This window comes from Agrobacterium sp. 22-3639C2, assembly GCF_053522105.1.
Genome location: NZ_JBNWDB010000002.1, coordinates 1 through 115,343, shown reverse-complemented (window position 1 = coordinate 115,343; position 115,343 = coordinate 1). Strand labels below are relative to the sequence as shown.

The 115,343-nt window shown below is 57.1% G+C and carries 93 protein-coding genes and 2 pseudogenes (1 of these 95 running past the window's edge); 39 read left to right on the top strand and 56 right to left on the bottom strand.

Going from position 1 to position 115,343, the window contains the following annotated elements; translation table 11 throughout:
- Together ACQZ6D_RS08295 and ACQZ6D_RS08290 are read right to left on the bottom strand one after the other, a co-directional pair.
- A protein-coding gene (locus ACQZ6D_RS08295) for a glutamate-1-semialdehyde 2,1-aminomutase (protein WP_112154444.1) crosses the window boundary here: on the bottom strand, positions 1–208 show its start. 1,196 nt of this gene lie to the left of the window's left edge; 208 of the gene's 1,404 nt are visible here — the first part of the coding sequence; the start codon lies at positions 206–208; its stop codon lies off the left edge, out of view.
- Positions 209–424: 216 nt separating this feature from the next.
- On the bottom strand, positions 425–1,153 hold the full coding sequence (locus ACQZ6D_RS08290; RefSeq protein WP_038493595.1) for a LuxR C-terminal-related transcriptional regulator: 729 nt from the start codon (positions 1,151–1,153) through the stop codon (positions 425–427).
- Between the two features lie 691 nt (positions 1,154–1,844).
- Here ACQZ6D_RS08290 and ACQZ6D_RS08285 point away from each other — a divergent pair.
- Positions 1,845–6,224 (top strand): CheR family methyltransferase, encoded by a 4,380-nt coding sequence (locus ACQZ6D_RS08285; RefSeq protein WP_448730288.1) that lies wholly within the window; start codon positions 1,845–1,847, stop codon positions 6,222–6,224.
- A 33-nt stretch (positions 6,225–6,257) separates the two neighbouring features.
- Here ACQZ6D_RS08285 and ACQZ6D_RS08280 read toward each other — a convergent pair whose 3' ends face one another.
- The 3 genes from ACQZ6D_RS08280 to ACQZ6D_RS08270 all read right to left on the bottom strand — a co-directional run bounded on the left by ACQZ6D_RS08280 (position 6,258) and on the right by ACQZ6D_RS08270 (position 10,180).
- The gene (locus ACQZ6D_RS08280; protein ID WP_112154446.1) at positions 6,258–7,217 is read right to left on the bottom strand and encodes a glycosyltransferase family A protein; all 960 of its coding nucleotides are present in this window, start codon (positions 7,215–7,217) and stop codon (positions 6,258–6,260) included.
- On the bottom strand, positions 7,214–8,725 hold the full coding sequence (locus ACQZ6D_RS08275) for an oligosaccharide flippase family protein (protein WP_112154447.1): 1,512 nt from the start codon (positions 8,723–8,725) through the stop codon (positions 7,214–7,216). The genes ACQZ6D_RS08280 and ACQZ6D_RS08275 overlap by 4 nt, the downstream gene beginning before the upstream one ends.
- 222 nt (positions 8,726–8,947) lie before the next feature.
- Entirely contained in the window at positions 8,948–10,180 is a 1,233-nt protein-coding gene (locus ACQZ6D_RS08270) for a polysaccharide pyruvyl transferase family protein (protein WP_112154448.1), read from the bottom strand.
- A gap of 270 nt (positions 10,181–10,450) precedes the next feature.
- On the opposite strand from ACQZ6D_RS08270, the gene ACQZ6D_RS08265 reads away from it, so the two are divergent.
- From ACQZ6D_RS08265 to ACQZ6D_RS08240, 6 genes are all read left to right on the top strand, one after another.
- A complete protein-coding gene (locus ACQZ6D_RS08265) occupies positions 10,451–11,650 on the top strand; it encodes a glycosyltransferase family 4 protein (protein WP_112154449.1) in 1,200 nt (399 codons plus the stop codon).
- A 64-nt stretch (positions 11,651–11,714) separates the two neighbouring features.
- Positions 11,715–12,974 (top strand): apiosidase-like domain-containing protein, encoded by a 1,260-nt coding sequence (locus ACQZ6D_RS08260; protein WP_448730289.1) that lies wholly within the window; start codon positions 11,715–11,717, stop codon positions 12,972–12,974.
- A 254-nt stretch (positions 12,975–13,228) separates the two neighbouring features.
- Complete coding sequence (locus ACQZ6D_RS08255) at positions 13,229–14,374, top strand: MraY family glycosyltransferase (protein ID WP_019566358.1); 1,146 nt, start codon at positions 13,229–13,231, stop codon at positions 14,372–14,374.
- Complete coding sequence (locus ACQZ6D_RS08250; RefSeq protein WP_448731713.1) at positions 14,367–15,077, top strand: YdcF family protein; 711 nt, start codon at positions 14,367–14,369, stop codon at positions 15,075–15,077. The genes ACQZ6D_RS08255 and ACQZ6D_RS08250 overlap by 8 nt, the downstream gene beginning before the upstream one ends.
- Positions 15,077–16,354, top strand: a complete 1,278-nt coding sequence (locus ACQZ6D_RS08245; RefSeq protein WP_448730291.1) for a hypothetical protein — start codon at positions 15,077–15,079, stop codon at positions 16,352–16,354. Before ACQZ6D_RS08250 ends, ACQZ6D_RS08245 begins: the two co-directional genes overlap by 1 nt.
- 3 nt (positions 16,355–16,357) lie before the next feature.
- The gene (locus ACQZ6D_RS08240; protein WP_019566355.1) at positions 16,358–16,966 is read left to right on the top strand and encodes an LbetaH domain-containing protein; all 609 of its coding nucleotides are present in this window, start codon (positions 16,358–16,360) and stop codon (positions 16,964–16,966) included.
- On the opposite strand, the gene ACQZ6D_RS08235 is transcribed toward ACQZ6D_RS08240, so the two are convergent.
- Genes ACQZ6D_RS08235 through ACQZ6D_RS08225 form a run of 3 tightly spaced genes read right to left on the bottom strand, consistent with a single transcriptional unit; the run spans position 16,930 to position 20,584 of the window.
- Positions 16,930–18,105, bottom strand: coding sequence for a glycosyltransferase (locus tag ACQZ6D_RS08235; protein ID WP_019566354.1), 1,176 nt, complete (start codon positions 18,103–18,105; stop codon positions 16,930–16,932). The two genes, ACQZ6D_RS08240 and ACQZ6D_RS08235, sit on opposite strands and share 37 nt — an antisense overlap.
- Positions 18,102–19,385, bottom strand: a complete 1,284-nt coding sequence (locus tag ACQZ6D_RS08230; RefSeq protein ID WP_019566353.1) for a glycosyltransferase family 4 protein — start codon at positions 19,383–19,385, stop codon at positions 18,102–18,104. Before ACQZ6D_RS08230 ends, ACQZ6D_RS08235 begins: the two co-directional genes overlap by 4 nt.
- A complete protein-coding gene (locus tag ACQZ6D_RS08225; protein WP_448730319.1) occupies positions 19,382–20,584 on the bottom strand; it encodes a glycosyltransferase family 4 protein in 1,203 nt (400 codons plus the stop codon). The genes ACQZ6D_RS08230 and ACQZ6D_RS08225 overlap by 4 nt, the downstream gene beginning before the upstream one ends.
- A gap of 687 nt (positions 20,585–21,271) precedes the next feature.
- On the opposite strand from ACQZ6D_RS08225, the gene ACQZ6D_RS08220 reads away from it, so the two are divergent.
- A complete protein-coding gene (locus tag ACQZ6D_RS08220) occupies positions 21,272–21,748 on the top strand; it encodes an Hsp20 family protein (RefSeq protein WP_448730320.1) in 477 nt (158 codons plus the stop codon).
- A 73-nt stretch (positions 21,749–21,821) separates the two neighbouring features.
- Entirely contained in the window at positions 21,822–22,121 is a 300-nt protein-coding gene (locus ACQZ6D_RS08215; protein WP_019566350.1) for a DUF982 domain-containing protein, read from the top strand.
- A gap of 196 nt (positions 22,122–22,317) precedes the next feature.
- Here ACQZ6D_RS08215 and ACQZ6D_RS08210 read toward each other — a convergent pair whose 3' ends face one another.
- The 11 genes from ACQZ6D_RS08210 to ACQZ6D_RS08160 all read right to left on the bottom strand — a co-directional run bounded on the left by ACQZ6D_RS08210 (position 22,318) and on the right by ACQZ6D_RS08160 (position 35,087).
- Entirely contained in the window at positions 22,318–23,565 is a 1,248-nt protein-coding gene (locus ACQZ6D_RS08210; protein WP_019566349.1) for a glucarate dehydratase family protein, read from the bottom strand.
- Positions 23,565–24,362 carry a sugar phosphate isomerase/epimerase family protein gene (locus tag ACQZ6D_RS08205; RefSeq protein WP_019566348.1) on the bottom strand — a complete coding sequence of 266 codons (798 nt, stop codon included), beginning with the start codon at positions 24,360–24,362 and terminating at the stop codon, positions 23,565–23,567. The genes ACQZ6D_RS08210 and ACQZ6D_RS08205 overlap by 1 nt, the downstream gene beginning before the upstream one ends.
- Positions 24,359–25,393 (bottom strand): hydroxyacid dehydrogenase, encoded by a 1,035-nt coding sequence (locus ACQZ6D_RS08200; RefSeq protein ID WP_448730292.1) that lies wholly within the window; start codon positions 25,391–25,393, stop codon positions 24,359–24,361. The genes ACQZ6D_RS08205 and ACQZ6D_RS08200 overlap by 4 nt, the downstream gene beginning before the upstream one ends.
- Complete coding sequence (locus ACQZ6D_RS08195; protein WP_019566346.1) at positions 25,390–26,559, bottom strand: SGNH/GDSL hydrolase family protein; 1,170 nt, start codon at positions 26,557–26,559, stop codon at positions 25,390–25,392. Before ACQZ6D_RS08195 ends, ACQZ6D_RS08200 begins: the two co-directional genes overlap by 4 nt.
- A gap of 15 nt (positions 26,560–26,574) precedes the next feature.
- A complete protein-coding gene (locus ACQZ6D_RS08190; RefSeq protein WP_019566345.1) occupies positions 26,575–27,324 on the bottom strand; it encodes an SDR family NAD(P)-dependent oxidoreductase in 750 nt (249 codons plus the stop codon).
- Between the two features lie 18 nt (positions 27,325–27,342).
- Complete coding sequence (locus ACQZ6D_RS08185; RefSeq protein ID WP_448730293.1) at positions 27,343–29,673, bottom strand: alginate lyase; 2,331 nt, start codon at positions 29,671–29,673, stop codon at positions 27,343–27,345.
- A gap of 70 nt (positions 29,674–29,743) precedes the next feature.
- Entirely contained in the window at positions 29,744–31,273 is a 1,530-nt protein-coding gene (locus ACQZ6D_RS08180) for an extracellular solute-binding protein (RefSeq protein ID WP_019566343.1), read from the bottom strand.
- Positions 31,274–31,333: 60 nt separating this feature from the next.
- The gene (locus ACQZ6D_RS08175; protein ID WP_019566342.1) at positions 31,334–32,215 is read right to left on the bottom strand and encodes a carbohydrate ABC transporter permease; all 882 of its coding nucleotides are present in this window, start codon (positions 32,213–32,215) and stop codon (positions 31,334–31,336) included.
- Positions 32,216–32,226: 11 nt separating this feature from the next.
- The gene (locus ACQZ6D_RS08170) at positions 32,227–33,156 is read right to left on the bottom strand and encodes an ABC transporter permease (protein WP_013761267.1); all 930 of its coding nucleotides are present in this window, start codon (positions 33,154–33,156) and stop codon (positions 32,227–32,229) included.
- Positions 33,153–34,268 carry an ABC transporter ATP-binding protein gene (locus tag ACQZ6D_RS08165; RefSeq protein WP_013761266.1) on the bottom strand — a complete coding sequence of 372 codons (1,116 nt, stop codon included), beginning with the start codon at positions 34,266–34,268 and terminating at the stop codon, positions 33,153–33,155. The genes ACQZ6D_RS08170 and ACQZ6D_RS08165 overlap by 4 nt, the downstream gene beginning before the upstream one ends.
- A gap of 30 nt (positions 34,269–34,298) precedes the next feature.
- Complete coding sequence (locus ACQZ6D_RS08160) at positions 34,299–35,087, bottom strand: GntR family transcriptional regulator (protein ID WP_013761265.1); 789 nt, start codon at positions 35,085–35,087, stop codon at positions 34,299–34,301.
- 365 nt (positions 35,088–35,452) lie between these two features.
- Between ACQZ6D_RS08160 and ACQZ6D_RS08155 the strand changes: the two genes are divergently transcribed.
- Together ACQZ6D_RS08155 and ACQZ6D_RS08150 are read left to right on the top strand one after the other, a co-directional pair.
- Complete coding sequence (locus ACQZ6D_RS08155) at positions 35,453–36,775, top strand: NAD(P)/FAD-dependent oxidoreductase (protein WP_019566340.1); 1,323 nt, start codon at positions 35,453–35,455, stop codon at positions 36,773–36,775.
- 15 nt (positions 36,776–36,790) lie between these two features.
- Positions 36,791–37,492, top strand: a complete 702-nt coding sequence (locus tag ACQZ6D_RS08150; protein ID WP_019566339.1) for an SDR family NAD(P)-dependent oxidoreductase — start codon at positions 36,791–36,793, stop codon at positions 37,490–37,492.
- On the opposite strand, the gene ACQZ6D_RS08145 is transcribed toward ACQZ6D_RS08150, so the two are convergent.
- The gene (locus ACQZ6D_RS08145) at positions 37,486–38,256 is read right to left on the bottom strand and encodes an IclR family transcriptional regulator (RefSeq protein ID WP_019566338.1); all 771 of its coding nucleotides are present in this window, start codon (positions 38,254–38,256) and stop codon (positions 37,486–37,488) included. The genes ACQZ6D_RS08150 and ACQZ6D_RS08145 overlap by 7 nt on opposite strands.
- A gap of 175 nt (positions 38,257–38,431) precedes the next feature.
- Here ACQZ6D_RS08145 and ACQZ6D_RS08140 point away from each other — a divergent pair, with 175 nt between their 5' ends.
- Genes ACQZ6D_RS08140 through ACQZ6D_RS08110 form a run of 7 tightly spaced genes read left to right on the top strand, consistent with a single transcriptional unit; the run spans position 38,432 to position 45,723 of the window.
- Positions 38,432–39,265, top strand: a complete 834-nt coding sequence (locus tag ACQZ6D_RS08140) for a transporter substrate-binding domain-containing protein (RefSeq protein ID WP_013761261.1) — start codon at positions 38,432–38,434, stop codon at positions 39,263–39,265.
- Positions 39,266–39,283: 18 nt separating this feature from the next.
- Positions 39,284–40,000: an amino acid ABC transporter permease gene (locus ACQZ6D_RS08135; protein ID WP_003517557.1), complete on the top strand. Its 717-nt coding sequence runs from the start codon at positions 39,284–39,286 to the stop codon at positions 39,998–40,000.
- A 14-nt stretch (positions 40,001–40,014) separates the two neighbouring features.
- Positions 40,015–40,815, top strand: coding sequence for an amino acid ABC transporter permease (locus ACQZ6D_RS08130; protein WP_236768948.1), 801 nt, complete (start codon positions 40,015–40,017; stop codon positions 40,813–40,815).
- Complete coding sequence (locus tag ACQZ6D_RS08125) at positions 40,812–41,558, top strand: amino acid ABC transporter ATP-binding protein (protein WP_013761259.1); 747 nt, start codon at positions 40,812–40,814, stop codon at positions 41,556–41,558. Before ACQZ6D_RS08130 ends, ACQZ6D_RS08125 begins: the two co-directional genes overlap by 4 nt.
- A 45-nt stretch (positions 41,559–41,603) precedes the next feature.
- Positions 41,604–42,920: an NAD(P)/FAD-dependent oxidoreductase gene (locus tag ACQZ6D_RS08120; protein ID WP_003517554.1), complete on the top strand. Its 1,317-nt coding sequence runs from the start codon at positions 41,604–41,606 to the stop codon at positions 42,918–42,920.
- A 1-nt stretch (position 42,921) separates the two neighbouring features.
- Positions 42,922–44,382, top strand: a complete 1,461-nt coding sequence (locus ACQZ6D_RS08115) for an aspartate ammonia-lyase (RefSeq protein ID WP_112154452.1) — start codon at positions 42,922–42,924, stop codon at positions 44,380–44,382.
- Positions 44,383–44,385: 3 nt separating this feature from the next.
- Complete coding sequence (locus ACQZ6D_RS08110) at positions 44,386–45,723, top strand: NAD(P)/FAD-dependent oxidoreductase (protein WP_448730294.1); 1,338 nt, start codon at positions 44,386–44,388, stop codon at positions 45,721–45,723.
- Between the two features lie 161 nt (positions 45,724–45,884).
- Here ACQZ6D_RS08110 and ACQZ6D_RS08105 read toward each other — a convergent pair whose 3' ends face one another.
- From ACQZ6D_RS08105 to ACQZ6D_RS08090, 4 genes are all read right to left on the bottom strand, one after another.
- Complete coding sequence (locus ACQZ6D_RS08105; protein ID WP_112154492.1) at positions 45,885–47,708, bottom strand: ABC transporter ATP-binding protein; 1,824 nt, start codon at positions 47,706–47,708, stop codon at positions 45,885–45,887.
- 17 nt (positions 47,709–47,725) lie between these two features.
- Entirely contained in the window at positions 47,726–48,568 is an 843-nt protein-coding gene (locus ACQZ6D_RS08100; RefSeq protein ID WP_013761254.1) for an ABC transporter permease, read from the bottom strand.
- Positions 48,565–49,512 (bottom strand): ABC transporter permease, encoded by a 948-nt coding sequence (locus tag ACQZ6D_RS08095; RefSeq protein WP_013761253.1) that lies wholly within the window; start codon positions 49,510–49,512, stop codon positions 48,565–48,567. The genes ACQZ6D_RS08100 and ACQZ6D_RS08095 overlap by 4 nt, the downstream gene beginning before the upstream one ends.
- A gap of 126 nt (positions 49,513–49,638) precedes the next feature.
- The gene (locus ACQZ6D_RS08090; protein WP_111795256.1) at positions 49,639–51,168 is read right to left on the bottom strand and encodes an ABC transporter substrate-binding protein; all 1,530 of its coding nucleotides are present in this window, start codon (positions 51,166–51,168) and stop codon (positions 49,639–49,641) included.
- Between the two features lie 476 nt (positions 51,169–51,644).
- Between ACQZ6D_RS08090 and ACQZ6D_RS08085 the strand changes: the two genes are divergently transcribed.
- The 3 genes from ACQZ6D_RS08085 (at position 51,645) to ACQZ6D_RS08075 (ending at position 56,279) form a co-directional block, all read left to right on the top strand.
- Positions 51,645–53,696: a hydantoinase/oxoprolinase family protein gene (locus ACQZ6D_RS08085; protein ID WP_026330945.1), complete on the top strand. Its 2,052-nt coding sequence runs from the start codon at positions 51,645–51,647 to the stop codon at positions 53,694–53,696.
- Positions 53,693–55,345: a hydantoinase B/oxoprolinase family protein gene (locus ACQZ6D_RS08080; protein WP_233283667.1), complete on the top strand. Its 1,653-nt coding sequence runs from the start codon at positions 53,693–53,695 to the stop codon at positions 55,343–55,345. Before ACQZ6D_RS08085 ends, ACQZ6D_RS08080 begins: the two co-directional genes overlap by 4 nt.
- A 169-nt stretch (positions 55,346–55,514) precedes the next feature.
- A complete protein-coding gene (locus ACQZ6D_RS08075; protein ID WP_013761249.1) occupies positions 55,515–56,279 on the top strand; it encodes an IclR family transcriptional regulator in 765 nt (254 codons plus the stop codon).
- Here the strand turns inward: ACQZ6D_RS08075 and ACQZ6D_RS08070 are convergent.
- Positions 56,252–56,926, bottom strand: coding sequence for a TetR/AcrR family transcriptional regulator (locus ACQZ6D_RS08070; protein ID WP_003517531.1), 675 nt, complete (start codon positions 56,924–56,926; stop codon positions 56,252–56,254). The genes ACQZ6D_RS08075 and ACQZ6D_RS08070 overlap by 28 nt on opposite strands.
- A gap of 159 nt (positions 56,927–57,085) precedes the next feature.
- On the opposite strand from ACQZ6D_RS08070, the gene ACQZ6D_RS08065 reads away from it, so the two are divergent.
- Both ACQZ6D_RS08065 and ACQZ6D_RS08060 read left to right on the top strand, forming a co-directional pair.
- A complete protein-coding gene (locus ACQZ6D_RS08065; protein ID WP_448730295.1) occupies positions 57,086–59,179 on the top strand; it encodes a hydantoinase/oxoprolinase family protein in 2,094 nt (697 codons plus the stop codon).
- Positions 59,176–60,765 (top strand): hydantoinase B/oxoprolinase family protein, encoded by a 1,590-nt coding sequence (locus ACQZ6D_RS08060; RefSeq protein WP_065705470.1) that lies wholly within the window; start codon positions 59,176–59,178, stop codon positions 60,763–60,765. Before ACQZ6D_RS08065 ends, ACQZ6D_RS08060 begins: the two co-directional genes overlap by 4 nt.
- A gap of 154 nt (positions 60,766–60,919) precedes the next feature.
- On the opposite strand, the gene ACQZ6D_RS08055 is transcribed toward ACQZ6D_RS08060, so the two are convergent.
- Positions 60,920–61,438, bottom strand: a complete 519-nt coding sequence (locus ACQZ6D_RS08055; protein ID WP_111795254.1) for an Lrp/AsnC family transcriptional regulator — start codon at positions 61,436–61,438, stop codon at positions 60,920–60,922.
- Positions 61,439–61,598: 160 nt separating this feature from the next.
- On the opposite strand from ACQZ6D_RS08055, the gene ACQZ6D_RS08050 reads away from it, so the two are divergent.
- Positions 61,599–62,165, top strand: coding sequence for a PPC domain-containing DNA-binding protein (locus tag ACQZ6D_RS08050; RefSeq protein WP_025596087.1), 567 nt, complete (start codon positions 61,599–61,601; stop codon positions 62,163–62,165).
- Positions 62,152–62,559, top strand: coding sequence for a PPC domain-containing DNA-binding protein (locus tag ACQZ6D_RS08045; RefSeq protein ID WP_162633726.1), 408 nt, complete (start codon positions 62,152–62,154; stop codon positions 62,557–62,559). The genes ACQZ6D_RS08050 and ACQZ6D_RS08045 overlap by 14 nt, the downstream gene beginning before the upstream one ends.
- Before the next feature lie 38 nt (positions 62,560–62,597).
- Here the strand turns inward: ACQZ6D_RS08045 and ACQZ6D_RS08040 are convergent, their stop codons facing one another.
- The 11 genes from ACQZ6D_RS08040 to ACQZ6D_RS07990 all read right to left on the bottom strand — a co-directional run bounded on the left by ACQZ6D_RS08040 (position 62,598) and on the right by ACQZ6D_RS07990 (position 74,218).
- Positions 62,598–63,491 (bottom strand): PCC domain-containing protein, encoded by an 894-nt coding sequence (locus ACQZ6D_RS08040; protein WP_111795253.1) that lies wholly within the window; start codon positions 63,489–63,491, stop codon positions 62,598–62,600.
- Positions 63,488–64,267, bottom strand: coding sequence for an SDR family oxidoreductase (locus ACQZ6D_RS08035; RefSeq protein ID WP_111795252.1), 780 nt, complete (start codon positions 64,265–64,267; stop codon positions 63,488–63,490). Before ACQZ6D_RS08035 ends, ACQZ6D_RS08040 begins: the two co-directional genes overlap by 4 nt.
- A gap of 31 nt (positions 64,268–64,298) precedes the next feature.
- Positions 64,299–65,939 carry an acyl-CoA synthetase gene (locus tag ACQZ6D_RS08030; RefSeq protein WP_111795251.1) on the bottom strand — a complete coding sequence of 547 codons (1,641 nt, stop codon included), beginning with the start codon at positions 65,937–65,939 and terminating at the stop codon, positions 64,299–64,301.
- Positions 65,936–67,105 (bottom strand): acetyl-CoA acetyltransferase, encoded by a 1,170-nt coding sequence (locus ACQZ6D_RS08025; RefSeq protein ID WP_111789152.1) that lies wholly within the window; start codon positions 67,103–67,105, stop codon positions 65,936–65,938. The genes ACQZ6D_RS08030 and ACQZ6D_RS08025 overlap by 4 nt, the downstream gene beginning before the upstream one ends.
- Positions 67,102–67,965, bottom strand: a complete 864-nt coding sequence (locus ACQZ6D_RS08020; protein WP_448730296.1) for an IclR family transcriptional regulator — start codon at positions 67,963–67,965, stop codon at positions 67,102–67,104. The genes ACQZ6D_RS08025 and ACQZ6D_RS08020 overlap by 4 nt, the downstream gene beginning before the upstream one ends.
- Before the next feature lies 1 nt (position 67,966).
- Positions 67,967–68,770 carry an SDR family NAD(P)-dependent oxidoreductase gene (locus tag ACQZ6D_RS08015; RefSeq protein ID WP_026330943.1) on the bottom strand — a complete coding sequence of 268 codons (804 nt, stop codon included), beginning with the start codon at positions 68,768–68,770 and terminating at the stop codon, positions 67,967–67,969.
- Between the two features lie 76 nt (positions 68,771–68,846).
- The gene (locus tag ACQZ6D_RS08010; protein WP_003517515.1) at positions 68,847–69,857 is read right to left on the bottom strand and encodes a TRAP transporter substrate-binding protein; all 1,011 of its coding nucleotides are present in this window, start codon (positions 69,855–69,857) and stop codon (positions 68,847–68,849) included.
- A gap of 65 nt (positions 69,858–69,922) precedes the next feature.
- Positions 69,923–71,800, bottom strand: coding sequence for a TRAP transporter large permease subunit (locus ACQZ6D_RS08005; RefSeq protein WP_448730297.1), 1,878 nt, complete (start codon positions 71,798–71,800; stop codon positions 69,923–69,925).
- A 755-nt stretch (positions 71,801–72,555) separates the two neighbouring features.
- The gene (locus ACQZ6D_RS08000; RefSeq protein WP_065705487.1) at positions 72,556–73,365 is read right to left on the bottom strand and encodes a cyclase family protein; all 810 of its coding nucleotides are present in this window, start codon (positions 73,363–73,365) and stop codon (positions 72,556–72,558) included.
- 300 nt (positions 73,366–73,665) lie between these two features.
- The gene (locus ACQZ6D_RS07995; protein ID WP_153793244.1) at positions 73,666–73,824 is read right to left on the bottom strand and encodes a hypothetical protein; all 159 of its coding nucleotides are present in this window, start codon (positions 73,822–73,824) and stop codon (positions 73,666–73,668) included.
- Positions 73,802–74,218, bottom strand: coding sequence for an organic hydroperoxide resistance protein (locus tag ACQZ6D_RS07990; RefSeq protein ID WP_065705489.1), 417 nt, complete (start codon positions 74,216–74,218; stop codon positions 73,802–73,804). Before ACQZ6D_RS07990 ends, ACQZ6D_RS07995 begins: the two co-directional genes overlap by 23 nt.
- A 578-nt stretch (positions 74,219–74,796) precedes the next feature.
- Between ACQZ6D_RS07990 and ACQZ6D_RS07985 the strand changes: the two genes are divergently transcribed.
- Both ACQZ6D_RS07985 and ACQZ6D_RS07980 read left to right on the top strand, forming a co-directional pair.
- Positions 74,797–75,045: a type II toxin-antitoxin system VapB family antitoxin gene (locus tag ACQZ6D_RS07985; RefSeq protein WP_006313527.1), complete on the top strand. Its 249-nt coding sequence runs from the start codon at positions 74,797–74,799 to the stop codon at positions 75,043–75,045.
- Positions 75,042–75,455, top strand: coding sequence for a type II toxin-antitoxin system VapC family toxin (locus tag ACQZ6D_RS07980; protein WP_019566318.1), 414 nt, complete (start codon positions 75,042–75,044; stop codon positions 75,453–75,455). The genes ACQZ6D_RS07985 and ACQZ6D_RS07980 overlap by 4 nt, the downstream gene beginning before the upstream one ends.
- Before the next feature lie 14 nt (positions 75,456–75,469).
- On the opposite strand, the pseudogene ACQZ6D_RS07975 reads toward ACQZ6D_RS07980, so the two are convergent.
- The 8 genes and pseudogenes from ACQZ6D_RS07975 to ACQZ6D_RS07940 all read right to left on the bottom strand — a co-directional run.
- A pseudogene (locus ACQZ6D_RS07975) lies at positions 75,470–75,604 on the bottom strand (integrase); the annotation flags it as partial.
- 113 nt (positions 75,605–75,717) lie between these two features.
- Positions 75,718–77,034: an ATP-binding protein gene (locus ACQZ6D_RS07970; protein WP_448730298.1), complete on the bottom strand. Its 1,317-nt coding sequence runs from the start codon at positions 77,032–77,034 to the stop codon at positions 75,718–75,720.
- Positions 77,031–77,771, bottom strand: coding sequence for a response regulator (locus ACQZ6D_RS07965; RefSeq protein ID WP_003508322.1), 741 nt, complete (start codon positions 77,769–77,771; stop codon positions 77,031–77,033). The genes ACQZ6D_RS07970 and ACQZ6D_RS07965 overlap by 4 nt, the downstream gene beginning before the upstream one ends.
- 95 nt (positions 77,772–77,866) lie before the next feature.
- Positions 77,867–78,913 carry an alpha/beta fold hydrolase gene (locus ACQZ6D_RS07960; protein WP_448730299.1) on the bottom strand — a complete coding sequence of 349 codons (1,047 nt, stop codon included), beginning with the start codon at positions 78,911–78,913 and terminating at the stop codon, positions 77,867–77,869.
- A 201-nt stretch (positions 78,914–79,114) separates the two neighbouring features.
- Positions 79,115–79,873 carry an alpha/beta hydrolase gene (locus ACQZ6D_RS07955; protein WP_448730300.1) on the bottom strand — a complete coding sequence of 253 codons (759 nt, stop codon included), beginning with the start codon at positions 79,871–79,873 and terminating at the stop codon, positions 79,115–79,117.
- A gap of 46 nt (positions 79,874–79,919) precedes the next feature.
- A complete protein-coding gene (locus ACQZ6D_RS07950; protein ID WP_448730301.1) occupies positions 79,920–81,665 on the bottom strand; it encodes a cytochrome c biogenesis protein DipZ in 1,746 nt (581 codons plus the stop codon).
- A 183-nt stretch (positions 81,666–81,848) separates the two neighbouring features.
- Positions 81,849–82,358, bottom strand: coding sequence for a cytochrome P460 family protein (locus tag ACQZ6D_RS07945; RefSeq protein WP_448730302.1), 510 nt, complete (start codon positions 82,356–82,358; stop codon positions 81,849–81,851).
- A 129-nt stretch (positions 82,359–82,487) separates the two neighbouring features.
- Positions 82,488–82,925: a hypothetical protein gene (locus tag ACQZ6D_RS07940; RefSeq protein WP_112291158.1), complete on the bottom strand. Its 438-nt coding sequence runs from the start codon at positions 82,923–82,925 to the stop codon at positions 82,488–82,490.
- 347 nt (positions 82,926–83,272) lie between these two features.
- Between ACQZ6D_RS07940 and ACQZ6D_RS07935 the strand changes: the two genes are divergently transcribed.
- Complete coding sequence (locus ACQZ6D_RS07935; RefSeq protein WP_111801588.1) at positions 83,273–84,361, top strand: hypothetical protein; 1,089 nt, start codon at positions 83,273–83,275, stop codon at positions 84,359–84,361.
- Positions 84,362–84,461: 100 nt separating this feature from the next.
- Here ACQZ6D_RS07935 and ACQZ6D_RS07930 read toward each other — a convergent pair whose 3' ends face one another.
- Positions 84,462–85,670, bottom strand: coding sequence for an MFS transporter (locus ACQZ6D_RS07930; protein WP_065663153.1), 1,209 nt, complete (start codon positions 85,668–85,670; stop codon positions 84,462–84,464).
- A gap of 274 nt (positions 85,671–85,944) precedes the next feature.
- On the opposite strand from ACQZ6D_RS07930, the gene ACQZ6D_RS07925 reads away from it, so the two are divergent.
- The 3 genes from ACQZ6D_RS07925 (at position 85,945) to ACQZ6D_RS07915 (ending at position 89,065) form a co-directional block, all read left to right on the top strand.
- Complete coding sequence (locus tag ACQZ6D_RS07925) at positions 85,945–86,607, top strand: hypothetical protein (protein ID WP_448730303.1); 663 nt, start codon at positions 85,945–85,947, stop codon at positions 86,605–86,607.
- A 421-nt stretch (positions 86,608–87,028) separates the two neighbouring features.
- Positions 87,029–87,997, top strand: coding sequence for a hypothetical protein (locus ACQZ6D_RS07920; protein WP_448730304.1), 969 nt, complete (start codon positions 87,029–87,031; stop codon positions 87,995–87,997).
- Positions 87,998–88,006: 9 nt separating this feature from the next.
- The gene (locus ACQZ6D_RS07915; RefSeq protein WP_448730305.1) at positions 88,007–89,065 is read left to right on the top strand and encodes an OmpA family protein; all 1,059 of its coding nucleotides are present in this window, start codon (positions 88,007–88,009) and stop codon (positions 89,063–89,065) included.
- A gap of 328 nt (positions 89,066–89,393) precedes the next feature.
- Here the strand turns inward: ACQZ6D_RS07915 and ACQZ6D_RS07910 are convergent.
- The 3 genes and pseudogenes from ACQZ6D_RS07910 to traA form a co-directional block, all read right to left on the bottom strand.
- A pseudogene (locus ACQZ6D_RS07910) lies at positions 89,394–90,450 on the bottom strand (IS3 family transposase).
- 212 nt (positions 90,451–90,662) lie between these two features.
- Positions 90,663–92,768 (bottom strand): DUF262 domain-containing protein, encoded by a 2,106-nt coding sequence (locus tag ACQZ6D_RS07905; protein WP_448730306.1) that lies wholly within the window; start codon positions 92,766–92,768, stop codon positions 90,663–90,665.
- 229 nt (positions 92,769–92,997) lie between these two features.
- Positions 92,998–96,756: a Ti-type conjugative transfer relaxase TraA gene (gene traA / locus ACQZ6D_RS07900; RefSeq protein ID WP_448730307.1), complete on the bottom strand. Its 3,759-nt coding sequence runs from the start codon at positions 96,754–96,756 to the stop codon at positions 92,998–93,000.
- 380 nt (positions 96,757–97,136) lie between these two features.
- On the opposite strand from traA, the gene ACQZ6D_RS07895 reads away from it, so the two are divergent.
- The 4 genes from ACQZ6D_RS07895 (at position 97,137) to ACQZ6D_RS07880 (ending at position 101,927) form a co-directional block, all read left to right on the top strand.
- Complete coding sequence (locus ACQZ6D_RS07895) at positions 97,137–98,168, top strand: IS110 family RNA-guided transposase (protein ID WP_448730321.1); 1,032 nt, start codon at positions 97,137–97,139, stop codon at positions 98,166–98,168.
- 677 nt (positions 98,169–98,845) lie between these two features.
- Entirely contained in the window at positions 98,846–99,772 is a 927-nt protein-coding gene (locus ACQZ6D_RS07890) for a nucleotidyltransferase and HEPN domain-containing protein (protein ID WP_448730308.1), read from the top strand.
- A gap of 185 nt (positions 99,773–99,957) precedes the next feature.
- Positions 99,958–100,266, top strand: coding sequence for a mobilization protein (locus tag ACQZ6D_RS07885; RefSeq protein ID WP_448730309.1), 309 nt, complete (start codon positions 99,958–99,960; stop codon positions 100,264–100,266).
- Positions 100,263–101,927 (top strand): type IV secretory system conjugative DNA transfer family protein, encoded by a 1,665-nt coding sequence (locus ACQZ6D_RS07880; protein ID WP_448730310.1) that lies wholly within the window; start codon positions 100,263–100,265, stop codon positions 101,925–101,927. The genes ACQZ6D_RS07885 and ACQZ6D_RS07880 overlap by 4 nt, the downstream gene beginning before the upstream one ends.
- Positions 101,928–102,153: 226 nt before the next feature.
- Here the strand turns inward: ACQZ6D_RS07880 and ACQZ6D_RS07875 are convergent, their stop codons facing one another.
- Positions 102,154–103,227, bottom strand: coding sequence for a nucleotidyltransferase family protein (locus tag ACQZ6D_RS07875; protein ID WP_448730311.1), 1,074 nt, complete (start codon positions 103,225–103,227; stop codon positions 102,154–102,156).
- Between the two features lie 143 nt (positions 103,228–103,370).
- Positions 103,371–104,297, bottom strand: coding sequence for an alpha/beta fold hydrolase (locus ACQZ6D_RS07870; protein WP_448730312.1), 927 nt, complete (start codon positions 104,295–104,297; stop codon positions 103,371–103,373).
- 946 nt (positions 104,298–105,243) lie between these two features.
- Between ACQZ6D_RS07870 and ACQZ6D_RS07865 the strand changes: the two genes are divergently transcribed.
- Together ACQZ6D_RS07865 and ACQZ6D_RS07860 are read left to right on the top strand one after the other, a co-directional pair.
- On the top strand, positions 105,244–107,259 hold the full coding sequence (locus tag ACQZ6D_RS07865; protein WP_448730313.1) for a site-specific DNA-methyltransferase: 2,016 nt from the start codon (positions 105,244–105,246) through the stop codon (positions 107,257–107,259).
- Positions 107,259–109,592 (top strand): DEAD/DEAH box helicase family protein, encoded by a 2,334-nt coding sequence (locus tag ACQZ6D_RS07860; protein WP_448730314.1) that lies wholly within the window; start codon positions 107,259–107,261, stop codon positions 109,590–109,592. Before ACQZ6D_RS07865 ends, ACQZ6D_RS07860 begins: the two co-directional genes overlap by 1 nt.
- Positions 109,593–109,994: 402 nt before the next feature.
- Here ACQZ6D_RS07860 and ACQZ6D_RS07855 read toward each other — a convergent pair whose 3' ends face one another.
- The 3 genes from ACQZ6D_RS07855 to ACQZ6D_RS07845 form a co-directional block, all read right to left on the bottom strand.
- Positions 109,995–110,681 (bottom strand): hypothetical protein, encoded by a 687-nt coding sequence (locus ACQZ6D_RS07855; protein ID WP_448730315.1) that lies wholly within the window; start codon positions 110,679–110,681, stop codon positions 109,995–109,997.
- Positions 110,682–111,242: an AlbA family DNA-binding domain-containing protein gene (locus ACQZ6D_RS07850; RefSeq protein ID WP_448730316.1), complete on the bottom strand. Its 561-nt coding sequence runs from the start codon at positions 111,240–111,242 to the stop codon at positions 110,682–110,684.
- A 67-nt stretch (positions 111,243–111,309) separates the two neighbouring features.
- The gene (locus tag ACQZ6D_RS07845) at positions 111,310–112,137 is read right to left on the bottom strand and encodes a DUF7946 domain-containing protein (RefSeq protein ID WP_448730317.1); all 828 of its coding nucleotides are present in this window, start codon (positions 112,135–112,137) and stop codon (positions 111,310–111,312) included.
- A gap of 678 nt (positions 112,138–112,815) precedes the next feature.
- On the opposite strand from ACQZ6D_RS07845, the gene ACQZ6D_RS07840 reads away from it, so the two are divergent.
- Both ACQZ6D_RS07840 and ACQZ6D_RS07835 read left to right on the top strand, forming a co-directional pair.
- Complete coding sequence (locus ACQZ6D_RS07840; RefSeq protein ID WP_448730318.1) at positions 112,816–113,037, top strand: hypothetical protein; 222 nt, start codon at positions 112,816–112,818, stop codon at positions 113,035–113,037.
- 594 nt (positions 113,038–113,631) lie between these two features.
- Positions 113,632–114,009, top strand: coding sequence for a putative periplasmic lipoprotein (locus ACQZ6D_RS07835; RefSeq protein WP_174002943.1), 378 nt, complete (start codon positions 113,632–113,634; stop codon positions 114,007–114,009).
- Between the two features lie 113 nt (positions 114,010–114,122).
- On the opposite strand, the gene ACQZ6D_RS07830 is transcribed toward ACQZ6D_RS07835, so the two are convergent.
- Positions 114,123–114,527 (bottom strand): hypothetical protein, encoded by a 405-nt coding sequence (locus ACQZ6D_RS07830; RefSeq protein ID WP_003518904.1) that lies wholly within the window; start codon positions 114,525–114,527, stop codon positions 114,123–114,125.
- Between the two features lie 46 nt (positions 114,528–114,573).
- The gene (locus ACQZ6D_RS07825) at positions 114,574–114,792 is read right to left on the bottom strand and encodes a hypothetical protein (RefSeq protein WP_038493340.1); all 219 of its coding nucleotides are present in this window, start codon (positions 114,790–114,792) and stop codon (positions 114,574–114,576) included.
- Positions 114,793–115,343: the final 551 nt, after the last annotated feature.

Sequence of the window (115,343 nt, the reverse complement as noted above, 5' to 3'; positions counted from 1 at the left end):
CAGCCCTATTGCCCATGCCGTACTCGATGTATTCATTTCCATCGACATCCCAGACATGACAGCCATATCCCCGTTCAATAAAGCCGGGAGACAGGACAGGGTACTGGTCGTCACCCTTTGCATAGGTATGTGCACCGCCCGGTATGATGTTGCGGGAGCGCTGGCGCAGTCGATCCGAGTTTTCGAAATTTTCGACGAAAGTTTGCATGGCGCAATCCCGGGTCCATATGTCCAATGACCAGAGATTACCGTATCCGGCTCGGTGGCCGTTACCCCGTCTTTATGTTGGGAATGCTAGCCGAAAGGCTTAGAGGAGATGTACAGCCTTCCCGTCATAATCGCTCCGATACGTCCGCATCATGCGGGGCCCGACACCCGCAGGCAATTATGGTTCTGCAATAGGTCCACTGCACTACAGTTGATTTTAGTTTTTGAAGAGATCGGATATTTTGAAGATCACTTCCGTTCTGTTTTTGGCGCCTACTTTCTTCATGATATTGCGAATATGTACCTTTACGGTGCTTTCACGAAGATTGAGCTCATAGGCGATGATCTTGTTTGGTTTGCCTTGCGTCAGGGCGTTGATGACATCGACCTCACGTTGGGTGAACATGGCTGTTCGCTGACGTTCCTTGTCTTCAGCAACTACGAGCAACTGCCTGAGATCGCTCAGATTTTCAGCCGATACGAACGCGCCGCCCGCCAATGCAAGTGAGATGGCGCCCACGCACACCGCCAGTCCTATCGACGAGGAGATGTATCCCCGAACGCCCGCGTCGAACGCCCTCATGACCTGACGCAGATCGCGGTTTTCAGCGAGAATGACGACCGGCAGATAAGGGAAGTCGGCAATGAACTCCCGTAACTCATGGAGGGATACGTCATCGCAAAAATCGCTGCGACCGACGTTGACCAGGATGCCGCTATGCTGGCCGTTTGGAGCATGTCTCCAGTCGTCGAGTGATGAAAACAACTCGACTTCCATATCAAGGCCGTATGCGATCAGGCTCTGAGCCAGACACTCACGGTCGAGCGCGCGGTCATCGATGATCGCCAGCTTTCTGACTGAAGTTTCCATAGGTTTCGAGTGCGCAACCACATGGAAATTTGATGAGAATTGGCTATGTCCGTTGTTGGGAACTGATGTCAGCATGGTATGTCCTATCCGCGCTAAAGAGTGCTTTGCGGATCTGTCTGGCTTGGCAGAGACGCAACCGAAGATTTTCTTTCTAAGATTCGGCACCACGGAAGTTTGAAGTAATTCAACCCGGAACGCCGTCATCAATCAGAACTTCGGAAGCTACTCTGTTGCGGTCTGGATTTTTCGGAATTTAAAAATCGGCCAGAAATCAACAGACGTGGCACTACCCGAATTTCGACTCCGGCATCCTACAATGGAGTATCGCAACTGGAAAAGGTTCGGAAATTACTCACTTTTGATTGAGATTTCGAGCGAGCGTTCAATCTGGCATGATGTGGGTAGACAACCAGACACGCCATAACTGTTGAAATATAATTCTTTCAGGCCATCATCATGTTTTGCGCGACACCACTAACTATAATGGATGAATTATAATCGCGGCCGGATTGATTTATCATCCTCCATTCGTGCGTTTGTTCGCGATGTCAGCAACTTATACGTGTTAATCGCATTTTGAAATTGCACCTCACGACAATCGGACGCGCTGCGCCCCGCATGTGACGGGGCATGGTGACTATGTATCCCTGACTGATGATCTCAAGGCCTTGATGGCTGCTTTCAAGACTTGTTGACCCACAACGCCTGACGCTTCGCAAGGGTCGATCTCTATTTGGAATGCGCGTCAATTTTAACGAGAGCGAATATGGCGGAACGCGGCGAGGATAGTAAAAAGGTTCCTTCTACTTTCGAGGTAGACACCGGTTCGATGTCCGGATCACAGGAAGAACGTCCTGTTAGGATGTTCCCGATTGTCGGCGTCGGTGCTTCATCGGGTGGACTGAATGCGTTCAGAGCCCTGCTCAAAGCGTTGCCTGAAAAAACCGGCTGTGCGTTTCTTCTCGTTCAGCATCTTGACCGGTCGCATGAAAGCATGCTCGCAGAACTTCTGGCAAGCGAAACGACTATGGTCGTAACGGAGGCTGTCAACCTTGCCTTGATAGAGCCCGAGCACGTCTATGTCATTCCACCAAAATTCCTGATGTCGGTTGACGGAGGAAGGATATATCTGTCGCCCCGGCGGGAACTGCATGAGGCACCTCTGCCGTTTGATTTTCTCCTGGGTTCTATGGCCAAGGAATTCGGGCCTTGGGCGATAGCAGCTGTCCTGTCCGGCACGGGGTCAGATGGCTCATCCGGCGTCCAGCAGATCAGGGATTTCAAGGGACTTGTTCTGGTCCAGGAGCCTCAAGAGGCACAGTTTGGCGGCATGCCCGAAAGTGTTATTTCGCTGGGCATTGGCGCTACGGTTTTACCGGTCGAAGAGATGCCTGCGGCCATCGCCAAACATATTGCGCTGTTGTCGCGGCTTCGAGCCCATCACTCGATGGAGCGCCGAATGCCACAACTGGACCGGATCATCGAGATATTGAGGGTTTCCACAGCGAATGATTTTTCGGCTTATAAACATGGAACGATGCAGCGCCGGGTCGAAAAACGCATGGCGGTTCTCGGTATCGAGATTGAGAAGATAGACCGGTATCTTGAGATTCTCGAAATCAGCGAAGACGAGCGGCAAAATCTCGTCAGAGATCTGCTGATCAACGTCACCAGTTTCTTCCGCGACGGGAAGGTGTTCGACTTTCTACGAGATACCATTATTCCGGATATTCTCCACGCAAAAGCGGCTCACGGAGCAGTGCGGGTCTGGGTCGCTGGATGCAGCACGGGGGAAGAAGCATATTCTCTGGCTATTCTCTTCCTCGAGCTCATTCAGTCCATGGGCCTTCGTCTCCAGTTTCAGATGTTTGCCTCGGACGCTGATAGCGAGGCGGTGGCAATTGCCAGAGATGGACATTATTCACATGAAGCGACCAAGTCGCTGCCGACGGACTTGCTGGAAAAATATTTCGTAAGGGATGACAACGGATATACCGTGACGGCGCAACTGCGTGGGGCGGTGGTATTCACCGTGCAGAATGTCCTCAGCGACCCACCGTTCTCACGGATCGATCTAATTTCATGCCGCAACTTGTTGATTTACCTCGAAGCGGAAGCCCAAGCCAAGGTCTTGTCGCTTTTCAGGTTCGCCCTGCGGGAGAACGGCATTTTACTGGTCGGAAAATCCGAAACCGTTGGCGGAATGGATGACCGTTTCAAGCTGATTTCGGAATCCGAAAGGGTATATCGGCGTATCGGGCCGCCGGTTTTCGGTGATCTTAATTTCGGTGCGGTTGCGGGCGGAAATGTCAGAATTCCCTCTTCGCTAGGAAAGGTAACTTCAGCGTCGAGGCACAGTGCGCTTGCCGAGGCGGTTTCCCAGGTTCTGCTGGGTAGCTACGTGCCCGCCGCAATCCTCGTCAATCGGAAGTATGAGTATCTCTACTCCATCGGCCCGACAGCAAGGTTCCTGCGGATCGCTTCAGGCCCGGCATCGCATGACCTGTTCGCCATCACACCGACGGCGCTCCATAATAAGATCAGGTCTGCGATCCACCATGCGAGCCGGGATCAAAAGCCGTTCGTAGCCAAGAATGCGAAACTCGACAGCAACGGCGCACACATCGAGTTCAACATTCATGTCGAGCCGCTCTTCAGTCAGGGTGAAGAGCTATTTCTCATATGTTTTGTGGAGGATGCTGCGCAGGCCAACGGTGTTGTCCGATCGCAGAAATCATCGACGACAGATGCGTCGCCCATTACCGAGCTTGAATTCGAACTGGAGGAGACACGGGCGGAATTGCAGGGCGCCATACGCAATCTGGAAATTGCCAGCGAAGAACAGAAGCAGATCACCGCCGAAGCGCTGTCTCTGAATGAGGAGTATCAGTCGACGAATGAGGAACTCTTTACTTCGAAAGAGGAACTGCAATCCCTCAATGAAGAGCTGACAGCCCTCAACAATCAATTGCAAGAAGCACTGGAGCGTCAGCGGGCAGTTTCCAACGATCTGCAAAATGTCCTGTACAGCACGGATGTCCCGACGCTCTTTCTGGATTCCAGCCTTCGTATACGGTTCTTCACACCGGCCACCCGTTCGGTATTCAACATCATATCCTCCGATGTCGGCCGTCCCCTCTCGGACCTCAGCGGCTTTGACGGCGACATTACGCTTCAAGTCGACGCAACGGCGACGCTGCTCCGAGGCAACACAATCGACCGAGAGATAGGAGGACCCGATGGTCGCTGGTATGTCCGCCGCGTCAAACCCTATCGCGGCGCGAGCGAGGCAATTGACGGAGTGGTCATCACCTTCATCGATATAAGTGCCCAGAAACAGGTTGCCGAAAGCAGGGAAGCTGCCAAGAAATTCGCCGAGCGGGCGACCGAGGCCAAGTCGCAATTCCTGTCTGCGGCAAGCCACGATCTGCGTCAGCCGCTGCAAACCTTGAAGCTGTTGCACGGGCTTTTGGAAAGGAACGTGGCTGAAGGGCAAGCACGCACTTTCGTCCAGAGGATGGGGGAGACGCTATCCTCGATGCTGGGTATACTCAACTCTGTTCTTGACATCAACCAGATCGAAGCGGGGATGGTGGAACCGCAGATCGTGAACTTTGCGATTGGCGATCTTCTGGGAAGGCTCTTCAAGGAATTTTATTATCCCGCTCGGGCGGCGGGGCTGCAACTCCGTGTCGTACCGTCCAGCCTTGCCGTTCGCACCGATCCCCGCCTGTTCGAGCAGATCGTTCGCAACCTTCTGTCCAATGCACTGAAATACACGCCGAGCGGCAAAATTCTGGTCGGCTGTCGCCGGGTCGATGCAAAGGTTCGGTTCGAAGTGTGGGACACCGGTATAGGCATTCCCGAAAACCATATCGAGGAAGTCTTCCAGGAATACCATCAACTCGACGCATCTGCTGGCGCGGAAGACCGGGGTTTGGGGCTGGGATTGTCAATCGTCAAGCGGCTGAGCGAACTTCTGGGACTGAAGATAGCGGTGCGGTCGCGATTGCATGAAGGTTCCGCATTCATGATCGAGATCGATCGGGCGCCGGCAGGGGAGCCGCTTGCGCCATTGCGTGCGCCAGTCGATGACAATTCGCGTCAAGCGATCGCCCTGTCGTCCGCGTCGATTTTGATCATCGAAGACGAAAACGGAATGCGCGATCTGCTCAAGATCGGTCTGGAGCAGACTGGATACGTGGTCGCTGCGACCTCAACTGCTGCCGAAGCGATCGCGATTGTTCGAGGGCTGAAGTTCATGCCCGACGTTGTTCTCGCAGACTATAATCTTCCTACAGGCGGGAATGGCATAGCTGCGATTGAAGATATTCGGCAAGCACTCCGCCAAAATGTTCCGGCACTCATTCTCACTGGGGATATTTCAAGCAAGGCCCTGAGGGATTTTGCTCAGCACGAAATTCCTTATCTGCACAAGCCGGCGAAACTCAAGGACGTCATGCAGATGGTGGAGACACTGGTCGTTCGCCAAAACGGCGAGAGAGCAGGTCACATAAGCGAACTTGAATATATGGAGCCGATGACGGGCAGGCTCATCGAAGTCATCGACGACCAGCAGGACATAAGAGACAATTTGCGCGCCCTGTTCGAAGGAGAAGGCTGGGCGGTCGCAACCTATGTTTCGGCAGAAGAGTATCTTGCAAACTACAAGCCCGACAGATCAGGTTGTCTGCTTGTCGATGCGTATCTCCCCGGCATGGTCGGCATGGAGTTGTTACGTTTGCTGAAAGAAAGACATCATCGGTTTCCGGTGATTGTGATCACGGGTCGCAGCGATGTCCGTATGGCAATCAATTCGATGCGATATGGAGCGGCCGATTTCATCGAGAAGCCTTTTTCTTACCAGGAAATATATCGGAGCGTGCAGTCGGCCCTCGAGCGATCGCGTGATGCGAACGAGCGCGAAGAGCGGCGTGAAACAGCTCGAGCCACGCTGGCGATGCTTACTCGCAAGCAACGTCAGATCCTTGACCGAATTGTTCAGGGGCAGGCCAACAAGGTCATTGCAGCCGATTTGAAGCTTAGTCAGCGCACTGTCGAGAATCATCGCGCATCAATCATGCGCCGAACGAAATCCACTTCGTTGCCGGCGCTCTTGCGGCTTGTACTGAATGCAGAAGAATAGGCCTTCATCATCGAAAATTCGGCCGGTCGATCACTATCGGCGGGCGATCGCTGCGCGAATTCGATGCAACGCATCAGGTCGGCGCACAAGATAACTTACCGGCGGCAGAAACGCTGAAGCGGGTCTCAGGCGGAAAGCCTGTGCGAGAAGGGCACCCGCGCCGGGCCGGCGCCGGACCAGATTGGAAAGCGCACACCAATAGGCGCGGTCGCTCAGGCTCGCGCGACCGCGCCGGAGCAGGGTTTGGGCATCGGCAAGCAAAGCCCCCTCATTGCCAAAGAAGCTTTCGAGCGCTGCTTCGATTTCGGTATTCCAGGCAAGGACGTTATCAAGGATGGCCGACTGGTTGGCACCGTGGATACGGGTAAAATTCTGCACGGCGTCAAGTTCGACGATATCGCCCAGAACTGCTAGCCGCATCCACATCTCGACATCGTCAGTATGGCGCAGTGCTGGCCGATAGTGACCGGCATGTTGTTGAATGTGTGTTCTGGTGACAGCGAGTGGGCCTGGCACCGGGCTGCGTCCCGTCGCGCAAATTTTGGCGATGAAGTCCATGCCCCGATGAAGCTGCATGCCATTGCCGTCGCTGCGAAGGCCTGATGCTATTTCGGCGTCGTCACGGAAGAAGGCGGTGCGGCCGAAGGCCATGTGCGCGCCGGGGTGATTGTCGAGCGCCTCCATCGCGCGCGCGAGTGCTCCAGGCGACAGGACATCGTCGGCGCAGATGATGGCGAAATAGTCCGCCCGGGCCCAATCAATGCCTTCGTTGAAAGACGCGTGACCGCCGAGATTCTTTGGCCGCAGGCACGTTTCGATACGGGGATTTGTTGTCGCGAGAGACCGGGCGACCGCGACACTGTCGTCTGTGGAGGCGTTGTCGATGATGAGGATACGCATGTCCGGGATGTTCTGGCCAAGGACGCTTTCTACACATCCCTCCAGAAAGCGACCGTAATTGTAGTTGGGAATGACGATATCGATGCTGCTCATGGTTCCACCGCTGCGGGAACGACGGTGTCGGGAATGGAAGCCGATACAGGAGGTTTTCCGATCTTGCGCGGACGCCCGGCAAAAGCATCGAGCGTCGAACGTATTTCGCTGACGAGTGGGTGACGCAGAAGATAGAGGCAAGCGGCCCAGCCTGTCACCGAAAGGAGGACGGCGCCGCCAGCCTGGGCGAGGGAGTAATCGAAGCGAAATCCCATCCAGGCGGATATGGCGAGCGGCCCCGCAATCGCGGCAAGGGTCACAGCGGAACTCGGCCCGATGGCAGCAAACAGTTCGGGTAGTTTAAAGTGCGCATGGCGTCTTACCAGATAGAAGGCGACGAGCATCTGGAAGGGCAGCGTGACGAACTGGCTCAGCGCTACCGCGGTGAGACCGAAGAAGCTGGCAGAGCAAAGCACAATTGCCGAGACGCTGCGGCAGACGAAATTGCCCAGGAAAGCCTCCCGGTTGGCGTTGAGAGCGATCAGCAGCGGCGTTGTCAAAACCATGGGAAACCAGAAGATCGACGCAAGCGCGAGGATCCGGGTGATCGGTACGGCGGCGAGCCACTGGTCTCCAAGTGCAAGGCGCACGATGGGATCGGCGAGAATGGCGACCATGATCAGCGACGGCCAATACAGCACAGTGATGTAACTGAGGGCGCGCAGGTAGGACCTGCGGACATCTCCACCCTCGCGAACCTCGGCGGCGAGCGCCGGGAAGGCGAAGGAAAAGATCGCCGAGAGGAAAATGCGATCGGGAATGGAGCAAACGGTATTGGCGCGATTGTAGATTGCGACCGCTGTCGGTGTCATGGCAAAACCGAGCACCAGTTGCGGCAGGGACTCGTATAATTTGTCGACGATGGTTGCAGCGCCTCTGTAGCGGCCGAATTCGGCCATACGGCGCCACGACTTGAGAGAAAGGCGTGCGGTACGCTGGGCCGGATCGGCATAGGCGGCAAGGGCGCTGGCAACGCTGTTGCCGACGAGCAGACCGAGGGCGAAGCTGACAAAGCCCCATCCATTGCTGGCAGCGAAGATCGTCACGCCAGCCATAACGACGAGGCCGGTGGTCCGGACGCGTGCGATGGTGCCGAAGGCCAGCCGGCGACGCAGCATGGAAAACGCTGGCATACCCAGGCTTTCGGCCATGACCGCGGCAATGGCGAGGATAAGATAGTTCTGGAGACTGGGCTGATGGTAGAAAATCGCCAGATAAGGTCCGCATAGATAGAGAACGATCCCTAGAATGCCGCTGACCAGAAGCAAGAGCGTAAGCGACGTGTTGATGTCATCGCGTTCAACAACATCGAGTTGAATAAGGAAATCGGAAGAAACGAATTCGCGAAAGGCGAAGATCACCGCTGTCACCCCGTAGCCGATAACGGCAAAACCAACTTCCGCAGGCGAGAGCAGTCTCGATACGATCGCGATCAGAGCGAAATTGATCGCAATTCCGAGGTGCTGTTCAAGCATGGCCATGAAAAAGGCGCGGCGGACTTTGTGCATCGAGGGCTCCGACAGCGTCGCCGATAATCGACGGTAGCGTCAAATCTAGAGTGTGGACTTGGACCTTGGAAATCTGACCGTTGGGATGGCAGCCGGATCCGTAGGTGTAGGCCGTTTGGAGAATGTTTGTTGAGGGGCATGCAACAGCGTGCGGTCTACTCCCGTCGAGTATTGAAGAGCCTCGGTATTACGCCGAAAGCATTAGGTTGCAGGACTGCGTGTCTAAGGCGTTACGCTCTGCGGCGTTGCGACGACATCAATTGAGAGAAATTCCCGGCCGAGCAGCGCTTCCTGCTCGGAAAGCTGGCGCTTGAAGCGATCATTGGCGTGGCCAATCCTCTCCCTCACCGCACCGGCTCCAGCGAGTATCTCCTTGACCAGCTCAATGACTTCCTCGACTTCGAACGTATCGATATGCCGGGCGAATTTCTCCTGGTCGAAATCGTTCATCAAATCACCGAACTTTCTGGCGTAACCGATTGATATAGTTGGAATTCCAAGTTTCAGAGAGCAGACAACTCCATGATATCTCGACACCACGGCAAGATCGATTGCTGCCATCTGCTGCATGATGTCGCGCAGCGTTGCGGCAGAGCTGATGTCGATCCGCGACAGCTTGTCCTCGGATAGCATATCCGTCAGCAGGAACATCAAATCCGCGCAGGCGACCCTGTCGGTAACGTCCCCCATCAAAAGGGTGATGCGATGGCCTTCGCCGATCAACCAGCTCACGAGACGTGAGAGCTTGTGGATGTAGGTCTTGTAAATCCTGGCGGCCTCGGGATCGTTGTGACGCCAGCCGCGATAGTCCATAACGCCGACGCCTATTCTCATTGAGCCGCCGGCGGGGCTCTGCCGGTGGTGCACAGGAACAGGAAGATCAAAGGCGATATCGGGGTAACGGTGGTCGCGCGACACGTCGACACCGATCATTTTCATGTAGTTGAGCGAGAAATCGTCCCGGTACGATCGATATGAGGCCATCTGTGCGGCCGAGCGCAGGAACCAGCGGCTGAGACGGCTTTTCATCGGGCCGGCGCCGATGCTGACAAAGGCGATCCGCGTGTTGCGAAGGCGTGCGACGAGGCACCAGCAAAACACGACAAAGGGCCAGCCGAACCACTTTTCCTGAAAATCATCGAGGATGCCGGTCCCCGGTATGATCATCAGGTCAGCCTTGTCGAAACTAAACAGGGAACTGACCAATAGCATGAGCCGTGAAGGCACCTTGCCGAGCAGCTTGTCCAGTTGCCTCATCCACGCATTCGTTATGGGAGGCCCACCAACGCCCATCGCGCGAATATTGAACTTCGCACTTACGACTGTCGGACTTGCACAGATACACAACAGATCGGCATCGGGCCTCATCCTGCGCAGATAAAGGAGCATGGCTTCCAGCGATCCGTCATTGCCCGAATTGCCAGAGCCAAATTGTCCAAGGAGAGTGATCCTCATTTATTTTCCAATCGCAGCCCGGCGCCGACACGCTCGATATGGTATTGATATCCGCTGGATCAGCACGACCCCACACCGACCTTCGGGTTGCGTCTTACGCCAAACGAATAGTCTGGCCGACGCAAACCTCTCAAAGGAAGATACAGCTAAGCCTAAGATGCAACTGACTGTCATCCCGTGGCTTTTTAGTATGTCGCCTTAGCAGCCACTCGAACCGTCCGCCGTCGATCCGTTGCGGCATGGTTGTGGATGCAGGAGCGAGAGTGTCCCATGAAGCTTGCCTATTTTGTCCTTCCTCATATTGGCGGCACCTATTCCGTCTTCAAACATCTTCGCAAAGGCCTCGCCGCCTATGGCATAGACGTGCGATGGCTCGGCGTGTGCAAGGAAACATACGGGCTACCTCTCGATCTGCAGGGTGAAAAGGCATTCGGGCAACTGCTGCGCATGCCCGTCAATCTCAGCGAACGTGAATGTGCATCGCGAATGGCGTCCGCCATCGAAGAAGGCGAGTTTGACGGGGTGATCGTCAATGTTCTTGGCGATCAGTTGCAGACGAATATCGCGCGCTATCTCCCCGAGGGTATCCTGCGTATTCTCGTCGTTCATAATATCTCACCCGGAACATACGCGGCCGCGCGCTCGGTCCGGGACTATGCCCATGTCACGATTGGCGTATCGGAGCGGTGCCGCGCCGATCTGGTCGCGCGCAACGGCTTTTCGAAGGATCGCACCTACGCAATCCCGAATGCGGTGGATAGCGATGCGTTCCGGAGCCAGGCGGTTCGGCGCGTCAACCGGGGGCCGGAACTCAAAGCTCTCTTCGTCGGCCGCATTGAAGATGCTTCGAAAGGCGTGATGTGGCTGCGGGAAATACTGGATGCCTCGCCTGAGGCAGTGCGCCTGACGATCGTCGGAGATGGGCCGGATATGGGCAAGCTCAGGCGAAGGCTAGACGGCCATGGCGATCGCGTCAGTTACGCAGGATCCGTGCAGCTTTCAGACATACCGGTCATCATGTCCAGTCATGATGTTCTCATCATGCCGTCCCGCTTCGAGGGGCTTGGCATGACGATGATAGAGGCAATGGCCGGCGGCTGCGTCCCGGTCGTGTCTCATATCCGGGGTGTGACGGACACGATTGTCGAGCCGGGCCGAAACGGCTTCCTGTTCCCGATCGGCAATTATACGGCAGCGGCTAATGCGATCGCGCGCTTGCATGCCGATCGCGACCTTCTCGAGCGGATGTCGATCGCGGGAAAGGAAATGGTCCTGAACCGCTTCAGCATCGAACGGATGGCCGCACGCTATAACGAAGTCATTACCATGACACTGAACGACCGTCCCGGCCTGTCAACAGTGCTCAGGATGGAGGACTGGTCTATTCCCGCCGGTTTGAGGCCGGGCCTTCGAACCTATCTGCCGTTGCCCTTGAAAAATTGGCTTCGCGTCGTTCGTGAACGGCTCTGAAGCGATGTTCGGCGATCAGCGGCGACTTGGACATCTGTGCGGCGTCTTCTTTTTTTGGCTATGCATGTTTTCGACCTGCAACGCACAGGATCCCGTTTTTCCGCTGCAGACGTCGCAGGACGGGCGTTATCTTGAAGACAGCAAGGGTCTGCCGTTCCTGATTGTCGGCGACAGTGCGTGGTCGCTCATTGGCGATACCTCTATTCCCGATGCGGAATTTTATCTGGAAACCCGAAAGCGGCAGGGCTTCAACACCGTGCTTGTCTCGTTGATCGAGCATCAGTTCTCCCGCAAGGCGCCGGCGAACTTCTACGACGAGAAACCTTTCGCAGGCGATGCCTTTGAGCAACCGAACCAGGCCTATTTCGACAGGGCAGAAGCCGTCATAAAGGCAGCCGCCAGTCGCAATTTGCTGGTGCTTCTCTGTCCGGCCTATAGCGGCGCACGCGGTGGCCCCGAGGGATGGTATCAGGAAATGGTCGCGGCCGGGCCAGAAAAGCTGCGGGCTTATGGACGCTATGTCGGGCAGCGTTTTGCGAAGTACCCCAACATCATCTGGGTGCAGGGCGGGGATTACGATCCGCCAGATCGCAATCTGGTCATGGCTGTTGCAATGGGAATTGCGGAAACCAATCCTTCGGCGTTGCAGACCGTGCATGGCAATCCCGATACCGTGACGAGCGATTTTTGGCGGGACGCTTCCTGGCTCGACATCGATTCAGTTTATACTTACAGCAATGTCGCGGCGGCGGTGCTGGATCGTTACCGATCTGGACCAAGACGCCCTTTTTTCCTCATCGAAGGCGCATATGAAGGCGAGAACGATGTGAAGGAGCGTCAGGTTCGTCTTATTGCCTATGGTGCGCTGCTTTCAGGAGCGAGCGGTCAGCTCTTCGGCAACAATCCGGTCTGGCATTTTTCCGCCGCCGGGCTTTATGAAGCGAAGGACAGCTGGCAGGGTTCGCTGAACAGCCGTGGTGCTCAAAGCATCACCCATCTGGCCTCGCTTTTCAGACAACTGGCATGGTGGAAGCTCGTACCCGATCAGGGCAGCTTGCTGAAAAGCGATGCGGGCGCATTCGCGGCGCGCGACAGGGAAGGATCTTTCGCCGTGCTCTATCTCGATACTCCTTCCGTTGCGATTGATCTCGACAGTTTGGCGGCAGGCGAGAAAACCCTTCGCTGGTACGATCCCTCGAATGGAATCTACATCGAACCGATCGAGCGTCTTGGCCGCAGCGGCCTTCGCAACGTGACGGTGCCGGCATTGGCGAATGCTTTCGGCTTTCAGGACTGGATTGCCGTTCTCTCCACACAGGAATGATCACTCATAAGATGCCGCTGGCTGCCGAGTCGTTCATTTGTGGTCGCTTGCCGTCAAGGTCCCAAACCTAGCTCTTTCGATGGTCGATCCGGTTCGGGGGTAGGCAGGGTAGGCGTTAATTTCGACACCCTCTCCCTTTGGTGGATTTCACACGCCTTTTGCCCGCATACCCCTCAGGGCCGGTGTTTTTTAGGATCGTCAGGAGGCGAGTTTCGTCGCAAATGCGCCGCCAAGGTTCAGCGTGGGGATCAAACATGTCGGGGATACTCTTCAATACCATCGCCACTTTCATTCTGTGCGTATCCCTCATCGTCGTTCTCAGGCGCCTGACCATTGTGTTTCAGCTGGTGGATCGCCCCGATTCAATCCGCAAACGCCACACGGGAGCCGTTCCGCTTTGCGGTGGCATCGCAATCTTTGCCGCTTTCACCGTTTCCGCCTTCGTTGGTGGGTGGAGCGAGGCTCTCGGCATGAACTTCTGGCTCGGACTGGCGGTCATCCTGCTAATGGGCGTCGTCGATGATCGCCGGCCGCTGCCCGCAGCAGGACGACTTCTCATGCAACTGGCAATGGCGATCGCTCTCGTAGGCGGCGCCGATATCGGCTCTCTCTCCATCGGCGTACTGTTCACGCAGCATTCGGATCTGTTCCTGCCGCTGTTTTTCGTCATCGGAGTTCTCTTCGTGACCGGGCTGGTGAATTCGTGGAACATGCTCGATGGTGTCGACGGGCTTGCTGGCGGCACTGCGGGTGTCGCGTTGATCTGGCTAATGGTCGTAGCGATCTTCGCAGGTATCGGCGACGTCATCCCGCCGCTTCAGGCACTCTGCGTATGCCTCTGCGCTTTTCTGGTCTTCAACATGCGCGGTCCATGGCGCGCACGGGCGAGCATATTCCTCGGCGATGCGGGCAGTACCGCACTGGGTGCGACGATTGCCTATGTTATCGTCCTGCTGGCGACCACAAGCGCTGCCGTATCCTTTCCGGCATTGCTCTGGATCGTGATCCTGCCGATCACAGATACGCTCAGCCTGATTGTTCGCCGTATCATGAACGGTCGCAGTCCAATGTCGGCCGATCGCTGGCATTTTCATCATCTGCTGCTGGACTATGGTTTCACGCCGGCGGCTGCAACGAACACGTTGGTCGTCATTTCCTTCATTTGCGGCGGCGTCGGTTTTGCGGGGATAAAAGCCGGTATCCCGCCGGAAATGATGGCGGCCGGACTTCTCGTGCCGATTGCCCTCCACACGGCTTTCGTTCTAACCGCGACGGGCTATCTCTCGAAAACCTGGCTTCACAGGGGAAATTTCGATCTCTACCGCGAGGTGGCGCGTCTCCCTGTCTCCGCCAACGCCGCACCGGAGCCAAGAGCCATGCAATCGGCGAGTGATGAGTAATCGCATCATGAAAGCGCCGTGGCCCGGAACGCGAATTCCCTCGACACCGGTTTCGAAAGGACGGCTTTCGCGTTTGCGCATTTCCCAGAACATCAGAAATGCACCGCCGTTGAAACGGAACGCGTTTTTACTGGGCTTGATGATGCTGAGTTCAATCGGGCTCTACGGACTTGCCCTCGTTTCAGCGGGGTCGCTCCTTGTCGTGGAGGACCCGCCTGCGCAAGCCGACGTCATCGTTATTCTGGGCGGTGACGGTCCACCTCGAGCTGCTCAGGCCGCAAAACTATGGCACGAGGGAAGGGCGCCGCTCGTTTTGGTGACTGGTTATGGGGATTGCGACTTCATCCGCGACATGCTGGTGCAATTGGGGGTGGATTCCGCAGCCGTCTCAACGGAATGTCTTTCGCTCAGCACCTGGGAAAACGCGACATTCTCACAGCCGATACTGACTGGAATGGGAGCAAAAAGCGCCATTCTGGTCACGAGCTGGTTTCATTCAAGGCGCGCAGTAAAGCGTTTCCGGTTTGTGATGCCTCAAATTCAGTGGATTTCCCTTCCTGCGCAACGAACCGTGTCGCTGTGGCGGCTTACCATCAACGGCGACGGGGTGCAGGTGTTCAAGGAATACGCCAAAGCGCTCCTCTACGACCTCAGAAGCAGTTTCGTGCAGGATTTTCCTCCGGTTCAGGCGAGGCTCGCCTGATGAACACGCTTCTGGTTTTTTGCCTCTTTGGTGGTGTTATCCTGCTCATCTGTTGGGGAATGATGCGTCGGGAGCGAATTTACGAGTTCCCGTTTCTGACGGGCGTCATCACGTTCAGTTTCATCTTGCCCCAGGTTCCCGGACTGGCGTCTGAACGATTCTTGCCGGAAGGCGCGTTTGCAAGAACAGCAATCTTTATGATGCTGTGCCTGTTCATGTGCTGGTGGGGGTGGAGCAGAACGGCAAAACCCTTTGCATTCTTTCGTATCGATTTCGATGAAACACGTCTGCTGATCGTCGCAGCCGTTCTCTCGGTCGCCGGCGCCTACTTCTATTTCAAGCTTAGCCGTTTGCCTGGAGAGTTGACCATTGCGGTGCAGATGACCGGAGTTCCGGTCATGTACATCTTCTTTTCGCGGTTGTTGAGCTATGGTCTGGCCATTGCGGTGCTTTGCCTTGCACGGCGATTTTCCTGGCTGGCGCTGGCCGTCCTTGCGTTCGATCTCGTCTTTTACCTGGATCGCATCGTGATAACTGGAAAGCGCGCCGAAGCGGTGGAACTCATCATGATGTTCGCGCTGGCATGGTGGTTTTACAAGGGATGGGCGATCCCGCGCATCTTCGTGATCGTGGCACTTTTCCTAGGCACACTGTCGATGAACAGCATGGGCGACTACCGCGCCATCACCAAGGCCAACGACGCTCCCGTGTGGGATGACATCAAGAAGATAGATTTCATCGGCAATCTCGAGAGAGTGTTCCGGGACGGCGGCGACGAGATGCGCAACGCGATCATGCGGATCGACAACACCGCAAACACCTTGCAATTCGACTACGGCAAGTTCCACTGGAACAGGCTGGTGTTCAACTTCGTACCCGCGCAACTCGTGGGCGTGGAAGTCAAGCAATCCTTCATGCTGCCGGTGCCGGTCCAATCGCGCGACTACAATCCTGTCCTCGGCACGACCGAGACCGGAATGGCGGATGCGTTCGGATCCTTCTGGTATCTGGGAGCGTTCAAATTTTTCCTGCTCGCCTATCTGGTGCGCCGGATCTGGGTGACCGCAAACACGGGCGAGTTCGCTGCGCAATTCACCTATCTGCTGTCGATCATACCGTCCATGCACGCCATCTCGCATCAAACCGACTGGGTTCTCATGGTCTGGGTGCATATGCTGATGTTTGCAGCGCCGACGCTGGCATTTGCCGTCATGCCCGCGCGCGTGCAGCAGCGTCGATACGCGATACCATCCTTGACGTCTCAAGCCGGAGGATAGGCCATGCGCTCACGATACGACGATCCTGCCTTCCAGCATGCAACGACGCCTCTGCCGCGCTTCGGAGGTCCGACCTTTGCACTGCATTTGCGATTGAAACGGCTGGTATGGATGATCGTCTGGCGGCTTCTTGCCTCCTGGACGCCTCCGCCGATGCGGCGCTGGCGCAATTTTCTCCTGCGTAGTTTCGGCGCGCGCCTGCATGCCACGGCGATGGTGCATTCCAAGGCGATCGTTTGGTGGCCGGGGCACCTCGTCATGGAGCGTCATTCATCTCTCGGACCTGGGGTGATCTGCTACAACGTCGACATGATCACCATCGGCCAATATGCCTCTGTCTCGCAACGTGCCCATCTGTGCACCGGGTCGCATGACGTTCAGGATAGTGCGTTTCCCCTCGTGACGCAGCCGGTGGTGATCGAGGAGGACGCGTGGGTGGCGGCGGAAGCCTTCGTCGGTCCCGGTGTCGTCGTCGGCAAGGGGGCTGTTCTCGGCGCGCGAGCCGTTACCGCGAAGTCATTGGAGCCCTGGACGATCTATGTCGGCAATCCGGCAAGACCAGTCGGCTCGCGTCGTCAGGAAGCGGCCGCGTCCAACGCGCTCAGCCGATAACCTTCAAGCGTGGCATGGGCGATTGCCGGCCAGGTGAATTTCTCCAGCACGAGTCGGCGGCCGTTTTCGCCCATCGTCCTCGCCTTGGCGGGATTGCTGAGCACGCTTGCCAAGCCTTTGGCAACTTCTGCCGCGTCAACCGAGACGATAACCCCGGCATCGGCAGCTCCGACTTCGGGAAAGTGACACTGGTCGGTGATAACAACAGGCGTGCCGCAGGCAAGCGCTTCGGTGATTGCCATGCTGAAACCCTCCTGTCGGCTTGGCAGGCAGAAACAGTCGGCATCGACCATGGCTTCGAGCTTCGCTTCGCCGTAGATCGCTCCGACCATAAAGACGCGGTGCCGGATGTTAAGTTTTTTCACCAGGTGCATGAAGTGGCCCTCTGCTCCACCGGGCGGGCCTGCGACGACGAGATCAACGTCGACGTAGGTGTCACAGATAGCCGAAAAGGCCGAGGCAAGGATGTCGATACCCTTTTTGATGTGCAGGCGTGACAGGAACAGAATGTATCGCCTGCCGTGCGCCAGGGCGATTTTCTGCCTGAAATGTCCTCGGGCGGGCAGGGGATCGAATTCCTCGGCAAAAACACCGTTCGGAATGATCAGATTTCGTGCCTGGAGATTCAGCGGCTCTACAGCTGCCATTTCATCGACATTTAACAGGTGAAGGAACGCAGCCTCGTTCAGCATCTTGCGGTAGCACAGCATCAGGGCGATCTTCTTTTTCCACGATCGCTGGCCGAGACTCCAATGGTCCAGCATGCCGGCCGGGCAAATGCAGTAGGGTACGCCAGCGGCGCGGGCGAGCTTGGAAGCATAGAGCAGAAATGGCTCCCACACGCCGTGAATATGCATGAAGGAGGCATCTTTCAGCACGGCTTTCAGCATGCGCCGGCCCCTGAAGCAGAACAATGTCTCCAGCCTCCCGGCTGGCGGCAGGAGATGCCAGTGGATATTCTCGAAATGCGGTATGGTGCGGCCAATTTCCTTGACCTGCGCTTCAATGGCGGCGTCGCCATAGCTGACGATATTCACATCTGCGCCGAGGCCGGCCTGTGCAGCGGCTAAGCGCATGGCAACGGCCTGCAAGCCGCCGTATTTGGGATCAATCGAAGCGATGACGTGGATGATCTTCATGTCTCTTTGTTCCCCAGGTATCGCGTGTCATCGGCCATGCAAAGACCCGCCGACCCCGACAGATTCGGCCCGGACAAGGCGGCAAGAAGCCGCTCGCCATATGACTCCACGGTATGTTCGGCTGCGCGCAGGAGTGCATTGGTGGACATGCTTCGCCTGAGCTCAGGATTGTCGGCAAGCGCACGCACCGCAGTTGCGATAGCTTCCGGATCGCAGACGGGAACGATGAAACCTTCGATACCATCGCGAACGACGCTGCCGGTATTTTCGGTCGTTATAACCGGCAGGCCCGCTGCCAGCGCTTCATAGACGGCGGTCGCGGAGCCTTCGCAGAGCGACGGCAGCAGGAAGACATCCGCCCACCGAAACTCCTCGACGATCTGCGAGCGCGGAACGATCCCTCTTAGCTCGACCCATTGCGAAATCTCCTGCTTGACGTCATCGGGCACACGAACGCGGCCCGCCATCCGGAAGCGGGCGGCGCCCTCCATCAATCTGGCGGCTTCCACAACATAGGGCGATCCCTTGCGCAGCCCGACTTCGCCTACGGTCAGGACCCTGATTGGCCCCGGCATGCGCGCCGGTCTGTCGATGGCAGCGCTGGCATTGACCCCATAGGGAACGACGACACACCGGTCTTCCGGCCCGCCACATGCGACCACGTGCTTGCGGACAAATTCCGACGGGCAGACGATGACATCTGCAAGGCGCCACTCCGCTTTCTCCCGATCGGCGAATAGACGCGCATGCGGATTATCCCGCACAGGACCGGCCCATTTGGGAAACCTCATCATCTCCTGGTCCAGAAGCGTTTCGACGACATCGCGTGGCGCGATCATTTGCTCGACTGCGGTCCAAAGGCCCTGCTGTTTTGCCGCCCGCATCTGTTCGAGTGCGTCGCCACTGAAGGCGTAGAGCCCATCTGCGCCATGGAAGCCGCGCCGGGCCACCATTTCGGAGAAAACCGACCCGGCCCAGATCGCGTGAGAGGTTTCCTCTACAACGTCTTTCGTTCGCATGTGGCGCAGCACGGAACGGAGGCCAAAGCTGGAAAACACCGTCGTCAGCGCTGTCGGCACGCCTTTGGGCAGCCGGCCGGCCAGCCGTTTGACAGGTGCGGGATAAAGGGTCGCCGGAAACGAATTGACGATCCGGGGCCAACCTTTCGTGGCGCATATATCAGTGTAAAAATGCGCAAGGCGGCCAGCGGATGCAAATATTCTCGGTACGGCATAATGCATGCGGGCGCCGAGCTGACTGACGACGACTTTGTCTTTCATGACGAGATACCTTGAGCGATAGGTGGCCTGGAAGGCTCTACAGTCTGCAGCCCGGCGATCAGCACTGCCCAGGCATCTGCCGCCTTTTCTCGGGAATAGTCGGCACACAACAGCCGCCGTGCCGCATCCCCCATTGCTGTCGTGGCATCTGGGTCGTCGCAGAGCTTTTCGATGGTGCCGGAGAGCTTTTCGGTCTCTCCGATTTCGACGGTGCTGCCGCATCCTTTGGCTCTGAGAACGCGCGGCACCTCTCCATCCGGGTCGCCGACGAAGATCGTTGGCCTCCCGGCCGCCAGGATTCCATAGAATTTGCTTGGAATGATGCAGTGTTCCAGTTCCGGCAGCAGCGAGACCAGATGCACATCCGCAACGCTCAGGCTTTCAGCAAGTTTCTCCACGGGCTGCAGCTGCTTGAAGATGACGTTATGAAGACCGAGATCCTGAACGACAGTCTTCACAGCCGCGTGCTGGTGTCCGCCGCCAATGAGAAGGAACCGTATATCCTGCCGGTGCTCCAGACGTTTCGCCGCTGCCAGCATAGTGCCGAACTCATGCGCCCGCCCGAAGTTTCCTGAATAGCCAACGACAAACACATCCTGCAGTCCCCACGCCTTCCGCAGGCTGTTATCCTTGGGCAAGACAGGATAGATTTCCTCCCCATCCGACCAGTGATGCAGGACGCTGACTCGGTCCTTTGCAAGGCCTTGAGTGAAGAGGAATTCCGCCATCTTGTCGGTAGGGCAGACAACCACGCCGGGGGATCGCAGAGACCAGTTGCGCGCCTGCGTCAGCCATGGCGCAAGCCACCGTGCACGTTTCCTGAAAAATCCAAGCTCGATTGCGGTCTCCGGAAAAAGATCCATGATCCAGTTCACCATGAGTGCGCCCTTGAGGCGGATCGCGATGCTGCTCATGACGGAGAGGAGCGGAGGATCGGTGCAGACAACGACCGTGTCCGTCGCCCGAACGTTGCGCAGAAGCCAGGCGAATGCAAGCACCTGAAAAAGAAGATAATCAATGCTACGGCGCATGAGGCTGTGCCGGCCGAAGCGGCCGCTTGCGAGCCGTCGGATATGTACACCCCGAACCGTTTCGGTTGCGGGCAACACGCTTCCGGGATGATTGTGTATTTCGCGACTTGCAACGACAGTCACATTCATTCCGCGCTGCGCCATTGAAAAGGCGAGCGATGATATCATACGGCTTGTTGCCGACTGGTCGGGGAAACCGTACCTATTCAGGAAGATCGTCCTCACGCTTTTTTCTCCCACGAAATGTCCGGTCTGAAGGAGCATTCTTGGCGAGGTGAAAACAGGCGGCAAGCTGGTCGTAAGGACTAGTGGGCTCATGATACGGAGTGGCTATTACTCCGAAGTTGGCGCCGTACTATCCTTTTGGTAGCTGAAACGCAGATGACGCCCTTATGGGTTATGAAATCCATGATGCCCCGGCCAATCAATGGCAGGGACGGCCGATGTGGATCGCGAGCTGACTGCGCGCCGTCCCGAGGCGCAGCCGCACGCGACGCTCTGTGGCCTCGAACCGAAGTCCTGTCTTAGATATGGATGTAACACCGAGTCCGACCGAGTTACCCGCCGATGTCCAGGAGAGCGGCGCCTCAATGGCGGTTCCAGGTTGTGCCAAGGCTCGGGCAGAAATCCTGCTTCCCGGGCCGAATATCGGCGTGGCTGGAGGCGTTTGATCGCGCGGTACCCGAGCCATATTTAATACGGGTGCGAAAGCAAATTTCGTTCGCTTCGCCTCTTGATTTTGAAAACACGAAAAACCAAATCGTCAGCCGCCAGTCGCTGATGACAGGACTGGCCGTGCTGGAAGCGCCGCTTTTGGCGCTTTGGTACCCATGTTGCTTCAAGGAGGATATGGTTATGGCAACATCTTACGACTATGCACCGATGTACCGATCGAGCATCGGATTCGACCGGGTCTTCAATCTTCTCGAAAACGCCCAGCGCACCCGCTCGATCAGTGACTGGCCGCCCTATGACATTATCAGGACGGCCGAAGACAGCTATCAGATTTCTATTGCGGTGGCTGGTTTTACACGGGACGAGATCGACATCACTTTCCAGTCCAATCTCCTGACCGTGACAGGCAAGAGGCAGGAGACACCCGCGGAGGGCTACCTGCACCGCGGCATTGCGGCCCGTCCGTTCGAGCATCGGTTCGAACTCGCCGATCATGTCAGAGTGAGCGGCGCCGAACTGAAAAACGGTCTCCTTTCGATCGATCTCGTCCGCGAAATCCCGGAGGCCCTGAAGCCCCGGAAAATCGACATCCAGACCGATGCGGTTCTGGTGCCGACAGTTGCCCCGGGCCAGATCGAAGCACAGAAGGCGGCTTGATTTACATTGTTGGATGAACAGGGGCGCCGTCGCGATGGCGCCCACGAATATCCGGGATGGGAAGGAGAAAGCAATGAAACCCGATATGTTCAGACAGCCTGTTTTCATTCTTGTCGGTCTCGGCTTTCCAGCGGAGGTTCGAAACGTGCTGGAGGCATACCGACATCTTTCCGAGTGGCCCGCAACAAACCGAGATAGCGCACATTCCATTGCGCTTAAGGCATGCGCTGCCGCGTTGCGCGGCGAAATTGAAGCGGAGACCGCCCGCGGTTTGTTCGTGGCCTTTGCCGAAAGACACGATCTACTTGCACCGGAAGATGGTGTCATCGCCGCGTCTCGTCTTTTGCGCGACAGAGATCCGCATGTGAATTGAGATAGACACGGTTATAAATGTGTAGCGGCTAGTTGTCCGTTATGCGGGGGCGGTATCGTGCACGGCCTCTAGAATGCCGAGCGAGCTGATTTGCCGCCCCTGCGAAAGCGATTACCGCGAAGACTGTCACGGTCTGGGTAAGGAGGACAGGTGTGCTGCCTCGAGGTTGACGAGGGTGTAACATGGCATCTTCTCGTCACCAGCGTGGCACACGTCTTTCATAGTCTGGGTCGAAGAGCTTCATATAGGCTGTATCATCGCGTTCTTTCATCGAGGTCTGTTCGTAAAGTGCCGCAAGTTCGGTGAGTTTTTGCCGATCGAGCGTCACGCCAAGTCCCGGCCCATTGGGGACATCGAGGCGACCGCCACGGAACGTGAACGGCGTGCCCTCGATCACGTCGACACCGGTCCATGGGTAATGCGTGTCGCAATCGAAGCTCAGGTTCGGCGTTGCGGCGGCAGCATGGACCATCGCCGCCAGAGTGATCCCGAGATGCGAGTTGGAATGCATGGAGACGCCAAGACCCAGTGTCTCGCAAATTTTTCCGAGATGGGTCGAGGCGCGCAGTCCACCCCAATAATGGTGATCTGACAGCACAATCTGCACCGCATTTTTGCGGAAGGCCGCGGCGATCTGGTCGAATTCAAGGACGATCATGTTCGTGGCGAGCGGGATCGACGTAGCGGCTGCGACTTGTGCCATCTGATCCATACCGATGACCGGATCCTCGAGATATTCAAGGATATTCTCAAGCTTGTGTGCGATGTAGATGGCCGTGTCCACAGTCCAGCCGCCATTGGGGTCGATCCGCAGCGGATGCTTGGGAAAAGCTTCCCGAAGCTTCAGCATGGTCTCGATCTCGAGATCCGGATGCAGCACGCCACCCTTGAGCTTCAGCGACTGGAAACCGTATGTGTCGACCATCCTGCGGGCTTCGCCAACCACCTGATCAGGAGTAAGTACCTCTCCCCATTCATCCTCGGCTTCACCTATATGGGCTGCGAATTTGAAGAACAGGTAGGCGCTGAACGGAACGCTGGTACGAATGGCGCCACCAAGCAGATCCGAGACCGGCCGCCCGAGAAGCTTGCCCTGAATGTCGAGGCAGGGGACTTCAAAGGCTGAGGCAACCACGTCCGTCAACTTGTGATCGGCCACCGCCGATTTTGCGTTGATGCCGCCACTGCCGGGCAATGCGGTGATGACGCGAGATTTCAGCTCGTGAAGATGAAACGGGTCGAGCCCGATCAGGGCAGGGGCCGCCCGTCGCAACCCATCCAGCGCCTTGATACTTCCGTAACTTTCACCAAGGCCGACCGTACCGTCGTCACATATGACCTCGATGACGGTGCGCAACGCATGCGGCTGATGCACGCCTTTACAGTTCAGTAGCGGTCTGTCGGGAATGGCGACCGGTGTGAGGTGAATTTCGGCTATGCGCATTAAAAAGCTCCTTGTCGCCACCAGCCGCGCGCAGCCTTTAGCGCATCGTCCAGCGGGGACAGTTCGGGATGCCAGTGGCGTTCCCATTCCAGACTGAGAGGGATATGTCGTTCATCCGACTGTAAAAGCGAAAGCAGTTCCGCCATGGGAAAATCGCCATGGCCGGGCAATACGTAGCGTCGTCGGCCATCGCTGTCCGTGGTGCTGTCCTTGACGTGCAGATGGACGACATTTTGTGCGATGTGTTGCCAAAGGATTTTGAGATCGCTGCCTTTGGCCCAGGTGTGGTGAGTGTCCCACAAGAGCTTCGATGCTGGCACGCACGCGATGAAGGCGAGAAGCTGCTCGAAGTCCGCCAGCGCGTCGTGTGTTTCGATCATGAGGTCGACATTCAGACCGCGTGATAGTCGCAGCGATTGCCAGTTGTCCAACAGGCCCGCTGCCTGCGTCATCTCATCCTGTCCCAACTGTTTGCCACCGTCGAAGATGCGCAGATAGGAAATGTTTGCGGCTTCCGCCCAGTCTATAAAGGGCTCGACGGCGGAAAGATCGGTGCTGCCGAACAGGCGAATGGATGTGTTTAGGGCGGCAACCTCGAGATCACTTTCGGCCAGAAAGGCTGCAAATCTGGAAGGAGTAGCAAATTCGGCAGTGAGTGCCGGGATGAGGTCGACCGTACCGGAGAGCGTGCGCAACTCCACATGCCCGATGCCATGCCTCTGTGCCAGATCGGCCGCTTCGTGCAGGCTAAGTTCGGAGCAGCCAAGCGTTGAAAAACAGTAATCGAAAGCGCTCATGCCATACGCTCCATATCCTGTTTATGGACCGGGTGAAGCGAGGCTTGCCCCGCGACGAAACGTTCGATCTCGGTAATGGCGAGATCGGAAAGCGCCCGCAATTCATTTCCCAGCGCCCCGGCAATGTGGGGGGTGAGCACGACATTGGGCAAATCGTAGAATGGGCTATCCGTCGGCAAGGGTTCCGGCTCCGGTGTATCGATCAGGATACGCAGCCGCCCGGAAAGTGCCTCGGCCAGCAATGCGTCGTGATCGACCACCCAGCCCCGTGCCGTGTTGATGAAGATTGCATGATCCGCCAGCAGCGCCAGTTCGCGGGCACCAATCATGTGGCGGGTTTCAGGCAGGATCGGCGCGTGCAGGGAGACCACATCGCACCAGGCGAGAAGCTCGTCGAGCTCCATTTTCGTAGCACCAAGTGCGGCCGCGTCTTCCACCGAAAGAAACGGGTCGTAGGCGGCGATCTCGAATTTTCCGCGCGTCAGCATCTCCATGACAAGCCGACCAATCCGTGACGCGCCGACGATGCCGACTTTGCGGGAATGATTGCCGAGATAGGGCAGGCTCATGCCACGTCTGCTGCCAAAACCGCCGGTGCCGCGCTCTACCCGATGCTCGTCTCTCAGACGAAACACATCCTTGCCGCACATGATGATTGCCGCATAGGTAAACTCGGCAACCGGCACGGCCATGGCCGATGCCGCCGTGGTGATAAGAATATCGGATGTTTCCCAGAATTCGGCGGGGGCAACAGCGCGCACCGAGGACGCGGCATAAGCGACCATCCTGAGCTTCGGCGCACGGGCGAGGCGCTCGCGTGTCAGGGATGGCGTGCCCCAGGCGGCGAGGAGAATGTCCGCCTCGGCCAACGCTTCTGCTCCCGCTTCCGTGTCGAAATCCGTGTAGGGGAAACCCGGTATGATGTCGGTTACGGCATTCATGCGTGCCCATTCGCGCGAACCAAAAAAACCTTCGGGAAGCTCGTTCCGCATGGCGATCAACAGCCGTGGTTTCTCTTGAGATGGTCTCATTGGCGTACCGGACTTGAAACAGGTCGAACCTCGATGCGGTTGACGTCGATTTCGATCGGTTGAGAACCGGGCCGCAGGATCACATCGAGAAAAACTTCCGGAGGGGCTTCACCTGGCCTGAGTTTCAGGGGAGGAGTTCTGAGCGCCCCTGTCCATTGGGTGGCGGGGAAAGGAAAAAATGTGCCGTCTTCGGCAGGGAAAGGCGCAAGTGCTACCGCCTCCTGTCCTTCGGCTGCAGCATCTTTCAGACGCAGCGATATTCCGAGTACGTCGCAATGCGCCGGCACATCAACATCGCATATGGCCTCCACCCATAAGCCTGTGCCCGGATGGACAAGCCGCCCGCCGAGACGGTGGCTTTGTTCACCTGTTTCCGTGACTGTCAGGGCTGAAAAATCAGATGCCAGATTGCCTGCTGGATTGTTCACCGGGTCAAAACGATCGTCTGTCGCCAGGATACGGGCCGGCGCTCGCGGCACGATCGCCTCCAGATAAGTGGCAAGCAGCTTTCCTACGGCAAAAGCGCCTGTCACCGCAAAATGGGTGCCGTCGTCGGAATAGCCGGGGTGAGGCTCGCCGAATTCACTTTCGGGATCGACCCATGCCGAGTTCCAGTCGAAGACATGGCAATTGGCATTATCTGCGGCAAATTCGATGCTCTGCCGGTTGATCCAGTGCGCTTTTGCCCGCTCTGCACCGCCTGCCGGCCATTTCCCGGTGCCACGGGCGAGGATCGGGAGCAGGATGACGGTTTTGCCTGCGTCGAGCAGAGCCGAAGCGATCCGCGCCCGTGTATCGGCAATCGTCTGGCGTGTTTCCACCATCATGTCGTTGGTGCCGGCATCGACGATGACCAGATCGAAATCCGATTGCAGCAGTCGCGGTAGCCGCCGTTCGATCTCGATTGCCTTCTGGCCGGAAACTCCGAAATTGAGGCCGGAAAAGAACCGGCTGACACCCGGTCGATTGCTCGGTTCCCAGCCTGTTGGTGCTGATGGATCATGGTGGACAGGGCAGCAAAGCCTGCCATGCGACAATACCTCGGCCCAACTCATCCAGCCGCGGGCCGATGTGGCCAGCGAGGACGCGTCGCCAATATGGTTCTGTTGGACGAGCGAAGTGCCGAGAACGGCAATCCGGCTCGCCCTTGGTAACGATACGGACATGGTTTTCACCGGATATCAGGAGAACAGGACGCCGCCATTGATGTCGTAGCAGGCGCCGGTGATATAAGCGGCATCGTCGGACGCAAGAAACGCCACCAGACCGGCAACGTCTTCGCTTGAGCCTTCGCGCTTCAGCGATGTGGCGCCCGCCACCCTTTCACGCACTTCGGGTTTGGTGAAGGTGTCGTGGAAGGTGGTGGAGATCATGCCGGGGCAGACGGCGTTGACGCGAATATTCGGGCCAACTTCCTTGGCAAGTCCTCGGGTAAAGGTCATCACGGCACCCTTGGAAGTGGCATAGGCGAGCGCGCCCGGCCCACCGCCGTCACGGCCCGCCTGCGACGAGAAGGTTACGATCGCGCCGCCCTTTGCCATTTTGGGCAGTGCGGCCTTGGCTGTCAGGAACAGCGACGTCAGGTTGACGTCGAGGACCTGATGCCAGAAGGCTTCGTCCATGTCAGCGATTGTCTTGCGGGCGATAAGCCCACCCGCAACATGGACGACGCCATGGATCTCGCCAAATTTGTCTGCGGCAGCAGAAATGGCAGCCTCTACTTCGCTTGCGTTTGTCAGGTCTGCCTTGATCGCCAGAGCCGAACGGCCAAGCTTTTCGATTTCGGCAACAGCCGTGGCCGCACCTTCAGCGGCTCCATTGTAGGTGAGGACGACATTGGCGCCTTCCTGCGCAAAACGAATGGCGCATGCCCGGCCGATATCCCGGCCGGCGCCGGCTACAACAACGGTCATGTTGGTAAAACGCTGCATTTGAAGAACCTCGTATGGTTAGAATTGCTTGGGAAGGGAGAGCTTGAAACGCTGGTCGTCGACGTCGCTGAAATAGATGTCGGTCGAAAAACCCTGATCGTCTATGAAGCTGAAGATGCGCTTCGGCTCCCTTAAACTGTAAGGCACCAGAAGGGTGACCAGCCGATGCCGAGTTGCTGCCGGAACCATGGCGCAGACGTGATGGTGGATATCAAGACCCTCGAACTCCTTGGGATCAATGTCGGGAAAACCTTCGACGGCCGCGATCTGCGGTGTGCCGGCTGACGAGAAGACAAACTGGCCGTAAAAGCCCGCCTTTTGGCCATTGTAGCGAAAGCTAGACTTGCCGGTCTGCGGTGCTCCTGTGGTATGGCAAAGCCATTGCAGTTCCTGGGGCTCGGAGCACTCCACCTCATCGACAATCACGAAATAGCTGTCGTTGACGAAGTGCATTTCGCGCTGCGCTTTCATAACCAGCGGGTTCGCGACCTGATAGGCAGACGTCGCATCTCCGAGGATCCGGATATGTCCGGGATTTTCCTCAACCGATACGATACGGCCGGCGGCACGACGCGCGAGTGCCTTGTCCTTTTCCGCATATTGTCCCTTACCGCCGATCAGGACGGCGTTCTTCGACCGTGTCTGACGGCGCCAGTTCAGATGCATCTGCGAGTTGAACGCCACGTAATAGCCGGACTGGATCGCCAGATCCTCGCCGTAGGCATAGAGGACAAAGGCATTCTGGTCGCCATGGCTGTGGCTTAGCGAACCGTAGGGACTGGATTTGAAGACGAATTGCAGATGCCGTTCCGGGTCTTCCATATGTTGCTGTATGGTCGCCCAACCGATATCATCGAAAACAGCGAGTGCCGGCAAGTCTGCAGGCGAGACTGCTTCCACCTGCTGATAGTCGTGACGATAGACGAGATCGTCGAAGTTCAGGTCCCACCAGCCGTAATTGTAGAAGGCCATTTCTGTGCCCGTCGCATCGGCCTTGATGTGATCGAAATACCATTGGTAATGGCCGTTGCCTGTAACGCCGGCAAATTGCCGAACATTGTAACCCAGTTTCAGGCCGGGAAGATCGCCAAGCGTGGAGTCGTCGCCAAAATTGGCGCGACGGGTTCCCGGCGCCTTGGTATAAAGCGGGAAGCGCCCCGTGTTCTGGAAAAATGGCCGCTGATAAAGATCGTAACCGATATAGGAGCGGACCAGATTGGCGGCCTCTATGAGATAAGCCATGCCGGTCATCCAGTAATGTGGCCCTTCCGCCCAGCCACCATCAGTTCCAGCCCAGGGAGAATAGAGGGTGGCGAGGAATTCAACGGTATAATCGAGCCATTCGCCCGCCTCGTCGCTTTCGCCCTGAAGTGCGATACAGGCCGGCGTCAATACTGCCGAAAGCGAACGTACGGCATGGCTGTCATAGGGAAACACGTGGATGCGGGCATGGGCAATAACATGGTCGGCGACCTCCCGCGTTCGTTCAAGAAGAACCGAGCGTACGGTCTCGCGCTCGTCTTCGCTCAGATAATCGTATAGCCAGTCATAGCCCCAGGCCAGTGCCACGACGACGCGGAACCCCGCCTCGTCATTATAGGCCCGGGAGGTCGCGCCTTTCGGATCCCAGCCAGCGACTGCCAGCAGCCACTTGCGGGACGCATCGAGTAGTTCGTCGCGTCCGAGAACCCGACCGGCAATGGCCAGGTGCCGGATCGCATAGATCACTTCCTGGCAGTCGATATACATCTGTCGCCAGAGTCCTGCGACGCGCATATTGTTGGGATAAGGCTGAGGTTCCGGTATGATCGGGCGCTCAAGCCAGGGTTTTGCCGATTTCTCGTAGAACTCGGACCAGTTGCAATGATTGGGGTCCTTTGCCACCGCCTCCGAGAAGCAGCGCAACTGTTCCGGATTGAGCCAGAGCCGTGGATGGCTGGCATGCGCGGCTGCATGACGCGCCTTCCTGCCGGGTAGCGGCGTTTTCGGCAGCGAAGCGCCGATCTCGAAGCTGCGTACGGTACTCCAGTTGGAATCCGGCGTCGCGGACGTCTGGCCCCACAACGCATAACACCAGTGATAGCGGCCTTCCGGAAGGGCTTCGTCCGGCGTAAAGAAATTCCACGCGAGATCTTCAAAGACGAGCGTCTTTTTGTCTGCAAAACCGGGATCGGACGAAATCCGCAATACGTAGCGCGCACCGTCGTTGATGTCGGGCAGCCATGAAAAGCGCGGAGGGTTCTCCGTCGGCGGCACTTCTTCGCTTGGCTCGTAGCCAATGGTCAATGAACCCGGCCGGGGTTCATCGAGAAGTGTCTGTCGGGAGATGGCCGGGGCAGAGGGACACATTGCGCTCTAACTCCTATGAAAACAGAAGGGAAAGGATGGCGGCGACAAAGCCGCCATCACGGTCGAAGGTTTATTGCGCGGCCTTGTACTGGCGGTCATAGGCCGATTGCATCATCTTGATGACCTCGTCGTAACCGAGGGCCGTGAGGCGCGTCTTGTAGGCATCCCAGCCGGCATCGACGTCCTGGGCACCCAGTATCCAGGTCTGCTGCATCTCGGTCATGTAGGTGAGGATGCTCGGCCAGTAGCGGTCGAATGTCGCCTTTTCCTCTGCGTTCAGGGAAACGCCCATGAACTCATCCTTGAGGCAGTTGCACTTGTCGTACATATCGATGCCTTCAAGCGCGATCTTGTTTGTCCACTGGCGCTCATATTCGTAGTCCATCCAGTATCCGCGCGGGATCGCCGCACCGACCGCCCACAACTGGGCATTCACCGGGTCCTTGTTGTCGAGGATTTCCTTCTTGAATTGCGGCTTGCCATCGACCATCTCGTAGGTCAGGCCCTCGACGCCGAAATTCGACAGGATGCGCCCCTGTTGAGAAAACCAGAAATCGAAATACTTGATTGTTTCGACCGGGTGTTCGTTGGTCGCCGAAATAGCCCAGCCGACGGGCTGGACACGCAGCCGACGGGAATCCTCAAACCGTTGGCCCGAGACCGTCTTTGGCGGCAGCATCGGCTTTAGCGCGAAACCGTTGATCTTTGGCGACAGGGCGTCGTTGTAGGTCGAGGTACTGGCGAACCAGTCATGCGTCATGCCGCCGAGATTGTTGCCCAGCAGATATTCACGCGAGCGAGCACCGCGGGTGAAAATCTCCTTGTCGATCAGGCCTTCCTTGTACCATTTGGCCACGTTGGAAATCCCGGTCTTGTAGTTTTCCTCCGCCCAGGGATGACGAAGTTGTCCGTCATAAACGGCAAAGTCGCCATAACGCTCGGATCCGGACACGCGCGCATCCCACAGATTGATAAGGCGGACTGCATCGATTTCCTCACGGGCAAAGTAGGGAACTTCGTCCTTGAGACCGTTGCCGTTCGGGTCCTTGTCACGGAAGGCTTTCAGAACTTCGTAGACCTCTTCCGGTGTTTCCGGCTGCTTCAGCCCAAGCTTGTCGAGCCAATCCTGGCGGATGAACCAACCGCGCGAGAACTTGCCATCAGGGACGTAAGGGATGAAATAGAGCTTGCCGTCCGGTCCGGAGATGGCGTTGCGGATTTCCTTGTGGCTGTCGAAGAATGCCTTGAGGTTGGGGGCGTTTTCCTCGATCAGGTCATCGAGTGGAATGAATGCGCCCTCCAACCCGTAGCGAATGAAGTCTTCCTTCAGCCCGCCCGTGGCGTCGCCGCCGACGATGTCGGGAAGGTTGCCCGAGGCGATCAGAAGGTTGAATGCATCGCGGCTGCTGGTGGTCGCCAGCGACGCCACGTTGCGGACATGAATGTTGGTGATCTCGGCGGCCTTTTGCTCCACCGGCCATTTTTCCGAGTAGACGTATTTGTCACGGAAGTGGAAGTGGATCGTAAGCTCCAGCGGATCCTTGGAAATTTTCCCTGAATCCTGCGCCGATGCCGGTAAGGCCAGGGTTGCGGCTGTCATCAACGCCAGTAGGGGCGTGCCTTTTCGTAGTGCTCTCACAGGTTCTCCTCCCTTGTGCTGCTACTCTTTGACTCCGCCCAGCAGAATTCCTTTGGTGAAATACTTCTGCGCGTAGGGGTAAATGATGAGGACGGGAATGATGGAAGCGATCATGATCGCGGATGTTACCGTCTCGAACGAATAGTGGGCGGTGAGCAGACTCGATGCGAATTCGTCATTCGAGTTAAGATCGACGATCACGCGCTTCAGATAGACCTGAAGCGGGATCTTCTCCTCGCCGCGCAGCAAGACCATCGCCCAGAAGTAACCGTTCCACCGCGAAACGACGCAGAACAGCGCAACGGTGACGATTGCTGGCTTGGAAAGCGGAATGAACACCTTCCACAGCAGCTGCAACTCGCTTGCGCCGTCCATTTTGGCGGCTTCTTCGAAGGACTTTGGCACCGCTTCGAAGAAGTTGCGCAGTAGAATGACGTTGAAGGCGTTTGCCGCAAATCCGAGGATGATGCCGAAGCGGCTGTCGAGAAGTCCAAGATCGCGCATGTTCAGAAAGAAGGGGATCATGCCGGCGTTGAACCACAGCGTAAAAGCGATGGCGATGTTGAAGAAAGTGCGGCCGCGCAGGCGTTTGCGCGAAAGGGCGTAGGCTCCGGGGATCATGATCAGCAGGCTCATCAGCGTGCCGCCGAAGGTGTAGATGAACGTGTTGCCATAGGCGACCCAGAACATCTTGTCCGACAATACCCTGTCGTAAGCGGCAAGGGTCACATCAACCGGCCATAGCGTGACACGGCCAGCCGTGACGGCGGCCCCAGAAGATAGCGAGACCGACAGCACATAGATGAAGGGATAAAGCGTCGACAGAACGAACAGACCCAGAAGAATGGCATTTGCCCAGCCAAAAATCCTGTCGCCGCGGGAATATAGATTGAAGTTTGCCATCTTTCAGCTCCTCACCAAAGCGATGTCGACGAGACTTTTCGGCTGATGCGATTTGCCGAATAGACGAGGACGAAAGCGATAACCGCATTGAACAGTCCGGCGGCCGTCGCGAGATCGTATTGGGTACCCTGCAAGCCGGTGCGGTAAATGAAGGTGGAAACGACATCTGCCGTTTCATAGGTGGATGGCCGATAGAGCAGAATGATATATTCGAACCCGACCTCGACCAGATTGCCGATGCGGATGATCAGCATGATCACGATTGTCGGCAGGATGCAGGGCAGGGTGATCCGCCACATCATCTGCCAGCGCGATGCCCCGTCCACCCGGGCGGATTCATAAAGCGTCGGGCTCACGCCAGCGATGGCGGCGAGATAGACGATGGATTCGAAGCCCGCTTCCTTCCAGACCGACGAGCCGATATAAATTGGACGAAACCATTCCGGCTGGGTCAGGAAGTATATCGGCTCGAATCCAAGGCCTTTCAGCAGAAGATTGACGATGCCTATCGACGGCGACAGGAAATTGATGACGATGCCGGCCACGATCACCACCGAAATGAAATGCGGCAGGTAAACGATCGTCTGGGCCCAGCTTCGGGCAACGCTGTTTTGAACCTCGTTGAACATCAAGGCCAGGATGATCGGTACTGGAAACGCGAAGATCAGGCCGAGAGCGCTGATTTTTAGGGTGTTCCAGAAGGCGCGGATGAACATGTCATTGTGAAAGAGCTCCGCGAAGTTTTCAAAACCGACCCACGGGCTCTTTGCAATGCCGCGAAAAATCGAGAAGTCCTGAAACGCGATGACCAGCCCGTACATAGGCTTATAGAGAAAGACGGCGAACCAGATAATCATCGGAGCGAGAAGTAGGTAGAGCTGCCAGTCGCGGCGAACATCTTCCTGGAGATCGTGAAGGCGTTCCTGAAAACCCTTTTTCATGGTCGCGCCCCGCTTGGGGTTTTCAGCGACCTTCCGGTTGCCGCATCGAAGACATGGATGCGTGTGGTATCGATGCCAAGTCGGGTGACGCCGTTGAGAGTATGATCGCCGTAAAGTGTTTCCGCCTTGGCGATAAATGGCTGGCCATCAGCCCTGCCGTGGAGCAGAGCCTCCGCGCCCAAGGGCTCCACAAGGTCGATGCTGCAATTGAGGTTTTCACGACTGTCTTCGGTCTCTACCGACATGATTTCGGGTCGCAGGCCGAGTTTGACCTGCTGTCCTTCCGTCGCATTTTTCGCAAATGCTTCCGGGACGCTGAAGCGTTGTCCGGCACTACCCGTGATTTTGACCTTTACGGTGCCATCCTGCTTTTCAATCGTCCCGTCCAGAAGGTTCATGGGCGGTGAGCCGATAAAACTTGCGACGAACGTGTTGGCCGGTTCGAGGAAAACCTCCATCGGCGAACCGACCTGCTCGATATGGCCGCCATTCATGATGACGATGCGGTCCGCAAGTGTCATTGCCTCGACCTGATCGTGCGTCACGTAGATGCTGGTGGCGTTCATCCGCTTGTGCAGCAGTTTAATCTCGGCCCGCATGTGGGTGCGCAGCTTGGCGTCGAGGTTCGAGAGAGGTTCGTCGAACAGGAAGATTTTCGGCCTGCGCACGATGGCACGACCCATGGCGACGCGTTGGCGCTGGCCACCGGAAAGATCTGCCGGCTTGCGGCCCAGATATTCGGTGAGCCCGAGGATCTGTGCAGCTTCTGCCACCGCCTTGTCGATAACCGCTCGCTTTTCTCCCCTGACTCGCAGGCCAAAAGCGATGTTATCGGCCACGCTCAGGTGCGGATAAAGCGCGTAGTTCTGAAACACCATCGCGACATCGCGGTCTTTGGGCGCGATCTTGTTGACCACTCGGCCGTCCATTGAAACGGTGCCGTCCGAAATGTCTTCCAGCCCGGCGAGCATGCGCAGCGTGGTGGACTTTCCGCATCCCGAAGGACCTACGAGGACAACGAATTCCTGCGGCTGTATGGAAAGATTGATACCGTGGACGACTTCAAGGGCACCATAGCGCTTGACGACGTCGTTGATTTGAACTGCGGACATGAAAGGCCCCTCCTCAAAAGCCTTGAATGTTCAGTCAGGCGTCTTCTGCCCCCGTGAAGCGCGCTTCCTCGTGACGCGCGTGTTGACCTGCTCGATGAAGGTCCAGATCTTCGGGTTCTTGGAGAGTTCTGCGATTTTTGTTTCGAGTGATCCGAGGTGGCGCTGTACGGCCTCTCTTGCCGCTTCGATATCGCCGGATTCGATTGAGTTCACGATTGCTTCGTGCTCTTCGATAACCTTCTCGGTGCGACGGACTGCAAAAACGCGCTTCAGGTGTCGCATTCGGTCCATTTCGCCTTTCGCCTGATTTACCACGCTCCAGGCTCCAGGAAGGCGAGCTGCCGAAAAGATCGTGCGGTGGAATTCCTCGTCGAGCAGGAAAAAGTTGGTGAATTCCTCATCCGCGGCAGCAGTGCGCTGCTGCGACAGACAGGTTTTCAGCCGTGCGATGTCTTCCAGCGAATGCCGCTTGGTGGCCTCGATCACAGCGCCTTCTTCCAGCTTGAACCGGATGAAACAGGCCTCCATGTACCGCTGAACGTCGATCGGCGAGATGTAGGTGCCACCTTGCGGCACGACAGTCACGAAACCTTCTTCGGAAAGGCGAATGATCGCCTCGCGGACGGGCGTTTTGCTGACATGCAGCAGTGTCGCGATCTCCTTTTCCGACAGCGCCCGCCCTGGGAGCAGCTTCACCTCGACAATCAGTTTGCGAAGTAAGGCATGGATCCTGTTGGTCATGTTTCCGTCAGCCGGCAGGTCTTGGGGGGTGACGAGTTCGGACAGCGGTAACGATGGGAATTCAAGGGTAACAGACATATCAAATGCCTAACTGATATATTAGAATTGAAAGTGACATATCTTTTGATTTTCCGCGAGTCAAGCCCTGGGCAGTCTCGTATTGGCGGTTGAATAATCGGGTCCGACCTCAATGCGTCCGGCAGTGGCCGGTGTTGTCTGGCTATCTGCCGATCCATGCTTGCCGCTCGTCGCACGGCAAGAAAATCACTATATGAAAAAAGAACGCTATGACGGTCGTAATATGAGATCGCGATTGACGATTTGCTGTAAAATCTGGCACGCATAGAAAATCAGCAGTGCTCATCTGTAATCCATGTCGAGACATCTTTTCCCGGAACTGCGCTGTTCCCGGATTACCTTCGTGTGCCTTGAGGAGAACGAATTTGGGAAAATTTTCACCTTTTGACCAAACCTTGTGGTTTGCAACCGCAGCGCCCGCACCGAAAACCGCGAGGCTCGAAGGCCGTGTCGATGTGGACGTCTGTGTCGTGGGCGCGGGATATACCGGATTGACGACGGCGCTGGAGCTTGCGCGCAGGGGCGTCAAGGTTGCTTTGGTCGAAGCGCAAGAGGCAGGTTTTGGCGGTTCGGGCCGCAATGCCGGCCACTGCACCCCGACCTTCAGCTATTACAGCCTGCCGTCGCTCGGAAAAATTCTGGGCGAGCCCTGGGCGGAGCGCCTTATTCACCGCCAGACGCGGGCCAATGATCGCGTCGTCGAGATGATCTCGACCTACGGAATCGACTGCGAATGGGTCCAGAATGGTTATGTTATGGGCGCATTGCGTCCCGGCGCCATGTCCACGCTGCAGATGAAGTCTGATGCATATGCCGGCGCTGGCGCGCGCTGCCGGGTCATTGGCAGGGACGAGGTCGAAGCGTTGACAGGAAGCCCTCGTTTTTATGGCGCCTGGTATCACGAGGAGGGCGGTCATTTGAACCCGCTTTCATACGCACGTGGCCTTGCGCGCGCCGTTATCGCAGAGGGCGGGCAGGTGTTTACCGCGTCCCCGGTCGAGGATGTCCAGCCAGAGGCCGGGAAATGGTCCGTGCGAACGCCCCGGGGCACTGTGCTGGCTGAAAAGGTGATCTTCGCGACCGGCGCCTACACCGTCGGTGGCTGGAAAAACCTCGATAAAAGCTTCCGCATCAAGAAAGTATTTCTCGCGGCCACCCAGCCGCTCGATCCGGAAACGCGCGCAAAAGTCCTGCCCCACAATACGACCATGCATGATGGGCGCGGCGATATCTATGTCTACAAATACAACCGTGAAGGTCGCATTGTTGCCTCCATGTTCCCCATGGGCCAGCGTGGCGCCGACCCTGACTATACCCGGCAGGTTCTCACAGACCGGCTGAAATTCCTTCATCCGCAGATCAGCGAGGAAATCCGTTGGGAATATTTCTGGTTCGGCGAACTGGACATGCAGATGCGCACTGTCCCGAGGCTCTATGATCTGGCGCCCGGCATCGTTGCCTGTACGGGACTTTCTGGCCGCGGGGTGCCAACCGGCTCCATGCTTGGCGGCGTCTTGTCAGAATGGGCGCTGGGCGTGCCGGACAAGGATCTCTCCCTGAAAATCGAACCGCTGCACAAGGCGCCGTTGCTGATGTCCTTCGCGCCCGGTCTGCGCCTTCGTTATTTTCGCATGCAGGAAAACCGTGCAACCCGCAAGGAAGGCGCCACCCTTCTGCCCCATGCCTGAGAAAGGAAAACCTATATGACCGACAGGAAAACCGTCCTCATTTCCGGAGGCAATCGCGGTATCGGTGCTGCCACTGGCAGGGCCTTTATGGAGGCCGGCTGGAAGGTCTCGCTTGGAATGCGCACGCCGCTACTGCCGGAATGGGCAGATCCAGCGTTAGTCCACGTGCAGGCCTATGACGCGCTCGCCCCGCAATCGCCTGTCGACTGGGCGGCTGCCGTTCTGGCACGGTTCGGCCGCATCGATGCTGTTGTTGCCAACGCCGGCGTCATGGTGCGCAAGACCGTGGTGGAAGCGACTGACGAGGAGTTCGCCTCATTGATGGACGTCAACGTCAATGGCCCGCGGCGCCTTGTGCAGGCCTGCTGGGACCCGCTAATCGCGTCCGGAGCAGGTCGCGTGGCGATTGTCGCCTCGCTATCGGGGAAAAGGGTCAAATCGGCCGTGTCTGGCGCCTACTCGGTCTCGAAATTCGCAGCCCTTGGCCTGTCGCATGCAATCCGTCATGCCGGTTTCGACAAGGGTGTGAGGGCGACCGCCATATGTCCGGGTTTCGTTGCGACTGATATGGGGCTGCCTCTGGCAGGCGCGACGCCGTCGGACACCCTGACCCAACCTGAAGATATTGCCAGCTCCATCCTGCATGTCGTCAGTTTGCCGAACCGCGCGAGTGTTTCGGAATTCTGGGTCAACTGCCTGCTCGATGACAGCTATTGATCGACGATCGCCGAGATTTCGTCCTTCAGCAGCATCGCATATTGCTCCAATGTGCCGGGCTCCAGCTTGGCACTTAAAAGTGTGAAGCCCAGGGAAGCGTTTGGCGTTGTACCATCCGAAAAAATCGGCACGGAAACGCCGGCAATCCCGGGGATAAGCTCGCCGACGTCGATTGCATAACCGCGTTCGCGTGTTTCAGCGATCAGTCGGCGCACTTTGTCGGCGGTGAGATCGCGGTAGGCGGCATAGCGCTCGATATTGGCGCGGATGATGAATTCCTGTTCGTCCTCTTCGAGGAAGGCGAGCATGGCAATTGAGCCTGGACCGACGCCAAGCGGGACCGAACCACCGATCGAGCCGGTCAGTGTCGGCACCACGCATTCTCCGTCGCGTCTGTCGAGGCAAACGGAATCGTGGTTCAGCCGGGCCATCAGGTGGATGGTATCGCCGGTTCGGCGCCGAATGCGGGTCAGCGCCATTTCGCAGCGGCTGATGATGCCAGGTCCACGTGCGGCGCGCGCACCGTAAATCGCCATACGCGCGCCCAGCCGGTAACAGCGCTTCCTGTCGTCACGGGCGAGGAGCTTGTGGCCGACCAGCGTGTTGAGGATGCGGTGGCAGGTAGCCGTGTTGAGTCCGGATCTGTTCGTCAGTTCCTTGAGCGTGACGCCCTGTACGCCGCCGTCTGCAACAAGATCGAGAAGAGCTACCGCTCGATCCAGAAGCTGCGCGCCACCAGAGGAGGATTGGGTGGATTTGGCCATATCGTCTCACATTATGAAAATAAAATCTCAATAACTTGTATAATGAGAAAACTGCGTATTCAATGACCAAAATTGAGCAGATTAAATAAGTGAATATTTTGTAGGCAGCTTGATTTTGAAGACGACCTGCGGGTTTCGAGAACGCCAGACCCGCTTGAACAAACAGGGGAACAAAATGAAGAAAAAAGCAGCAAACATTCTCGCAACTACCGCCCTGGCGGCCTTGGGCATGCTGGCGGCCAGTGCCGCGCTCGCCGGTACGCTTGATGACGTCAAGGCCCGCGACAAGCTGATCGTCGGCGTCAAGAACGATTATCCACCTTATGGGTATCTCAACGACAAGGGTGAGATCATCGGCTTCGAAGTCGAACTGGCGAAATACGTCGCCAAGGAACTTCTGGGGTCTTCAGACAAGATCGAATTTGTGCCGGTCGTTGCCGCCAATCGTATCGAGTTCCTGACCGCTGGTCGTATCGATGCGATTTTCGCGACGCTTGGCGTCACGCCGGAGCGCGACAAGGTCATCGATTTCACCACCGCTTACGTATCGTCGCCAGGCCCGGCGGTCATGATGGCTAAAGAAGCGACCACCAGCAAATGGGAGGAACTGAAGGGTAAGCCGGTCTGCGGCATTCAGGGATCCTATTATAACAAGAAGATGACCGAGGAATTCGGAATCCAGCTCGTTGCCTTCAAGACCCAACCGGAGGCCATGCGCGCTTTGCGCGACAATCGTTGCGTAGGTTTTGTCTTCGACCAGATGACCCTTGACCTTAAGGTTCAGGAAGCGGACTGGAAGGGCTACAAGGTCGCCGTCCCCACCTATGAGTATCTGCCGATGGCAGGTGGTATCCGCGAAGGCGACAAGGCGTTCCAGGAGGCTGTGGACAAGGCCATCACCAAGGCGGAAGCCGAAGGCAAGATGATCGCCTGGGAAACCGAGTTCAATATTCCCCACGCCGATTACATTGCCGAGCGCGCCAAGGCTGCCAAAGCAAAACTGAACTGATAGGGTCTGGAGCAGCTATTGTTCGGTCTTGATTATTCCTGGCTTACGGATCCAGCCTATCAGCAATGGCTGCTCACCGGGGTCCTCAACACACTCAAGCTTGCGGCACTGTCATCCAGTGCCGCGATCATCATCGGCCTTCTCGGTGCGCTTGCGCTGACTTTGCGGATTTTCTGGCTGGATGCCATCATCGAGCTGTTCGTGGAGGTGTTCCGCAACACGCCGCCACTGCTGCAGATGCTTTTTGCCTATTTCACGCTGTCGACACTGGGGTTGAAAGTCACCGATCCCTCCACCGGTTTGCAGATGCCGCTACTGAGTGCATTCGCCTGCGCCTCGATTTCGCTCAGCCTGTTTGGCGGAGCGCTGGCGATCGAGGCTTTCAGGTCCGGTATCGAAACCATGCCGCGGTCGATCATAGAAGCGGCCCGGTCGCTCGGATACAGCCGGTGGTCGCGTTTCTGGAAAGTTGAGGCGCCGATTGCTGTGCGCATCAGCCTGCCAGCGATTACCAACATTCTCACCAACCTGTTCAAAACAACCTCTCAGGCTTCGGTCATTACGGTGCCGGAACTGATGTATTACGCGGGCCAGATCTACAACGACACGTTTCGCACACTCGAGGTCATGATCCTCGTGCTCGTCATCTATGTGGGGCTCGTATCCATCCTGACATTTGCAATGTCCAGGCTCGAAGCCTGGATGGCTTTCCCCGGTTATGGAAAGGGACACTGACCATGGTCTCCACCATGACTTACGAAAACAAAAAACGCGCCGTCCTGCTTTTCATCGCGCTTGCGGTGGCAATCTGGATTGCGATCGATGCACTCGCCGGCGGCGCGCAACACTGGAACCGCGTCGCCGTGCGCCTGCCACTGCTCCTGACAGGCTCCGGCTCCGGCTGGCCGATAAGCGGCGGCTTCATCCTCAACATCCTGCTGTCGATTGCCTCCATGGCGGTGGCGACTACCCTTGGCACAGTGATGGGTCTTGCGACGCTCGCAAAATCGCCCTTCATTCGCCTGCCGGCATTTTTCGTCATGAATTTCCTGCGAAACTCGCCTTGGCTCGTGCTGCTTTTCGCGATGCTTTACATTCTGCCTTTCGAGATGAAGATCTTCGGCTTCGTCGTTCCCTTCCCGCCTTTCGTAAAGGCGGTCATCGGGCTGGCGTTACCGACGGCGGCGAACTTCTCCGAAGTCATTCGCGGGGCGGTGCAGTCGATCCATAGCGGTCAATGGGAGGCGTCCCGTTCGCTCGGTTACACCCAGCTGCAGATTTATCGTTACGTCATCCTTCCCCAGGCCTTGCGCCGGATGATACCTGGCTGGATGAACCTCTATGCCCTGCTGATGATTGCAACCGCGCTTGCCACGGTCACGGGTATTCAGGACGTCTTGACCATCCTCAACACCTCACTGGCGATGGAGAGCGAACGGGCGCTCGTCTATTTTTATCTGACCATCCTCTTCCTGTTTTTTGCCTATTGCTACCCGATCGCGATCTTCGCGCGGCGCCTGGAGCATGCGGTTAAAGGAGACAATCTATGAACCGCTCCAACGCCCTGATCGAGATCGATGGCATCCGGAAATCTTTCGGCACGTTCGAGGTCCTGAAAGGAATTTCCCTCAGCGTCGGCAAGGGGGAGGCTGTCTGCATCATCGGACCGTCCGGTTCCGGAAAGTCGACCATTTTGCGCTGCATCAACGGCCTGATTCCGGTCAATGAGGGTTTTATCCGGGTGGGAAATCACAAGGTGCACGAGATGCGCACCGAGAAGGCAATGCGGCCATTGCGCCACCAGGTGGCGATGGTGTTCCAGCAGTACAATCTCTTTCCGCATCGCACCGCCCTGGAAAACATCATGATGGCGCCGATCCAAGTGCTCGGCCATGACAAGGCAGAGGTCGCGGATCGCGCTCGGAAGCTTCTCGCCAAGGTGCGCCTGTCGGAAAAGGCCGACAGCTATCCTGGCCAGCTTTCCGGCGGCCAGCAGCAACGCGTGGCTATTGCCCGCGCGCTTGCCATGCAGCCGGAAGTCATTCTTTTCGATGAGGTGACTGCCGCCCTGGACCCGGAAACGGTCAAGGAGGTTCTCGTTACGATCCGCGAGCTTGTTGAGGAAGGGCTGACCTGTGTCCTCGTCACCCATGAAATGAAATTCGCGCGTGAGGTTTCACACCGCGTCTGCTTCACCGACCGGGGGTTGATTGTTGAAAGTGCCCCACCCGTCGAGCTGTTCGACCATCCAAAAGATCCGCGCACACGCGAGTTTCTTGGCCAGGTTCTGTGATTGCCCAAAACTCCTGAAAGGCGGGCCTTTGCGGCCCGGTATGCAATGCGTAAGTTTGACGATATCTACGCCGCCGATTTCAAGGAAGCTCCCTATTGGTGGGAGGAGGCCGAGCCGGAGACGAATCTCGATCCCGTTCCCGAGTATGCCGACGTCGTGGTTGTCGGCTCCGGCTATGCCGGTCTTGCTGCCGCAACCCACCTTGCGCGTGCCGGACGCTCCGTTGTCGTGCTGGACAGTGACCGGCTCGGTTCCGGTTGCTCGACGAGGTCCGGCGGAATGGTGTCCAGCGGCCAGAAGCTCGTCGTTGGAGGCGCGATCAAGGGAATTGACCCGGAGTTGATCAACCGGCTTATCGGCGAAAGTAACGAAAGCTTCGAATATCTGAAAATGTTAATCGACACGGAGAAGCTCGATGCCGGGCTGAAGCTGACTGGTCGCTTCTTTGGCGCCCACACCGCCACAGACTACGTGACGCTGAAGCGCCACGGCGCTCTGCTTGCCGAAAAGACTGGCGTGAAGGTCAGCTTCCTTGATCGAGATCAGCAGCGCGCGGCCATCGGTTCGGATTATTATCACGGGGGTATGCTGATAGATGACTATGGCGGCCTGCATCCGGGACTTTACCACAAGGCGCTGCGCGGGCGGGCCAAGGCTGCCGGTGTCATGCTGCGTTCCCACGCCCGTGCTGGCGTCGTTGAGGACGGGCCAAACCGCGATAAGATTGTACCAACGGCGCGTGGGACGATCCGCACGAAGGATGTGATCGTCGCGACCAATGGCTATACGGCGGATGATGCGACGCCGGAATTGGCGCGCCGGCTCGTGCCCGTAAAGAGCTATCAAATCGCTACCGAGCCGTTGCCGGCCGATCTGATGGCTGAGCTTATCCCGCAGGGCCGCATGATTTCGGACACCCGCCGGGATCTCATCTTCAGCCGACCATCGACGGACGGGACGCGGCTGCTGTTCGGTTCGCGCCCGGGTGTGTTCGAAATGTCGGAAAGGCGCGCCGCAAAGCACATCTATGCCAGGATGCTGGCTGTTTGGCCCCAGCTCGCTGGCGTCAAGATCACCCATTCCTGGGTCGGAAGTGTCGCCATGACGGTTGACAAGCTCGCTCATATCGGTGAGCGCGATGGGGCGAATTTTGCGGTGGGATGCAATGGCAACGGTGTCGCGCTGATGACCTATCTCGGTTATCAGACGGCGCGAAAGATCCTGGGCGAGCAAAACGCCAAATCGGCGTTCGACCGGCAAAAATTCACCGCCGTTCCTTTTTATTCCGGCAAGCCATGGTTTCTGCCTGCCTTTACCGGATGGTATCGTCTGCGCGATTTCCTCGACCGGCCGGGGCGTTGAGATGGATGAAGGGCAAGCGGAAATGCGCCTGGAAGAAGATGCGCTCGGAACACGGCTGATACCGGCCGCCCTGGCCTATGGCATCCAGACGGCGCGCGCGGTCGAGAATTTCTCGATTTCCGGCCGGACGATCGCCGATATCGAAGGCTTCATCCCGGCGATTATTGCCATAAAGCAGGCTGCCGCACGGGCCAATTGCAGGGCCGGCGACCTTGATCCGCAGATCGCCGGGGCAATCGAAATGGCTGCGAGCGAACACGCTGTAATGCCAGGCAGGCAGGATTTTCCTGTCGATATCTATCATGGCGGCGGCGGTACTGCGGCCAATATGAATGTCAACGAAGTCCTGGCCAACAGGGCAAGTGAAATTCTGACCGGCAGGAAGGGACAGGATCCCGTTCATGCCAATACCCATGTCAACATGGCGCAATCCACTAACGATGTCATTCCCTCGGCAATGAAAATGGCGGTTGGGGGTGAACTGGCTGGCCTCCGCGCAGGTCTGGGCTCTCTCGTCGATGCTCTTCGGGTCAAGGAGAATGCCTTTCGCGACGTGGTCAAGCTTGGTCGAACCTGCTTGCAGGATGCGCTCCCTGTCACTTTCGGTCAGCAGTTTTCAGGTTATTCAGCCGCCTTTGAGCGACAGATGGCGGGGATGTCTGGTCTGGAAGACGTTTGTCTGCGGCTGCCGCTTGGCGCCACTGCCGTCGGCACTGCCTTTGGCGCCTCGCAAGCCTATCGCCGCTTCGTCTTCGAAGAATTGCAGGCACTGACCGGCAAATCTTATCAGCCGGAGGAGAATTTTTTCGACGCGCTGCAAAATGCCGACGATTGGGTGAGGATTTCAGCCGCATTGAAAGCAATCGCCCTGACCCTGTCGAAATTTGCGGCCGATCTGCGCCTGATGTCATCAGGACCGCGGGCGGGGCTTGCCGAGGTCACCCTTCCGGCGGTGCAGCCGGGTTCGTCGATCATGCCGGGCAAAGTCAATCCGGTTATGCCTGAAATGATGATGCAGGTCTCCTTCCGTGTGATCGGTAATGATGCCACAGTCACCCGCGCCGCCGAGGGTGAACTTGACCTCAATGTGTGGGAATCGATCATTCTCGAAGCCATCAGCGAAAGCATTCGTTTGATGCGACGCGCGATCCCGCTTTTTGTCTCCCATTGTATCTCGGGGATAACCGTCAATACGGAGCGCGGCCTCAGCGATGCATCCGGATCGCTCGCCCTGTCGACAGCACTGGTGGCGATCTACGGCTATCCGGCGGCATCTGCCGTCGCCAAGCATGCGGCCACCAACGGCCTGTCCGTCCAGGAGGCTTCCGAGGCTTGCGGACTGATGACGCGAGCGGAGGCCGACCTGCTTTTTTCCGATGTTGCAGCATTCGCAGACCCGGACCGGACCGAGCAACGGATCGCCAGCTTCCGCAACCGCACATCCACCCTCAACAGGCGCTAAAAAATGTCCAGAATAATCCCTGATGCCGTCTTGTCGTCGAAGACCCTGCCTGCGCACGTGGATGTCGTGGTTATCGGTGGCGGCATCATTGGCGTATCGACAGCGTTGTCGCTGGTCGAGCGTGGCATCAGCGTTGCCGTCTGTGAAAAGGGGCTGATCGCTGGTGAGCAATCGTCCCGGAACTGGGGCTGGGTGCGCCAGATGGGGCGTGATCCGGCCGAGTTGCCGCTTTCCATGGAAAGCTTGAGGCTCTGGAGAGGCATGAACGAGCGGGTCGGCGCCGAAACCGGGTTGCGCCAGTGCGGAATTGCCTATCTGTGCGAGACGGACGCTGACGTCGCCTTTTACGAGGAGTGGCTCCAACATGCCGCCTCAGTGGGTCTCGACTCGCGCATTGTGCGCGGTGAGGCAATGCACGCGCTGGTGCCGGGCATGGGCAGGCAGTTCAAGGCCGTGATGCACACTCCGAGCGATTGCAAGGCCGAGCCGTTCATGGCGGTTCCCGCCATGGCACGCGGTGCTGCCGCAAAGGGTGCCCATATCCTCACGGGCTGTGCGGTCCGGTCAATCGAACGCTCCGCCGGGAAGGTAAGCAGTGTGGTGACGGAACATGGCGAAATCCGCTGCTCTTCCGTCGTGCTGGCGGGGGGCGCCTGGTCCAGGCTTTTTGCAGGCAATATGGGAATTGATATTCCGATCCTCAAAATCCTGGGCAGCGTCGCGCGTCTGTCGGGTGTTGATGGCATGACGGATATGCCGGTGGGCGGTAACGATTTCGCCTTCCGTCGCCGTCATGATGGCGGCTTTACGGTAGCGCAGCGCAACGCGGATATCGCGCCCGTCACTCCGGATAGCTTCCGTCTGTTCGCCGACTACCTGCCGTCGCTCGTTAAAAACTGGCGGGCATTACGCTTTCGGACAGGCGGGCAGTTCCTGCGGGAAATGGCGATGCCCCGCCAATGGAAAAGTGACGCTGTGACGCCGTTCGAGCAGATCCGCGTTCTCGATCCCGTTCCGTCATCGAAGCTCATTTCCCAAGGTATCGACAAGTTGTCTAAGTCCTTCCCGGCATTTGCAAATGCCCGCATCACGGCTACCTGGGGCGGCCTCATGGATGTCACGCCGGATGCCGTTCCGGTGATCTCTGCTGCCAGTGCCATTCCCGGCCTTTATCTGGCCGTCGGATTTTCCGGCCATGGGTTCGGTATCGGCCCCGGTGCCGGAGCGCTGACGGCTGATCTGGTGACAGGCTCCAAGCCATGCGTCGATCCGGCGCCGTTCCGCCTGGAGCGTTTCGGGCGACTGCACCGCTCGCTGGAGAATTTGCGGTATGATTTTTAAAGATCAAGAGATAGCGTCCGGTGCGCGGCCCGCTTCTGCGAGACGTGCTACAGGCGAGCTGATACTTGCCGCGCCGGTCATCTCGCAGACATCTTACGGCTCGGAAAACGGCCAGGTTTCCCGTCAGGTCGTCCAGGCTGATACGGACGCCCAGGGCCAGATCAGGCCCACTCCTCATTCCACACCTGAACCATGTGGCCGGGTGTAACTTCGCGATATTCGCGGTGTGGCGGCGTGAAAGTTTTCGGCCGGATTGGGCTGCGCAACTCTGTATCAGCGAATTTGCGCCGCATATGCCTGCGTGAGGGATCTGGCAGCGGCACGGCCGATAGCAAGCGCCGGGTATAGGGATGTTGCGGATTGGAGAAAACAGCTTCGCGCGGTCCGGTCTCAACGATTTCGCCGAGATACATTACAGCTATGCGATGGCTCATGCGCTCGACAACTGCCATATCGTGGGAAATGAACAGCAGGCCGAGTTTCAGTCGTTCCTGAAGGTCCAGTAACAAGTTTACCACCTGAGCCTTGACTGAAACGTCGAGTGCCGAAACCGCCTCATCGGCAATGATGAGTTCGGGTTGGAGCGCCAGCGCTCTTGCGATGCAAATGCGCTGGCGTTGCCCGCCGGAAAACTCATGCGGATAACGGCTCGCCATCGCCCCAGCCAGACCAACTTCGCCAAGCAGATCACGCGCAAGCTTTCGGGCATTGCGGGGCGTTTCCAACCCATGGATCAAGAGAGGCTCCGCGATGGCGTTTTCAACTGTCAGGCGGGGATTGAGGCTGGCGAACGGGTCCTGAAAAATCATCTGAACTTGACGGGACAGGTCCGATCTGGTGAAGGAGCCAACATCCGCGCCGTGGATATGGATTGAGCCGGAATGCGGCCGGTTAAGCCCGGCCAGCAAGCGGCCAGTGGTCGATTTTCCGCAGCCCGATTCACCTACCAGCGCAAGTGTTTCACCTCGCGACAGCGAAAAGCTGACATTCTCGACCGCATGCACGCGCGAGTGCACCATCCGGGTGAAGGCGGATCGCATCTCGAACCGCGCCGACAGGTTCCTGACCTCGAGAAGCTTGCCACTCGCCGCGTCGATGGTATCGGGCCGCTTATTCTGTGGCAGTGCCTGTCCTGTTTCCATGTCGATAATCGGGAAAGGACTGGGGCCATCTTCGCCGGCAGAACCGAGTTGCGGCACCGCGGAAAGCAGGGCGCGCGTATAGGGCTTTTGCGGGCTGGCAAAGACTTCTGGTGTCGTGCCGGTCTCAATCTGGTCGCCACGATACATCACCAGTGTACGGTCGGCGATTTCAGCGACGACACCCATGTCATGGGTGATGAAAAGCACAGCGGTGCCTTCCTCTTCCTGCAGGGTTTTGATGAGGTCGAGGATCTGCGCCTGAATGGTGACGTCAAGCGCCGTGGTCGGTTCGTCGGCAATCAGAAGGGCGGGGCGACAGGCAAGTGCTATCGCAATCATCACGCGCTGGCGCATGCCTCCGGAAAACTGGTGCGGGTAATCGTCGATACGTTTGGCAGAGGAGGGAATCCGCACTTTCTCCATCAGTTTCAAAGTTTCCGTCCGTGCCACGCTTTTCGAAATACCGTTATGGGCAATCAGGGCTTCCGCGATCTGTTCCCCGACGGTCAGTACCGGATTGAGGCTCGTCATCGGTTCCTGGAAGATCATCGCCACCCGGTTGCCACGGATCTCTCGCATGCGAGCAGGGGAAGCGCCGATCAGTTCTTCGTCGTCGAGCTTGATCGAGCCTTCGATGCGGCTCGTCTTTTCCGGCAGAAGCTGCATCACGGACAGTGCCGTAACACTCTTGCCGGAACCGCTTTCTCCAACGATCGCAAGTGTTTCCCCGGCATGGATGTCTAGGTTCAGCTCGCGAACCACCGGGTTCAACGTGCCGTCGCGCAGGAATGAGACCTTGAGATTGCGGATGGAGAGGACAGGATGAGGCGTGGTTTCGGTCATTGTCACTTTTTCCTGTTTCATACGCCGCTCTTGCCGCCGCCCGCAAGGACGGCTCCTGCCGCCGAACGCGGATCGAGCCAGTCGCGCAGCAGATCGCAGACCCCGTTGAGCACGAGGATCATCACAACCAGCGCCAGACAGGGCCAGACAAGCAGCATGGGCTGATGAGCGATAGCCGCCCGGCCGGTTCCGATCATCAGCCCGAGTGAGGGCGAGGGAGGGACGACGCCGAGACCAAGGAAGGACAGGCCCGATTCAAGCACAACCGCCGCCGCCGTGACGAAGCTGGCCTGAACCAGAAGAGGTCCCATGATGTTGGGCAAAATGGTTTTCAACATGATGCGGATGTTACTGGCACCCATGGCCTGTACCGCCTCGACGTAATCCTGCGAGCGAACGGTAAGCACGCTGGCATAGGCGATGCGGGTGAAGCCGGGAACGAACACTGCGGCAAGCACGGGGATCAGTGTCATCGGGCCTGGCCCATAAAGGGTTACGGCGAGCATGGCGAGGAGAAGCGGGGGGAAACAGAGCACGACATCCATGGCCCTGAGCGTCAGGATTTCTGGAAAACCTCGCATGTAACCGCCGATAATGCCGAATGCGGTACCGATGACGCCAGAAAGGATGGAGGTCGAGAGGGCGATAAACAGCGAGATACGGATGCCGAAGACCAGCCGGGAGAGAATGTCGCGGCCCATTTCATCCTGCCCGAGCGGGAAAGCTGGAGATGGCCCGGCGAACCGCTGACCCATGGTCATCTTCAGGGGATCTGACAGGGGCAGTACTGGAGCAAGCAGGCATATCAGTGCGATGAGCGCGAGCAGCAGCGGCCAGACGAGACGAAGCGAGCGCGTCATTTGCGAATCCTCGGATCGGTGACACCGTAGACAATATCGACGATGAGGTTGAGCGTGATGAACAGGGCCGAAATGACCAGTATGACCGCAGTAACTGTGGGGTAGTCACGGGAATTGACGGCGCTGACCAGCATGCCGGACAAGCCCGGCCAGTTGAAGACATATTCCACCAGCACCGTGCCGCCGAACAGGCCGCCAAGATTGAGCGCGAAGACCGTGATGACCGGCATCAGCGCGTTGCGCAGCACGTGGCGGGCAATGATGCGCCGTTGCGGCAGACCCTTGGCGCGTGCGGTTCGGACATAATCCAGCGGCAGAACATCGAGCACTGAGGCACGCGCGATGCGCACGACGATCGCCGCAAGACCGAGCGCTATGGCGAAAGCGGGCATTGCCAGCAGGATCAGATGCTTGCCGGGGTCGTCTGAAATATTGACGTATCCACCGGCTGGCACCAGCTTCCACATCTGGGCAAAGACCAGAATTATCAATGTACCGGCGACGAAAACGGGGATGCCCTGGGCAAAACCGGCAAGAAAATTCGAGACGCGATCGAAACTGCCGCCCTGTCGCAAGGCTGCGACAACGCCGACCGGTAAGCCGATGATCAAACTGAGGATCGCGGCGGCTGCGATCAGCTCAAGTGTACGCGGCAGGCGTTTGGCAATTTCGGGTGCGACCGGTGAACCGTCGATCATCGAGTTGCCAAGATCAAAGCGAATGAGGCCGGACATCCGATCGACATATTGCGTCAGTATCGGCCGGTCGAGGCCCAGATCGTTGCGCAACTGCGCAACCGAAGCCGCGTCGGGCGTCGAACCTTCTCCTGAAAGCAGCAGTTCAGCCGGATCGCCTGGCACCATATAAATGGAAAGAAAGACGAGGCTGGTAACGACCCAGAGCAGCGCCAGAGAAATGGCAATTCGCTGCAGGAACCAGAACATGAAGACCCTCCGGCAGTCAGCCGTGCAACGTCAGCCTGAAAATACTTGCCTTTCAGGCCTCTTCCGCACGGAAGATGAGAAACGGGTGCCCGGACAGGCGAGTGCCGACCGGGCTAATTCCAGATGTTACGACAGCGAAAGCTCGTCGAAAAGGCGACCGGAGAAGGGAGAAATCTGGTCCGGAAGCATATGGAAATTGTTGACGCGCTTCAGGTGGGCAAAGCCGGTGGCGCGGTAGGAAAGACCGCAAAAAGGCGTGTATTCGATGACGAGCTTGTCGACTTCGGCATATATCGCCTTGCGCTTTTCCAGGTCGAACTCCGCACGGCCCTTGGCGAGCAGCTCGGTCAGGCCTGGAACCTCGAAATTGCGTGAGCGGAAGAAGGTAGGCGACAGCGTCGGGTCAATGAGGGCGCTTGTCGCATCCGGATCGAAGGTGTCGAGGCCGAGACCCTGAATGGCGAAATCGCCCTGGCCACGGTTACCCATGGTAACGCGGGTGGACCAGTCGGGCATCGTCAGTGTCACGTTGATGCCGACTTCAGCCAGATGGCCCTGGACGATGACGGCGGTATCGCGGTGCATGCCGTACTGCGCGGTCGAGAGCAAATTGACGGTCACACCTTCTGCTCCGGCCTCCTTAATCAGCGCCTTGGCGCGGTCGGGGTCGTAGCTTTGCCCCTTGGCGAGTTCGGCGTTGTAGAACGGAGTCGCGGACGAGCGCGGCACGCCTTCTAGAACCGCACCGCGCCCAAAGAACACGCCCTTGACGATCTCTTCGCGGCGAATGGCGAGGGAAACGGCGCGCCGCAGGCGCTGGTCCTTGAATGCACCAGCTCCGTTGAACGACAGGAACATGAAAGCGCCTGTGGCAGCTGTCTCAAGCGCAACACTGGCGTCCTTGTCGAGCTGGTCCATTGCGCTCCACGGAACGTAATCGATCACATCGACATCGCCCGCAGTGATCGCTGCAACACGTAGGTTTTCGTCGGCGTAGGCGGTGACACGAACCTTCTTGAAATGCGGCAAGCCGTCCTTGAAGTAATGCGCGGAGGCTTCGAAATCGAGGCCTACGCCCTTTTCTGCATTGGCCAGCGTGAACGGGCCTGCGCCTATGCCATGGTCCTGTTTGTCGGTCGAACCCTTGGCGATAATCTGCAGGAAGGGGTTGGCGAAGAGCGCCGGCAGCGCCGCGTTCGGTGATTTCGTCAGGAGCTTGAAGGTGCGGTCATCGACAATCTCGACCTTCTCGACTTCGAGCATCGCATCACGGGTATAGGCGCCGGAGCCCTCCGCCTTGATCTTCTCGATATTCCATTCGATGTCGGCCGAGGTGACGGGCTGGCCGTCGGAGAATTTAACATCCTTCAGCTTGATAACCCAGGCGCGGTCGCCGTCTCTGTCGAAGCTTTCGGCCAGTTCACCCACAAGTTTGCCTTCTGGCGTGTAGGCCATGAGGAAACGGTTGATCAGCGAAGAAACGAGTTGGCCGGCATAGCCGACATTCACCCACGGTTTCAGATGAGCGGGATAGGTGGAAAGGCCGATGCGCAACGTGTCGGAAGGGGCCTGCGCAAAGGTTCTGGACGCTCCGATGGCAAATGCGGCACCTGAAGCGGCGGTCAGTTTCAGAAGGGTACGGCGATCGAGTATCATGGTTAGTTCCCCATTATGTTTTGATACATGCTTGCCAGCCGGCGTGGACGATTTCGGCGCGCCACCTTTCCGGAAAAGTGTCGGTCCCGGTGGGCGTGATCTGGTCCCGTCGATATCGAAAACAATAAAGAGAGCCTTTTCCGGGTGTCAAGCGAAATTCCATTAATTAATTCATTGCAAAATCTTTGTGTCAAATAACGGAATAAGAACGCAAATTTTTCAACCTCTGGCGTAATTTTGACTTATAATCTAATTATAGGAATACCAAAAATATTCTGGTCGTAATAATGGAATTGAGATTGACAAGGGAATGAAGCCGATCTTAGGGTCTGAACAACTGGCCCGGATTGCCCGGCAGCCGTTTCTCCGGGGCCGAAGGCTTGGCTTTCGCAGCGGGCGGCGCATGCAATCAAGGCAGTGTCGCACGTCCTCCAGATGAGGCGTTGCCTTATGACATCCAGAAGAAGGAGCGAGCCATGGCATGGCGGATTGGCGTGGATTCCGGTGGTACTTTTACCGACGTTTGTCTGTTTGAGGATGAGACGGGCGAGGTGGTGATCTGGAAGGTTTCATCGACACCGGATGACCCTTCGCGCGGGATCACGCAGGGTGTGGCCGATGGCATCGAGCGCGTGGGCATCAAGGCCGAGGACGTTTCTTATGTCGGTCACGGTACAACGGTTGCCACAAACGCGCTCATTCAGGGTCGTGGCGCAAAAACAGGGCTTCTGACGACCGGTGGTTTCCGCGATCTGCTGGAAATCGGCCGTCAGAAACGCCCGGACCTCTATGATCTCCAGGCAGATAAGCCTGAACTTCTGGTCGAGCGTCACCTGCGCTTCGGTATTGAAGAGCGTGTTTTGGCCACTGGCACTGTTGAAACACCACTGGACGAGACCGCATTGCGCGAAGCGGTGCGGGCTCTGAAGGCCGATGGCGTAAAGGCGGTCGCAGTCAATTTTCTGTATTCTTTCATGCACGCCGAGCATGAGAAGATCGCGGCCCGCATTCTGGAAGATGAGTTTCCTGAAGCCTTCCATTCGCTGTCACACCGTATCGCGCCGGAATTCCGTGAGTTCGAGCGATTGTCGACCACGGTCGTCAATGCCTATCTTGGCCCCGTTATGCAGGGTTATGTGAAAGCGCTGTCCGGCAAGCTCACCGATCTCGGCATCACGGTTGCGCCGCAGCTCACCCAGTCGAATGGCGGCGTTATCGGCTTTGATGCTGCTGCCGAAATGCCGGTACGCACGGTTCTGTCCGGTCCCTCGACCGGTGTTGTCGCTGCCCAGGCTGTTGGTCGCATGACCGGCATCGACAACCTCATCACGTTTGACATGGGCGGTACCAGCTCTGACGTTGCACTGCTTGCTGATGGTCAGTGCCGAGTGGTGAACGAGTCGGTGGTCCACGGTTATCCGATCAAGGCTCCGATGCTCGATATACACACGGTCGGGGCCGGTGGTGGCTCGATCGCCTATATCGATTCCGGCAATCACCTGAAAGTCGGTCCACGTTCTGCAGGCGCCAATCCTGGTCCGGCCTGCTACGGCCTTGGCAATGACGAGCCGACGGTCACTGACGCCAATGTCGTACTTCAGACACAGAACCCGGAATATCTGCTCAACGGCCGAATGAAGATTGACCGTTCGCTGTCGGTAAAGGCCGTCGAGCGGCTTGCGGAAAAGCTCGATATGGGCGTTCTGGAAACCGCGAACGGCATTCTCGACATCGTGACGGCCAACATGGCCAAGGCCATTCGCGTGATTTCCGTCCAGCGTGGTCATGATCCGCGTGACTACGCGCTGGTCGCCTTCGGCGGAGCGGGTCCGGTGCATGCCGTGCGTCTGGCCCGTGAGCTGGGCATGAAGCGCATCGTCGTGCCGAAGACGCCGGGCGTCTTATGCGCTCTTGGCCTTTTGATGACGGATCTGAGAACGGACTTCTCTGCGACTGTCCTGCATCGCCTCGACCAGGTGGCGTCGGGAACGATCTCCACGCTTTATGATGGCCTTTCAGCTCAAGCCAATGCCTGGTTCGAGCGTGAGAAAATCGCACCAGCCGCCCGCGTTGTCACCCGCACCGTCGATTGCCGCTACGCCGGCCAGAATTACGAGATCGCAGTCGCCTTGCCGGAAGGCCCGATCACCGAGGAAACCTTCCGCCTCGTCAAGGAGCGTTTCGAGCAGGCGCATCGCCAGCTCTATGGCTTCATCGCCGAAGGTGAGCCGGTGCAGCTTGTTACCTATCGTTTGGTCGCAAGCGGCGTTGTCGAAAAAGCAGCGTTCAAGGCCCGCGAGATCGAGGGCGAGGATTCCTCTGCTGCGATCTCCGGCAAGCGTGATGTCTGGATGGCCGAAGCCGGCGGTTTTACTGCAGCGTCGCTCTATAACCGCGATCTGCTGAAACCCGGTAACGTCGTCGCCGGTCCTGCCATTATCGACCAGATGGATTCGACCACGGTTCTGCCACCTGGATATGTCGCCACGGTCGATGCCTATCTCAACCTCATCGTGGAGGGAAAATGATGACGAATGCAGCCATCGCACAGAACACTGCTGCAGCACTCAATCCGATAACTGTCGAGGTCATCGGCAGCGCATTTGCCTCCACCGTCGAGGAAATGGGAGAGGCGCTCGTTCGTGCCAGCTATTCCACCAATATCAAGGAACGCCGCGATTGCTCGACGGCACTGTTCGACGCCAGGGGGGCAATGCTTTGCCAGGCAGAACATATCCCGATGCATCTCGGCTCGTTTATCGGCTTTATTCCCTATATTCTGGAACATGTGGGCGCGGATAGTCTTGCTCCCGGCGACGTGTTTATCGGCAACGACGCCTATGAGGGTGGCGGCACCCATCTGCCGGATATCGTTCTGGCGGAGCCGATTTTCCAGGACGGCAAGTTGATCGCCTGGGCGATCAATACAGCGCACCATTCCGACTTCGCAGATCGCGGCCATGCCCACATATATCAGGAAGGCCTGCGCATCCCCCCGGTTCGCCTCTATCGAAAGGGCATTCTTCAGGAAGACATCCAGAAGCTGTTTCTCCTGAACTGCCAGGTGCCGCATGAGCGAATGTCGGACCTGCGCGCCCAAATGGCAGCGAACCGCCTTGGCGTGACGCGCCTCAAGGAACTCTGCGACAAGTATTCCACCGGAACGGTTCTCGCTGCTGGTCGCGAACTGATGGACTATGCCGAACGCAAGATGCGCGCCGGCATCGCTTCCATTCCGGATGGCACCTACAGCTTTTCGGATATGTTCGATGCGGAATCGCTGCGGGACGAGCTCGAATTTTCGGTGACAATTACAGTCAAGGGTGACGAGATGCATCTTGATTTCGTCAGCCCGCCGCAGGTTCGCGCGGGTCTGAACGTGGTCTATACCGCTCTCCTCTCCACAGTCTATTATGCGGTGAAGACCGTTGTTGATCCAACCGTCCTGCCGAATGCCGGTCTGGCCCGGCCCATCCATGTGACGGCGAAAAAGGGCACATTGCTCAATTGCGCTCACCCGGCCGCAGTCGATGGCCGCATTGCCGCATGCCAGCGCGTGGTCGATCTCATCCATGGCGCACTCGCGAAGGTGGTTCCGCACCGCGTCACCGCGGCCTGCAACGGATCTGTCGCGGTTGCGAGCTTCTCTGGTACACGCGCGGACGGCAGCCTCTGGGTCTATCTCGAAACTATCGGTGGCGGCTTCGGGGCGCGGCATAACAAGGATGGTCTGGACGGCGTGCATGTCCACATGACCAATACGTCCAACCTGCCACTGGAATCGCTTGAAACCGAGTATCCGCTGACGCTGGTTGCTTATGAACTAGTCGACGGTTCCGGTGGTGGCGGACAGTTCAGGGGTGGCATGGGTCTTCGCCGCGTGTATCGCGCAGAAGCAGATTGCCGGGTCTCCATCGGTGGCTCCCGCTTCGTCTCGCGCCCCTGGGGTCTGGATGGTGGCCTTGCAGGTGGTCTTGGCTCCTTTACCATTCTCGGTGCGCCCGAGCGGCTGGTGAATGGTGCCGGCGACATCTTCAAGGGTGACATTCTCGAGATCGTAACGCCCGGTGCCGGCGGATATGGCGAGCCCTCCATGCGCGACCCGGCATCCATTGCAGCCGACGTCCGTGACGGACGCATTTCCTCCGAAGCGGCCAAATCCGTTTACGGGCTCTGATTTCCCAAGCTGGCCCGGTTTCCCTCCATAGGGAGCCGGGTCTTTTTTGGGCGAGCGGCTTGAGGTTCCAATTTTTTAACCCGCTTGACTACCCATGCCATATTGCCTAATCCAGTTCCAATTATCGGATTTTAATGAATGATATATTCACCGAAACCCAGGGGACAGCATGGCAAAGCAATCGTCCAGCAATGTCGAACGCGGTGCGGAAATTCTTCTGGCGCTAGGCAATGCGGGTGTCGGCGGCATGAGCCTTGCTGAAATCGCAGATGGGATCGGTGATGCTAAATCGGCGGTGCATCGGGCTCTGACGGGACTGTCTCATTACGGTTTTGTTGAGCAGAGCGGTCGGCGCGGCAACTACAGGCTGGGTAGCGCGATTTATGCGCTGGCGCAGCGCGTGCCAGGTATTGGTGATCTGGTCGATCTCTTCCGTCCGGCGCTTATTTCCATCACCGCCGGCACAAACATATCAAGTTTTCTCATGGCGCGGTCGGGTTTCGAATCCGTTTGCCTCGATTTCCAGCTCAGCGCGGCGCCGGTCCAACCCTTGCTTTCGGGCGTGGGCGGGCGTCTGCCGCTTGGTATCGGCCATGCCGGGGTTTGCATGATGGCGCGGCTTGACAGGGAATCCCGCGAACGCATCCTCGAAATCAACGCCCCGCATTACGAGCAATGGCAGATCGAAACGGATACCATCCGCGCCGAGATCGAGATGTTCCTCGAAAAAGGCTATGTGATCGGCACGCGCAAGGCGGCGGGGTACGAGGTCTGGACGCTTTCCTTTGCGCCCGCGCCCGGTGACAATCGTTATGGCGAAACCGGGGTTTCTCTGCTTGCGCTGGCCAACAGCGTTTCGGATGACGAGGCACAGCGCTGCGTCGCGCTGATGTCTGAAGCACTGCCCTACAAGTGGTCCGGCCTCAACGCGTAACGCCGGATCATTTCCTGGATATGGGCAAGGCGCGCGCTGCGCGCCGGTTCAGCGAGAACATCCCGCCCGAAGGTAAAGCGGATGGTGTGTGCCGTGGAGACCGTGGCCCAGCACAGATTCGAGATTGACAGCCATAACTCGACAGGGTCCAACCGAGGGCGAAACACGCCAGCTGTGACGCCACGCTCCAGAATGCCCGCCACCATCCGGGAAATATTTCCGGCATATACCGTTTCGGGCTCCGATTCGCGGATGTTCTCGCCACCGTGCAGGTTCTCGATGCCGACAAGCGTCAGGAAGCCCTGATTGTTCCGGTAGTAGTCAAAGGTGAACTCCACAAGCCGGTCGAGCGCAGCAACCGGATCCGAAGGCATCGCCAGCGATTCCTCTGCATCGCGCATCGCCCGGTAAGCGTCTTCCAGCACATGCCGGAACAACACTTCCTTGCGGGAAAAATGCCGATAGACAAGTGCCTTGTTAACGCCAGCCGAATGGGCGATAGCCTCGATATTTGCACCTTCCAGACCGTGGGCAACGAATTCGCCTGCCGCAGCCACAAGAATGGCCTTGCGGGTGCGCGAAGTGCGCGCCGCGTGTGATCCTGGCGGCTTTTCCTTCACCTTTGTTGCCTGCGGCCTGTCGTTCATTCATGTCGTCCTTCCGTGGCCGGTGAATATCATCTTTGTCTCGTCTTGTCCTCTCTTCGGCAGGGAACGAATTTTGCAGCGTTGTCGCCAACAGCTCTTTACAGCTCCCGTTGCTTCTGTTTTTGTAACGACAACGTTACTGTTACACAAGAGGCAGTTATGACCCCGCATATACGTGTCGCATCCGACGTCGGCGGAACTTTCACCGACAGCATTGCCTATGACGAGACGACGAGAACAATTACGGTCTCGAAGGTATCGACCACGCCGGTCAACCGTGCGCTCGGCACGCTTGAAGGCCTGCGAAACGCCCTGGGCCTGCAGGGCGCGAGCGGTGCGGATGTTGCGTATGTCGGCCATGGCATGACAACGGCAACCAATGCCGTGATCCAGCGCAATGGCGCAAAGACGGCATTTCTCACCAATCACGGCTTTCGCGATCTCCTTGAAATCGGCCGCCAGAACCGACCGACGCTGTTCGATCTGACCAGGGTGAAGCCTGAACCGTTGGTGCCGCGCGAACTTTGTTTTACGGCGCGGGGCCGTATTCTGCCGACAGGTGAAGAGTTGCAGCCGCTCGACGAGGCCGATGTGCGCGCGGCTGGTGAAGCGATGAAGGCGGCTGGCGTCGAGGCCGTCGCCATCCTTTTTCTCCACTCTTACGCCAATCCCTCCCATGAGTTGCGGGCGCGCGATATTCTGACTGAAGTCCTCCCAGATGTGGCAATTTCCGCTTCGGTCGAGGTGAATGCTGAATTCCGCGAATACGAGCGCGGCTCGACGGCGGTGCTCAATGCCTATCTTCGTCCGGTCATGGACCGTTATCTGTCTTCGCTCTCCGGTATGTTGCAGGATGAGAAGGAAGGGCTGGGCCTTGGCCGCGACCGTCCGGTTATGGTGATGGATGCGGCCGGTGGACTGATGAGCCTCGAAGGAGCGCGCCTCAAGCCCGTCCATACCGTTCTATCCGGCCCCGCCGGTGGTGTGGTCGCCAGCGCGCATGTGGCTATGCTGGCAGGTATTCCCGATATCATCACCATGGATATTGGTGGAACGTCCACGGATATCAGTCTCATCCGGGCTGGACGGCCGGAAATTACCCGTTCGGCCAGTCTCGAAACCGTGCCGATCCGCCTGCCGGTTATCGATATTAATGCTATCGGTGCGGGCGGTGGTTCCATTGCCTGGATTGATGACGGTGGGGCGTTGCGTGCGGGGCCGATGAGCGCCGAGGCGGTGCCGGGCCCCGTTTGCTATCGTCGCGGTGGAACGTTGCCGACAGTTACCGATGCCAATCTTGTGCTGGGGCGGTTCTCGCCGCAATCGCGTCTGGGCGGTTCGATGACACTTGATCTGGATGGGGCCCATAAAGCCATCAACGATGTCATTGCCCAACCACTTGGTCTTGATGTCTATGAGGCGGCGGCAGGAATATTGCGCGTAGCCCATGCCAACATTGTTCGGGGCATCCGCGTTGTTTCCGTGGAACGTGGTTATGATCCACGTGATTTCGCGCTTGTGCCATTCGGCGGTGCGGGACCGATGCATGGCAGCCCCGTAGCCCGCGAACTCAAGATGCCGCGTGTAATGGTGCCGCCGACCCCTGGCATTCTCTGTGCGCTGGGACAGCTGATTTCAGACCTGCGCCACGATTTCGTCGAAACACACGTCGTCCCCTATGCCGCCAATAGCGAAGCTGAAGCGGCTTTGCGCATCAAGCGCCTGACTGACCGCGCCGACGGCCATCTCGATCATGATGGCGTCGAGCCGGACCGGCGCGACGTGGAAATACGCATCGACATGCGCTATCAGGGCCAGTCGTTTGAACTGTCAGTGACGGTGAATCCGGGCGAACCCTGTTGGTGGGCCGACCTTCCTCGCCGGTTTCACGCCGCGCACCGGGCCCGCTTCGGTCATGCTGACGAAAACGCCGCAATCGAGATCGCTGGCTTCGGCGTCACAGGTATCGGCCGCATCAAAACGCCGGTGCTTCCCGACCTCGACGACGGAGGCCCTGTGCCCGACGGCGATGCCCGGACCGGCGAACGCCCGGTCTATTACGAGACTGGCGATACCGGCGCGCGTGGCGCCTTCTATAAGGCGGCGGTCTACGCCCGGGAAAAGCTCAAGGCTGGCAACATGATATTCGGCCCCGCCATTATCGAGGAAGTTTCTTCGACCACCGTTCTTTATCCTGCCGACCGTCTCACGGTTCACAAATCAGGCAGTCTGATCGTTGAGGTAGCAGAATGACCATGTTTGATCCGATCCGTCTCGAAGTTCTGCGAAATGCCCTGGAAGCAACCGCGCAGGAAATGGGCGTCGTGCTGAAATGCACTGCCTTTTCGCCCAACATTAAAGAACGCATGGACGCATCCTGCGCAATCTTCAACGCGAATGCGGAGCTGGTCGCGCAGGCCGAGCACGTACCGGTGCATCTTGGTTCCATGCTGAGGGCCGTTGCGCCGACACTTGCACAGTTGCCACCGCTCAAGGAAGGCGATGTCGTCATCGTCAACGACCCTTTCGTTGCCGGCGCGCATCTGCCCGACATCACGTTGATAGCTCCCGTTTTCGCCGCAGGTGAACTCGTTGCGCACGTGGCAAGCCGCGCGCACCATTCTGATGTCGGAGGCATGGAGCCCGGTTCGATGCCCGGCAGCTCAACAGAGATTTTCCAGGAGGGACTGATCATTCCGCCAGTCCTACTTTACGACGGAGGTGCGGAACAGGCCGGTATCATGCGCATGGTGCTTGCCAATGTGCGCACGCCGGAAGAGAGGCGCGGTGATCTCAATGCCCAGTTGGCGGCTCTCAGGATCGGGGAGACCCGCCTGCAGGAAATGGTGGGGCGTTTCGGTGTCGATGGGCTGAAACAGGGCCTGTCGGCCATTCTTGACTATTCCGAGCGGCGCATGCTGAAGCGCCTCGCTGAGTTGCCGCCCGGCCGCTACGAGGCCGAAGACTGGCTGGATGACGATGGATCAAGCCCGGAGAAAGTCCTGATCAGGGTTGCCGTCGATGTTGCGCCCGACCGTCTGGTATTCGATTTTGCAGGAACCGCGCCTCAGCGGCGTGGCAATGTCAATGCGGTCAAGCCGATGACACACTCGGCTGTGTTCTACGCCATCAAGATACTGACCGACGCAACACTTCCGCCAAATGCCGGCGTGTTGCGTCCAGTCGAAATTCACATTCCGCAGGGCTGTTTCCTCGATGCCCAGCCGCCGGCCGCCGTCTGCGCGGGCAATACTGAAACCACGCAACGCGTGGCAGACACGGTACTGCGCGCCTTTGCGCTTATCGCGCCCGATCGCATCGCCGCCGCCAGTCAGGGGACGATGAACCTGATCGGCATTGGTGGACGTGATCCCCGAAGCGGAAGGCCCTATACCTATATCGAGACGATTGGCGGGGGGCAGGGCGGCCGTCCCTATGGTGCAGGCATGCATGGCGTGCACGCAAATATGTCGAACACGCTCAACACCCCGATCGAGGCGCTTGAAATCAGCTATCCGCTGCGTATCGAACGTTACGAGCTGCGCCAGGGATCGGGCGGGACGGGGCACCATGCCGGCGGCGAAGGCCTGATCCGCGCCATTACAGCGGTGGATCACGAGGCGCGTGTTTCACTTCAATCCGACCGTCGGATCACTGGTCCTTACGGTCTGCATGGCGGTGACGCCGGCGCGACGGGACAAAACTCGGTCATCGATGCGGCCGGCATTGCGACACCGCTAGCCGGCAAAGGCTCGGTAACGCTTTCGTCTGGAGAAACGGTCGTCGTGGAAACGCCCGGCGGCGGCGGCTGGGGGAGGGTTCCGGTTCAGATCGAATAGAGACGCTAGAGTCTCCCGCATACCTTGGACATCTGCGATCTTCTGCGGCACGCCATTGCCCGGAAACGACAATTTCAAGTCGGTTCGGTCACCAGCTGAGGAACGAAGGGGGCGCAGACGCGACTACTACCTTTTTACCCGCAATCCGCTGCCGCTATCTTGCCGGCACGCGGCCGGGGCCAGTCGCTTCCATTGATGGAGGTTCGGGATCGGGTACGATTGATAATGTGTGTTTGAGACATTTAAGTGCGAAACAGGATCGGGAGTGGCGTACACCCTCGATCTTGTAGAGCTTCCGGCGCAGAAACTGCTCGTAGCCTGCGGTTCCTGCCACCGCCACCTTGATGAGATAATCATATTCGCCTGTCGTCAGATAGGCTTCCAGCACCTCCGGAAGAGCCGCCATCGCCTCTCCGAAGCGTTCCAGAACCTCGTCGTCGTGGCGCTCCAGCATCACCTCGATGATAACAGTTTCGGTCAGTCCAAGCTTGGCCTGATCGAGAATGGCGGTATAGCCGCGAATGACCCCTTCGTCTTCCAGCCGCTTGACACGCTGCCAGCAGGGACTGGGCGACAACCCCACCTTTTCCGAAAGCTCCGCATTGCTCAACCTGCCGTTCTCCAGCAGGGTGCGCAATATCTTGCGGTCAATTCTGTCCAGCGGTTTCGTCATCCCGGTCTCCCCACAATGCGTTGCAAAAAACCTGCCGTCACTGCGGCAGACTGCGAAAGAAATGTTTTCAGATGGGCGGTTTGGCGCTGGCATTCGAAAGCACCTTCCGTTGATTTTTAAGTACCGTACTGCAAGGTACAGGCAGCAGGGAGGAGCAGGCGTGGCACCCGTAGAACAGCATCATTTTCCAAGGCCAAGAACGTTGATCCACCCCGGCATTTCCTCGCCGGTGCGCATCAACAGCCTGCACTCGCCATCCGCGCGCCACGTGCGGCTGTTCATTGCGGCGGGCCGCAGTCTTTATGATGGAATCGTGCAGCCGCTTTTTGAAAACGGCATTGAGAATGCCTCGCTCACCATTCTTGGCGGCTATTTCGACATATTGTCCTATTGCGTCGCCCCGCCCGACCCTTCCGGCAAGGCGGTCATTGCCTATACGAAACCCATCGATGCCGGTGCGGCCTGGCTTGTGTTCGGCAATGCTACGCTCGGGCGCAGCATGAAGGGCGAGCCGATTGTTCATTGCCATGCCGCCATGCGCACCGCGGCAGGTGTGGTCAAGGGCGGCCATCTGCTGACTGAATCCTGTATTGTTGGCGAGAGCGGCGTTTCTGCCCTGGTGACCTCACTAGACAGTTTCGTGCTGCAGCAATCCTTCGACCCTGAAACCAACATTCCCCTTCTTCAACCCAGGAACCGTACGGAGCGCGCCGATGAACACGCATAACACTGTAGAAACCGGATCCATGGGGCGTGTGGCCTATGCCCGTATCGCACCCAATGAAGACCTTGTTCTCGGTGTCGAAAAACTGTGCCTTGCCGAAGGTTTTCGAAATGCCTTTGTGCGCGGTGCGCTGGGCAGTCTCGTCGATGCCTGTCTCGGCACCCGCAGCGGAGCGTTCTTGCAAATACGCGGTCCCGCCGTGGAAATCGTCTCCATTGCCGGCGAAGTGCGTGCCCAGCCGGACGGCTCGCTGCGCGCCTCGCTGACCGGTGTCGTCGCCGATACCGAAGGTTCGGTTTATGGCGGTCCCTTCATCGCCGGAGCTAACCCGGTTTGCATGACTTTTGAAGTGACGCTGGAAGAGTGGTTGCCTGCGGAAAAGCCGCAGGCGGCGTGAGTTGTCGTCAGGCGGGCCGGTGAGTTGCGCAGCGCAACTCATGCGGCGTGCCCCTGTCTTTCGGTCAGAAGTAGCTCGAAAGTAACGCAAACCGGGTTCTTGCCGCGCACCAGCCGCCCGCCGCTGATATGTGTGGTGAGGTCCACCATCGCAATATCCAGCATTGCTTGTCGGTCTCCCGACGCGGCCGTGGCGATACGGCCGTTTCTTATGAGGATTTCGCTCGCGTAGGCAGTGAGGATTGTTCCGTCTTCATAATCCGCACCGACCAGGCTGCCAATTCCATTGACTTCGGCTTCTCGCAGGCCAAACTGGGCAGAGACCTCTTCGAGTGCCGTGCATATATCGGTATTGGGGCGCACTGTGCATAAAAGTGCCCGAAGACCCGAACTCTTCTGGCGGCGCTGCTGCGCGATGGGTGTAAAAAGGGGGAAATTGGTTTCCTCATCCTTTTGCACATCGAGGATCGCTCCATCTAGCGCCAGAGCTTCAAGCGGTGTTTCTACAGCAAATTCGGTCTCGAAAGGCAGCAGATGCCCCATGGAGACAACGCCGTCGGCACTCTTCCATGAACCATGGCAATGCAGAAACGGCGCGCTATCACGCCGGCCCATATGCAGGCCGGCATCGATGATTGTGCCACCCGGCATGGAAAAGGTTTCGCTATACCATGCGGCATGGGCGTCATCCGGTGCGGCTGCCGGCATGACATAATGCAACCGTTTCATCGGTACGTTCTTCAGTCTGACGTAACCACCTTCGAACCCCAACTCCGCAAAGGCATCGGCAATCGCTTCATTGGCGCTTACGCCGGACCGGACCGTCAGCGTAACAGGATAGGCATGGCAGCCGACGGCGCGAAAGCGTTCAGGCGTTATCGGTCCGGGATGGACGATGTGGCGGGGAAGCTCTTGCGTGCCTGTCTCCGTCATACCGCAAGCCCCGCGGTAATGAAGCCCCCATCCACGGCGAGCACCTGTCCGTTGATGTAGCTTGCGTCATCCGACACCAGGAAGGCCACGGCAGAAGCGATCTCGTCCGTCCTGCCATAGCGATGCATCGGAACGCGGCTATGCCATTGGTCGCGAACATTTTCAGTATGAACCGCCTGGGTGAGGGGGGTATCGACCGGACCGGGCGCAATCGCGTTGACACGAATGCCCGATTGCCCCAGCTCGTTTGCCATTACCATCGTCAGAAGATTGACGCCGCCTTTCGAAGCGCCATAGGCACTGCGGCCACGATTTCCACACATGCCGGAAACAGAGCTGATATTCACGATCGAGCCGGCAATATCGCGCTCCAGCCAGTAACGTGCGGCAGTGCGCGCTACCGCGAAGCTGCCGACGAGATTGACATCAACGATGCGGCGAAATTCTTCGACGCTTGTGTCGACGGACAGTTTGTCGATACCGATGCCGGCGCTGTTGACGACGGCGACCAGATCAACCGCATGATCGGAATTTCCCGCGGTCAGGGCGGCGAAAGCCATCTCTATCGATGCCTCGTCCGCAACGTTGCAGACGATGCCGCGCGAGAGATCGATACCGAGCTTTTCGCAGGCTATATCCAGCGCCTCGCGCTTGAGATCCAGCAACCATGGCTGCCAGCCGCGCGCCATCAGGAGATGCGCAGTGGAGAAACCGATGCCGGATGCACCGCCGGTGATCGCGACGGCCCCTTTTGTCCCTGTCTTCTCTTGTGTCATGCCGTCTCCTCCCGATTGAATGTCACGCCTGTCAGCCTGTCCGTTTTTCTTCGAAAGCCGGCATCTGACCGCGTTTCTCCAGTTCCTCGCGGATCATTTTCTTGGTGATCTTGCCGTAGGCGGATTTCGGCATGGCATCCCAGAACACCACTGATTTCGGCAGCTTGTAGCGGGCCATCTTGCCTTCCAGATAGGCCTTCAGATCGATGGCGGCGATATCCGCGCCCTCGCGGGCCACGCACACGGCCACACCGACCTCGCCCCACACCGCGTCCGGCACACCCAGAACCGCAGTCTCGCTGATGTCAGGATGCATGAGGATTTTTTCCTCGATTTCACGCGGATAGATGTTCGAGCCGCCGGAAATATACATGTCGGAGGCGCGCCCGGTGATGTAGAGGAAGCCGTTCTCATCGCGATGACCAAGGTCGCCCGTGCGGAACCAGCCATTGCGGAAGGCTTTGGCATTGGCCTCGGGATTATCGTAGTAGCCGGCGAAAACGGCGGGACCGATTACACAAATTTCGCCGGTTTCGCCTGCGCCAACCTCCTCGCCAGCATCGTTCTGGATCTGCACTTCCATGGCGGTGCGGTCGAAGCCGCAGGTGCCGATGCGCGTTTCCGGACCGTCCTCGGCGTTATGAAAAGAAGGCGGCAGCACGGTGATGTTCCCGGTGACTTCACCCAGGCCGAAATATTGCACCAGCACCGGGCCGAGCTTCGCAAGCGCCCGTTTCTGGTCCGCGCGGTACATCGGCGCGCCGGCATAGATGACATAGCGCAGTGAGGAGTGATCGAAACGATCCACAGAGGGGTCTTCGACGAGCATCTTAAGGATGGTCGGTACAGTGAAGGCGTTGGTGATACGCCATTTTTCGATCAGCGCCCAGACGGCGGGCACATCGAGTTTTTCGGCTGCCGGAAGCACGGTTTTCGCGCCATGCGCCACCTGCACCAGCTGGTGTATGCCCGCACCGTGTGAAAGCGGGGCAACGACGATGGAGGCGTCGTCCGGTCCGGTGCCGGGCATCAGATCGCAGAGATGGTTGGTGATGACGAACGCCATCTGGCCATGGGTAAGCACTGCAGCCTTGGGCCGGCCGGTTGTGCCTGAGGTGAAGAAGAACCAACACGGGTCATCCCGATCCACTGCCTGGCTTTTGACTTTGTGCCCCATATGACGGGCCACGATGGCATCGTAATCCTCACCGAACTCAGCCGTGCCGATGGCGATGCTGAAATCGATCGTGCCCGCCTCATGGCTGGCTTTTGCATGATCGGGAAAAGCACTGGCGCAAATCATGCCGCGTGCGCCGCTGGCCTTTGCCAGATAGGCAACTTCATCGGGCGATTGACGGTAATTGGTCGGCACCCACACCGCACCCACGCGGAAGCATGCGAACATGGATTCGAACATCTGGTTGTTGTTGGAGGACTGCACCAGAATGCGGTCCCCCTTTCTGACGCCGAATTCAGTCTCCAGCGCATGGGCCATTGCGTCGACGCGGGCTTCCATTTGAGCCCAGCTCCAAGTCTTTTCACCCCAGACGAAACCGATATGGTCCGGGTTGCGGCGTGCCGCCTGCGTCAGAAAATGCGAGAGGTTCATCACCCGCGTGGTGGAGGGCGCAACCCCGCCCGCGGGATGCTGTACGGCACTTTGCGTCGTCATTTCACACGCTCCATGATCGAGACGTAATTGGCAACCGCCGTGCCACCCATGTTGAACACGCCAGCCAGGGAGGCATTGGGAATTTGCATGTCGCCTGCCTCGCCCATCAATTGCATCGCCGCCATGACATGCATGGAAACGCCGGTCGCCCCGACGGGATGACCTTTCGATTTCAATCCACCCGATGGGTTGATTGGCAGGCGTCCGGTCTTGAGCGCCGTTCCATCCTGGACAACGCGATATCCTTCACCGGGATTCGCAAGCCCCATGGCCTCGTATTCGATAAGTTCGGCAATGGTGAAGCAGTCGTGCGTTTCAACGAAAGAGAGGTCGTCGAGCGTTGCGCCGGCAAGTTCCAGCGAGCCGGCCCAGGCGCGGCGCGCGCCTTCGAAGGCCAACGGATCGCGACGGCTCAATGCCATGATGTCGTTGACATGCTTGCGGCCCCGGAAGCCGATGGCGCGGTTGAGTGTGGCTGCCGTTTCCTCGTCGGCCAAAATGATCGCGGCAGCGCCATCCGAAATCAGCGAGCAGTCGGTGCGGCGCAACGGGCCTGCGACGTAGGGGTTCTTGTCCGAAACCGTATTGCAGAAATCGAAGCCGAAATCCTTGCGCATATGGGCATAGGGATTGACCGCGCCATTGGCGTGGTTCTTTGCGGCAATCATCGCCAGCTCTTCCGAGCGGTCGCCATAACGTTGAAAATATGCCTGTGCGATGCGGCCGAACTGGCCAGCAAACCCGCCTGGAATATTGGCCTCCTCCGCACGGTAACAGGCGGAGAGCAGGATTTCGCCCACCTCTGCGGTCGGCAGCGCCGTCATTTTTTCGGCGCCGACAACGAGTGCGATGCGGCCGCGCCCGGCTTCGATGAAGTCCATGGCGCTATAGAGGGCGGCCGATCCTGTTGAGCAGGCATTTTCGAAACGCACTGCCGGCGTATAGGCGAGGCGCTCATCGCCCATCGCTACCAGAGCACCTTGAAAATCCTGTTTCGAGAAGCCATTGTTCATCACGCCCACGAAAATGCCGTCGATATCGCTGACATCGACGCCCGCATGGTCTATGGCCGGCGCCACGACCGAAGCCATCAGTTGCTCGGTATTTTCAAGGGCCGACTTGCCGAAAGGCGAATGCGCCCAGCCGACGATCTGCGCTTTGCTCATTTGCTCGTTCTCCTCGTTTGCCGTTTCGTGTCGCCTTCACCGCGCGTGCGGGCGCGGCTGGCCATCATTTCTGCGATGCGTGTCTCGATGCGGGTTACTTCCTCGCGCAGCAGCGCTGCGAGTTCCGGCTGGCGCTCCGGTCGCATGCGGCTGTCCACAGCGGCAATGCTAAACGCTCCCGCCACAGCGCCATCAGGCGCGCGGATGGCAACGCCAATACCCCAGGAATTAGAAAGGATCAGGCCGGGGTTGAGCGAATAGCCATTGGCTCTCGTCAACTCGACATCACGGCGCAGGCCCTCAAGCGTTATGCCGGGATAATTAGCGGCAATCAGCCCGCTATTGGCCGTAATGGTACTTTCCACCTCGGCGTCTGGCAGCGCCGCCAGCATGGCGAGCGAACCCGCACCAATACCCAAGGGGTGTTCGAAACCGGCCTGAAGTGCATGGGTGCGCACCGGCCAGGTGCCTTCTTCGCGGTAAAGGCACAGGGCAAATGTATCACGACGCACGGAAAGGAAGCTCGAATCCTCCGAGCGGCGGGAAATGCGCGTCAGGCCGTCCTGCGCCATTTGAAGAAGGCCAAACCGGCGCGATGACAGGCTGCCCAGCACATAGGTTTCTTCGCCGAGGTAGTAACGCCGCGTTTCCTCATCCTGCTCCACAAGGCCGGCGCGGATCAGAGCCAGCAGCAGGCGGCGGGCCGTGGGCTTGTTCAGTCCGCTTTCTGTCACGATGACCGAAAGCGCCACGCCGCGTTCCGCGTGCCTCCCGACCATGGAGAGCAGCGCCAGAGCCCGGTCCACCGCACGCGCGCCAGTCAGATCTTTTTCTACCGGAATCGTTGTTGTTGTTGCCATCTCAGGAAAACGCCCCCACCGCACAGCTTTGCCCGCCATCGACCGGCAAACAGACGCCGGTGATGAACTTAGCCTCATCAGATGCGAGAAAAACGGCGGCGCGGGCAATATCGAAGGCATCGCCCATGCGGCCCACCGGGACAGCCGCATTGCGCGCCGCCACCATCTCCTCGACAGACGCATATTGATTGCTGATCTGCTTGTAGATCAGTGGGGTGTCGATCATTCCCGGAAGAATGCAATTGGCGCGAATGCCCTGCCGGGCATATTGCATGGCCAGCGCCACAGTCGCCTGATTTACAGCTGCCTTCATGGCGTAATAGGCAAAATAGGGATAGCCGGTCCAGCGAATGGAGGCGAGCGACGAGATATTGACGATGGCCCCGCCGCCCTGCGCCAACATCACCGGCAACACAGCCTTGGAGGTACGATAAACGGAGCCGATATTGAGATCGACCGAGGCGCGAAAGCTTTCCTCATCCAGCTCAACCGGTCCGCCCATATGGGTCACGCCGACATTATTGTGCAGAATATCGATGCCACCAAAGGCCTCGCAGGTGCGGGCAACGGTGGCCGATACGGACTGTAGTTCAGTGACATCGGCGGCAACCGCAATCGCCTCCAAGCCTTCTCCGCGAATGATCTCAGCCGTCTCTTCGGCTGCGTCAGCGGATAGATCGACACAGGCTACGCGCGCGCCTTCGCGGGCAAATTGCACGGCCGCAGCCTTGCCGTTGCCAAAACCCGGCCCCGATGATCCTGCGCCAAACACAAGCGCGCGTTTTCCCGTCAGGCGACCTGTCAAAGCAGTCTCCATTCCAATCGTCAGACATAGTCGGGTTGGCCCCGCTACGGGCGGGGCCAGTTATTCAACAGGCCGGTCAGGTCAGGCTTGCACCAACGGCCTTTTCAAGAATGGCCCAGGCTTCATCGCCGTATTTGCCTTTCCACTCGGAATAGAAGCCTGCCTCTTTCAGCGCGGCGCGGAAAAGTGTCGCATCCGTGTCGTTGAAGGTCATGCCCTTGGAAATCAGATCTTCCTTGACCGAGGCATTGAGCTTCGCCACATCGGCGCGTTCATCCTTGCCCGACTGGTTGAGGTTTTTGGCGACGATGGCGCGCAGGTCATCCGGCAAACGCTCCCAGGCGCGCTTGTTGGCCAGGAACCAGAACCCGTCCCACATATGATTGGTGACCGAGCAGAATTTCTGCACTTCGAACAGCTTTGCGGTGGAAATGATCGCCAGCGGATTTTCCTGGCCATCGACCACACCGGTCTGCAGTGCAGTATAGACCTCGGCGAAATTGATCGAGGCAGGGGCGGATTTGAACGCCTTGAACATAGAGGTCCAGAGCGGGCTCACTGGCACGCGGATCTTAAAGCTTTCGAGATCGGCCGGCGTGGCGATGGGCTTGGAAGCGCTGGTGATCTGGCGGAAGCCGTTATCCCAGATGGTGTCCATGGCAACGAGATTCTGCTTGGCAATTTCGCCACGGACATATTTACCGAGATCGCCATCCATGGCCGCCCATACGGACTCGTAGTTCGGGAAGGCGAAACCGATGCCGCTGATGGAGGCGTTCGGTACCAGCGTCGACAGGATCAGCGGCGAAAGCGTGAAGAATTCAACGCCTCCAGAGCGCACCTGGCTCAAAACGTCTGTGTCGGCACCCAACTGGCTGCTGGGGAAGATGCTGATATTGACCTGTCCATCGGTCTCCTTGGCGATGCGCTCGGCGGCCTCCTTGGCGCGAATGTTCATCGGGTGCGCCGCAGGCAGATTGTTGGCATATTTATAATTGTATTGAGCAGCGCGGGCGCGCGACACGAAGGCGGTGGCCAGTACGGCGGAACCGGCGCCGGCGAGTATGGTACGTCTGTTGATATTCATTGCTTTCTCCTCCCAAAATAAAGCAGTTATCATTCATCGGCGTGGCGGGCGGACCCGCCACGGTCTCAGAGCAGAATGGTCGAAAATCCGGGGATTGCTGCAATCAGCAGCAGGCCGATGATCATGGCTGCGAGATAGGGCCAGATGGCACCCATGGCTTCGTCCGGCGACACGTTGCCGATCTTGCAGGCGATGTAAAAGCCGATACCGATGGGCGGCGCCATCAGGCCGATATTCATGGCGACCACCACGACCATCGAATAATGAATGTCATTGATGCCAAGCGTGCGGGCGATCGGGAACATGATCGGCGCGAGCAGAACGATTGCCGGCAGTCCTTCCAGGACGCAGCCCAGGATCATGAAAATCAGGATCGACACGACCATGTAGGTCATCCAGCCGCCCGGAAGATCGGTAATCATCGCGGTCAGCTGGAAAGCAAAGCCGCTCTGCGTCAACCCCCAGGCCATGGCCGATGCACAGCCGAGGATCAGCAGGATCGCCCCTGAAAGGGCTGCCGTCTCGACCAGCATCGAATAAAGCTTCCTGAGGCTGATGCCGCCATAAAGCACTGCGCCGACGATCATGGCGTAGAGCACGGCAATAGTGGATACTTCGGTTGCAGTGGCGACACCGCCGCCCACCAGGCTGCGGATGAGGAAGGGCAGAACGAGCGCCGGTGCGGCAATCAGGGCTGCCTTGCCGACCTGCGGCCATGGCGTGCGCTTTGCGCCTTCCATGTTTTCATCCCGCGCCTTCCAGCGGGCCAGAACGGCCAGCACCAGAAGCAGTACCATTGCAATCATGAAACCGGAGGTGAAGAGGCCGGCAATAGACACACCTGCCGCCGAACCCAGAACGATCAGCACGATTGAGGGCGGAACCGTATCGGCCATGGCGGCGCCGGTGGCCAGAAGCGCGATCATTTCCTTGGGTTTGTGGCCACGGCGCTTCATTTCCGGAAACAGCGCCGGTGCGACGGTTGCCATATCAGAAACCTTGGAGCCGGAAATGCCGGAGACAAGAAACAGAGAACCGAGCAGAACATAGGACATGCCCGCGCGAATGTGGCCAAACATTGAGGACAGAAGCTCGACAATCGCCTTACCCATGCCGGTTGCATCGAGCACGCACCCCAGCAGCACGAAGACTGGCACTGACAACAGAATGATGCCGGACATGCCCTCATCCATGCGCCCGATCATCACAATGGTCGGAACCCAGGTGGTGAAGGTCAGATAGGCGAGGGTTCCAAGGCCGAAGCAGAAGGCAATCGGAACGCCCAGCACCAGAAATACCGCAACGAACAGGCCGAGGAAGATCGCCAGATTAAAATTGCCGAGGGATTCCAGCATCGGCGATGCCAGATAGAGCAGACCGGAGGCAACCGCGACCGTTAAAAGGGCCGCAATGATATCGCGCAGATTTTCTCGTCGGAAGAGATTGTTGAGCACCAAAAGCAGCATAAGACAGGCGCCGACCGGCAACGCCGCAGCGCGAAACGACATCGGAATATTCAGCGCCGCTGACGTGACTACCCACTCCTCGATGGCGTATTCCATGGCGGGCTTGATGATTGCCGCAAGAAATGTCGCCACCAGCACCAGTGCCAGGGAATTGATATAGCCCAGAACACGTTGCGGGAACATGTTGAGAAACAGCGTGAGGCGCAGGTGTTCGCTGCGATCGATCGCGATTGCCGCGCCCAGCATGGCAAACCACAGAAAGCACAAGGACGCCGTTTCATCGATCCAGACAATCGGTAGATGCAGGGCATAACGTGACGTCACGCCCAGCAGAAGCAGGCCGATCATCACCGCCAGCAGCACCGCCGCCACGGCCTCGATGGGGCGCATGAACCAGGAGCCTGTTACCTGTCCGGTGTGCAACAGTTCGCCATCGAGTACAAATACGTCGTCATTCGCGTTTGCGGTCATGGTCATCGGGGCCTCCTCTCCCACAGAACAACCTTCGCAATGAACATGTCTGCAAAACAGGATGTCCGTGCCACGACCGCGACATCAGGATAGCTGTTGTTGCCAGACAGGCCAGACCCCTCCAAAGGTCTGAATGTATCGGGATATTGCCTCCACAATATGGACCGTTACAAAATCATGTATTCGGGATACACAGGAAAATTCATGAAATCAACAGTAAATAGACGGATTTATGCAGTTAATTTGTGCATCTATGAGGTCCATATAGTGGATCATTGTTGACTATAGCCCTCATTCCTCATGATCGCCTTGCAGCGCGGCACCCGGTTCAAAGGCCAGTCAATGCAAATCGTAACTACCGATTAGAGCAGGTCGCCAGACATCCGGGACGCCTGCGTCGCGTCACAGAGAGCCGGAAAACATGTCTGCCTGTCCTTAAACTGGCGGTGGTTGGAAAAGCTGCGACGTGACGACCGCTGGGCGCAATGGGAAAAATGATGGTGGTGCGGCTGAGCGCTCCCTAAACGGCAATACAGGCGTCGATTGTCCATCGAAACCTTCCCTTGCGGTGGTTTCTTGACCTAACGTTATGCGGCAAGAAATATGTTCTTCGCGACCTCACCGCTTGGAATTCTTCCTGTCAAGCGCGGGGCGACGTGTCGCCCAGCCTTTCCTTTGCGGCCGCGGCGGATGCTGAGCGGATTGATCTGATGCGGCAGGCAGGCGGTTGCTGGGTCCGGGGGCGCCCCGGCGTACTACGTTCAGACCAGAGCCAGAATCCGGGCCGGACCACCCGTTCCGCCTCGATGTGCAGGCGCACCGACGACGATTGTCGCGCCCTTTACCGGCAAAGCCTCAAGGTTGTTGAGGCCTTCGATGCCGTAGCGCCCTGCCGGGAGCCAGGAATTGTGAACTGCGAAATCGGCAGAGTTGCCAGGATCAAGCGAGAGCGTGTCGACACCGATTGCGACCGTATCGTGCTTGAGCAGAAGGTCGGTTGCCGACTTGCCGAAACCGGGGAAGGCAAATTTTCCGGCGTCGTCATTGCGGAAGGAGGGGCTCTTTACTCTGGTTGCCCAGCCGGAGCGCAGAGCGACGATCGAACCTGCCGGGATGTCGCCATTTGCGGATATCCAGCGCTCGATGTCTTCGGCCTCGATCGTGGAATTGGCATCCTCTTTTGCGCGGTCTGTGATGTCTATGATGACCAGCGGCGCGACAAGTTTCTGCGCTTCCAACTGATCGACACTCGCTCCGTCGGCGCTGAAGTGGAAAGGTGCGTCAATATGCGTTCCTGTATGTTCGTAGATCGTGAGTTTATGGAGCTGATAACCGTCCTTGGCGATCTCAGCTGCCCACTCGTATTCTATGCCCGGCTTGCCATCGAATGTAGGGAATGTGGAATCATATGTATGTGTGAGATCGATGACCTGTCTGGGTGTTTGCGCAAGTACCGGGGCCGCGAGGCTGCCAGCCGTCATCGCCGTTACACCGGCCACGGCGCCCTTGAACAGCAAGCGTCGCGACAGCATGTTCTTTTTCACGTTCTCGATCACGCAATGGTTGCACATACCTTAGTCCCTCCAGTGAAAATCCCTGATCGCAACCGTAGCGCAACGATGGAGTGAAGCAAGACATGACCTTCCCTGATTTTTGACCCGTGTTCAGATGGCGGTTTCGGCAGCCCGGCGTCCATAGGCAGTACCCGCTTGCCCACCGGCAGGCCGGTCTCCAATATCGTGAAAGGGTGGTGGACAGATTGTCCGCTTGCCACAGGGCGTTGCGCAACGCCATGGTGTTGTCAAAAGCGATGGAAGGAAGAAGTGAATGCGAAAACGGCCGCGGCGGGGCGCCGAGCCGTTTCCTTGAGGTCAGATCGATGAAACCGCGCCCAGAAGTCCCGCAAGCGGCGACGGCTCGTCGGATTTTGCGTCATATACGCATGGTACCGCAAATATCGCCGCAAACACGATGGCGATGACAAGCGCGCGGGCGGGAACCATCGGCTTAAGCGAGAATGAGCGTAACATCGATGTTCCCCCTGGTTGCCTTCGAATAGGGGCAGATCTGGTGGGCATCCTCTATTATCGTCTGCGCGATGGGACGATCGATACCGGGCAGGCTGACAGTCAGGCGAGCCTGCAGAAAGAATTCGCCGCCCGTCGTGCCGAGGTCAACCTCCGCATCGACAGTGGTGTCGGCTGGAAGCCGGAGCTGGTGTTTTGCCGCCGCTTTTGTCATGGCGCCGATGAAACACGCCGACCAGCCTGCCGCAAAGAGCTGCTCGGGATTCGTGCCCGGCTTTCCGCTGCCCGGAGGGGAAAGCTTGATGCCAAGCGCGCCATCATCGCTTTGCGCCGATCCGTCGCGCCCACCGGTCGTGTGGGTCTTGCCAGTATAAAGAACAGTCTCGATCTTGGTCACGGGAGGTTCCTTTCATTTTGCCGCTGTTGCGGCGTTTCGTGATAGGAGCTTTGTGACGGATCGGCGTATCCGGCATGTTTCCGGAAACTGCAAAACTGTATCGAAAAGTATCGTTGTTACTGGTCTTCAGACGCCACCTTTTCGATATTTTGGTGGGAGTTCTGCGGTGGGCAGGTCGGCGGCCCGTTTGGGGACCTGCGATGGATTGGCGGCTTGCCGTTTTGTCATGTTATTTTCGCGCATTTTTCAGGTGCTTTGTACAGATAAGAAATGCGCGAAAAAATGACCGGTTGTAAGCGTGTATGAGCTAAGTACAACGTCATCAGGCTCGAAATGCGGCGTTCGGTGGAGCTATGACATAACCTGCATCAAATGCACGTTGGCGGCCGTCTACAGCAGAAGTTGCTTAAAGCACGGCGTTCAGGGGGGGGAGGTGTGTTGTCTCCACGCGGAATGAACATGCATGATGGCCGAAACAAAGGGTGCGAAAAAACAACAGTTAGCCATCAAGATGGCAGATGCCATCTTGATGGCTACCTTCATTTAAGCTATATTCGATCCAGACGAAGGAGCACTCGATGGTAACCCCGCAACTATCTGTCCGCAGTTCCAAAGCGCGCGACCTTGCACACAAGCTCGCCCGCCGAGAAAATCGCACGATTGCCGATATCGTCGAGCGCGCGCTCGAAACATATGAGGCTCGTGAGGCAGGACGTGAACCCGCTGCGAAATTCTATAGTCGTCTTTCATCGCAGTCGGGCACGGATATCGATTTCGACAGTATCATCGATGAAAACAGACGCGCTCACAAAGGCGTCGAGCTTTGATTTTTCTCGACACGAATGTGATGTCGGAGACTTTGAAGAAAGCTCCCGATTCTGCAGTCATAGCATGGCTGGTTCGTCACGACGCCGAATTGGCATTGTCGACGGTTGCAGTTGCCGAGATCGCTTTTGGTATTCAAAAGATCAGGCCGGATCAGCGCGCCGATCGCCTGGAAGAGGGACTTGTGAGCTGGCGTCGCCGGTTCTCCGACAAGATGTTTGCCTTCACGGAAGAAGCAGCATTGGCCTATGGCGATATCATGGGAGAGGCTGCGCGGCAGGGGAGGGGGATGTCGGCTCCGGACGGCATGATCGCGGCGATAGCGCGGATCAATGGTGGCCGGTTGGCGACCCGAAACCTCAAAGATTTCGAGACGACAGGGCTCGAATTGATCTCGCCCTGGCAATTCTAACAGTGAGACCCGATCTACAAAAATCGGGCCGCTCGCCTGCTTCTCCGTGTAGCACTGTTATAATAGCTGGATGCTTGCTGGACGGATCGGTGGCGTGATTGCTCCATGGCTTCTGGCAGGGGAATTCCGCGGTTGGCAGCCTCGGTCAGGCGCACACACCATCTGGCGAAGTGCTTACTTCAGCTAGGGCCCAAGCTGTCGTTATTCCGGAGTCCGTGGTGATCAAATGATAAGGGATACTTATCGTTAATCTGCGTCCCTGTCAGGCAAAAGCCACCTCGGCTGCAAGCCCGCCGCCTTGCCTGTTATAGAGGCGCACCGAGCCGCCGATTGTTCCGGCGAGCTGCTGCGCGATCGCAAGTCCGAGTCCTGTTCCGCCGGTGTCGCGGTTTCTCGATGTTTCAATCCGGAAAAAGGGCTGCATGGCATTTTGCAGCATCTCGTCGGGGATGCCCGGCCCACGATCGAGCACCGTGATGACCACGGTGCCTTCAGTGCGCCGGTCGACGTTGATTTCCGCACTGCCTCCGAATTTGAGCGCGTTATCTATCAAGTTCGTCAGGATTCTTCGCAGGGCATGTGGCTTTGTCGATACTGTGCCGCGCACCATACCGTCAACCGTGACTGCTTTTCCGGTATCCTGATAGTCGTAGGCTATGCTGTCGATGAAAGAGGCCAGATCGATACGTGAGGATTTCTCGCCATTGCCATGAGCGCTGCGTGCATAAGCGATACCATCCTGTACTAGACGTTCGATTTCACGCAGGTCACTGACCAGCTTTTCCTTTTCCGGCGTATCGTCTGCCATGTCGGCCCGCAACCGCATCCGGGTGATGGGCGTCTGCAGGTCGTGCGAAATCGCCGCAAGAATCTGGACCCGCTCCTCGAGATATTGGGCGACGCGATCGCGCATTGCGTTGAAGGCGCGGGCGGCGTGGACAACTTCGCTTGGGCCGCTCTCACTCATCGGCAACCCCTTTTCCCCCGGATCCAACGCTTCGGCTGCCGCAGCCAGCGCGCTGAGCGGTCTGGTCGTCTGTCGCACTGCAAACCAGGTGCACAGAAGTAGAAGCGCCATCTGCGCGGCGAAGACATAAGGCAGCCACTCCGCCAGCGGCATCACGCCGCGCGGTGTCACGTCAATTGTGAGGGGCGAGCCGTCCGATAGCGTCAGATGCGCCTGAAGCCGCTTGCCGTCGCCGGGAATGGACTCGACCTTGACGGGGAAACGGTGTCCTGCGGCCTCCTCGATCCTCTGCGCAATTTCAGCGCCGCGGCCAGACATGTCGGAAACACCTGGAACACCCGGGCCGAGGACGAGCTGATAATTGCTGCGGCTCAGGCGATGGACCCATTGCGCCCGCTCTTCCGCAGGCAGGCGGTCGATTATGGCGATCGATACAGCCAGATCCTGCTCAAGAGTGCCGAGCATGACCGCCTTTGCCGACATATATCGTTCGGCAAAGAGGATGCTGAACGACAGACCGTAGGCAATGGCGAGGCCCGCAAACAGGATGATGAAAAGTCTGGACCGCAACGAGCGCGGCCACCAGCCGGCGAGCAGGCGTAGGCCGTTCATATCCTCGGCTCCGAAATCTCCACGGGCACCGCAAAGACATAGCCTTCCGCCCGCACCGTCTTGATGTAGACGGGTTCGCGCGCGTCATCCCCTAGCCTTTGGCGCACGCGGCTCACGAGAAGATCGATCGATCGGTCGAAAAGTTCGGCATCACGGCCCTGAGTGAGATTTAACAGCTGGTCCCGGTTGAGGACGCGCTGGGGATGATCGATGAAGACCCTAAGGAGCCGGTATTCAGCGCCGCTCAAGGCCACGGTCGTGCCCTCCCTGTCGAGCAGGTGACGGCCCACCGTGTCGAGGCGCCACTCACCAAAGGTCAGGAGCTGCCCGGCCTCGCTGATCTGCAGATTGGGAGGCAGCATCCGCGTGCGGCGCAGTATGGCTTTGATACGCGCAAGAAGTTCGCGGGCAGCGAAGGGCTTCGACAGATAGTCGTCGGCGCCCATTTCGAGCCCGATAATGCGATCCATCTCGTCATCCCGGGCGGTCAGCATCAGCACCGGCGTGGCTTTGTGTTTCCCCGCCCGCAACTCGCGGCATAGAACTAGCCCGTCATCGCCAGGCATCATCACGTCGAGCACGATGAGATCGACGGTATTGCCGTCGAGAAAACTTCTCATCTGCCGTCCATCGGCCGCCACGCTCGTACGCAGGCCGTTCTTCTTCAGGTAGCTGGAGACCAGCTCCCGGATTTCCCTGTCGTCGTCCACGACGAGAATATGGTCGATATGGTCCATTGGATGCCTTCGTCGTCCGGACGGTTCGAGTGGCCCGCTACCGCGCGCCCCGCTGTCACATGCAGTAAGACAACGGTTCGCGGGCTTCGGCAAGTTTAAAGCTTTGCGACGTCCAGAACAGCCCTGGCAAAAGCCTCTGGCGCTTCCTGCGGAAGGTTGTGGCCTATGCCACCGCTGATGTTGCGGTGCTGGTATTTGCCGGAAAACTTTGATGCATAGGCGGAAGGGTCCGGATGCGGAGCACCGTTGGCGTCGCCTTCCAATGTTATCGTCGGCACGGTGATGACGGGAAGTTTTGCAAGCTGGCGCTCGTAATTATCGTACTTGGCTTCCCCGTCTGCCAGTGCCAACCGCCAGCGGTAGTTATGGATGGTGATGGCCACATGGTCGGGATTGTCGAATGCGGGGGCCGAACGATTGAAGGTCTCGTTACTGAATTTCCAGGTCGGAGATGCCGTCTGCCAGATCAGGCGCACGAAGTCGCGGGTGTTCGCTGCGTAGCCCGCACGGCCGCGTTCCGTCGCGAAATAGAACTGATACCACCACGAAAGTTCCGCCTTGGGCGGAAGTGGCTTTCTATTGATTTCCTGACTGCCGATGAGATAGCCGCTGACCGATACGAGCCCGGTGCAACGCTCGGGCCAGAGTGCGGCCATGATGTCGGCGGTGCGAGCGCCCCAGTCATAACCTGCCACGACGGCCTGTTTGACGCCGAGTGCGTCGAGAAAGGCAATCATGTCGACCGCAAGCGCTGCCTGCTGTCCGTTGCGTGCCGTGTCGTCCGAGAGAAAACGGGTCGTGCCATATCCGCGCAGATAGGGGATGAGTACCCGATATCCAGCCGATGCAAGGATGGGTGAGACATCAACATAGCTGTAGATGTCATAAGGCCATCCGTGCAGCAGCAGCACGACCGGGCCGTCTGCGGGGCCAGCTTCTGCGTAACCGACGCTGAGTACACCCGCTTCAACCTGCTTCAGGGCGCCAAAGGAGGTGGCTCCGTCGCGTCCGGTTGACGGCTGAGGCGAAGGCGCTTCGCCCTTGGCATGAGCAAGGCCTACTGAAGCGAATTCGACGGCGGCAACCGTCATTGCGGCAATGCCAAAGAAGCGGCGGCGCTGGAAATTGATCTCGGAAGTCATTGGCTGTCTCTCCTGTCCGTGTTGGATGCCGGGCAGGTAACAGGGTGCGTGTATCGTCGATGTGTCCCAAGGGAGGCGAATGTGAATGGTTTTGTAGCAGGGTGCATTCCGGATACAGACTGATACATTTGGCTCGCCCTTCCAACGCAAACAGCCGCCCCGGTGTCTGGGGCGGCTGCATTTGATCTTACGGAGGTGCGCTTACTTTGAGGATTGCCGGGCGGCCTGTTCGATGACGTCTGCAACCTTATCGGGCTGCGAGGCGAAGACCGCATGGCTTGCCGCAATCTCGGTCACCGCACTGCCGGCGCGCTTGGCCATGTCACGCTCGAGATCGGGGTTGATCGACCTGTCCTGCGTTGCGACGATCGACCAGCTTTTTTTGGTTTTCCAGGCGGGTTCGCCGGCTTTGGCGGCAAAGGCGGCCTTGGCGGCGAAGACCTGACTGCTTGCCATGAATGTCGCGTCCTCACGCGGAAGATCGCTGGCGAAATCTTGTCCAAAGACGGCCGGATCGAGATAAAGGAACGCGCCATCCTTCGTCGGCTTGATGCCGTTGCCGGCCGGCCGTTTGGAGCCGGCGATGTCGAGAAGGCTCTCTCCCTTCTTCGGCTGGAAGGCGGCGACATAGACCAGCCCGGCCACATCCGGCCGGTTACCGGCTTCCGAAATCACCATGCCGCCGTAGCTGTGCCCGACGAGCAGGCTGGGGCCCTGCTGGAGATCGAGGACACGGTTGGTGGCCGCTACATCATCGGCAAGCGAGGTGATTGGCTCCTGCACGATCGTGACGTTGAAACCGCGGCTTTGAAGGATCTCTGTCGCGCGGCGCCAGGCCGAGCCATCGGCCAGCGCGCCATGGACTATGACGATATTCTTCACCTCCGCCGCATGTGCGGCAAAAGCGATCAGTGCGGTTGCGATGGCAATCGCGAATTTTGGCATGAGACGACGGTGCATCATGTTTTTCCTTTGGTTTAATGTGAAAGGGAAGGAAAATGCAGATTCAGCCAAACGTGAAGGCATAGGCCTGCACGCCGGGGTCGAGGAAGCGGATGGCAAAGGTTCTCGCTTCGACGGTGCCGGACTGGCGGACGAGCTGGTAAAGACGGGTTGAGGTAACAACGCCGTTGCCCTCGGCGTCCGTGTCGATGCCGTGATCTGCGCGCGGCGGATGCCCGTCGATGGTGACCTGGAAACGAACCGGTTTTCCGGCGCTTGCCGGCCCAAGGACCAGATGCAGGTCACGGGCGCTGAAGCGGTAGGTTATGCCGCCATCAGCCGCATCAAGTGTGGCCGCCTCCGCGCCAACCGTCCAGGTACCGGAAAGTCCCCATTCGTTGAGAGAAGGCGTCGTGACGGAGTAGTCGCGCGGCGTGTCCGCGCGCACCGCCTCGTTAGATGCAAAATTCTCAGCCTGTCGGTAGCCGATATAGGTTTCGCCGGAGCGCATGTGCCCGATATCCGCACCGGCTTCAGCCCCTGTCGTCTCCGGACTCACCGGTGCACTGGAGGAAGCGCTACTACCGGCTTCACGCAGCAGGTCCTGGATCGCCTCTTCGGTCTGCCGGTAGTTGCCCTCGCCGAAATGGTGGTAGCGGATCTGGCCCTTGGCATCGATCAGGTAATGCGCCGGCCAATAGCTGTTATCAAAGGCGCGCCAGATCTTGTAATCATTATCGATCGCCACCGGGTAATCGATCTTGAAGCCGGCGACGGCCTGCCTGACATTGTCGATCTTCTTTTCAAAGGCGAATTCGGGTGCGTGGACACCGATGACGACGAGGCCCTGGTCCCGGTATTTGTCCGCCCAGGCGCGCACGTAAGGAATGGTGCGGATGCAGTTGATGCAGGAATAGGTCCAGAAGTCGATGAGGACGACCTTGCCACGCAATTGTTCGCGCGTGAGCGGCGGGGAATTGAGCCACTCGTTGGCGCCATCGAGGGATGGAGCCTTGCCCTCAACCGGCAGCTCCGACCGGGCCGCAGCAGCGCTGGCGCTGGCGCCCGCCGCTTCAGGCGCTTTGGCGGTGTGGAGCCGATCGAGCACCTGCTGTTCGAAGGATGCCGTGCTCGCATAGGAAATCTGCGACAGGAAACCTGTATCCAGACCGAGCGCGATGACCGTGACGCCGGCAAGCACCGCCGCGCCAAGCGCCTGGCGGATCCGCTCGCTAAAACCCAGAGACCGCTTCATACCCGCAAATACCCGGCCGCCGATGAGGATGGCAACGGCAAGGGATGTCGCTGCCCCGGCGGCATAGGCGGCAAGCAGCAGGCTCGTTTCCAGATTGGCCCCCTTCAGGGCCGCCCCCGTCAGGACAAGCCCGAGGATTGGTCCCGCGCAGGGTGCCCACAAAAGGCCGGTGGCGATGCCGAGTATCAGCGAGCCCGCAAGCGTCGGTACTGACCCGGGCTTGCCGGCGGCATTGGCGAGCCGGTTACCGAGTTCAACGACCGGGCGGGTGATGATGCTGGCCGCGCGTGGAGAAATCAGGCCGACGCCGAAGACCGCAAGCAGCGCAAGAGCCGCGAGCCGGCCATATTCATTGGCGCTGATTGCCCAGCTGCCGCCCACCGCCGCCAGCGTCGCGACGGCGCAAAAGGTTGCCGCCATTCCCGTAAGCAGGGGCAGCGTGCTGCGCAGGAACGGTTGTCCCGCCCGCGCAAAAACGAAGGGAAGGATGGGCAGGATACAGGGGCTGAGAATTGTCAGCGCTCCTCCGAGATAGGCAATGATCAGAAACGTCATCATCGTGTCCTTTCAGGCTGGGGTTCGCGGCTCCGGGCGGCGAAGGCGACCCGGCGATGGCACCAATTTCCCGGCGTCACGTATCCCCGATGTGTCGGGGCTTCGGTGAATTTGTAATCGAGTGTAGAGGCCGCCTTTCCGCGAACAGTCGCGAAAGCGAAATCGCCGGAGCCCCGGCATCGGTTACTGTACATATCGCGTAAAGACGAAATCATGGTCCTTGACGTTGCCCTCGTGGCAGGAGAGGCACGTCTCATGCTGGGCGGCATCCACCGGCTTGCCGTTGACAAACCGCCCGAAGCCCCAGCCGTGGCTGGCGGCATATTTCCTGGAGTCCTTCACCATTACCTGCACTGTGGTCGCCGCGCCCGGAACCGTGGCCGGCGGAAACTCCGTGGATTGCTGCCGCTTATAGGCGAGCTTCACCAGTATCGAGCCGTCGGGGAAGGGCAGGGTTCCGCTCTTATAGGCTTCGACGGCGACATCGTTTGCCAGAACAGCGCGAAGCTCGTCCAGCGGCGGCGCTTCCTGCGCGGGCGCGATGAACTTCCAGTCACGATATCCTTCAGGAAGCGTGACACCATAGATGGGAGAAGCAAGTTCCGGCGGCGTGTCCGCTGAGCTCGAATAAACGGTTCCAAAACCTGCTGCCGCACCCGATAGGGCAACGGCGAAGAAAATCTGCCTCTTCATGGGATATCCTGCCTGATCCGAAATAGATCAGGCAATGATCTGCCCCGCAGGTATCCGGCATGTTTCCTGAAACCCGCATTTATGTATCAGATCGTAGCAGTGCGCAGTGCCCCCGGAGGCATGTCACGCTTAAAGGCCGGCGAGCACGCTCACGTCATCGTCTTTTGGAGCCTCCATCGCGAACTTTATCGCCTTCTGGATCTCGTCCTCGATTGCCTTCCTCTCGTCGGGTGGCATGGCGGCAAGGTCGCCTTCGGACAATCCCCGCGCCTCCAGGTATTGGGCCCGGATTTTCTCGCCAAGGCTCATATTTGCCCAGCGGCTAAGCTCGTCCTCATCCGAGCCTGTGCCGCTGCCCTCAAGCGGCGTCTCTTCTATTCCGCCCTCTTGCTCCCGGAGCGACCAGAGTGCGTTGGCAAGATTGGAGGAGAGCGAAGGCGCGGCGCCCCCTCCGATCAACGATGCCGACCGTTCGGGTGTGGTATTCGGCACGGCTTGGGGAACGTCCTGTGGCCGCGGGCGTATGTAAAGCGAGGCGGTGGAGCCAATTCGATCGATTGCAGACATGGTATATCTCCTTCCGTCGCAATCTGGTTCGGGTGGCTTGTGTCTGGCTGGTCATGCTGCTTGCCTGCGTTCGGCGACGTCTCTTTGGCGACCACGAGCACATTTCTTTCGTCACCTCGCCGGCGGAATTGCGCAAAATCATTCCGAAGCAACGAGAAGTCGTGAAACTTTTTGGAGCGCGGCGAGTTTGGTGAAGGAGCAATCAGCTCGCATGTCCCACTGCATATAATCGCCGCTACGCGGAGGATTGATCGTCCATTCGGAGGAGATCGCATGAATTCCATCATCTATCTAGTCGGCCTCGTCGTCGTCGTCCTGTTCATCCTCTCATTGTTGGGACTACGCTGATGGTTGATCCAACGGGTATCGAAACGAATCCAAACCGCAGCTATGTGGATTGGCCAGCGATTTTCGCTGGTGCCGTAATTTCCTCGGGCGCCATGGCTATTCTCACCGCATTTGCGGGCGGCCTGGGGCTGAGTTCAATCTCGGCGGATAATGGTGGCGAGGTCAGCACAGTCTGGCTCATTATAACCGCGCTCTTCGTCATCATTTCCATGGTCGGCTCCTACATGCTGGGTGGCTATATTGCCGGCCGCATGCGTCGGCCTGCCGGCGCTGCCGACAGGAACGAACTGACCGTCCGCGATGGTGTGAATGGCCTGGTGGTATGGGGTCTCGGCACGGTCGTCTCTGCGTTTCTCGCGCTCGGCGTGCTGTCCGGTGGTGCCAAGGCTGTCGGCAGCGTGGCGCAGACCGCTGTTGAGGCAACGGGTTCCGCAGTCGGTGGCGCCGTTCAGGGTGCTGGCCAACTTGCGGGCGGCATTATTTCCGGCGCTGGCAGTGCGGCAGGTGGTCTGGCGCAAGGCGCCGGTCAGGCTGCAGCGCCCAGCATCGAGCAAATGCTTCCGCAGGGCCTGAAAGCCAATCCAATCGACTATTTCACGGATAGTCTTTTGAGAACCGATGCGCCCACCGCCCCTCTGACGGGTGACCAGAGCGCCGGTGACTATCAGCGCCAGATCAGCGGCATCCTCGGCAATCTGCTTGCAACCGGTGAGATATCCGATGCCGACAAGACATGGCTTGCCAACCAGGTCGCTGCCCGCACGAACATCAGCCAGACGGATGCGCAAACGCGCGTAAACCAGACGGTTGAACGCGTGCAGGCCGTCAGGGCGGAAGCGCAGAAGAAGGTCGATGAAGCGCAGAAGCAGGTCGAAACCCTGAAGGCTGAGGCGCAGAAGGCGTTGGACGATGCCAAGGCCAAAGCTGCGGATGCCGCGGAAAAAGCGCGCGTCGCAGGCATTCTGACCGCGTTCCTTCTGGCCGCTTCCGCGCTCGTTTCTGCCGCCGCTGCTTATATCGGCGCAGTACATGGCGGCCGCCACAGAGACGAAGGCCGTATCTGGGGTGGTCTTTCCTACCGCAAGTAACCAAAGCGACGGCAAGAGAAATCGTCTTGTCACAAATGTCCTGCCCGGACCAAATTCCGGGCAGGACTTTCGTTTTAGGTATCTGCCGTCACGGACAGGGTCAATCGCGGCGCTGCAGCAAGGCAAGTGCGACTGTGGATGCCGCCAGGATCGCGGTCAACGCCAGCGGCGCAGTGGCACCGTAGGAATCCACGATATAGCCGCCGACAACCGCCCCGATACTGATAGCCACCTGGAAAGAAACAACCATCAGGCTGCCTGCCGCTTCCAGAGCATCGGGTGCGCCGCGGGAAAGGTTGGTCGGCAGCACCACGGGTGCCATGCCAAAGGCAAGACCCCAGAGCGCGACGAGCGCGAATGCGGCGCTGCTATGAACACCCCATAGGACGAGGGCGATTGTTGCAAATGCCATCAGGGCGGCGGTAACGATGAGCGCGAGGCGGATGCTGGTGTCGGCCATGCGGCCCCCCAGCACGTTGCCGATCACGGAAGCAACGCCAAAGCCGAGCAGGGCAAGAGCAATCGGCGTGGTCTCAAGCAGCGTCACCTGTTCGAGGAACGGACGCACATAGACCGAACCGGCAAAATGCCCCGTCATAAGCAACAGGATGGCCAGCATCCCCAGCTGAACGCTGCGCCGCCGCGTTAGGCGGAAAACATCGGAAAGACTGTTGCTTGTACTTGCCGGCAGCGAGGGCAGGCTGAATATTTGCAGTAGCATGGCAATGACGGCAAGTCCCGCCGTCATCGACATGGCAATGCGCCATCCCACCCAGTCGCTGATCAAGGCGCCCATGGAGGGAGCTGCAATGGTGGCGAGTGAAACGCCGAGTGTGACGATAGCCATGCCGCGCCCGGTCGAATTCGCGCCAACGAGCCGCGCCACGACAGCAACTGAAAGCGCCCAGAAGCCGCTGAGCGCAATACCCAGTCCGGCCCGGCCGACCAGCAATAGCCAGAAATCCGCAGCAACTGATGCGAGAATGTTGGAACCGATCGCCAGCGCGCTGAGACCGACAAGCACGGTCTTGCGGTTCAGTTTGCCGATGAGAACATTGCTCAGCAAAGCGGTCACAGCACCTACTGAGGCCGTCGCGGTGACGACCTGTCCCGCCGTACCCTCCGTAATGCCGAGATCGCGCGCCATGGGCGTCAACAACCCCGCTGGCAGAAACTCGGCCGATACCAATGCAAAGCTGGTGGCCGCCATCGAAAGAACCGCGAACCAGGTTGCGGCGGTCCATGCGGGTTCCTCTGCGGCCTCCAGGCCAATCGTTGACCCATCAAATTCTGACGTCGTGTCCGTCATGGTGTCTCTCCTTGATTTGGGAGAGTTTTATCCGAATTTTTTCGGATGATCTGTATCTAAAAATCCGAATTTCATACCTATTCCTCCGAATTTTGTGCGTCGCACAATATTCAACGGCGCATGTGCGCGGCTTTTGAGCGGAGACTGGGAATAGCTTTAGCCCGGACTATCGATTTTGGGGTGTCAATGCGGCATTGATCATTTTCACATCGCGTCTGCCCTTGGCGACCTCGCGGTCAAAACACGTCGCATAAAGCGCGGTTCCACTCTGATCATGGCAGCGCCGCGTGGCGCTATCGGAAATCATCTTTTCAACATCAAGCGGCTGCGATTTGACCAGCGGCCCCTGCTGTCGCCAAAACCGGATGAAGATCTGACGGTCATACGGGCTGCCGCGTCCAAGGTGATACTTGCAGGCAGGGGCCAGGCTGCGCGAGACCTCGCCGAATTTGCCATCACTATCGCCGGAGACCGCCCGGAGCGGCATAGCCGGGCGCTTTTAACTTTTGCCGACATCTATGCTCGGCTCGGCATGAAAACAGAGGCTTTGGTCGCGCTCGCCGCCATGTTAGAGATCTCAGGCGATGCGACGTGGGATCAAATCTGGTTTGAGTCAAACCTTCTGTTCCGTATGCTGCGGGATGCCGGAATGTCCCATTTCGGCTTGCCTGTGCTTGAGCGATCCAAAGAAGCCCTCTGCAAAGCAGATTGTTGCACACGGGAGTGCGGCTGTCATTGCTCCCGCTTGGCCAATCCTTTTTTCGTAGCCAAACCTTGGCTCAAAGGCTTTATTACAACTTGGCGCTCCGGAGACATGCTGCTCGATGCTTATCACAAGGCCAACCTTGAGGTTGCCCATAGCAGTATCTGGGACCCAAAGCGCACACTTTCCATGACCCTCTACGGCGATTCATTCGTCAAGGGCGAGTACAACTAGACTCTAAGGGACATCCAGGCATATAGCGCAACGTTGGTTAGTGGAGCGGGCTTTTGCGGGGACCAAGACATGTCCAAAAAGACGACGTGGCGGGTTCCCGACAAGTGTCGTGGCAATTTCCTTACCGAGGAGGTAGTCGAGGAAAGGTTGTAAGAGGGATTAGTGGCCTCGGCTGGACAACGTCCAGACGACAATCAAGATCATGCCCGGCTACCGTTTCAATGTGCTGGTCGACCAAGGCGTGATGTTCCCCGGTCATTATTCAGACTGAGGGTTGCCAATCCGTGCAAGTGCGCCTCCAGCCCAATCGAAATGGCGAACTGAATCAACTGTTGCACCGCCATTCCATTTTAGAGATACTCAATCTTGGGGCGTGGGATTGGGGCTTTAGAAATCGATGGATGGAGTTTCGGAGTATAGGGTGTTCGGAGACACCCTTGAGCTCTTCGATAATGAAATCAGGCGTTTCATCCGTCGCTATGGCGAACCTGAAACTTTTCCGGGTGCGCAGTTCAGCGAGCTATTTTTTAGGCAAACCTCTGAATTCCATGGTCCGGGAATCGGAGATTTCATCTCTTGGTTCAAGAAATTCGACGTAGAAAAATGGATAAAGTATGAACTCGGGAGGAAGGCGGGTCCGCTCACGTTCGATCACACAGTAAATGTGCAACCGAGCATGGCAGATTTTCTGGTCGCCTGGAAAGCTGTCACGCTCGTCGTTCATCCCATGAGCAGTCGTTGGGAAGGGAACACCGGCTCTATTGTAAGACGATTGATGCGGATCGACTCGGTCATAGTCTGGCAGTTCAGCAAGATCCGTCAGCTGAGAAGCTATGCTGAAAAATGGGGTTGGCACTCCGTACCACTCCATTTGAGGCAGAGATCACTCGATCAAGACAAGCCTGCACCAGTCCTGGACTTCACTGACAGCGCGATGCTCACCTCGCTGGCCTCTAATGAAGATGTGGACGTCGGAGCCTTGCTTGAAAGACCAAATGAACTCTTTGAGTTTCTGAGCAGTGTCCCGCAACTGACAATGAGACAGCCATTACGCGAAGGGGTCGCTGGTTCTTTCGCGATCGCCTTGAAAAGCCTGAAATCGACCTTTTCGGCATACAAAAACAACCCGTCATTGACGACGACCGCTTCCTCATCTGTGACTTGCAAATTCCAAGCAGTCACAGACCCCATCGATGTTCTTTACAGCCTCGCCGCCGTATCACAACGCATGGGCATGGGCGTATCACGTAAAGGCAAGCCTGCACAAAGAAGCATCCCGCCTGCAGATTACTGCTTTGGATGCATCAGACCTGGGCAGACGGATTTATGGGATACGGCCACAAAAACGGTAGACCACGTCAATTTCAACCACAACACCTCGCTCTTTTGAAGATCACTGATGGGTCAAGACACAAACACGTTGGTCGATCTGCTCTACGAACTCGCGGAGAAGGCAGGGCCGCTCTCTCCGATGGCGCTCGCAATCACAGCGATTGTCGCGCTGGCCATCATGTTTAATCTGGTGCATTTCCTCCTTCACAAGAGCAGCCGGTTCGATGGCTTGATTGAAGGTTGGTCGTTTTGGATGATAACACTCCTGCTCGCAGTATCCGCTGCCGTGCTGTACGTTTACAACGAGAGGCAGCCGATCGAATTCAACATTCTGAACTGGATACTGCTACCCATTTTGGTCGCGGTCGTGGGCTTGTTAATCCTCCAAGGCCTTAGCCGCTATGTCCAAGAATTTTCTGCGCAGGGTTTCAAGACCCAAAAATTCCTGGCCGGGACGAACTACAGTGCCGACGCGAAGGCCATTCTCGAAGGAAGGAGAGACGACGTCTCGCTTCAAGGAGAGCCCTGGAAGCCGAGGAGCGGGCAGACACCTCGAAGCTCAGGCGAATGGTTCCGAACGATGGCCGGGCAGATTGACCCGAAAGAATTCTGTGATTTCGTTTGGCCGCAGGAAACCCGCCGCAATCTTCGTTACGTGTTGTGGCTCGGATACTTGATGGTTCTATCGGGCTCAACTTTAGCGCTAGCCATAGTCGCAATTGAGATGGTGGACGTCGGCCGGCAAGACGATTTCCGGATTGACGACGAGCGGATTGAGTTCGCGAGCAACTCAGCGGTTCCCTCAATCTTCCAAAATGGAAGAATGCGGGCTTTATCATATTCCATTATGCGGCAGAATCCGTTGTGCCTGGCCGTTACAGGGCATACTGACTCTAGGCGCAGCGGCATGGGCAATGACGTCCTATCAGAAAGGCGGGCTCAATACGTAGCCGATTGGCTCAAAAAGCAGCAAGGCCTGCAATCCCTCAAAATGTCGGTTAAAGGTAAAGCTGACAAGGAGCCTTTGGTGCCGGAGCAGGGGCTTTCCGGCCCCAAGCTCGAAGAAGCGTGGCAGTCCAATAGAAGAGTGGATATTCATATCGGTCGCAAGCCCGGGGATTGCTGACGTCGCCCATTTTCGAGGTGGTCGCATTCGGCATGGCGCGAGATGAAAAACCGCCCTCGTCGTTTTGATACTACATCAGAGGCGGTTTTGGGATGATCTTGGATGCCAACCTCCCCGGCCGACAGCAATCTTGATCCTCTGCACCAAAAACACGACATCTGGAAGCTGCCCAATATCGCACATTCCGTGCAAGCAAAGTCGGCGGTGGTTATCGAGCTATTGCAGTTGACCTGAGACCCATCTTCCATCCAGTTTTCAGGAGAGTCTGGGGTTTTCTGAACCGCCCCAGGTTTCTGGACCAACTGAGGCTAGAGTTTTCCGGCTTCATTCAGGGAGGCGGGCTGGTTGAGCCTCCTGATTTCATCAGCGAGATCGGCACCTTCTTGCCGATCGCACCATGCGGCCGAAACTCATTATAGTCTATACGCCAATCCTCCATCTTTTCGCGGGCATCCGCAAGGGTCAGGAACCAGTGCTGATTTTGTCGGTCGGCTTGCCCGGTCGTGAGAAGTCCAAGGTGACGCCTTTGGAGTAGGCCCAAAGGTCAAGATCGCGAGACACGAACTCAGTCCCCTGATCGACACGGATCGTCTTCGGGTAGCCAACTTTCCGGCATACCCGTTCCAAGGTTTGCATGACATCTTCACCTCGATAGCTGTGACGTGGATCAAGCACCGGCACATAGCGCGAGAAGGTATCGACCACCGTGAGCACCCGCAGTTTCTTGCCGGTCGCGAGTTGGTCGTGAACGAAGTCCATGGCCCAGACATCGTTCGGTCCAACGGCCATTTGCCGATCTTCCCGCAGCTTGGCTTTGACCCGTCGCTTCGGCGTCTTGTTACGCAGTTGCAGGCCCAAGTCTCTGTAAATGCGATAGGTTCGCTTGATGTTGGTCCCCCAACCCTCGCGCTCCAACAGTACATGCACGCGACGATAGCCGTAGCGAACACGTATCTCGCAGATCTCACGAATCCGACGTTCCAGACCGGCCTGATCGGCACGGCGAGAGGTGTAATGGTAGGTCGACCGATCGAAGTTCAGTGCCCCACAGGCACGCCGGATCGAGATCATCCAATCCCGGCACATGCCTTTCACCATCTCGCGTTTCCGAGCAGGCCTTAGAGCTTTCGCCGAATAACATCCTGCAACATCTCATGGTCCAGCGTCAGGTCCGCGACGATCTTCTTCAACCGCGCATTCTCGTCCTCGAGCTGCTTCAGCTTCTTCATCTCCGGCGGCAGCATGCCCGCGTATTTTTTCTTCCAGTTGAAATAGGTCGCCTGGCTGATCCCTGCCTTCCGGCAGATCTCCGCCACCGACACTCCTTCATCACCCTGCTTCAGAATGAACGCCTTCTGTGCGTCCGAAAACTGCGATGCTTTCATCGTCTTCCGTTCCTCTCCCAGCCAGGAAAATGCACCGGAAAACTCTAACCAAAAACGGTCCAGTTTGAAGGGTTCAGATCAAAGGCCCAATCGGCCCGAAGCGGTGAATTCGGCCAAGTAGATGAACGGTCAGTGAGTAGCGATGAATTTTGCTGACAGCCTGGCTGAACGGAGTCTTCCCGACTGTTACTTAGATTCAGTAATTCAGGAAACTAGGCCGGCGTCATTCGCCAGTCTGCTGCCAATACCCAATCGCCCGCGGAATCCCTTAGATACCAGTCATTCCATCCGTTTCGACTGGTATTGGTTATGCCCCGAGATGCTGCCGAGAAGGACCCGAACGGTGTCGAATATCCCGATACCCATAGTTGCCCATCTTGAATTGCACCTTGGTAATCCACGCCGCCATAGGTGAACTTGCACTTGGTTCCCTCTCCAGGGAGAACCATGCCTTCTTGATAATTGCTAGTTCGCTGGCCAGCCTGTTCGAGAGGTGGATCCCAAAGCGTTTTGGCAATACCAAAGAGTTCTAGCCCGCGCGACGTGATCGAAGCCTCGTTCCAGTCGTCAAAGTCATACAATTCCCTGTTGAGAGCAAGGCTGGAATGCGATCTGACGGCAGGCATTTTCACAGAATACGCGCCGTTGGACACGGAAGAGTTCAGAGCATGGGTCAGCAGCGTGAGATTGCCCAAACGATTAATTGCGCTTGCTCGTTCGGATTTCCGCATCATGTAGTCAATATCGCGCTCTCGTTCGGCGTCATCCATTTGGTTAAATTCGCTGAGAGGCCAATTCTTTTCCCATTGCTGCGGCATAATATGCTCGATTGTCAGCGTCGAATTAATGGTAATATCTTCATTTCGTTTCGACCGCTTTGCCATTTCGATAGCTTCCAGAATATAGCGTAGGCGGGCCTGCCTTGGGCCTTTATATTGGTCGCGCCCGACCCAACCTAGCTCCCAGTCATGATCGTTGGGCCACCTGTCGTTTTCGGATGTACGGCTTGACAGATAATCCAGTAACGCGTCCGTTTTTTTGTATTCCGCTCTACGCATGCGATCGATGATGCCCACGAAGAAGCGATTATACGCCTTTGTGGGTAGTCCACAGATATCGCGACGAAGAATAAAGCTCTCCAACGCGTTGAGCGCGCGGGTCAGGTCGGCCCCGATATCAGCCTCTGTTGCAAGATAAAGAACGAGCGGCATGGCGGTAGATACATCAAATGCGTCGGCCAAGCGTCCGAAGTTGCCGATTGGGTCGTCCTTGCTCTGATCGAAGAGCCGCTTTTCAATCGCTGCCGTTGCGGAAATTGACTCCAGTTCGTGGGTAACCGATGTGAACTTCGTGCCGTCAAGTATCCATCGCCGATAACGTTCAAAAAGATTTTCCACTGAGACCAATTCGCCCGTATGCATAGCTAAATGATCGGTTAGCATCCAGTCCAGCCTGGTGCGGGTTTGGCGTCCGCGTGATGCCGGTTGGCTCCAGAAAGCTCGATCCAGGGGCAACCAGTGTTTCTCGTACAGTTTATCGACCACAAGAGAATGATTTTCCTGCCCTAAGCCCTTCGCTCTTTGAAAAATGAAATTGCGCATGAGGTCGCTGGCAGACAAATCCACGCCGCGGCTATTCAGCGTTTCGAAAATCGTTTGGGGGTCGTCGCCGCCTTCCAACTCTATCGAAACGATAGCCAACCCGTCTTTTAACGCCTCAAAGAGGATTTCAAGCTTGTGCTCATCAAATGAAGCGGCTTCGTTGACATGCTTTTCGATCTTGTCTTTCAAATATGCATGGGCGGCAACTGAACGTCTCACAAAGCCGTCTTCATCAACAGGCGACGGTCCGTACGACTCAACATCAACATCCGGATCAATGATGGTAACAAAGGACCTGCGATCAGTAAGCGACGGCCACAGCTTGAAACGTTCAACTTCCGGATGTTCCATGATGCCGTCATTGAGCAGATATTTCTGGATCTCGCTCTCGTACCGTGAGCCATTTGCTTTTGCCACATCACGCAATGCGGCGAGAAGCAACTGGAATGTAGTTAGTCGTTGCTGACCATCGATAATTTCGAATGCCTGAACTTCCTTCCCGAATGTTTTGACCTGGGCAATGACCATTGCTCCCATAAAATGGGGCGTTAAGGTGGACCGGTCTTCCATCAAGCGTTTCATCGAGCGGGTAATGTCCTCCCAAAGAAGCTCGAGCTGAGGCGCGGCATTCCAAGCATATTTACGCTGATAAAGAGGAATGAGAAAACGCTTCTTTCCATCAAAAAGATCGATTACCGAACGTGTGTATGGTTTCATATCTGCGCCCTAGACTGATTTCCTCTGAACGTAATTTAGAAGAGCCCCAATTGCATCAATAAAGTGTATATTTGCGCAAAAAATCGTGAAGCTAGAAATGGCGTCGGAGCTCAAACCGTACTTAGGAGATCAAGCGAATGGGAGGATTTTCAGCCTCACCGGTTTACCCATGCGTTCTTGCCCAGAGGTCTGGTCGATTGTTAGCCTCGTCGTGATCGTGCGTCCCTCACTATCGGCTCAACCCAAGCCCCTGCGACCGGTTAAGCTGCCGTTTCAGCGCGTGGTCATGGCTAAGCTCGGCCATGCGCGTTCGGTTCACGATACGGGCTGTCATCTGAATTTGCTCGGCCTGCTTTGCGAGTTCCGGGCGTGCCGCTAGCTCTTCGGCGAACCTGCGAGGATCAGAACTACCAAACCGCCGCGTGAGCGCTTCGGCCACCAGCCTGGCCTCACCGAGCGCGGCACGGCCCTCAGCCGACGATCGCAGCTCTTTGATGAACTTGCTTCGCTTCTCGACCGGCATCTTCTCCACCTTGGCAAGGATTTCGGCGCTGCGCGGCGTGAGACCAGGCACCTCGATGATATCACGCTGCTCACGCTGCCATTGTTCGCTCTGACGTTCTTCGCCAAGCCGGCGCTCCCATGCCTCGGAGACGTAGCCAATGTGGGCAGACAGAGACCTGGCGTATTGTAGTGCCTCTTTCCGCTCCTTGTTGTTTCCGAACAAACCTGACCTGCCGCGTAGCTCCCCGAACCGCTCGGGCTGCTCGGCCATGGCCTTTGCCATGATCTTACCGTTGCCTTCCTTCTCGCTCATCGCGGTACGCAATCTCGCGGCGACCTCGACCGGATCACGGAACACGCGTCGCGCAACTGACTCCACCGTATCGAATCTCTGATCGATGACGGACATGGCCCTTTCGCGGGCCACGTCTTCGATGCTGTGGTCGTGACGCGTGATCGCTGGCACCAGCGGAGCTGGCTTGCCGGGTTCCGTCGGCAATTGCTGGCCGATAGCTTCTGTGGGGGCAGGGACGGCGCCGTCTTGCGACATGAGTTCGGACCACCGGATGCGGCGGTATCCTTTGTTGTCCTCAGCCCTGTGCTGATCTTCGCGGTGAACAGGGCCGGCCAGATCGCCGGCACGTTCCTCGTAAACCTGCTGACGTTCTGATGGCCGGCCCTGCTGCTCCCGTTGCAGATGGGCCGCACGGGACAAGACCTCTTGACGCTCATCCCGTCCGGACGCAAGTTCGATCTCGCTCCTGACCCCAAACTCTTGACCGATCCATTGGTCGTTTACGATCCATCTATCGCTTGCGATCCCGCGCCGCTCGGCAAAGTCGCTGATGTAATCCAGCGTGGTTTCCTTCGCGCCGGAACGCGACAGGCGGCTTGTCAGCTGCTCGTACGCCAACGCGTCACCCTTGACGACACGCCATGCATTGCGCTCGGCCTGGGTGCCATCCGGAAGCGTGACAGGCGTGGCGCCTTCACGCTGCAGGGAAATCCTGTCCCCGATCTTTGGCGATGCATCTCGCATGGTCCGCTTGAGATCGACGCCCCACACTGTGCGCTGCTCGCCCTTGTCGTTCTCCAGGGTCACAAAATAGCTGTCGCGTGATTGCGGATTATGCTCGTAGGGCGCAACGCCGTGATCAACCAGCCGGCCCGCATTGGTGAACTCCTTGATGTCGGCATAGAGCTGCACGCTGTCTCGATGCCTGGTCATGGCAACATAGGTCAGATGCCGGTCCATGGTGCTGGACGCCAGCACAAAAGCGCGATCCACCGTCGCCCCCTGGTTTTTATGGATCGTCGTCGCATAGCCGTGGTCGATCGCCTGATAGCTGTCTGTCGGAATGCTGACACTGTCGCCGCCTCGACCATCGAGCCGGGCGATGATCTTGCCCGGCTCCACATGCTCGACCGTGCCAAGTATGCCGTTTTTCACACGGAGGTCGCGGTTGTTTTCGAGGAAGATGATCCGGTCACCGGCGGCGAAGGCGCGTTTGCCGTTATTGGTCTGGAACACGCGTTCTCCAACATCCTCACCACCTACTCCGTCCTCACCATTCCCACGGTCTCCACGGTCCGCACCGTCGCTCAGCCTGTGTCTGGCCTCCGGCCTTTGTCTGTTTTGAAGTTCAGAGCGGATGGCGGCATTGAGGGCTCGCACATCGGCGCGGCGATGCGCCATGGCAACCCGGGTGCCATCGGCACGCTTCTCACTGTCGGCAAGATAATCACGCACGATCTGCGCCATCGCCTCCTCGCGGCTTTCCGCAAAGTGGATGGCGCCGTGCTCGCGGTAGGCGGCCAGCCCCTCGGCCGTCTTGTGGGTCGCAAAGGCAACCGATGCCTGTCTCTGCCAATCATGGCGCTGGCGGCGTATCCCTGAAAGTTCGACATGGCCAATCTGCTCGGCAATCGCCCTGAAGGGTGCACCAGCCCCGATCGCCTGGAGCTGCTCATGGTCGCCGACGAGAACGATCTTTGCGCCGCGCTCTTCAGCCTCACCAATGAACCGGGCAAGCTGCCGGCTCCCGACCATGCCGGCCTCGTCAATGACAAACACGTCACTGCGACCGATCAGATCCCGACCATGGTCCCAACTGTAAGACCATGACGCCAGGGTGCGGCTCTCCATGCCAGAGCTTTCCTCAAGACCCTCGGCTGCCTTTCCGGCCAGTGCGGCACCATGGACCTGATAGCCTTGAGCCTCCCACGCCTCGCGAGCGGCTGCCAGCATGGTGGACTTTCCAGCACCGGCAAACCCGACCACAGCCGCGATGCGTTCTGGACCTGTAATTTGTTTTATCGCGTGACGCTGTTCGTCCGACAATCCGGCTGAAGGATCGCTCGCAGCCGACAGTCCGCTGGAGCTTTTGCGAATGGCGTTATCCTGCTTCTCCATCGCACGCTCGACATGGCGAGGATCGACACCATGGGACTGCGCCTGATGTAACCGCTCCGCCGATCGCTCCATGCCAAGTTCCAGATCGATCATGTCCCGCGTCGAATAGCGGGCATTGGACACTTCGCCTGTCTCGGCATCGGTGCGCTCAGCCTGAAGTTCCACGAGCGCTGGCGACGCCATGACAGCCGCAAAGGCGTTCTGGAATGTCTGTGCGTCATCGTTGATGTAGCGATGCAAGGTTTTGGCGATATCGTGGCGATCGAACACGCTCTTCTCATGGCTGATCAGCGTCAGAACCTGTTCCGGTTTTTGGCGGATCAGCTCGGCATTTTGCCGTGCTGCCTCGTCATCCAGCCGCCCGCGCTCGACGGCCATTCCTTGCTGGCGCATCTGCGACGCATGCACGCCCATATGTTCGGTCGGCGATAACTCAAGACCGCGCTCCATATGCGAGCGATGATCGATGCGAACATCCAGGCCTTCGCGTTGCAGCTGACGGTTGGCGATGCCTTCCCATGACTGCCGGATATCGCGAAGCTGCATGTCGGTCGTCGCCATGCCATTTGCCAACAGCCGTGCGTTCTTGTGCTCAAGAACAGTCTTCTCGCCAAGGCCGGCTTTGCCAACCTGTCGCGTCGTCATCAGCACATGCGCATGGTGGTTCCTGATATCACCATGCTCACTCGGCGAATGGATTGCAAAATCCACGGCCGCGCCATAGCGGTTTGCCAGATCCTGGGCAAAGGCGCGTGCAGCCTTTAGTCGTCCCTCTGGCGAAAGCTCATGCGGAAGCGCGATTTCGAATTCGCGGGCGACGCGGGCATCTTTTCGCTTTTCTGCAAACTCGGCAGCGTTCCACAACGAAGAGCGATCCAAAGCCCAGTCGGCAGACACGCCTTGCGGCAGCACGATCTCGATATGCTCCACACCCTCTTTGCGGGTGAAGTCATGGACAAGGCCATCGCGTTGATTGACGAGAAGAACCGCGCAACGGTAGGCGGCGGATGCCACGGCGCTTCGGCCAGATGAGCGCGAGACAGGTTTCGTGCTGAGATGATAAATCGCCAAACGAAATCTCCGATACGCAAACGGGGAGACCAAACGCCCAAACGCGCCGCAAGTCGTAAGTGCGCCCTTGTCTGTTTACCGGTGGCGAGGCTAGCAACATCGAAGAGTGATTTCGACTACTAAAAGTAGTAGTCGCCTGGTGGCAATTTCTTGTGTTTGAGCAGGGAAGCGAACGCATCAATCAGGGAAAGTGAGTTTCTCCCACTGAAACAAATGCGGCATTCGGTCAGGTCGATGTCAGGGGACATCGAGACTTTGATCAGCCGGCTCTCCGAGACCTGAACGAACACCGAAGACGGCGTTATGTGCTTCACATCATCAATTTGAAATCGAGCGATGATATCGTGGCATCGATCCCCAAGGTTTCAAGGGAGCGGCCGATGCAGGACGTGGCGACGGTAGGGCTTGATATAGCCAAGCAGGTTTTCCAGGCGCATGGAGCAGATGCGAGCGGAGAAACCCTTTTCAACACGAAGATCAAACGCGAGAACGTTCTGGAGTTTTTCAGCAAGCTCAAACCATGCCTGATCGGAATGGAGTCCTGCGCTACAAGTTATTACTGGGCACGCCAGTTACTAGAATTTGGGCATGACGTGCGGTTGATCCATACCCGTTACGTGAAGCCCTTCGTGAAACGGGGCAAGACCGATGCCAACGATGCGGAGGCGATCAATGTTGCGCTTACGCAAAAGACAATGCGCTTCGTTCCAGTCAAAACCCTGAACCAACAAGCGGCGATTACGATTTTTCGAACTCGCAGCCTTTTTGTTTCACAACGGACTCAACTCGTAAACGCACTGCGGGGGCACCTAGCGGAGGCCGGCCTGGTAGCGGCAAAGGGCATTCAAAATTATTCTAAATTACTCAAACTGATGGAAAGTGCAGCAGATACCGTCCTGCCGACAGTTATGAAACAGGCTCTCACCGACATTTGCGACCAGATACATCGATTGAATGATTTGGTCACGAAACTAGACAAAGAGATTGAGCGACGTGTCCAACACGATGAGAACGCGTGTAGGCTTCTGACGATACCTGGTGTTGGCCCGAAAACTGCAATGTGCGTTATTGCGACAATTCCTGATATCCATCGGTTTCCGTCTGGCCGCCATTTCTCTTCATGGCTGGGTCTTACTCCTCGCACGCATTCAAGCGGAGGTCGTTCGGTTCTTGGGCGCATTACGAAAATGGGGAATAGCGAACTCCGAACGATGCTTTATCTCGGGGGCACAGTAATCATGATGCGAGATAAGAAAACTCCAATCGGTCGTTGGGCCAGTCGATTGCGCGCGAGACGACCGTACAAAGTTGCCGTTATCGCTGTGGCAAATCGTATAGCGCGCATCATTTGGGCTCTTTTGACAAATGGGGGAGTTTACGATCCGACATACGGCCGAGAAGCCTCAGCGTGACGCAGCGATAATCTTGGGCGTTTGAATAGGTGGTGGTCGGCGGTAAGCTAACGGGTAGCGCACTAGAGAGCGAATTGTCCGAATGACTAGATGTACCTGGAGTACGGGACCGCTATAGGCATTTGCTCTGCGTTTCGCAAAATGGCGACCTTGAGAGGTTATGCCGTCAGGACTCATGCAGCGCTTCCAATTGCCTTGCCGTCGATCATCCATCTAGCGGGTCGCTTCCAATTAGGGGGCGGCCCGCACTCCTGTCTGGATGGTGATGGCCGCCTCCATGACCGTGCCTTTCTTGACGTGGCTGTGTTACCAAAATTGCGTCGAAGTGAGAGGCAATGCAGGCGGGCATCTGGCTGCAGCGGTTGGACAGGGTGCGTCGTTAACGGTCCTTCGTAACCTCTGCGCTCCACTCAGTCGGCCACCGTATGGCGCCCGGAGCGCCTGCGATTGGGAAAAACCGGGACGCGATATACAACCTAGGATAAAGTACCATTGAATGTTCGCTATTGAGGAATGAGGGTATTCCAATACCATTTGCACAAATCAGAGCCGGTTGCCTCAAGATCGAATGTGCATCGTCCAGGAAGACAGGCATTCGTTTGGTGTCTACCAAAAATCGGAGTTTCAAAGGCCTCTGGAATGGCCCATACAGGATACCGTCCAGAAACGGAGCAGACATGAAGACCAGCCTTGAACATTTGCCGGAACGAAAGCAACGCGAGCTTGCGCGCGTCGTCGGAATTATCCAGGAAGAGTTTGCTGATCTGGTGGAGCGCTCCAAGTCTGACGCCAAGAAGGATGGACGTATTTTCAAAATCATTCTGTTCGGTTCTTACGCGCGTGGCACCTGGGTGGATGAACCGCATACGTCGAAAGGCTATCGCTCGGATTTCGACATTCTTGTCATCGTCAGCAACAAGGAACTGGCCGATCCCAAATACTGGGACAAGACAACAGACCGGCTGATGTGGGACAAGGAGATCGAGACGCCTGTGAGCCTCATTGTCCATGGCGCTCGCGAGATCAGCAATTTTCTGCAGGAAGGGCAATATTTCTTCAGCGACATCCGACGGGATGGCATTGCGCTTTACGAACTCGACGATAGGGAACTCGCCGAACCGAAAGTCTTGATGCCGCACGAAGCTTTTGAGGTAGCGCGAAAGAATGCTGCCAATCGTTTCAAGGTGATCGATAGTTTCGTGAATTTCTCACTATTCGGCCTGCAAAACAGAGACCTTCCGGGCACTGCCTTTCAGTTGCACCAAGCAGTGGAGCATATGTACGGCGCTCTACTTCTTACCCTTACAAATCACACGCCAGCATCCCATAACCTCAAATTCCTAAGAGGACTTTCCGAGGATCGTGATGTCAGGCTGATCGACGCTTGGCCTCGCGACCAAGCCAGATATGTCAGCTGGTTTAATCTTCTCAATGAGGCGTATGTGAAAGCCAGGTATTCTGAACACTATGAGATGTCAGAAGAAGGTCTCTCTTGGATAATGAGCCGAGCATCGGTGCTCTACGACATTGTTAAAGTGGTGTGTGCTGAACATCTCCAAAATCTTGAACGGGCCGCGGGACAAGCCGCAAATTCCAGCGACTGAGCTTCACGGGTGGCAGAATAATCCTGAGCCCAGGCAACAGCCACCACAGCGTCATGAACCATAGGGTCCAACCTCCACTTTCAATCGCTATGTCGATCTCCTCATAGAAACTGGTCTGTCTTCCAGGAGCGAAGCCGTGTTCAACAGCGGCAGTTCCGGTGCGACCGCAATCGAAAGGAATAATCGTGGCAAGGAAAACCATCGAACAGCGGCTGGCTGAACTGGATGCGCAACGTTCCGCCCTCAAGGCCCGTCTCTCGAAAACCGAGCGCAACAACGACATGCGCCGCAAGGTCCTGATCGGGTCGCTCGTTATGCATCACCTCGAAACCTCGGATGATCAGGTTTTTAAGCAGCAGCTCGGTGAATGGCTGCGTCGTGAACTACCGGGCTTTCTGACACGCGACAGTGACAAGGCGCTGTTTGCCGATCTGATCGGACAAGGACTGCCGGGCACGGGAGAGGGTGGCGACAGCGGGCAGGGCGCTCCATGAACCGGTTGCGACTTTCTCGGGACGCATTCAAGAACATGATGCGAGCCGCCGCGCGTGATCCGCTTTGGGCATTCTTGGCTTTGATCGCGATGCCCTTCCGGATCTGGAAACGGCTCCTTGGATTTATGTTCATCCTGTTCAACGTCACCTTTGTGATCGGCATGGGTGGCGGTCATTTCCTCGAGCAAATGGGTTTCGAGCGGGGCTCGCTTGTCCACATCATCCCAGGTCTCTTAACCCTGCTGGCGCTTGCCGTTATCACCTTTTGGTTCATCACCAGTGCGCTGATCTTGCATTTCGGGGATAGTGACGATGAAACCCATGGCTCTGCCCGCTTTGCGACAGACAAGGAAATAGCCGCTCTCACCTCATCCGGTTCCGGCCTCCTGATCGGTCGTGATACGAAAACGGGCAAGCCTCTGCGCTACGATGGCCCGGCCCATCTGCTCACGATGGCGCCGACCCGTACCGGCAAGGGTGTCGGCACGATCATTCCGAACCTGTTGACCGCTGGCCGTTCCGTGATCTGCGTTGATCCAAAAGGCGAGAATGCAAGGATCACCGGCCGTGCGCGCCAGAAGTTCGGACCGGTTCATGTGCTCGATCCTTTTGGTGTTACCGGCAGATCCTCGGCAGCCTTCAATCCCCTTGCCCTGCTAGATCCCGACAGCCTCGATGTCGCCGAAGACGCCAGTGCGCTTGCCGACGCTCTCGTGTTCGACGAGCCGGGAATGGCGGGCGAGGCGCATTGGAACGAGGAGGCGAAAGCGCTGATTGCCGGATTGCTGCTCGAGATCGTTGCATCTGAACCTTTAAGACGCAGGCACCTCGCAACACTCCGCGACTATCTCACCCTTGCTCCGGAACAATTCGCAGCACTGCTCAAGCGTATGCAGGACAGCGATGCGGCGAGAGGTCTTGTCGCGCGTGCCGCAAACCGCCACCTCGGAAAATCCGATCGCGAAGCCGCAGGCGTTCTTTCCGCAGCCCAACGCCATACGCATTTTCTTGATTCACCGCGCATGACGGCCGTTCTCAGCCGCTCTGATTTCCGGTTTGCCGATCTCAAGCACAGTAACATGACGGTGTTCCTCGTCCTTCCTCCAGATCGGCTCTCGACCTATTCGCGCTGGCTGCGCCTGCTTGTCTCGCAAAGCCTGCTCGAAATGGCCCGCGATCCGACAAAGCCGGCGACACCGGTTCTCTATCTGCTCGATGAGTTCGCATCGCTTGGGCATTTGGCACCAGTCGAACGCGCGATGGGTCTGATGGCGGGCTATGGTGTCCAGCTTTGGCCCATCCTCCAGGACATCCATCAGTTGCGTGCCACATACGGTCACCGCGCCGGAACCTTCCTGTCAAATGCCGGCGTGCTGCAGGTCTTCGGCGTCAACGATCATGACAGCGCCTGCCTCATCTCTGATTTGCTCGGGCAGGAGACGGTCGTGTTCCAGACCATGGCGAGAGCGCTCGATTCCGATAAGACCGGGATCTCCTACAGCCAGCAACATACCGGCCGGCCGCTGCTCACCCCTGATGAGGTGCGCAATCTGCCGGCGCACGGACAATTGCTGTTCCTTGCAGGACAACGACCAATTTTCGCTGAAAAGCTTGCCTACTTTGCCGATCCGGAATTCAGGGAGATGTTCGATCCAGTTTGACGGGAAGCGTGACAAAAAAGGCAGTAGCAATCGACGCGGTGATCCAGCCTGTCCTGACGGGAACGCGCTCCCCCCATAGCGACGAAGTGAGCGGCAGGACAGGCGTGCGTCTTGCTGCAAAGGCATGAAAACGGAGGCGTGCTACATGTCTTCAGCGACAACGAGAGCTGCCGCCGCATCTTTGGCGTGGTCCGGGTCGCATGTGCTGTCTTCTGCTTCCATGTCCCTACGCCTTACCCAGTCGGTCTACCGTGACACCAAGGGCATTTGCCAACGCGAGCTTGCCGTTGTCTGGCATTAATACGAGGCCCGACAGGATCGCTTCCTGCCACGCCTCTCCGCGCGCCCACGCTTCGCGGTAGGCATCGGCAAGCAAATAGCTCTGTCGCGTCTCCAAGAGCGCCTCGGACAGCAGCGAGGCCTGTACGAGGTCCTTATCCCTCTTGGCTCGCCCGAGGGCGTCCGTGCGCCTCCTGGATGCAACGATCACCTTATGTATGGCATACCGCTCGGGAGCGGGGATATTCACGCTAACGCCTTCCCGGTGCAGCAGTACCGTTCTTACGGGTTCGTAGATCAGGAAGTCCAGGAACCGCAAGTTTTCAGCAGACGCGCCTCCAAGCGCAGGCATTGGGGACGGCTTGCCCGTGTAGTCATCCGATCCACGGTTGGTCGTCAGGAATTCGACGCGGTAGTTTACCGAATTAGAAAAGGCGACCACCTTTGCGTTATCGGCCTGGTGCGGGACCGCCCTGAATGTGCTGTCTATCGATCTCAGGAGATCGAGGATTGGAGGCAGGCTGTCCTCGACTTCCGCCGAGATCGCAAAGTCCTGCGCGAAGTCCGCATCGCCTGTCTGCATAGAGGTACCAGGGAGACGAACGCCAAGGAGGCCTGAGTAACAGCTGAAAGCCACAGAACCGACGAGGAGTGCCCTCAGACGGAATAGGCCCGCGTCAGCGAGTACTTTGGTCACTTCACCCGCGAAGCGATCCGGCGCGGACATGCCACCGCTTCGCAGCAGCATGCTGACGAGCTTGCGCCGCTCCCGGATGTCGTCTTTGACTTGTCTATGGGCTTTCACCCGAGCCGTGATGTCGACGTCATCCTGCGGGCCGACATAGCGTCTCTTGTCCTTACTCTCGGGAGTAGGGAGATCAAAATACCAGTAATTGCGGCCCTTGACCGGAACGGCAACAAACCGACCTTCAAGGGGAAAGTCTGCCTGAAACTGAGCATCGAACGTCCGATGCGCGAGTTCAGCGAACGCCGTTCTGTAAACGAGGTCAATCTGTTTCATCGCCCAATCCAGTTATAATTAATTTACAAAAACATTATAACTTTGCTGTCAGATGTCAATGGAGCGAGGCGCGAGATAATCTCTAGCAAGCGGCTGGAAATAGCGCGGCCGGTTCTGTGGCCCAGTCCGTCGCAATGTATCGTTCATTGGACTTCATCTAGCGTGTTTCTCGTCACCCTAAAACTCTTCAAAACTGCGGCAACAATTGCTTCCGGGCAATCCTCTTGAACAAGATGGCCAGTCTCGGGTAACAGGGTACACTGATGAGCGGAAATTAATGCTGCTAAACGCTCCCCCATCTCATAGGGAATCCAATCGTCATTTTTTCCCCAGAGCACAGTTACCGGGCAGTCCATCCGCGTATAAAGAGTTTCAATGTCATCCGTAAAACGCTGGTCCATTTGCGCGATTTGCCGATAAAATGCGGGCTGTCCGACAGGGCCTATCCAAGGCGCGCTATATATATTCAGCGCCTCTTCCGATAACGGCGACCGCGCGGCTGTTTGAAGGTAAGCACGTAACACGGCACGATGCATGTAGTCCGGCATTCCAGAAAAGGCCATTTCGTGCTGACGAACATGCTGCACCAAAGGTGATCCCCATGGCGAAAGAGCTACAGCATCGATGATCGTTAAGGCTGAATAGCGCAATCCGTTAAGAAAGTAGGCACGAAGTACGGTTGCGCCGCCGAAATCGTGGGCCAGCATCTCCGGCCGATCAATATTCCACTCTCGAAACAGATTGGCTAAAACATCATTCTGCACGCCGAGCGACACATCCTGCCCTTCGCGCATTTCGGATTGTCCATATCCAACCATATCAAAATAGTAAATGGTTCGATGACTGGCAAAGTGGGGGATGATACGGCGCCAGACCTGAGAAGAGAACGGTGTCCCGTGAACGGCAACCAGCGGCGGCCCGCTGCCTATTTTTCCCCAACGAACATCATTCCCATTAATTCTTAGTTCGTGTGGGAGATTCAGCATGGAAATTCCTTTTCTTACTTGGACCCGGTGCGTGACGCCCTTTCCTTGAATTTGCAAATCATCATCCCGATAGACTACGATCACCAGTTCATAATTTTGACGGTAATGATCAGTCCGCCGTGATTAAGCATTGAAGTATGCCCCCCTTTCGGCGCGGAAGACTGACTCCGGTTGGGACAGGCTAACACGCGGATCAATGTGCCGTTTCTTGGATATGGCGGGGGTCAGCTTTCCGCGCCGATGGTGGGGTCAAATGCCAGGCCGAAACACAGAATGGCGGGTTTTAGCGTCGAAGATGGCGGATGCGGTCGTTGTGCCCGCTGAAGAGCGAGACAAGTTGCCATGGTAGGCCCGGAGAGAGCGCCCACCATCGCTCAAAATCCTTAGAAGCCGGGCTTTCAGGGATGGCTAGGGAGACACGATGTCCCCCTTTTATGTCTCTGCATTGCACAGGATCGGGAAGTGAGCAACAGGCACGAGTAACCGTTGCCGCAGCGGTGGACGCCGGTCACAAAATCTCGATACGATTGGAAATACGGAAGCCAGAGATGGTGCCGCTTACGTGAGGCATTTCCTGAAATCTAGGGCGTTGAATAAAAAGTCTTTTACAGGCAGGTGGTGAGACACGATGTCTCACTTTTATGTGCCAGTCTCCTACACCGGCGATGGATGCATGGCAAAGAGTCGGATTGCTAATTTGCCTTATCCGTCGACATTGGGCGGTATTGAGGGGTTACACAGGAGGCAGTGCCCAACATCGCTTATAGGCTGAGCTTTTGGGAATACAACGTCCCTTTTTGTACTTTTGTAACGTGAGAGCGCAACGGCTGCAAAAGCAACGCATTCGATGAACCTTCTACTTGGCCCGCATTTAATCAACGCTCCTTGCCTACAGCTGCAAAACAATAACGGTAACAACCAACATAACAGTTTGCGTGTTGGCTCAACCTCTTTAAAAAAGCTCTTTAAACGAGCCCTTGAATGTGAGAACATAAAGGGAACAAAGTGGGTAATGAAATAGGCGGGCGGCATGTCAGTTGAGCGATTAGACGATGAACTAAGCAAGTTGGATAGAGAAGATCTTGAACGGCTTGTGAAAAACTTGTTGTCAAACGGGGTCGCCCTCAGTTTCCACGGCAAGCGAACCGTAATGGAGATTGCTAAAAAAGTTCGCCCCCGTGTCATGCGGAGAGAGCCAAAGCTCCATGTGGGCGCGCCGCATGATCAGGCACGAAACCTCATTGTCGAGGGCGAAAATCTCCAAGCAATGGTTACTCTGTACAAATATCGTGGAGAGGTAGACCTCATCGTAACGGACCCGCCTTATAACACGGGGCAGCATTTCCGTTATAACGACCGATGGGATACTGATCCCAACGATCCAGAGTTGGGAACAATAGTGTCCAAAGAGGACGGATCTCGCCATACGAAGTGGATCAAGGCAATGATGCCGCGACTCCAGATGATGAAGGCGATGCTCAAGCCCTCTGGCGTGATCGCAATTTGTATCGATGACAATGAATTGTACCATCTAGGCATGATGATGGATGAGGTGTTTGGCGAGGAGAACAGGCTAGGCATACTGAACTGGCAAAAGACATACGCCCCGAAGAAGGCCAATCATGTGGCTAGCGCGACAGAATACGTTCTTGTCTATGCAAAGACTGCCGATCTCGCCACTACGCGCCATCAAGAGCGCACGGAGACGATGAACAACCGCTTTACCAACCCAGACATGGACCCCTTGGGGGTGTGGCGGCAGGGTGATTTCGCGGCTAAGGAAAGCCGTGATCGGACGATCTATGCAGTCCAGTCTCCATTTACAGGCAACCTACACTATCCTGAAGGCGAACATGTATTCGGATCGCCGGTCTCTGTGCCGACACGACACTGGTCAGGGTTTACGAAGGACGAGGTCAAGTCCCTACTTGAAGCATGGGGCTCAGAATACGTGTTCAAGGACATTGGTGATGGTAGAGGCAAGGCTATCGTCCTGAAGGGCAGCGATGTATCGCTACGCTCTTACGACCCAACTGTTGATGTAGCCGTACAAGAGGCTCGGAAGCGCGCGCTGGCAATCCATGCTGCTGGCCTCAAGCACGAGAAGCCATGGCCCCGACTTGTGTTTTCTGATGACAGGCAGAGAAATACTGGCGCAGGGCGCCCGACGATCAAGCGTCATCTCGAACATATTAGTCAAGGCAAAATCCCGTGGACGTTTTGGGCTGACGAGAACTATGAGGCACCTATTGAAATAGGCGCCACCTCTTGGCCTCACCAAGAATCTGGTCACTCTCAGGCTGGGATAAATGAGTTGGATAGCGTCGTGGGTAAGGGGCACGGCTTCGAGACAGTTAAGCCTCTAAAATTAATAACGAAAATAGTTCAGATTTGGTGCCCGCCTAACGGGTTGGTCATGGACCCGTACGCTGGCTCTGGAACAACTGGGCATGCCGTACTGCAGCTTAATGAGGAAACCGGAGCCAACAGGCGGTTTGTGCTTATCGAGCAGGGCGCGCCAGAGAACGGCGATAAGTATGCGAGGACGCTCACTTGGCAACGCCTCCACAACGCCATAACCGGTGAACGCCCAAACGGGCGCGAGGCCCCCGCACTCGGAGGAGGGTTTGAATACCGACTGTTGACTAAGACGATTGATGCAAAAGCCGTTATGGCTATGCAGCGAGACGAACTGATCGATGTTGTTTTGACCTCTCATTGGGAGACACACCGACGAGCGGCTCCCAACCTAGTGCGATATCCAGACGAGCAGTACCAATATCTGATTGGAACAGATGCTGCAGGAGAAGGATATTTCTTGCTCTGGGACCCGGCTGGCTCAGTGGGCTCGTTAAGCTTGGAAAGCTATCGCAGTGTTGTCGCTGAGGCGAAGAAAGCTGGTTTACCGACGCCGTACCATATTTACGCTAGGTATGAACTGTTCCAATCGCCCAACGTACGCTTCTGGAAGATACCCGATAAAATACTATCGCATCTGGGACTAGACGAGAACGACCAGTTTAATAATCCGGAAGAAGCAGCGTAATGGATCTGTTTAAATTTCAGCAAGATGCTTCTGCACAAGTCGGTGAGCGTTACGGAAACTATGCAACAAACCCGCTGATGGTTGATAGAACAACCACCTTACCATTCTTTCAGACGCTGGTATCAATAACTGGTAGTGGAAAAACGCTTATCCTTGCGGACACCATTACTCAGATTCAGGCACGCATGCCCCTGCAGCCGGTCGTTCTCTGGATTTCAAAGGGGCGCGTCGTTGTTGCTCAGACCTACACGAATTTGTCGGATGGAAAGTATGCTGACAATTTGAAAGGGTTTTCTGTCAAGCCTTTGCTGGAACTCCATCCGTCTGATCTGGAAAATGCGGAAAGACCGCTTCTTTTGGTCGCTACCGTAGCCAAGTTCGCGAGGGAAGAGGATGGCGGAGACCGAAAGGTGTTCAAGGCACAGCTTGATGTAGCCTCACAGTCATTGTGGGAGCTACTTAAAGCACGCAAGAATGGGGCAAGTAGGCGCCGCCCGTTGATTGTGGTCTACGATGAAGGCCACAATCTGTCCGATCTTCAAACACGCCGCCTTCTCGAACTATCGCCAGATGCAATTATCGCTGCTAGCGCCACCATGAGTGTTCCCGAACAAGTCGAATATCTGATGGCACGCCTTCGTAATGAGCGTGGCTGGCAACTTGGCGATTTTACGACGACTATATCCAGTAGAGATGTGGTTGACGTCGGTCTAGTGAAAGAACGTATTTCACTGGGCGGCTATGTAACACCGATGGAAGCCGCAGTGGATGCCCTACTGCAAGACATGACCCTAGCGCGAGAGGCCGCGCAAGCTCTTCAGGAGCCGTTTGTACCAAAGGCAATATATGTTTGTAGTACAAACACAGTGGACGGCGTTGCTATAGCAGAGGATGTAAAGCGTCCTTTTAAGCAAAGGCAAGCACGACCGATTTTGATATGGCGACATCTTGTTGAAAACAGGGGTATCGACCCCAGTAAGATTGCCGTCTATTGCCAGTTAAAATTTTCAAAGGAATTCCCAGCGCCTTCCACCATGCGGCTTTTCTCTGGTGGCGACAACGACTACGCAAAGTTCATAAGCGGGACCTACGAGCACGTTATATTCAACCTCAGTTTACAGGAGGGATGGGACGACCCGACCTGCGGTTTCGCCTATATTGATAAAGAAATGGCATCTGCCAGTCAGATTACTCAGGTGATTGGACGGGTCTTGCGACAGCCCGGCGCGACTCACTACTCAGAGCCGGCCTTGAACACAGCCCATTTCTACATCCGTACAGACGAAAAAGGTGTGTTTGACGAGATATTGCGTGATATCCAGCGGCAGTTGGTCGCCGAGCATCCAGCGATTGCGCTTGTTATCAGAAAGCAAAACGCATCCACCTCGGCAGAGCGTATCCCACCAGAGCCCGCTCGATTTGTATCAACCATCGGCATCAACTCGCATGATGCGATTGCCGCCGTTCAGAAGGTCGTCAGCAACATGATTGACTTTCGAAACGATGCTACCAGTACAATAGGTATCGGCGCTCGTATGCAAGTTCTGCAGGAGATCGGCGTTGGTAATTCGGCGACTTTTGAGTGGGTCGAAGTAACTCATAGCAATAAAGTCACGGCTCGCTCGGTGTTTCGACGGGAATTGCAGGTACTATATCCGGGTGCTCTTCGCCGTGGCGGCGGGCCGATCAACCTAGTAGAAATAGAGCATGAGAAGTTCGATGCGCTTATCGAATTGAACAGCCCTGCTTCGAAGCATGTCCAAGAGACTGCGCGCAAAGTTGTTGAAGCATACATAGACAATTCCCGCATATTCCAGAATGATTTTGATCCTGCGTACAGCGTGGGACCTGTGGCGGTAGATCCTTCTGACAACGTGGAATTTAATCGCTCGCTGCATAAGTGCTACTCTGGACTTAATGATTTTGAACTGAGGTTTGCGCAGGCATTGGACCGGTCGCAGCGGGTCTGGGCTAGAAATCCAGTGAACACTGGTTTCTTCTTACCGTTATTGGCGCTTGGTGGTTCGGCGACTTACTGGCCAGATTTCCTAGCCTGGGTAGATAATACCGTAGTAGCCATCGACACCAAAGGAGATCACCTCCTTCAATCCGCGACAGCGGGTAAGCTGTTCGACATCGATACGACACCGGGTAGCGCCGCGAAGGTCGTCCTTAGGCTCGTATCGGAAGGTCACACGGAAATTGCAGCGAACGGTGGGCTTACGCGAATTAGCCCAAAGGGCCTCACGGTTTGGAGATGGAGAAACGGTAGACCCAATAGCATTCACTGTGAAGATGAGCGCGAGGCTGTAAAGGTGGCATTAACGCTCTGAATGCCGCTGCAAGTCGGCAAACTAAATATTTTTTCGACGGGGTATTTAAGTGGCGTTGTGCAGCGGGTTCCCCCATAGGGCACCGTCAGCCTCGTGTCCGACAGTTCGCTCCTGGTGATGCGTACGGTCTTCCTCTGCGACCTACCACCGCGACCAAGAGGACATCCGGCAGGCGTGTGAGGGACTGCCCCCACGAGGGGTCAAAGTCGCCAACGGACTTGAACATAGATGCAGTGGCGCCGCACCGAATGGAGCGTCCCTTTGCTCGAAAGCCTTAGAAACCGTGTTTTCGGGACGAGTGGGGACGCGATGTCTCCTTTTTTCTCGCCAATCGCTCAGTCGCATGATTAGTAATATCATCATCACTGGACCGTTGACATCAGTGCTCTATGCCGTACAGGCCTACCATTGTCGCTTGTAGAGGCGTTCTTGGTCTCGCTGTATTAAAGAGGGGTCAGGATTCCATCCGAAGTGGTCGAACAATTCGAGCAACATAGATAGCGAGACAGCCGCAGCTTGGCTCTCTAGTTCAGCGGCGTGTAGGCTTCTCTCGACCACCAGCTCTTCTGCATTCGTGCGTTTCTCGTCGTAAAATGGCATGCGATCCAACTCGCTAATCCAGAGCTGTCTATCCGCTGACTTGCCGAGTTTTACATTGATTGATGCGCCGTCTTTATAAAGGCCACCGTTGTACAGGCGACTAAGGAACTCGGTTGCTTCGGTAACAGCGAATACCGCCCCGAGCACGCTAAGCACTGGTCCTGCGGGGCGGTTTTGGCCTTCGTTACTCAAATCCTCCCAGAGTGCTCTGAAATGGAGAAACTGGCTGCTTCGGTACATTCTCCAAAACTCAACATGATCGTTCCAGTCGCACCAATTCTCGGCATACGTGCCTACATTGGCTGCTCCACCGTGCTCCTTGTTTCGCTGAATATGCGGATAATCCCAGCCGCGTAGAGACACGCTCGCCTTTGCGACCCTCTCGTGGCATTCATTCATTGGGAGTTGCGGATCAATGGGTTGGAGCGGCCTGATATTTATGCGCCAATGGCCCACGGCTTTGATCTTCTCAGCAAGACCCTCCTGCACTTAAAGTCCCCCTAGTTCTTGATCGTAGTCGTACGCTTTTACCGCTGATACGGTGAAGCCGAGTTTCTGCTGTCGACGCATTGCTCCAACTACTGCTCTATCCACTATTTCACGCATGTCGCTTGCATTAGATACACGCGCGCTCTGCGGCTTCTGTGCTTGGCTGCGGAAGTAAATCGTACCTGCCTGCACATCCGATCCATCTCGTCTGCAAATGACCGGCTGGTCCTCAAAAGGTGCGACATCTATTACGACATACCGTAGTCCGCCGCGATCTGTCGCGAAGCGTGTTTTAAAGATCACCTTCGGATCGGCATAGGGAGCGATCTGATCCCTCATGTCATCAATCTTGTAAGTATCCGCCTGCTCTTCTGACACGCCTTCTCGCTTAAATGTCTCGTCCTCAACGCCGATGACGATACGCCCGCCATCCTGTACGTTAGCCATTGCCAGAATGTCCTTCACAAGCTGGTTCTTGTTCCACGGCATAGCGCCTTTGAACTCAAGCCTGTCAGTCTCTTCGGCTCCGTCAAGCAGAGCCTCGATCTCTTCAACCGTCATTCGTTGAATGCCTCTCGTAGGAACGAATTGTTGTCTCCAGCCAGCATGATCCCTCTCGGTCTCAAATCTAAACTATTGTCTTGAATGCTCTCACAATTTTCAGGCGCTTGTATCTATCATCCAATGAAACCGTTGGTACGCAGGCAATTTGAATCTCACTCGGCAAACCATTCACATATTTATCCAGACTGTAGCTCAAGGCTGCGTAGGTGTCGGCATCTAAACCTTTGGGCGCATAAAAGCGTACTGTCTTGCCAATCTTCGGCAGATAAGCGCTCCCATTCCCAGAGTTGGCATTATAGGCCCCTACGCTGACTACCATGAGGGTTTCGTCAGTTAAGAAATCGGCGTTGACGTATGCCTTGGTATTTTGGTCAAGCCGTAGCAAAGACCTTTTATCTTTTTTGATATCCAGAGTATTTGCACCCTCGCCAATAACCGTGTGGGCGCGTCTCATTGATGGTTCGATCTTATCGACAAGCGCCTCTCGGTCGCCGGATGGAAGCCGGTCCAAAGCGTATTTCTCGCCTGTCAGCAGGTCAACTGTCAGGCCACATACTTGTTTGATCGTAGTAGTTATCAAGCTATTGAAAGTCTGGCTAACAGACCCCACGACATAGCTTCCCAGAATCGATGTAAGGAAGAGATTGTTCGGCTCTGTAAGCTGGACCCAGACCTCTTGTACGAACGAACCCTGTCGTGGCGGAACAAGATATATTCGCACTTCGGGAGAAAGCTCGCCTCGCGCTTTAATCTTCCCGGTTGCTGCGTAGTGGCCTATCAACGTCAGCGTCCATGTCATCCCTTCCAGCGAAGTTGCGCCGTTGTGAGCAGGTAATTGGCCACCACTCGCCACCCCGCCGTCGTACACTAGTTCGTACCTCAGTGTTTCCATTCTGCGAATCCCCAGCCCACGCTATGGTTGTGAAGTACAGACTGGCTGTCAATGGATCATGTATTGGCCAACGCTTTTAAGATGCTAAAAATTGATAAAATTCGCGAGAGGGTATTTAAGGATCTTCGCGCAGCCACTTCCCCCTTGGGGGTTTGTCGGTATTGGACGTCTAAGCGTTGGCTCGTTGACTCATCATGGGTATTCAGGCGACCCTGTGAAACCGCATAAAGGATATAGGGCGGGGTACTACCCCTCGTCCACAAGGGTATACCTTTGTGGACATCGTTTGTTGCCGCAATTTCACGTCCGCAAGGTACACATTTTGCCACCGGACAGCCGGTTTAGCGGACAGGACCCTTCCGGACGCACGAATAGCCTGAATCGGCGTCCGCTCCTGAGACACCATCGTCGTAAATCCTATGGCCGAGATGAAGGCGCGAAGGTGTGCCAACGCATTCGGCCGCCAATGAGCGGTTTGGGCCGAAACCGGACGTAGGTGCACGCGTGGATGAACGACCTGTGTCGAGCCATTTCTCCTGTATGATGACAGGAGATGAGGACGCTTAAAGCGGACTTTGCAGGCGACAGGTGTATTGGGGCATGTCTGTCGCAGCTTTTGCGCAGACATCAACCGCTACCGTCAGGGATTTACGCAGACTTTTCACACCGGAGATTTGCATGAGACATTGTAGACTTGTTTACCAGAGCTATCCGCTCGACCTTGCGGTCCAGGAACCGTGCATCACCCTGCGAGCCGCAAGTGGATCCTGGCCTGGTCAAACATTGGAGGACTACATCGGTCTGGATCTGAAAATGAAATCTCCGAAATTCTTCTTCGATCCCAACAACGACCCCGAAGATGACGTCGCCCAGTGGTTGAACCCGGGTCTGGATACATAGTGGCTGAAAATTCCCTTGAAGCACTTTAAGAACCGTGATTTTCGCAGCCTCGAGGAAATCCGAGTGAATTTTCAAGGCGAGGGAACTCAGAACCCTTTGATTGGGGAGAATTAATGGGAAGCTCCCGGTCTTATCACCACCTGCAGTGATGAATTCTTCGCCCGTGCGGAAATCTCCATTTGTCACAGCGGTGGTGGCACGTTTTCGGTTCAGCTTTCTGGCACCACTCAGTTCGCCACTGAAGACCTCTATCTCGATGGTGTGGTCAAATAACCGCCGTGCCAATCGCCCTTAGCGCTTCAAGTTCGAGGAGCATAGAGGTGGCTCGGTTTGTTTGAACAGTTTCGGGCGTTTCACTAAGTGGATTTCCGCCTCGATTATGCAGCCACCATCATTGATGCCAGCGCGTTGAAGTAGGCCTGATCCGGCGTCTGCCGAAAGCGTGCCGCAACCTGTTTGATGGTTAGTGCCAGGTCTATCGAAGCGTGACCTTTCTATTTTCGGCTGTGGATCCGTGTGTGTTGCGCAATTTTAACTCAATAGCTGCAGGGTGCATTGTGCGTGTTGTGCTTTGACTTTTGGGGATTGAATTGAATGAGGACAGCTTTACTTCTCTGTGCCGCCGTGATGACACTGGCTGGATGCCAGACTCCGGCACCGCAATCTGTTTTGGATTCGCAGCGTCCACCGTCCAGACCGATTAAACGCGACTATGTGGACGCCATGCGCGGAACTATCAAACCCGGATATTTCACGAAAGCCGAGATTTCGAGCGTAGTGCTGCTCGACCCTGAAAAGCAGATTTACGCTTATTGCACGCGAACGGCGGAACGTTCCAACCCCGATTGGTCGTATATTGGCGTAGCCGTGTACAAGAATTTAAGCGTGGACGCTTCAAAGAACGACTACCGCTGCCGTGACAAGCGGTTGCGGTACTATAATTTTCCTGAGTTGCTGAACATGAAATTCTAATGGAGCCCGGTAGGCAGCGCTTAGCTCCTTTCGTGCCACCTGTTGCCGGCTGCGGAGATTGCAGGCCAGCTTCGAGGCTCGTGCTGTTGTACCGGGTGTTTTCAAGCCATGGCTTACACGCCTTTTATGATGTCGCAGATACCCTTGCGGATGACGTCCTTGTCGGCGATCTGTCCTGCCTGAATGTTGAATACAGCATCGATCCGGACAGCGGCGCCTTTCTGGCGGGCGACAACGCGCAGCGTCTGAATCCTGCCACTTCCGCTGGTTTCCTGGTGTGCATCGATTGACGACAGTGCCTTGTTGATCTGGATACCTGAGAAACCTTCTGCTGCGACGGCTTGGGCGAGCTTTTGAAGGACAGCGGGTGCTTTGGCTTTCGGCAGTTCCTGAAAGGATTTGTAAGAGACAGCTGTGACCATCGGCACACCTGAGACTGTGAAGTTTTTCTCGCACGATGCTGCGAAGGCCGGGCTTGAGACGGTGATCAGACCGAGAATTGCGATGGCATGTTTCATATTGCGTAATCCGGTTGTTGGTGAAGGTTTTCAGCTGTTGGCCGCATCAGAATGTCGACCGTTTTCCTCTGTAGGTTGATGGCGGTGGTAATGCTTCATGGGCTTGCGCGAGCGTTTCCAGCCATGTTGCGAGGCCATCTGGAACTGTATCGTTGCCGGCTTCCAGCGCCTCGATCCATGAGAGTTCACATTGCAAGGCAGAGGCAATATTGATTGGCGTCCAGCGGATCACCCGCAGGCATTCATTAAAGCGTTCTGGCGACATGATGATTTGTTATGTTCCCCGTATTTTCGCGCAGAGGCTCCCTCACGCAGCCGCGATAGTCAATCATTTTTGCAACTTTTGATAGACCAAATGATCCGTATTTAGCCTGTCATTCGATTGCGATGACGGTAGCACGCGCTGCAGGGTGCGCAGGTGGAATATTATACCTTTGTAATCGCTATTAATACATATATTTTGTATATTTATACTTGTTGATCGGAATGAATTTTCCCTTATGCGAGGGTGAATTGGTGGTTTGGTTAGGATCGGATCAACGGCGGGAGAGTGTCGGCAAAACATATAATTTATCCAGGTGGACACACAAACATATAAATAAGCGTAAACCAAGGGGAGGATGGGGATTTGATTGGTAAAGTTCGTCTGTTTGTGCGCAGATAATTTTGGACCGCTATAACCATGTGATTTTATATAGGTTTTTACAGCGAGGTGGATTTATTTATATGGGAAGCGGGAAGGAATCTGATTGGTAAGTGGATTGAAAAGGCGATGAAAATTAGCGGCGATCGATTACAATAACAATATCATGATAT

Excerpts from the sequence above, each read along its gene's own strand:
- ACQZ6D_RS08290 (WP_038493595.1), bottom strand. The coding sequence starts at position 1,153 with ATGCTGACATCAGTTCCCAACAACGGACATAGCCAATTCTCATCAAAT.
- ACQZ6D_RS08285 (WP_448730288.1), top strand. The coding sequence starts at position 1,845 with ATGGCGGAACGCGGCGAGGATAGTAAAAAGGTTCCTTCTACTTTCGAG.
- ACQZ6D_RS08280 (WP_112154446.1), bottom strand. The coding sequence starts at position 7,217 with ATGAGCAGCATCGATATCGTCATTCCCAACTACAATTACGGTCGCTTT.
- ACQZ6D_RS08275 (WP_112154447.1), bottom strand. The coding sequence starts at position 8,725 with ATGCACAAAGTCCGCCGCGCCTTTTTCATGGCCATGCTTGAACAGCAC.
- ACQZ6D_RS08270 (WP_112154448.1), bottom strand. The coding sequence starts at position 10,180 with ATGAGGATCACTCTCCTTGGACAATTTGGCTCTGGCAATTCGGGCAAT.
- ACQZ6D_RS08265 (WP_112154449.1), top strand. The coding sequence starts at position 10,451 with ATGAAGCTTGCCTATTTTGTCCTTCCTCATATTGGCGGCACCTATTCC.
- ACQZ6D_RS08260 (WP_448730289.1), top strand. The coding sequence starts at position 11,715 with ATGTTTTCGACCTGCAACGCACAGGATCCCGTTTTTCCGCTGCAGACG.
- ACQZ6D_RS08255 (WP_019566358.1), top strand. The coding sequence starts at position 13,229 with ATGTCGGGGATACTCTTCAATACCATCGCCACTTTCATTCTGTGCGTA.
- ACQZ6D_RS08250 (WP_448731713.1), top strand. The coding sequence starts at position 14,367 with ATGAGTAATCGCATCATGAAAGCGCCGTGGCCCGGAACGCGAATTCCC.
- ACQZ6D_RS08245 (WP_448730291.1), top strand. The coding sequence starts at position 15,077 with ATGAACACGCTTCTGGTTTTTTGCCTCTTTGGTGGTGTTATCCTGCTC.
- ACQZ6D_RS08240 (WP_019566355.1), top strand. The coding sequence starts at position 16,358 with ATGCGCTCACGATACGACGATCCTGCCTTCCAGCATGCAACGACGCCT.
- ACQZ6D_RS08235 (WP_019566354.1), bottom strand. The coding sequence starts at position 18,105 with ATGAAGATCATCCACGTCATCGCTTCGATTGATCCCAAATACGGCGGC.
- ACQZ6D_RS08230 (WP_019566353.1), bottom strand. The coding sequence starts at position 19,385 with ATGAAAGACAAAGTCGTCGTCAGTCAGCTCGGCGCCCGCATGCATTAT.
- ACQZ6D_RS08225 (WP_448730319.1), bottom strand. The coding sequence starts at position 20,584 with ATGATATCATCGCTCGCCTTTTCAATGGCGCAGCGCGGAATGAATGTG.
- ACQZ6D_RS08220 (WP_448730320.1), top strand. The coding sequence starts at position 21,272 with ATGGCAACATCTTACGACTATGCACCGATGTACCGATCGAGCATCGGA.
- ACQZ6D_RS08215 (WP_019566350.1), top strand. The coding sequence starts at position 21,822 with ATGAAACCCGATATGTTCAGACAGCCTGTTTTCATTCTTGTCGGTCTC.
- ACQZ6D_RS08210 (WP_019566349.1), bottom strand. The coding sequence starts at position 23,565 with ATGCGCATAGCCGAAATTCACCTCACACCGGTCGCCATTCCCGACAGA.
- ACQZ6D_RS08205 (WP_019566348.1), bottom strand. The coding sequence starts at position 24,362 with ATGAGCGCTTTCGATTACTGTTTTTCAACGCTTGGCTGCTCCGAACTT.
- ACQZ6D_RS08200 (WP_448730292.1), bottom strand. The coding sequence starts at position 25,393 with ATGAGACCATCTCAAGAGAAACCACGGCTGTTGATCGCCATGCGGAAC.
- ACQZ6D_RS08195 (WP_019566346.1), bottom strand. The coding sequence starts at position 26,559 with ATGTCCGTATCGTTACCAAGGGCGAGCCGGATTGCCGTTCTCGGCACT.
- ACQZ6D_RS08190 (WP_019566345.1), bottom strand. The coding sequence starts at position 27,324 with ATGCAGCGTTTTACCAACATGACCGTTGTTGTAGCCGGCGCCGGCCGG.
- ACQZ6D_RS08185 (WP_448730293.1), bottom strand. The coding sequence starts at position 29,673 with ATGTGTCCCTCTGCCCCGGCCATCTCCCGACAGACACTTCTCGATGAA.
- ACQZ6D_RS08180 (WP_019566343.1), bottom strand. The coding sequence starts at position 31,273 with ATGACAGCCGCAACCCTGGCCTTACCGGCATCGGCGCAGGATTCAGGG.
- ACQZ6D_RS08175 (WP_019566342.1), bottom strand. The coding sequence starts at position 32,215 with ATGGCAAACTTCAATCTATATTCCCGCGGCGACAGGATTTTTGGCTGG.
- ACQZ6D_RS08170 (WP_013761267.1), bottom strand. The coding sequence starts at position 33,156 with ATGAAAAAGGGTTTTCAGGAACGCCTTCACGATCTCCAGGAAGATGTT.
- ACQZ6D_RS08165 (WP_013761266.1), bottom strand. The coding sequence starts at position 34,268 with ATGTCCGCAGTTCAAATCAACGACGTCGTCAAGCGCTATGGTGCCCTT.
- ACQZ6D_RS08160 (WP_013761265.1), bottom strand. The coding sequence starts at position 35,087 with ATGTCTGTTACCCTTGAATTCCCATCGTTACCGCTGTCCGAACTCGTC.
- ACQZ6D_RS08150 (WP_019566339.1), top strand. The coding sequence starts at position 36,791 with ATGACCGACAGGAAAACCGTCCTCATTTCCGGAGGCAATCGCGGTATC.
- ACQZ6D_RS08145 (WP_019566338.1), bottom strand. The coding sequence starts at position 38,256 with ATGGCCAAATCCACCCAATCCTCCTCTGGTGGCGCGCAGCTTCTGGAT.
- ACQZ6D_RS08140 (WP_013761261.1), top strand. The coding sequence starts at position 38,432 with ATGAAGAAAAAAGCAGCAAACATTCTCGCAACTACCGCCCTGGCGGCC.
- ACQZ6D_RS08130 (WP_236768948.1), top strand. The coding sequence starts at position 40,015 with ATGACTTACGAAAACAAAAAACGCGCCGTCCTGCTTTTCATCGCGCTT.
- ACQZ6D_RS08125 (WP_013761259.1), top strand. The coding sequence starts at position 40,812 with ATGAACCGCTCCAACGCCCTGATCGAGATCGATGGCATCCGGAAATCT.
- ACQZ6D_RS08120 (WP_003517554.1), top strand. The coding sequence starts at position 41,604 with ATGCGTAAGTTTGACGATATCTACGCCGCCGATTTCAAGGAAGCTCCC.
- ACQZ6D_RS08115 (WP_112154452.1), top strand. The coding sequence starts at position 42,922 with ATGGATGAAGGGCAAGCGGAAATGCGCCTGGAAGAAGATGCGCTCGGA.
- ACQZ6D_RS08110 (WP_448730294.1), top strand. The coding sequence starts at position 44,386 with ATGTCCAGAATAATCCCTGATGCCGTCTTGTCGTCGAAGACCCTGCCT.
- ACQZ6D_RS08105 (WP_112154492.1), bottom strand. The coding sequence starts at position 47,708 with ATGACCGAAACCACGCCTCATCCTGTCCTCTCCATCCGCAATCTCAAG.
- ACQZ6D_RS08100 (WP_013761254.1), bottom strand. The coding sequence starts at position 48,568 with ATGACGCGCTCGCTTCGTCTCGTCTGGCCGCTGCTGCTCGCGCTCATC.
- ACQZ6D_RS08095 (WP_013761253.1), bottom strand. The coding sequence starts at position 49,512 with ATGTTCTGGTTCCTGCAGCGAATTGCCATTTCTCTGGCGCTGCTCTGG.
- ACQZ6D_RS08090 (WP_111795256.1), bottom strand. The coding sequence starts at position 51,168 with ATGATACTCGATCGCCGTACCCTTCTGAAACTGACCGCCGCTTCAGGT.
- ACQZ6D_RS08085 (WP_026330945.1), top strand. The coding sequence starts at position 51,645 with ATGGCATGGCGGATTGGCGTGGATTCCGGTGGTACTTTTACCGACGTT.
- ACQZ6D_RS08080 (WP_233283667.1), top strand. The coding sequence starts at position 53,693 with ATGATGACGAATGCAGCCATCGCACAGAACACTGCTGCAGCACTCAAT.
- ACQZ6D_RS08075 (WP_013761249.1), top strand. The coding sequence starts at position 55,515 with ATGGCAAAGCAATCGTCCAGCAATGTCGAACGCGGTGCGGAAATTCTT.
- ACQZ6D_RS08070 (WP_003517531.1), bottom strand. The coding sequence starts at position 56,926 with ATGAACGACAGGCCGCAGGCAACAAAGGTGAAGGAAAAGCCGCCAGGA.
- ACQZ6D_RS08065 (WP_448730295.1), top strand. The coding sequence starts at position 57,086 with ATGACCCCGCATATACGTGTCGCATCCGACGTCGGCGGAACTTTCACC.
- ACQZ6D_RS08060 (WP_065705470.1), top strand. The coding sequence starts at position 59,176 with ATGACCATGTTTGATCCGATCCGTCTCGAAGTTCTGCGAAATGCCCTG.
- ACQZ6D_RS08055 (WP_111795254.1), bottom strand. The coding sequence starts at position 61,438 with ATGACGAAACCGCTGGACAGAATTGACCGCAAGATATTGCGCACCCTG.
- ACQZ6D_RS08045 (WP_162633726.1), top strand. The coding sequence starts at position 62,152 with ATGAACACGCATAACACTGTAGAAACCGGATCCATGGGGCGTGTGGCC.
- ACQZ6D_RS08040 (WP_111795253.1), bottom strand. The coding sequence starts at position 63,491 with ATGACGGAGACAGGCACGCAAGAGCTTCCCCGCCACATCGTCCATCCC.
- ACQZ6D_RS08035 (WP_111795252.1), bottom strand. The coding sequence starts at position 64,267 with ATGACACAAGAGAAGACAGGGACAAAAGGGGCCGTCGCGATCACCGGC.
- ACQZ6D_RS08030 (WP_111795251.1), bottom strand. The coding sequence starts at position 65,939 with ATGACGACGCAAAGTGCCGTACAGCATCCCGCGGGCGGGGTTGCGCCC.
- ACQZ6D_RS08025 (WP_111789152.1), bottom strand. The coding sequence starts at position 67,105 with ATGAGCAAAGCGCAGATCGTCGGCTGGGCGCATTCGCCTTTCGGCAAG.
- ACQZ6D_RS08020 (WP_448730296.1), bottom strand. The coding sequence starts at position 67,965 with ATGGCAACAACAACAACGATTCCGGTAGAAAAAGATCTGACTGGCGCG.
- ACQZ6D_RS08010 (WP_003517515.1), bottom strand. The coding sequence starts at position 69,857 with ATGAATATCAACAGACGTACCATACTCGCCGGCGCCGGTTCCGCCGTA.
- ACQZ6D_RS08005 (WP_448730297.1), bottom strand. The coding sequence starts at position 71,800 with ATGACCATGACCGCAAACGCGAATGACGACGTATTTGTACTCGATGGC.
- ACQZ6D_RS08000 (WP_065705487.1), bottom strand. The coding sequence starts at position 73,365 with ATGTGCAACCATTGCGTGATCGAGAACGTGAAAAAGAACATGCTGTCG.
- ACQZ6D_RS07995 (WP_153793244.1), bottom strand. The coding sequence starts at position 73,824 with ATGTTACGCTCATTCTCGCTTAAGCCGATGGTTCCCGCCCGCGCGCTT.
- ACQZ6D_RS07985 (WP_006313527.1), top strand. The coding sequence starts at position 74,797 with ATGGTAACCCCGCAACTATCTGTCCGCAGTTCCAAAGCGCGCGACCTT.
- ACQZ6D_RS07970 (WP_448730298.1), bottom strand. The coding sequence starts at position 77,034 with ATGAACGGCCTACGCCTGCTCGCCGGCTGGTGGCCGCGCTCGTTGCGG.
- ACQZ6D_RS07965 (WP_003508322.1), bottom strand. The coding sequence starts at position 77,771 with ATGGACCATATCGACCATATTCTCGTCGTGGACGACGACAGGGAAATC.
- ACQZ6D_RS07960 (WP_448730299.1), bottom strand. The coding sequence starts at position 78,913 with ATGACTTCCGAGATCAATTTCCAGCGCCGCCGCTTCTTTGGCATTGCC.
- ACQZ6D_RS07955 (WP_448730300.1), bottom strand. The coding sequence starts at position 79,873 with ATGCACCGTCGTCTCATGCCAAAATTCGCGATTGCCATCGCAACCGCA.
- ACQZ6D_RS07950 (WP_448730301.1), bottom strand. The coding sequence starts at position 81,665 with ATGACGTTTCTGATCATTGCCTATCTCGGAGGAGCGCTGACAATTCTC.
- ACQZ6D_RS07945 (WP_448730302.1), bottom strand. The coding sequence starts at position 82,358 with ATGAAGAGGCAGATTTTCTTCGCCGTTGCCCTATCGGGTGCGGCAGCA.
- ACQZ6D_RS07940 (WP_112291158.1), bottom strand. The coding sequence starts at position 82,925 with ATGTCTGCAATCGATCGAATTGGCTCCACCGCCTCGCTTTACATACGC.
- ACQZ6D_RS07935 (WP_111801588.1), top strand. The coding sequence starts at position 83,273 with ATGGTTGATCCAACGGGTATCGAAACGAATCCAAACCGCAGCTATGTG.
- ACQZ6D_RS07930 (WP_065663153.1), bottom strand. The coding sequence starts at position 85,670 with ATGACGGACACGACGTCAGAATTTGATGGGTCAACGATTGGCCTGGAG.
- ACQZ6D_RS07925 (WP_448730303.1), top strand. The coding sequence starts at position 85,945 with ATGGCAGCGCCGCGTGGCGCTATCGGAAATCATCTTTTCAACATCAAG.
- ACQZ6D_RS07915 (WP_448730305.1), top strand. The coding sequence starts at position 88,007 with ATGGGTCAAGACACAAACACGTTGGTCGATCTGCTCTACGAACTCGCG.
- ACQZ6D_RS07905 (WP_448730306.1), bottom strand. The coding sequence starts at position 92,768 with ATGAAACCATACACACGTTCGGTAATCGATCTTTTTGATGGAAAGAAG.
- ACQZ6D_RS07895 (WP_448730321.1), top strand. The coding sequence starts at position 97,137 with ATGCAGGACGTGGCGACGGTAGGGCTTGATATAGCCAAGCAGGTTTTC.
- ACQZ6D_RS07890 (WP_448730308.1), top strand. The coding sequence starts at position 98,846 with ATGAAGACCAGCCTTGAACATTTGCCGGAACGAAAGCAACGCGAGCTT.
- ACQZ6D_RS07880 (WP_448730310.1), top strand. The coding sequence starts at position 100,263 with ATGAACCGGTTGCGACTTTCTCGGGACGCATTCAAGAACATGATGCGA.
- ACQZ6D_RS07875 (WP_448730311.1), bottom strand. The coding sequence starts at position 103,227 with ATGAAACAGATTGACCTCGTTTACAGAACGGCGTTCGCTGAACTCGCG.
- ACQZ6D_RS07865 (WP_448730313.1), top strand. The coding sequence starts at position 105,244 with ATGTCAGTTGAGCGATTAGACGATGAACTAAGCAAGTTGGATAGAGAA.
- ACQZ6D_RS07860 (WP_448730314.1), top strand. The coding sequence starts at position 107,259 with ATGGATCTGTTTAAATTTCAGCAAGATGCTTCTGCACAAGTCGGTGAG.
- ACQZ6D_RS07850 (WP_448730316.1), bottom strand. The coding sequence starts at position 111,242 with ATGACGGTTGAAGAGATCGAGGCTCTGCTTGACGGAGCCGAAGAGACT.
- ACQZ6D_RS07845 (WP_448730317.1), bottom strand. The coding sequence starts at position 112,137 with ATGGAAACACTGAGGTACGAACTAGTGTACGACGGCGGGGTGGCGAGT.
- ACQZ6D_RS07840 (WP_448730318.1), top strand. The coding sequence starts at position 112,816 with ATGAGACATTGTAGACTTGTTTACCAGAGCTATCCGCTCGACCTTGCG.
- ACQZ6D_RS07835 (WP_174002943.1), top strand. The coding sequence starts at position 113,632 with ATGAGGACAGCTTTACTTCTCTGTGCCGCCGTGATGACACTGGCTGGA.
- ACQZ6D_RS07830 (WP_003518904.1), bottom strand. The coding sequence starts at position 114,527 with ATGAAACATGCCATCGCAATTCTCGGTCTGATCACCGTCTCAAGCCCG.
- ACQZ6D_RS07825 (WP_038493340.1), bottom strand. The coding sequence starts at position 114,792 with ATGTCGCCAGAACGCTTTAATGAATGCCTGCGGGTGATCCGCTGGACG.